Source organism: Dictyoglomus sp., assembly GCA_025060475.1.
Classification (GTDB): Bacteria; Dictyoglomota; Dictyoglomia; order Dictyoglomales; family Dictyoglomaceae; genus NZ13-RE01.
Map to the genome: position 1 here is coordinate 1 of JANXBZ010000008.1, position 114,915 is coordinate 114,915.

Sequence of the window (114,915 nt, forward strand, 5' to 3'; positions counted from 1 at the left end):
CTCCTGAGCCTCCTGAACCTCCCGAGCCTCCTTGGCCTCCTGATCCCATAGTTCTTTACTATCATTATTATTCTTATTGTACTCCAGGTTCTAAAAACTCTATCTCTCCATGAAAAAAGGTCAAGTTCTTGTTGCAGTTTTGTTAATATTTGTTATACTCAGCTTAGTTATGGCTGGAATTCTTAATATTTTGGAAGGAAATATAAAAAAAGTGGAAGCCCAAAAGGGAGAAAAACAAGCTCTTTACCTTGCAGAAGGAGGAGCAGAAATTGCCATTCATAGTTTAATTTGGTTTGATCTTTCCTCTGGAACCTATACTTTTTCTGGAGTTATAACTCAAACGGATTTTTCAGGAAGATATACTACCACTTTATTTTGGAATAATCCCAATTTTGAAATATTATCTATTGGAACCGTCGATCTTTGGACAAGAATATTGGATATAGAGGGAGTAAGAAGTGGAGTATATCCCTATTCCCTAACTATAACTTTATGGAGTGAGGAATAAATGCTTAGTTTTCATTGGGTTGGTGGAAAAATAAGGGTTTTGGAAAGTACTTGGGAAAAGAAAACTTTAAAAATTAAAAATTCCTTTGTAATAAAGATAGAAGAGGAGTTATGGAGAAGGGGAGAGATAGATAAAATCATACCTATTTTAAAGGAACATATGGAAAAGAATAACATTAAAGAAAAAAATTTACATGTTACCTTGGAAACAAAGGAATTTTGTCCCAGAATAATGGAATTTCCTAAGATGCCCTTAAAAGAGCTGAGGGAAAATATAATAGATGAGCTAGAGGAACTTATCTCATTTAGAGAAGAAACAACAGAATTAAGTTTTTCTATTATTTATCAAGATAAGGAAAAGATCAAACTATTAGTATTAACATATCCCAAAAATATTTTAAGTCAATGGAAGGATATTTCTCAAGAATTAAACCTTAGATTAAAATATATGGAATTTTCATCCCTTTCATCCCTTAGAGGCTTAGCTTATGAAAATTATGACTTTTCAAAGAATCTTTGCGTTTTATATGTAGGACATGATATCTCTGATATTTACATTTTTAATAAAGGTAAGATTTGGGGAATATATAACATGAGCATTGGATCATCAGATTTTTCTTTTTATGAAAATCTTACTATAAATACTAGTTTTCTCTCTTATATTGATGAGATAAGAACTTATCTTTCTACTTTTCCCTTTGATTTGAATGAAATTGTAATAATAGGTGAGGATGAAAGTTCCATTCCTTTATTAGATCAGATTCAGGAGGTTTTTTCAGACCTTCCCATAAGTTTAAACAAGAATATATGGCTTACAAGTATTGGAGTTTCTATTGATGTTCATAAATATTTATTAATTCCCTCTTTAAATCTTATTGGAAGGGAAAAATTTATCATTAAATTTGAGAGAGAAGAGATTTTAAAATCTCTTCTTGCGGGAATTTTAGCTCTTATAATTATTTTTTCTGGAAATTTATATATAAATCTACAGATAAATGAAATAAAAAGAGAAAGATCTATCTTAGAGCAGACTCTAATTCAGAGAAGAGGAGAAGTAGAAGAGCTAAGAAAAGTTGTGGAAGAGAGAATCTCCGTAAATGAGGGGCTAAAAAGTTGGATAGAAAATTTAAATTATAACAAAATTTTATCACCCTCTTATTTTCTAAAAGATTTATCAAGAATTATTCCTACAAATGTTTGGTTATCGGATTTGGAAGTCTCGGAAGATAATAAAATATCATTTCTTGGTTATAGTCTCGATAGTGAAGGAGTTGCAGACTTTTTAATTTCCCTTTCCTATTCAAATATTTTTAAAGATGTAAGCCTACAGAATTCAAATCTAGTAGATATTGGGAATAAAAGTGTCCAAAATTTTAAAATTTTGGCGGTGATAAAGTGAAAAAAATAGATGTATTAATATTTTTTTTAATACTTTTATTGGGAAGTATAATTTTTTTAATACCTTCTTATTCCAACTTGGTGAGGGAAGAAAGAAATTTAAGATCTGTAAGAAAAGAGATGTTGGATATTATAGATGAATTAAGTAAGCTGAAGGATACTCTTAATAGATTATCAAAGGAGAGAGAAGATCTTCTAATAGAAGGAAAAAGAAAAGCCTTTGATAAAAGAGGTTTTTCTATTTTTCTTAAGGAACTTGCAGTTTTACTAAAAAAACATAAAATATTATCCTTTTCCATAATACCGGAAGAAGTTCAGGATGTACAAGGTCTTCCAGAAAAATTTCCTCTAAAAATAAAAAGACTTCCTTTGAATTTTCAATTTGTTGGAAGATATCAAGGATTATTAACCTTTTTTCAGGATCTTGAATTACAAAATTATCCCATAAGATTTTTAAGTTATAAAATTACCCATTTAAATGCAGATTCTAATAAGTCCTTACTAAATTTTACGGGAAGGATTGAAATTTATTTATTAGAGGAGGAATAAAGATGAGGGAAAAGATTTGGGGAGGTTTAATCCTTATTACTGCATCTTTATCTATTTCATTAAATATTTATACTTTAATAAAACAGAAGGAGAAATTTTATAACTTCGATAATGAGATTCCTGCAAAACCCGTATCTTATATAGAAGAAGAGAAAACTTTAGATCAAGATAAAAAGGAAATTAAGAACTTAGTTAAAGCAGAATTGAAAGAAATAAAAAATCTAAAACTGGGAAGAATGGATCCCTTTGAGCCTTTGATTAAAGAAGAAAAAGAAGAGAAGATAATATCCCCAAAAATTGTTTATACTTCAAATATAAAATATGAAGAAAAGAAAGAATTATTAAAAGAACCACCATATCTTCTAAGAGGAATACTGGAAGGAGATAAAAAATTAGTCATTTTAGAAACAAAAGACGAGAATAGAAGTTTTGTTTTAGAAGAGGGAGACAAAATAGAAGGATTTAAATTGGAAAAAGTAAATTCCCTTGAGAGAAAGATTATTTTGAAGGATTCTAAAGGAAATACCTTTACAATCAGAATGTAGCAGGAGATAATGTAATTGTTGCAGTTCGTTCCCTTTGAGTGTTTCCAATTCTTCTCTTCGCTTTTATACTAATATCTACTAATTGCACCTTTCTTCCAGAAGTATAATTGGCAGGGGTTAATTCAAAATAGGAATAAACATTACTATGTCCTGGAATAAGATCAAGATATAAATATTTCACTATGAACCCATCACTATCTATGTAATCAGTTAAGAGAATAGGTTTTTGGGTTGATGTAAAGGTAAAACTATTTCTTAGATTTGTAATATTTCCTGAGGAATAAGTGGGAGTCCAAGAAAGATCAATGGAATATTTTAATAAGAATCTCGCGTTAGGATTTGCTGAATCATATAAGGATCCTGTTCTCTGTCTTGTTATGTAAATATTAAATCTATAAATATTACTTCTTATAGGAATAGCTAAGACTAAGGCTTGACTTCCCGTAATAAAAGATGTAAAGGTTCCAAATCCATAGTTACTTCCTGAGTTGTCTTGTAAATAAATAGTAAATCCTGGTGTATAGATTACTGATGCCTTTAATATATCAGAATTTAAGTTAGAAATTGCTAGAGATACTCCCCTTTCTAGCTCACTGTCAATTCTATTAATTAAAACATCCCTTTGAATACTTAGCCAAATTTGAATTATCACTACCAAAACTATTGATAATATGGTCATTGATATTAGTAACTCAACTAATGAAAGTCCTTTATTTTTCATATAATTACTCTCCAGGACTTGGATTTTGAATTATTTCAGTTAATTCTGCTAAAGGATTTTCGAATCTTTTTATATATCCAGAACCCGATGGTTCTCTATGTCTTATTGTATCTATATAATCTCCCTGAGAATTTGCATAATAGATTCTTATAGTTATTCTTTTCGCTACTACTTTATTCTGATTAGGAGGGGGAGGAGTTAGATTTTTTATCAAAAACTGTTGGGCATATTTTGCTCTACCATTTATTAATATGTTTCCTACAAAATTTGTATATACCCTTTGAGAGGGTTGTTCTGCTGGGATTGCAGGTCTTACATTGGGAATTGCAGGAGAAGCGGGAATAGCAGACCATTTATCATTCTCAATTAAATTATCAAAATTTGCTTTTACTTGTGCCCATATTTTTAGGTTTTCTAACTGATCTCTTATTATTCTATGAGCTTCCATTCTATCATTTACTCTTTTTTTCATTATATATCCCATTAATACCGCATTAGTTGCTCCTACAAAGACTACAAGAAGAATACTCATTAAAACCATTAAACTAATTAGAGAAAATCCCTTTTCTCCTTTCATTTTATAACCCCCCTAAGTTTATTCCACAATAATTTCCGAAGGAGGCATCATTTCATACATCTTCTTTACTCTTTCCTCTTTTGTCTCTTCTTTTTGTGGTATCTCAGTTGTTTCTTTTAATACTTCGGGAGTTATCTCTATTTCTTTATTTAAACTCTCCTCAATATTAATTTTATTTGATGATTCTTGAGACTTATGTGATTTATAATTAAAAGCTAAAATTATAATTAAAATTAAGACTATGACAAAGAGTATATGAAATTTTTTAATTTTCATTTTATTCCCACTTTTCCTCCCAATTTTCTATTTTTATCCATCTTGGATCCTCAATTCTTCCTTCTCGAAGTAGAGTTCTTCCTGTTGTTGGGAAGAAGGGTGGAGCATATCCATCTCTCATTCGATAGTCATACCAAAATTCTCTTCCATATCCAGTTCTTGGAGTTCCTCCCGATCCAAAAGTTCCAAAAGCTCCATAGAAGTTTGAGATTATTCCTCCTGTAAGAATAACATCTCCTTGAGGGGATCGAGTATTATAGTTTGCTACTTGAACTACACCTTGGGGAGCCATTAATGTGGCATCAATTTCAAAATCTAAATCAGGATCAGAGGGGTCCGCATCGGTATGATTAGAGACAGGATCTATTAATATGTTTCCACTTTCCGAAAGGATTCCTAAAATATTTACTGCATTAGGATTAGTTAAAGGATTATCTTGATATCTTATGTGATTAGTAATTGTAATGTTATTGCGGGCACATAATGTTATTCTTTGATTCCTTTGGATTGTTCCGCTTACACTATTTACTTGTCCATTAACATATATAACTCCATTGGGAATTCTATTTATTTCGATAGTATTTGTTCCTACTCTTACAAAGGTTTTATTTTGAGTCTCATCAATAGTAAAAACATAAGTAGTATTTCCTTGAGTAATAGTATATACTGCTCTATTTTGAGAATCTAAACCAAAATTAATATCTACGTTTCCCTGGATATATATTCCTCCACCATTTAATATGGTTTGAGTATATATTCCATTTGGTGGAGGATCGTTATTTACAGGTAATCCTAACATTTGTCTTATATATTGGTTCCTTTGATTTTCATTGGGAAAAGTCCCTGTATAGGTTCCTCCCAGAGATGCAGAAAGTTGGGTATCGGTACTTGGAGGAAGATTAATTTGGGGAGCATTTCTTATAAATCCTCTCTGGAATATAGGAGTAGCGTAGGGAGGATTACTATCTGCATTCAGTCGTATATAGGAAGTAGCAGTATAGAAAAGAGCAGTACTTGCAGAAGAGGAGACCTGATCTGTAAAGGTAGGTGTATAGGCAAAGGCAAATTCAGTATTAGAATGTACAGGACCACGGAAAATAGTCCTTGACGTAAACCATACCGTGCTTCCGTCAGGCAAAGTATGATTATTAGTGAATAAGGCAAAACGAGCAAAATTTTCCACAAATACTGATCCCTCTATCCTTCCTCTTGTAGTTATGGTTAAACTTAATCTTGGATTATAATTTACCTTATATCCCCTTGAAGTTATTGTATATACATAAGTATAAAATACTCTTGTTGTTATTCCTGAAACATCAGTGGAATAATCTAAAAGAGAAAAGGTATAACTTAAGATTGTATACGAAGTTGTGGGATCAGGAAATTGAGTCTGATTGTAAATTTCAGAAATATCTTGAGATAAATTACTTGGAGAAAGAAGATTCCTTAAAAAATCTTGAGTAATGTCAGAAATTCTTCTTCGTGGTATTTCTTCCTGTATTTTCCAGTGAGCAATAGATAAAACATTTTTTATTCCTGCCTGAGTAGCATTTAGTACCTGATCTCTTGCCTGATCTCTTCTTACAAAAAAGTTTTCATTAATTGTAGAGGTTAGAAGAAGAAAAACAAGAGAAGTTATAAGAAAACCAAAGGTTATTGCTGTGATAAGAGATAAATCCCCTTTTTCTTTTTTATTTGAGGGTTTTGTTTTCATTATAATTACACCCCCAAAAGTTGTGTTAATTTTTCATATTATAACATGATTTAAAAAAATTGTAAAAAATTTTTTGTGATTTTAAAGAGATAAAGGGAAAAACTTTTGGTGGAGGCGATGGGATTTGAACCCACGACCTCTTGCATGCGAAGCAAGCGCTCTCCCGCTGAGCTACGCCCCCACAACCCTAAATAAGTTTATCCATTATCCATATTGTTGTCAAACTTAGTTTGTTCTGAAATAAAATTTTTAATCTTTTGGTCGTATAATTAAGAAGTTAAAAATTTTTGGAAAGGATGTGATAAAGGAAATGGAAGATATATTGATTCTTGAAGATGTAGTGAAAATTTACAAAATGGATGGAGTGGAAACTGTTGCTTTAAGAGGAGTATCTTTAAAGGTTAGAAAAGGAGATTTTATCGCAATAATGGGACCATCAGGATCTGGAAAATCAACAATGATGCATATCATGGGATGCCTTGATAGACCTACATCGGGAAAAATATATTTTGAAGGGAGGGATGTTTCAGAACTTTCTGATAATGAACTGGCTGAGATAAGAAATAAGAAAATAGGATTTGTTTTCCAAAGCTTTTATCTTCTTCCAAGATATACAGCAATTCAAAATGTAGAACTTCCTTTAATATATCAAGGTGTTTCTCCAAAGGAAAGAAAAGAAAAAGCAAGAATAATCTTAGAGAAAATGGGGTTGTCTGATAGAATAAATCACAGACCTACTCAGCTTTCAGGTGGAGAACAGCAGAGAGTTGCTATAGCAAGGGCTCTTATTATAAATCCTGTTATTCTTCTTGCGGATGAACCTACAGGTAATTTGGATAGTAAGTCAAGTCATGAAATAATGAATCTTATTAGCAAACTTCACAAAGAGGAAAAAATAACTATTATTTTAGTAACCCATGAGAGAGATATTGCGGAATATGCTGAAAAGATTGTTCGTATGCATGATGGAAGAATAGTTGATATAGAAGATAATAAAAGGGAGATCAGTCATGTATAGGAGAATTCTCATCTTCTTATTCAAAGATCTCCATTATGGCAAATATATCAGGCTCAATTTGAAAATGCTCTTCAGAGCTATAATTTAGCTCAGATATCCTTTAAACCTCAATTATCTATACAAGGAGGATATGGTTATACAAAAGATGGAAAAGAAGCAAATACTGGAAGTCTATCTCTTAACTATTCTCAAATTCTTTTTCCTTTTGGAAAGACAGGAATTCAACGGGAATCAAGTTCTATAGATTTAGAGCAGGCTAAAAATAATTTAAGATCAAATTATCTAAATCTTTACCTTGCTCAAGAAAGATTAGAAATTTTAGAAGATAGTTACAAACTTGCAGTAAGAAGAAGGAAAATAGCTGAAAAACAATTTAATAATAAAACTATTACAGAGACTAATTTACTTGATTATAAACAAAGAGAAAAGCTTTCTGAAATAAATCTTAACTCTGCAAAAAATAATTTAGAAATTGCTTAGAAAGCATTGGAAAAAATTCCTGTAAAATTAGATATTGCTTTTGAGCTCTTTAATGAAAAACCTGAAGACCTATTGAATATCCTATTTTAGATGGTGGAAATAAGAATATAAGTTTAAAAAAGGCTGAACTTTCATTAAGCTCAGGAAAATGTTAAACAAAAACAGCTTAATTTGGAACAAAAGATAAAATATGAATTAGGAAACGAAAAAGAAAGATTCTATAACTTTAATTCTCTCATTAAAGCAGTCAGAGTTTAGTGCAAAACTTGAAAATTTGAGGTTTAATAATACGAAACTTCAGGTAATCCAGAGTGTAAGAAATGCCTATTTTTCTGTTCTTGAGGCGAGAGCTCAATTGAAGCTTTTTCAAAAACAGGTAGAGCTTGCAAAGGAACAATTAGAAGCAGCAAAAATTAAATTTCAATTGGGAAATACCACATCTTTAGATGTTCAACAAGCGGAGATTAACTATCTCTCCACTCAGAATAACTTAAAATCAGGTATGAACAGTTTAAATATTTTGTGGAGTCAATTTTGTGAGACCTTAGGAATTTTTCCTATGGAAAATTTGAAATTACAAGAATTACCAATATTAACTCTTAATTTAAAATTGGATGACTTATTAGCTATAGCTAATGTAGAGTTTTACGAGCTTCAAGTAAAACTTTATGATAATGAATATACTCCAAAATTTCAGTTAATAAATGTAAAAAATTCCCTTGAAAGTGCAAAAATTATCTTTACCCAATCTCTAAATAATGCAAAAATAACTATATCTCAAAGATTAGACCAACTAAACCTTAGTTTAGAAAACCTTGAAATTGAGAAGAGAAATTTAGAACTTGCAAAGGAAAATTATAGAATTGCAAATATAAGATTTTTCATCAGGATTTATAATAAAGCTTAATCTAATGAATTATGAAATAAATATAATAAAGGCAGAAAATTCTTACTATTCTGCATTACATACCTATTGGAAAAATTTAGATAGTCTTTCTTTGGCAGTAGGAAGGGCACTGTACGAAGGGGGAGAAACTAAAAAATGATAAAAAAAGATTAGTTTTTATATTATTAATAGCTTTAATTGCAGGAGGTGAAATCTGGCTTCTCTTTGGGAGAGCTCAAAATAAAAATACAAAAAGTGAGACCATATCAATCTATAAGGTGAGAAGGGGAGACCTTCTCATCTCTGTGTCTGGAAGTGGAAGATTAGAAGCAGGAAGAAGTCTTGATATTGTAAGTAAGGTGGGAGGTACAGTTATATATGTAGTAGAAGAGGAAAAAAGGGTGAAAACTGGAGAAATATTGGTAAAATTAGATCCATCGGATTATAAAAATTCTTATGAAAGTATAAGACTGAGTTTTGAGAATGCAAAACTCAATTATGAAAAGGCAAAAATAAATTATGAAATTCAAAAAAGACAATTGGAACAGGATTTGAGAAATGCAAAAATAAAATGCTAAAAAGAATCTAGAAAGGGCAGAGGAGTTATTTAGAAACGGTATAATAACTCAAAATGATCTTGATGCTATTAGAAACACCTTTGAAAAGTCAAAAAATTCCTTTGAACAAGCGGATTTTAATTATCAATTAGCTAAAAATAATTATGAAATAAAGATCAAGAGTTTGGAAAAGAATCTTGAAGGGGCAAAATTATCTATGGAACAATCAAAACTAAATCTTACCAATGCAGAGGAAAATCTTAATAATACTATTATAAAAGCACCCTTTTCAGGAATATTCGTAAATATCAGTGTAAAATTGGGAGATATTATTACGAGTAATAGAACTCTATTTACATTACTTGATACTACAAATGTAGAGTTAAATCTTGAAGTAGATGAGACTGATATAGGAAAGGTATCTGTAGGTCTTCCTGTAAGGATTTCCTCTGATGCTTTTTCTGAAGAAATTTTGAAGGAAAGGTTATAAGAATCTCTCCCACCGCAACTATATCAAATAATATTCCCATATTTAAATTTAAAAAGTAGGAATGAGTGCAGATGGAGATATTATTTTGTTAGAAAAAAGAAATGTTCTTATTGTTTCTCTTAAAGCTATCCAGAAAACAGGAAGAGGAAATTATGTTGAAGTATTAAAGGTGATTCTTCCGCTACCTCTTCAACTACAACTCAACAAGGGAAGCCTGAAGTAAGAATAGGGGTTCCTGGTTTCTTAGGTAGGTGATAGGAATGTTCATAGAAATAATTAAAATGGCTCTTCACAGTTTTTCTACAAATAAATTGAGAACATTCCTTACTACTCTTATTTCTCTTGGGGAGGGAACAAGGGTTTCCATTGAGAGACAATTTACAACTTAGGTTCCAATCTTCTTACATTAATTCCAAGATTTGGAAGAGGGGTTGGTCTTGTTAGAGAAGCTCCTCGAAGTTCCATTACCAATGATGAATTATGAAACTCTTTTAAAGGAACTTGATTCTAATAAGATTATCGCAATTGTTCCTTATGCTCAAAGAAATGATCAAGTTAAATATAAAGCGGAGAATACAAATACTCAAAGAGTAAAGATCAGTCTTTAAAACCCTTTTACCATTTAGACTGGAATAAAATTATATATTAATAGTCTATTAGAACTAGAAAATCTTAATAAGGAGGAAGGTAAAAAAATGAGTAGGATAAAAATTCTATTAAGCTTTATATTAGCATTTTTATTATTATTTTCTCTTACCTATGCTTTTTCGAGGGATAGATTTCAAGACAGATTAAGGGTAAGAGTTCTTAGGCCCTTTGTTGTTGAAAAACCTTTTACTTCAAAGCCCACTATAAAATTACATTCCTATTTTTCTGAAGAAATTAGAAAATTAATAGCGGAAAGAAACAAATTATGGTTTGAATTAAGAGAACTTCTAAGGGATAAACAATTAAACTTGAGCAAAATAGAGGAAAAAGCAAAGGAACTTCAAAGATTAGAGGAAGAAATTTCTAAAAAAATTCAAGCAAGTTTTTTGGAAAGCCTATCGAAGAATCTCAATTTAACAAAGGACCAAGAAAATAGTGTTAAAAAAATTCTTGAGAGTTATAATGATAAATTAGAGACTTTAAGAAGGGATTTAAAGGGAAAAAATATTGAATTAAAAACCATTGATCCAAAGGATAAAGAGAAGATATCAGCAAAGAAGAAAGAAATAGCAGAGATTTTGAGGAAATTAAGTGATACAAGAAAACAGTTAATAGAAGAAATAAAAAAGATTTTAAGTGAGGAACAGAGGAAGAAGCTGGATAAATATTTTAAATTTAGATTCCATCCTTGGGGTAAACTATGAGTAGAGAAATAGAAAAAAGTTTGGAGCTTAATAATGTTTCCTCTCAGCTCGATTCTCCTTTAGGCTGGGAGGAAAAGACTAATTTATCAGATAAAGCATTAATATCTTTAATTAAGTCTGGAGATAGAGAAGCTTTTAATATTTTAGTTAAAAGATATGAAAAAAAAGTTTTTAATATTTTATATTTACAATTAGGTCCCATAAGTGATTTAGAGGATTTAGCGCAAGAGGTTTTTATAAAGATATTTAAGAATATAAATAAATTTAGAGGGGAAGCTCAATTCTCAACATGGCTTTACAGGATTGTTTTAAATCTTAGTTATGACTACAAGAGAAAAAATAAAAATATCTTTTCTTTAGATGAAAATATTGATTACGAAAGTGAGGAAACTTTTGAAAATATTTTACCTACTTCAGAGGAAGATCCAGAAAAAGTCTTGGAGAGATTAGAGGTTCAAAGAAAAATAAGAGATGCTATAAAAGGTTTATCAAAAGAGTATCAAGAAGTAATAATATTAAGAGAATTTGAGGGTTTATCCTATGAAGAGATAGCAAAGGTTCTAAACTGTCCAGTAGGAACAGTAGAATCTCGATTATTTAGAGCAAGAGAAGAGCTTAGAAAGAAACTAATAAAGGAGTGGAAAGAGTCGTGAAATGTAAAGAAGCAAAAAGATTGATTTCTCTATATATTGACGGAGAAATTCCTCCTGATAAGAGGTTTGAATTGGAGGAACATCTGAGCAATTGTTTTTATTGTAAAAGAGAGTTAGAAGAACTAATATTTATAATTAGAGAAATTCACAAGCTTCCTAAAGTAAAATCTTCTCTTAATTTTGTTGATAGCCTTTGGTATAGATATCAGGAAGAAAAGACAAGACAAAGGAGTTTTAAAAAGCTAATTTTTATTGTGAGCCTAGTTTTTACTTTGATATTTATTTTCCTTTTATCTCAAAAGATTTGGATTCCTAAATCAGAACCTCAAGAATTGCAAACTTTCTATGAAATCCATAGTAAGTGGAAGAGAAATTTCATCTTTGAAGAACCCTTTGTGGATTTTGTTTTGTATCAGAATAGATAGGAAAGATGAAAAAAATAATTTTTGTTATTCTAATTATTTCTTTTTCTTTTTCTCTCTCGACTTTTGATATTCTTCAAGAGGCTTTAGAAAAAGATGGCAAGATCTCTCTTCAGGGAATAGAAATAAATATTTTTTACGATGAAAATGGGATGCCTAAAATTTCTATCTCAAGAGTAATATATGGAGGAAATTATAAGTTAAGAAGGGAATATCTAGCTCCTTCACTCTTTCTGGGAAGAATAATTATTGATGATGGAGTTAAAAAATTTGAATACATTCCAAATCTCAGAAGATTAATTATTTCCACTTCAGGCTTTATAAATGATTCTAGAGAAATAAAAAAAAGGATAGAGCTTATTAAAAAGAACTATAAAATTCTAAATTTGGGGATAGAAACTATAACGGATAGAAAAGCAATAGTAATACTATTGGTTTCAAAATATACCAATTTGCCTGTTCTTAAATTGTGGATTGACATAGAAACTTATTTTATCCTAAGAAAGGACAAATACAACAGTGATGGAAAACTACTTTCTAGAACCTTTTTTAGTGAGATTAAATATGGAGAATCCTATCCTAATTCTCTTTTTAAGCCCGATCCTCTATGGAAAACAGAGAATGTTATTAATGAACCTATATTTAAAGAAATTGATATTAAAAGTTCTGGAGAGATACCCTTAGAACTTCCCTTGGGATATGTTTTAGAAAAATTGTTTTTAATTCCTCAAGTAGAAGATTTTATTATTTACTATTATAGATATACTGATGGTTTAAATACTTTATCTTTCTTTAAAACAAATATTCCTTTAAAGAAGATTAGGGAACCAATAAAAGTAGGTAGCTTTAAAGGAATGTTAGAAGAGTCTCTTTTTTGGAAATCTTTTATGTGGCAGGATGAAATCTGGACTTATTTCTTAATTGGAGATATTCCTTATAATAAAATTGAAAATTTTCTGAAAAAACTCTTTCCTTGATAAAACAGCTTCCTTTACATAATTTACATTTTCTTTTTCCATGTTCCACTATTAAAGCATGATATTCATTAAATAATTGATATATTGGAAAAAGAAAATTTTGAAATAAACTTTGCCATTGTTCATAGGATAACGAAAATTCTAAAATACCAAGACAAGAAAAAATCTTTCTTGTGTAGTTATCAATAACGAAAACAGGTCGGTTAAAAGCATATAGAAGAATAGAATCAACTGTTTCTTTTCCCAAACCAGAAATTGATAAGAGTTTTTCTCTCAAGAGAAAAGTGGTTTCTTTCGAAATTTTGTCAAGTTTTCCGTCATAGGATTTAAATAGAAAATCTAAAAAATTTTTAATCCTTCTTGCTTTTATTTTATAAAAGCCACAGGGTCTTATTAAATCTTCTAATTTTTCAAGGGAAATATAATACAATTTATCGGGATCAAGAAGTTTTTTGTTTTTAATGTTGGCTATAGCTTTTTCTACGTTATTCCAGTTAGTGGCTTGAGTTAAAATTGCACCTATAATTACTTCAAAGGATGAATCTGCAGGCCACCAGTACTGAGGACCATATTTTTCAAATAATATTTTAAAGATTTCCTCTATGAGGTTCAATGCCTAAAATGTCTAATATTTATCATAACTAGTATAATTCCTAATTCTTCTGCTTTTTTAATGACTTCCTCATCTCTTATAGAACCAGAAGGTTGAATAATTGCCTTTATTCCATATTTTCCTGCCAATTCTATGGAGTCAGGAAAAGGAAAGAATGCATCTGAGGCAAGATATGCATCTTTTGCCTTTTCTCCTGCTTTTTCTAAGGCAATTTTTACTGAGTCGACTCGATTCATCTGTCCTGCCCCAATACCAAGAGTAGTTTTATTCTTACTTACTACAATGGCGTTGGATTTTGTATGTTTTACTACTTTTAGTGCAAAAATAAGTTCTTCTAAATCTTTTTCATTGGGTTTTTTAGAAGTTTTGACTTCATATTCATTTATAAGAGAATTATTAAATTCTTGAATTAGAAATCCTGTTTTGAGGGATTTTATCTCCCATGGATTTTTATTATCTTCTTTATATATAAGTACCCTTAAATTCTTTTTCTTTTCAAATATTTTTCTTGCAGATTCAGTAATATTCTTTGCAATAATAACTTCAAAAAAGTATTTACTCATTTCTATTGCACATTCATCATCTATGGTAAAATTACAGGCGACAATTCCACCGTATGCAGATATGGGATCTGACTCGTATGCTTTTCTAAAGGCAGATACTGGATGGGAAGACTCGGAAACACCACAAGGATTATTATGTTTTATAATTGCACAAGCAGGTTCTGAAAATTCTATTATTAAATTCCAGGCGGAATCTAAATCCAAGAGATTATTATAGGAAAGCTCCTTTCCTTGTAGTTTTTCCCAAGGCATTTTTTGATAAGGAAGAAGATAATAACTTGCCTTTTGATGAGGATTTTCTCCATATCTTAAGTCTAGTTCTTTTTTTAAAGAAATATTTATAATATCAGGAAAATCATTAGAAAGGAAATTTGTTATAATTTGGTCATAGAAACTTGTATAAGAAAAAGCCTTGATGGCCAGTTTCTTTCTGAATGTTTCATCTATTTGATTGTTTTTAAGTCTTTCTATTACTTCTTGATAGTCTTCAGGTGAAGAAATTACTAACACATAGGGATAATTTTTAGCACTTGCTCTTAAAAGACTAACTCCTCCAATATCAATATTCTCTAAAACCTCTTCCATAGTAACGTCTTTCTTTTTTATTACTTCAGAAAAGGGATATAAATTACAGACTACGATATCAATTAAAGGAATATTATTCTTGCGGAGTTCTTCTAAATCTTCTTCTTTGTTTCTTCGTGCTAAAATTCCTGCAAAAATTTTAGGGTGTAATGTTTTTACTCTTCCTCCAATTAGTTCTGAAAAACCAGTAAATTCAGAAATTTCGTGAACAGGAATATTTTCTTTTAATATTTCCTTTGCAGTAGAATGAGTAGCTATAATTTCATATCCTAAGTTATATAATTCTTTTGCAAAATTTCTTATTCCTTCTTTATTATATACACTAATTAAACACCAAGGCATAGTCTATTGTTTCTTAAATTCCTCAGGATTTATATTTTGCAAAAATTTTTCTAATTCCTCATCAGAAGCATATTCTTCAATAATACCTGCTTCATCAAAAACTTGAGACTCTACATATATGGGGGACTGTGTTCTCAAAGCAAGAGCCATAGCATCACTAGGTCTTGAATCAATTTCAATAACTTTATCTCCATCTTCAAGAAAAATAGTTGCATAAAAAGTTCCTTCTTTTAAACTGTGAATCAATATCTTTTGTACTTTTATTTTTAAATTATCTAAAATATTTTTAATTAGGTCATGAGTTAGAGGCCGAGGAGTACTAACTTTTTCAAGAGCAATGGCAATGGCATTTGCTTCAAAGGGACCAATCCATATAGGAAGTAATTTTTTTCCTTCTTTTTTTTCTTTTAAAACTACTACAAATTGATTTGTCTGAGGATCTAAATTTAAACTTAATATATATGCTTCAAGCATCATTATAATCACCTCTTTTTTACTTTTTACTTTATCTTACCTTAAATCTCTTTCTTTGTAAATCATGTTATAATTTCAGTCATATGATTAAAGGGAAAGAAATAAAAGGGATATTTATATTAACTTTAGTAACTTTAATATGGGGAAGTACCTTCTCTATGTCAAAAATATCTCTCCAGTACGTATCGCCTATAATTCTGCTTTCATTAAGATTTACTCTTGGTACTATTTCTCTTTTTGTTTATCTCTTATTTTTTTCAAAAAATAATTTTAAAATAACAAAATCAGGAATAATTTTGGGTGTTATAAATTTTTTAGCTATTGCCTTTCAAACCTTTGGTTTAAAATATACATCTGCAACAAAAACAGCCTTTATTACAGGGATCTCTGTCCTTTTTGTTCCTTTTGGTGAAAAAATTTTATTTAAGAATAAAATATCTAAAAATGTTTGGATAGCGGTAGTTTTAGCTATTTTAGGACTTTTCTTTTTAACAGTTGATTTTAAAGAGCTGTCAGAGATAAATATAGGAGACTTTTTAGTTCTTTTATGTGCTATTACCTATACATTGCAAATTCTTTTTATCTCCTATGTTGTCCATAAAGCGGATATATCTAATCTTGCCTTTGTAGAATTATTAATAACATCTCTTCTATCATGGTTCTTTGCTATTCCAGAGATATATAATTTATCTTTTGAAAATTTAGTTTTTGCTTTTCCTCCTATTTTATATCTTGGAATAATCGCTACTGCTTTAACTTTAACTTTACAGCTTTTAGGACAAAGATATCTCTCTCCATCTAAATCTGCAATAATCTATAATCTTGAACCTGTTTTTGCTTTTTTATTTGCAAGAATTTTTTTGAATGAAAGATTAAAAATAGGGCAGGGGATAGGAGCGATTTTAATAATTCTTTCTCTTTTCCTATCCCTGCCTCAATTTTCTATTTTAAATAAGAAGAAAAGGGGATAACTTTAGTTAGAATATAAGTCAAGAAAGAATTTATTCCTGCTTTTATTAAATTAAAGGGAATAATTACAGGAACTATTAAAGCCAAAACTTCTTTAACGGAAACCCCAAGATAAATTGGAGTAAATATTAAATTTGCAATGGACATTACTCCTGCCATAGATAGAGTCCCTAATATGAGAGGGATTTCCAATTTTTTCATTCTTTTAAAGAAAAGGCCAGCAACACTAATTAAAGTTCCTGTAGCAATAAAATGCATCAGGGCACCAATGGGACCACCTTGTCCTGTAATCAATGCCATAAGAATTGATACAATTAGAGTTGCTAATAATCCTTCAAATACTCCTATATAGAGAGCAACAATTAATAAAGGAATATCTCCTGGATCGTATAAAAGATAGGAAGCTTGGGGAAGAATTGGGAAATAGATGGTGATAGATAAAATTAAGGAAATACCAGTAAACAGCGATACTAATACTAGTTTTTTAGTACTCATCTTATCTAACCTCCTTTAAAAAAATTTATTAAAAAAAAGCCCCAAGGTAAAAACCTTGGGGCAACTTTTTCTTCTTCAAAAATTTAAGCTACCTTCTCCCATCCGGACTTTACCGTCGGCTCTGGATTCTCACCAGATCTGCAAGCTTTTCGCTTGCTCGCAGGCTTAGATACCCTCTAATTAGGGTATCATCACTGCCGGTCGGGAATTGAAGGTATTAAAACCTTCTCACCCTGCCCCGAAGGTAGTTTACCTTATTTGAAGTCAATTTTTTAAATTTCTAAGGAAAGTTCAGAAGGATAAGCTACAACTCCTACCGTTCCTGGTCCACCATGAACACTTAATGCTGCACCTAGTTTTGATATTATAACATCCTTTACTGCAAATTTTTTTGAAATTTCTTCTTTTAATTTTTCTAGTTCATTATATACTCCTGCATGTACTAAACCAAGATTTAATAAGGTTTTTTCTTTAAAAAATTCCTGCATAAGACTTACAATTCTTTTATAGGCCTTTAATCTTCCATGAGCTTTATCTAATGCAAAAATTACTCCTTCCTCATCAATAGAGAGTATAGGATTAATATTTAAAGCTTCTGCTAAAAGAAATTTTGCTTTGCCGATTCTTCCTCCTGCTGCTAAATATTTGAGAGTATCACTAGTTAAAGCATGAAAAATTCTTTTTCTTAATTTTTTAATATGCTCTATAGTTTCTGGAATCTTCCAACCTTTTAAAGATGCCTTTGCTGCTTCCATCACTAAAATTCCTGTACCAAGAGATACAGATTTGGAATCAAAAACCTCTATTTCTGCTTTTGGATTTTCCTCTTTTATTATATTTTTGGCATTAAAAGCAGACTGAAAAGCTCCACTTCCCCAAGAAGTTATGTGAATACTTAAAATTGATTTTCCCAAATCTATAAGTTTTTTAAATAACTCATAATATTCTCCAACTCCAGGGCATGCAGTCTTAGGTAAGTTATTCACATTGTTTTTTAAATATTCCCAAACTTCTTCTGAAGTAATATCTACTTTCTCTTTGTATTCTTTATTATTCATATGTATATAATAATGGACAATATTTATTCCATATTTTTCTACTAATTCATCGGGAATATCAGAAGTTGTATCTGTTATCACACTGAAACTTTCTTTTGTTTCCACTTTAACCTCCTAAGCTATATTTTTCATTATAAAATATATAGTCTCTTTTTGTAAATATATTCTTCTACTAAAGGAGGAACTAAATATCTTATTGACCTTCCCATTCTAATTCTTTCTCTTATCTCTTGAGCAGAAATGGGGAAATATGGAAAATCAAAAAACAATATTTTTTCTTTATATTTCTCAATAAAATCTTCTAAATCCATGTTGAAGTTTTCTTCACCCCTTTTTCCTACAATTAATCTGCATAGATTTATCACTTTCTCAGGATTCTTCCATGATAAAAATTGACTAAAGGCATCGCTTCCTAAAAGGAGAAATATTTCTTTGTCTCTATAAAGATTTTTTATTTCTTCTAAGGTATCGACAATATATGATCTTCCTTCTCTTCTAATTTCAATATCGGAAACTTCAAAATAAGAAACATTAATTGTTGCTAATAAAACCATTTCATACCTTTCTATTTCTGAGGCTAAAGGAATATTTCTATGAGGAGGAATTTTATTAGGGATAAAGATTATTTTTTCTAAGTTAAAATTCTCTTTTGCGGATTCTGCAAACCATAAATGTCCATTATGAATTGGATCAAAGGTTCCACCTAAAATCCCAATCTTATTACTCATTTTCAAGTATTAATTGAGAATGAGGAAAAGAATAGTATTTAAAAAAATAATTTCCAATTTTTATTAATTCTCCGTCATTGACTTTGTTTTTACGTATAAGTTTTAAAATGCCTCTTCTACGAATATAGTTTATAAAATAACTTTGTGCTTGAAAATCATAAAGATTTAACCTGTTTGCCAAGCTTGTTGATTTTGGATCATTAAGAATCCAGAAATTGTCCTCTTTTTGAAGTGAAATTACATCCTCTTTTAGGTCTTCTTTTTCTTTTATCTCTATCATCTGAGGAACCTCTAAAACTTCCTTTAAGTTCTCCCAAACTAATTTAACAAATTCCTCTAAATTTAATTTAAATTTAGCGGAAATAAAAATAAAGGGAAAATTCAATTGAGATAACCAATTTTTAATCTCATCTAAATTTTTTTGAGTTTCAGGAAGATCAATTTTGTTAATAGCAATAATTCTTTTTTTGTCTAGTAGTTTTGGATTATAAAGTCCCAATTCTTTTTCAAGAATAGAGTATGCCTTTTGGGGTGGATTTATTTCATCGCTTCCATCAAGAAGAAATATTAAAAGATGTGTTCTTTCAATATGTCTTAAGAATTCGTGTCCCATTCCTTTCCCTAAATGAGCTCCTTCAATAAGACCTGGTATATCTGCAATGGTAAAGCTAAAATCTTCTCTTTGGACTACTCCTAAATTAGGAAACTTTGTAGTAAAAGGATAATCTCCAATCTCAGGATGGGCTGAGGTTATTTGGGAAAGAAGGGTTGATTTTCCAGCATTAGGAAGTCCTACTAGTCCGACATCTGCGATAATTTTTAATTCTAAATATATCCACCTTTCTTCTCCTTTTTCACCTTTCTCTGCAAAATAGGGGGTTTGTCTCGTTGAAGTAGCAAAGGAAGAATTTCCTCTTCCTCCTTTTCCTCCTTTTGCAACAGTTACTCTTTGTCCAGGATAAACGAGATCTTCAATAAGTTCATTGGTTTCAGCATCAAAAACTAAGGTTCCTATTGGGACTTTTATAATTAAATCCTTTCCGTTCTTTCCATTTTGCTTCTTTCCTTTTCCATGGGAACCTTTTTCTGCGATGAAGTGTCTTTTATAGTAAAAATCTAAAAGAGTATCCAAATTTTCATCCGCCTCAAGAATTACATCTCCACCTTTTCCCCCATCTCCACCATCAGGACCCCCTTTGGGAGTAAACTTTTCTCTTCTAAAAGAAACACACCCATTCCCCCCGTCTCCCCCTTTTACAAAGATTTTTACTTTATCTATGAACATTTATTGAATTGGTATCACATTAACTATCTTTTTTCCTTTTTTAATGGAAAATTTTACAATTCCAGGAGCTAAGGCAAAAAGAGTATGATCTTTACCCATTCCAACATTTAATCCAGGATGAAATTTTGTTCCCCTTTGTCTAATAATAATGTTTCCAGGATATACAATTTCATCCTGAAATTTTTTAACTCCTAACCATTTAGGATTACTATCCCTTCCATTTCTGCTTGCTCCACCAGACTTTTTATGAGCCATTTATATCACCTCTTTATTGAATTTCAATATTTTGAATTGCTAATCTTGTAAAGGGTTGTCTGTGTCCATATTTTCTTCTATAATGCTTTTTTCTTTTAAACTTAAAAACTATTACCTTAGGATATTTATCCTGTTTTAAAACTTTTGCAGTAATTTTTACTCCCTCTAAATAAGGCTTTCCTATCAATACTTCGCCATCTTTATTTAAAAGAAGAATTTTATCTAAGATAACCTCTTCGCCCTCTTTTGCATTTATCTTTTCCACCTCAATTATACTTCCAACAGACACTTTATACTGTTTTCCTCCTGTTTCTACAACTGCAAACATCTATTCCCTCCTTCAAATTTATTTTTCTTATGTAAAATTCAGACAATACAATTTATCATTTTAAAAATCTTTTTGTCAAGATTAATTTTAGAATTAATGATGTCCCTTGAGATAATCTTAAAAATTTTTTAAACTTTTATCTTATAAATCCTATGATATAATTGACAGAGTAATAAAGAAAGAGATAAAGAAGGGAGGAATATAATATGTCAAGAAAGTGTGATATTTGCGGAAAGGGTCCTTGGGTAGGATTACAAGTGAGCCATTCCCATAGAAGGACCAAAAGAAGATGGCTTCCAAACATTCAAAAGGTTAAAGCAGTGGTTAATGGAAAAATTACAACTCTAAAGGTTTGTACGAGATGTCTTAAAGCAGGAAAGGTAGTAAGGGCAGTGTAGCGCCATGGGAGAAAAAATTAAGGATATCATAGATTTTATAGTAGAAAAGGAAAAAGAGATAGAAAATAGCATTGAATCTGCTAAGAATTACTGGTCCTCCTGGCTTCGAAATGAGATTTTTCGTTGGGAAGAAGAAGAAAGAAGGATAATGGAAGATTTTGAGAAATATTTAGAAGAATTTTCAGAAAAGAAAAGATTAGAAATAAAACAAAAAGAAGAATTATTAGAGAAAGAATTTCAAAGACAAAAAGAGGAATATAAGAAGAAATTAGAAAAAAATTATTCAAAAGCTTTAGAATTTTTATGGAAAAAGCTTGGAGAATAAGCTATGGCAATTGTTTCTTTAAAAAGATTTTGGATTGCAGTTTCTAAAGAGAATGAGGAAAAATTAGTATCTTTACTTAAAGATTATTCTCTAGTTCACTGGGAGGATCTTTCTCCTGAAGAATCTTCTCTAGACTCTGAATTTTCAGTTATTATAAATAAGTTAGAAGAAATAATAAAACTTCTTTTTAAAATTTTTCCTGAAAAGAGGGGTTTTTTAGAAGGGTTTTTTGGAGGAAGACCTGAAATATCGAAGGAGGAACTAGAAAAATTAAGAAAAGAAGTTAATTGGGAAGATTTATATAAGAAAGCAAAAAATATAGAGAGGTCATTGATTCTATTAGAAGAAAAGGAAAAATTTCTTCAAACTTTATATGAAGAAACTCTCTATTGGGAAGATTTAGATGAATCCTTAGATTTTTCAAGAAATTTAAAAAGATTTTTGTTTTATAGCGGTAGTTTTTTAAAAGAAAATTTTGAGAAATTTAAAGAAGAATCCAGGGAAATATTAGATAGAGGCTGGATAAAATATTGGGAAAAAGAAAAGCAAATAAAATGTATCTTTATAGTTCTAAAAGAAGATAAGGATAAGATAGAAAATCTATTGCAAAAATATAAATTTGAGTTTCATAGAATTCCATACTTACGAGGAAAACCTTCGGAAAATATAGAGAGAATAAAGAAATATTTTGAAAAATTAAGAAAGGAATTAGAAGAAACCTTAGAATCCGCAAAGGAACTCTATGACAAAAAACACAATTTATTAGCATGGTATGATTATTTTTATATAAAATCTCAGGAAAAAAATTTTAAAAATTTTAGTTTTGATAGTAAATATTTTGTAGTTTATTCTGGATGGATTCCTACGAAAATTAAGGAAAAATTTGTTAATGAATTGAAAGAAAAACTTGGAGATTTCGTTTGGGAAGAAAGAGAGCCTTTACCTGAGGAAGAGCCACCTGTTCTTCTTGAAAATCCTAAAATTTTTAAACCCTTTGAATTTTTAACAAAGCTTTATGGTTTACCTCCATATAGGGCTTTAGATCCTACGCCTTTTACAGCTCCCTTCTATCTCCTTTTCTTCGGAATTTGTGTTGGAGATTTTGGTTACGGTTTATTACTTCTTCTTTTCTCTTTATGGATAAAGAAAAAATTTAAACCTGAAGGCTCTGCTAAAGAATTAATGGATTTACTTTCAGTCCTAAGTATTCCTTCTATAATTGTAGGAATAATTACATGGAGCTTTTTTGGAAATCAGATATTTTTAGGACCTGATGGAAAATTTCTTGGAGTTCTTCCCATAATTAATCCCTCGGTAGATTTGATAAAAGCCTTGAGTATAGCTTTGCTTATTGGAATAGTTTCTCAATTTTATGCTTTAATATTAAGATTTATTTCTTCTTGGAAAAAGAGAGATTATGAATCTGCATTATTTGATGCACTTTTATGGATTATCTTTTTAGGCTCTATATTGTTCTATGTTTATTCAAGATTTCAAAATATCTCTTCATTGGGTCTTATTAGATATCTACTAGTGCTGAGTCTAATAGGCTTAATTTTAACTCAAGGTAGAGAATATAAGGGAATTGTAAGAATTATTGTAGGTTTGATAAGTATTTATGGAATATTAGGGGGATATGGGATAACCTCTTTTATAGGAGATATTCTTTCCTACTCTCGTCTTTTTGCTCTCAATTTAGTAAGTTCAATTTTTGGATTTGTTATTACTCAACTTTCTGAGATGGTAGGAAACATTCCTTTTCTCGGATGGATCTTGTTTAGTATTATCTGGATTGCAGGACAACTTTTAAATTTCATTTTAAGTGTGTTAGGCGCTTTTGTTCATTCTACTCGTTTACAATTTCTTGAGATTTTTGGTAGATTTTATTCATCCGGCGGAAGAAATTTTAAGACTTTTAAAATAGATGGAAAATACTTTAAACTAAAAGAATCAAGATAGGAGGTAAAGGGTATGTTAGGATTAGCTATTGCCTTAATTGGGGCTGCTTTAGGTGCGGCTCTTGCTGCTGCTGGCTCTGGTAAAGGAGTTGGAATTGCAGGAGAATCAGCTGCTGGAGTTTTAGCAGAAAAGCCAGAGCTTTTTGGAACAGTGTTGATTCTTCAAGCTCTTCCAGGAACTCAGGGTTTTTATGGTTTTATTTCTGCTTTTTTAATCTTATTAAGATTGGGAATTCTTGGGGGAAAATTGCCAGAGTTAACTATCGAACAAGGCCTTTTAGTTTTTGCAGTTAGTATTCCTATAATGTTTGGAGAATTTGTTAGTGCCATATGGCAAGGAAGAGCTAGTGCAGCAGCATTACAGATGGTAGCTCAAAAACCTGAGACTTCGGGACAAGCAATTATTATCCCTGCATTAGTTGAGACTTATGCTATTCTTTCTTTAATAACTTCTATAATATTCTTATTCTATGGAGTGAAAATATAAATGGGTTTAGATAAGATTGTAGAAAGATTAGCAAAGGAAAAAGAGGAAAAAGTTTTAGAAATTAAAACTAAGACAGAAAAAGAATTGGAAAAAATTTTGAAAAAAAGAAAGGAAGAACTTGAACTTTGGAAGGAAGAAAGAAAGAAAAAAATAGAAGAAGCTTTATTGAATGAAGAAAATATTGCGTTAGCAAAAAAGAGACTACAATTTAAGGATGAATTATCTTTATTGGAAAACCAGATGATTTTGAGATTAAAAGAAGATGTTTTAAATAAGTTTCTTTCTCTTAATAAAGAGGAATATCAAAAGTTCTGGGAGAGACTTTTGAGTAAAGAAGGAATAGAATCAGGAGAGATTATCTTAGCGAAAGGAGAAGAGAAATTAGACATAAAAGAACTTTGTGAAAAATTTAAATTAATTTATAAAGAAGAAAGATATGAAGGAAAAGCAGGATTAATGGTTAGAAAAGGAAATATTATCGAAGACTTAACTCTGGAAAATATTATTGATGAAAAAATAAAAGAAAATATTTTAGAGTTGGCAAAAATATTACGAGGGGAATAAATGAGTTATCAAAAATATCTTTTCATATCTACTAACTTAAAAGCAAGAACTTCAAAATTTATAGAATCTACTCTCTTTTCATGGCTTAAGGAGGCAGGATGGGAAGAAATTGAGGATTGGTTAAAAAATTCTCCTTACAATTTTCTACTAGATAGAGAAGATTGGGATAAAGCCTTATGGGAGAATTTGAATAAAGAGCTTCAAGATATAAGGAGAAGTGTAAAGGATGATGTTTTTGAAAGTTTACTTCTGTGGGATTTTTACTTTCATAATTTGAAAGCTTCTATACATCAAGTTAGTAAAGAAATTGATGAAGAAGTCTTTTATCCAGTAAATTTTACAAGTAGATTTTACAAGGAATTTAAATCTATCTATCCAAAAGCTATAAAAATTTGGGAAGATACAAATGATGCTTTTGAATTAGATTTATTTTTAGATTTACAAAATATTTTAACTTCTGAAAAGTTTCTTGAAAATTTAAGGAATAAAAATGTTTATTCTTTCTTCTCATTTCGAAACAAGTTACTTCTTGTAAAGATTCTTTATAGAGCAAAAATTCTAGAAAAAAGTTGGGAAGAACTTGAAAAATCTGGAATCTCTCAAGTTAAATGCGGTATTAATATAAGAAATTTGTATTTATCTTCTATAGAAGATTGGTTAGAAATTTTCAGCGGAGAATATAGGGATTTTTTGAAGAAATTACTTGACAATGAAGAAGATATTGATTTTTTAATTAGAAAATATATTTATGTTTTTTTAAAAAAGAATTTTTCGAGAGTAATAAGTGGTCCTGAAGTAGTTTTATATTATTTTTATAACAAGTACTTGGAAGGCGAGGAATTAATCTCTATTTTAAAATTGAAAAAGAACAAAATTCCAAATATCTTATGGGAAAAGAGGTTTCTTAAGATAAATGTCTGAGGGGAAAATTGCTATTATAGGTTTTAAGGATTTGATAGAGATTTTTAAAATTTTCGGAGTAGAAACCTTTAGTGTAGAAAATGATATTCAAGCCTTAAATGTGTTTGATAATCTCTCAGAAAGAGATTATAAGCTTATAATAATTTTAGAAAGTGTTTCCCAAAGAGTTTTAGAACAAAAAACAAAAAAGAGAATTCTTATTCTTCCTGATACTTTTTCCAATTTTAATTTAGGAATGGAAATTATAAGAAAGAATATTGAAAAGGTATTAGGAGTAGATATTCTATCTGAAGGAGAGGGATACTATGAAAGGAAAAATTATTAGAGTAGCAGGCCCCTTAGTTATAGCAAAAGGTCTTACTGATGTTAAGATGTACGAGATGGTGAGAGTAGGAGATCTTGAACTATTTGGAGAGATTATTGGTTTGGATAGAGATACTGCAGCAATTCAAGTTTATGAAGAAACTCAAGGAATAGGTCCCGGTGAGCCTGTATACCCCTTAGGAGAACCTCTAAGCGTAGAATTAGGTCCTGGTATTATTGGACAGATATATGACGGAATTCAAAGACCTTTGAATCAACTTGCTTTAAAAACGGGAGATTTCTTAAGTAGAGGAATATCTCTTCCTGCTTTAGATAGAGAAAAAAAATGGGAATTTGAGGCAAGAGTTAAGAAAGGAGAATATGTCGAGGGTGGAGATATTTTAGGAGTTGTGCAAGAAACTTCTGCTTTAGAACATAGAATTCTTTTACCTCCTTATCTTAAAGGAAAAATTTTAGATATTAAAAGTGGAATTTTTACAGTAGAAGAAGTAATAGGAATTCTAGAAGATGTGAAAGGAAATAAGGTAGAATTGAAATTAATGCATAAATGGCCAGTGAGATATCAAAGACCTATAAAGGAGAAAAAACCTCCTACTATTCCCTTAATTACAGGTCAAAGGGTTTTGGATACTTTCTTCCCTTTAGTTAAAGGCGGAACTGCTTGTGTTCCAGGGCCTTTTGGAAGTGGAAAAACTATCATTCAACATCAATTAGCAAAATGGGCGGATACAGAAGTAGTAGTGTATATCGGTTGTGGAGAAAGAGGAAACGAAATGACAGAAGTTCTTATAGAATTTCCTGAATTAAAAGATCCAAGGACAGGAAAACCTTTGATGGAAAGAACAGTATTAATTGCTAATACTTCGAATATGCCTGTTGCTGCAAGGGAAGCATCGGTTTTCACAGGTATAACCATTGCAGAATATTTTAGAGATATGGGATACCATGTATCATTAATGGCGGATTCTACCTCTCGTTGGGCGGAAGCTATGCGAGAAATTTCTGGAAGATTAGGAGAGATGCCAGGAGAAGAGGGATATCCTGCATATCTTGCCTCAAGAATTGCATCTTTTTATGAAAGAGCTGGTCTAGTTCACTGCCTAGGTAAGGATGGAAGGATTGGATCTATAAGTATTATTGGGGCAGTATCACCTCCTGGAGGAGACCTTTCAGATCCTGTAGTTCAAGCGACTTTAAGAGTTACAAAGGTGTTCTGGGGATTAGATGCTCGATTAGCTTTTGCAAGACATTTTCCAGCTGTAGATTGGCTTATAAGTTATTCTCTTTATGTAGATCCTGTTTCAAAATATTGGAGTGAAAATGTAGCGAAGGATTTATATGAGTTAAGACAAAATGCAATGGCTATTTTACAGAGAGAAGCAGAACTTCAGGATATTGTAAGACTTGTAGGAATGGAAGCTTTATCATCTCAAGATAGATTAACTTTAGAAACTGCAAGATCTATTAGAGAAGATTTTCTGCATCAAAACGCTCTTCATGAAGTAGATACTTACACTTCTCCTAAAAAGCAGTATCTTATGCTAAAGAATATTATTAATTTCCATAGAAAAGCAAGTAAAGCTTTAAATTCAGGAATAGAATTAGAAACTATTTTAAAACTTCCTGAAAGAGAAAAAATCTCTCAAATGAAATATGTGCCAGAAAAGGAGATACATAAATTAGAAGAGCTCATAGAAATAATAGATAGGAGATTTGAGGAATTAAGGGAGGGAATAAAACAATATGCCTAAGGAATACACTTCGGTTTCAAAAATTAGTGGACCTTTAGTTTTTGTAGAAAATATTGAGAATGTTAAATATGGAGAATTAGTAGAAGTAAAATTAAGTTCGGGTGAAATAAGGCAAGGACAAGTTCTTGAAGCTTCGGAAGGTGCAGCTTTAATTCAAATGTTTACTAGCACCCAGGATTTATCTCTTCAGGGAATGAGAGTAAAATTCTTAGGACATGTTTTAGAAATAGATCTTTCTCCTGCAATATTAGGAAGAACTTTTGATGGTTTAGGAAGACCAAGAGATGGGGGGCCTGCTATAATACCTGAGAAAAAGAGAGATATAAATGGGAGTCCTATAAATCCATATTCTCGTGCGTATCCTTCAGAGTTTATTCAGACAGGTATTTCTGCTATTGATGGAATGAATACATTAGTAAGGGGACAAAAATTGCCTATTTTTTCAGGTTCAGGACTTCCTCACGCTACCCTAGCAGCTCAGATTGCAAGACAAGCAAGACTTTTAAATGAAGAAGAGAAATTTGCGGTAGTTTTTGGAGCTCTTGGTATTACCTTTGAAGAAGCAAACTTTTTTATAGAAGAATTTAAAAAAACAGGAGCATTAGAAAGATCAGTTTTATTTATAAATCTTGCAGACGATCCAGTAATTGAAAGAATTGCAACTCCAAGATTTGTTTTGAGTTGTGCGGAATATTTAGCTTTTGATTTGGATATGCATGTTTTAGTAATACTTTCTGACATGACAAATTATGCGGAAGCATTGAGGGAAATTTCTGCTGCCAGAAAAGAAGTTCCAGGAAGAAGAGGATATCCAGGATATCTTTATACGGATTTAGCTACGTTGTATGAAAGAGCAGGGAGAATTAAAGGAAAGAAAGGCTCTATAACATTAATACCTATTCTTACTATGCCTGAAGATGATAGAACTCATCCAATCCCTGATCTTACAGGATATATCACTGAAGGACAGATTTTTTTAAGCAGAGAGCTTCATAGAAGAGGAATCTATCCTCCTATTGATGTTTTACAATCTCTTTCTCGATTGATGAGAGGAGGAATAGGTGAGGGAAGAACAAGAAAAGATCATGGAGATCTTTCAAACCAATTATATGCAGGATATTCAAGAGGAGTAGAGGCAAGAGAATTGGCTGTTGTCTTAGGCGAATCTGCATTAACAGAAGAAGATATTTTATTTTTAAAATTTGCTCAAGAATTTGAAGAAAAATTTATAAAACAAGGAGAATATGAAAACAGAAGCATATTTGAAACTTTAAATCTAGGTTGGAAATTATTAGGTATGCTTCCAAAGAGCTCCTTAAAGAGAATAAGACCAGAATATTTAGAAGAATTCTGGGGGAAAGTATAGTATGCCACTAAAGGTTAATCCTAATAGAATGGAATTATTAAGGTTAAAAAGAAGATTAGCGGTAGCTCGGAGAGGACATAAGCTCCTCGAAGATAAATTAGAAGGTTTAATTCAAAAATTTATGGAAGAAGTAAAAAATTATAAAGAATTAAGAGAGGAAATATCAGAAAAATTCTTATCTTTTTTATCCCTTGGATGTTTCACTTATTTAAGAATCCCTTCATTTATTTGGAGGGACTTAGTGTTGATAAATGAAGGAGAGACTCTTCTTAGAGAAAAAATTGTAAAAGAAATGAATATTCCTGTTTCTATATTGAATATAGAAAATGTTTATGTTCCCAAATATAGTTTTATTGAAACACCTGAAACTCTAGATCATTTAGTTTTTCGTTGGAAAGATCTTTTAGAAGGATTAATAAACTTGGTAAACAAAGAAAGAGAGCTCTTAGCTCTTTCCGAAGAAATTGAAAAAACTAAAAGGAGAGTGAATGCGTTAGAATATAAGCTTATACCGCAAATTGAAGAAACTGTAAAATATATTACTACGAAACTTGAAGAGTTAGAGAGAGGTAATTTTATAAGACTTCTTCGACTAAAAGAATCTTAATGATAAATAAATTAGCATGGAAGGAAATAGATTTATCCTCTCTTTTTCATAATCTTTCTATTCTAAAAAATAAAGTAGGAAAGAATGTAGAAATTATTCCTGTAGTTAAAGCAGATGCCTATGGGCATGGAGCAAGGCTAATTAGCAGATTTTTATCCAAAAATGGAATTAGAATATTTGCTGTTGCTATAGTTGAAGAAGGAATAGAACTTAGAAATTACGGAATAAGAGAGAAAATTCTTGTTCTTTCTCCTCAATTTGTAGAATCCATTTCTTATTTAGTAAATTATAATTTAACTCCTGTTGTTTCTTCTCTAGATTTCTTGCATGCCCTAGGAGAATATACTTTTTCTAAAAATATTGAATTTTCCTTTCATTTAGGAATAGATACGGGTATGGGGAGGGAAGGAATAATAATTAAGGATTTAGATAAAATTTTAAAAATAATTGAAAAATATCCTAATTTAAAATTAGAAGGTCTATCTTCTCATCTTTCAAGCTCTGAAGATAAGCTTGACCCATATAATGAAAAACAGGGAGAAATATTTGAAAAGGCTTATAATAAGTTAAGAAACTTAGGCTATAATATTTTTTGCCATTTTGCAAATACAGGAGCTATCTTTAATTTTCCAGAATTTTTTTATCATGGAGTAAGACCTGGAATTGCCCTTTATGGATATGGAGATAAAGATTTAATCCCTGTAATGTCTGTAAAGGCAAAAATTACGTTGATAAAATTAGTTCCAGAAAACTGGGGGATTGGTTATAACCATACCTATATGACAAAATCCCCTACATTAATTGGCTTAGTTCCCCTAGGATATGCGGATGGATATAGAAGAGATTTTTCAAATAAAGCTTATGTAATAGTAAAAGATAAATTATTTCCTGTTATTGGCAGAATATCTATGGATCAATTTGTGATAGATATATCCTCTGATCCATCTATAAAGGTAGGAGATATAGTTATAGTTTTAGGACGAAGTGGAAACTTAAATATAGATGCTGAAAAGCTCTCATCTTTAGCAAATACTATACCCTATGAGATATTAACTACTTTTGGTATGGCAAAAAGATTAGGAACAATTTATAAATTTGAAGGAAAAGTTATTGAAGAGATTTAAAAATTTCTCTTACATAGCTAATCTCGTCTTCTCTGTTTTTCAATTTTCCTTCCAAGTATCCTATAAATAAGTTTTTTAATATTTCTCCAACAATCTTTCCTTCTTTTACTCCTAAATTAATAAGATCTTTTCCCTTTAAATATGGAACTTTTTTCTCTTTAAGCTCTTTTATTTTTAAAAAAAGTTGAGATTTTTCTTTATTCTGAAATGTTAAACTTAAAAAGAAGATCAATTCTATAGGAAGATCAATAATTTTATCTAAAGTTTTTCTATCCAGTTCTTTGTCAATGAATTCAAAATAGTTATTTATTAAGAATATAACTTTATGGGAAAAATGATAATCTTTAAGCCAAGCTATAGCTTTGTCTCTTTCTATTTCTCTTAAAAGATTTAAAATTTGTAAATTAATCTGATCTAATTTTTTCTCCTTTCGAATTTCCATATTTATTTCTTCAAAATTTGAGGGTAAATTCTTTCTTGGAAGAAGAAAGGGAAGAGCTTCTAGTTCCTCTAATCTTTTCCAAATCTTTTCGGGTTCGGGTTCTTTTAATATTAACAAAATTTCTTCTTTTATTCTTTCTTTGCTTAGTTTCTTTAAGAATCCTTGATCAATAGCATTTTTTAATAATTCAAAGGTTTTTTCTTCAAAGGTAAAACCTAATCTTTTTTCTAATCTTATTCCTCTTAGAATTCTTGATGGATCTTCTATAAAACTTAGATTATGCAAGACTCTTAATTCCTTTCTTGATAGATCTTCAAGGCCACCAAAAAGATCAATAATTTCAAGCCATCTATCATGGTTCAAAGAAAGTGCTAAAGTATTTATGGTAAAATCTCGTCTTTTCAAATCTAACCAAAAGGAACTCTTTTCTACATGGGGTAGTGCCCCAGGAGCAGGATAATATTCCTGTCTCGCACTAGCTATATCAATTTTATTACCGTTTTCTAATATAATTTCTGCAGTCCCAAATTGTTCATAAACTCTAATTTTTCCTTTAAGCTTACCTAATAGACTGTTAAGAAATGGTTTTACATCTCCCTCTATTACAATATCCAAATCCATACTCGGATATTGTAGTAACAAATCCCTCACAAATCCTCCTACAGCATAAACAGACACGTTAAGTTGAGAAGAAATATTTTTAATATTTTGTAATATTTCCCACCAAAAGGAATTTCTAAGAAGATTCTCAGAAAGAATAGCAGTACTTCCTAAAGGTAAAGGTAAATGATTTTTCATAAAGTGAAACTTCAATATGTCTTGTCTTGTAATTATTCCTAAAACTTTATCATCCTTTACCACAGGGACTCTTCCAATATCTTTCTCTATAAGTAGTTGTTCTACAAAAGATAATGGTGTATCTGGATCTACTGTTATTACAGGTTTGGACATAAAAGATTTAACTTTTCTTTTTGATAATTTCATATTTATAGCCTTTTCTATATCTCTTCTGCTAATTATTCCTACTAATTTGCCATTTTCCAATACACATAATCCTCCATATCCATATCGGGTCATAATCTTGTGAGCTTCAGAAACAGTAGTTTCTGGAGTTATGGTCTCTACTGGATAAGACATAATATTCTTAGCTAGAAAATTATATGGTAAAAACTTCTTAAGTTTTACCCTTAAGTAATTTTCTATTTCAGCTAGTTCTTTATTAGTTAAGACTATTGTAGAAGCTGTGGGATGGCCTCCAGGATTAAATTCTTTAAGTAGCTCTAGAAGATTTATTCTTATAGTTCTTGATCTTCCCATTAGATATATTTTTTCTTTAATTTTCAAAAGGATGAACAAGGCATCAGCATTTTTTTCGTCCAATAATGCATGAGCTAGAATAGAAAGCCCTTCTATATATTTATCTTTTTCTAAGGAAACCAGGAGGATTTTATAGCCACTTATATCTTCTTCTTTTGCATTTTGAATTAAATCATTTAACAAAGCTCTTTGTTCATCAGTTAGTCTTTCTCTGTTGTAATAGTTAATAATATTTAAGTTTGCACCTCTTTCTAAAAGATAGGCACATATTTTAAGATCCCTTGGGGTAGTTGTAGAAAAGGTAAAACCACCTGTGTCTTGATAAATTCCAAGAGAGAAAATTGTGGCTTCAATTGGATCTATTGGTATATTATTTTTAATAATTAATTCTACTAAGAGGGTTGTAGTAGCTCCAACCTCTTCAATATATTCTTTATCTCCTTTAATATCTCCTGATTTATGATGGTCATATATCTCTATATATGGCTTTTCATCTTGTAAAAGTAATTTCTGAAATTCTTTTTCTAATCTATTTAGCCAGTGATTATCTACTAAAATAACTTTTTCTACTTTTTCTGGGGGTTTTTCCTGAAATTTTAAAAAGTCTTTATATAAAGAATAAAATTCATAAACTTTTCTTTCCATGCTTCTACTTGGTACAGCCCATGCTTGAGGGAAAAGCTTTTTAGCTGCATATAAAGAAGCTAGTGCGTCAAAGTCTAAATAATTATGAGAAAATATTACTTGCATGTTATATTATATTTTAAAAAATCTAAATTTTCTTTTAAGAGTTCTCTTACTAATAAAATCTCTTCCTTGTAGAATGTTTTATATAAAACAGGTATTTCAGGATCCATTTTATGATCGCTATAATATGCAGCTATTTTTGCAATAAATTCTTTATCTTCTTTTTCTTTTATGATCTGATCAGGAACTAAGACTAAAGCACTTGGTTCCTTTGCTTTAAATAAAGTGTCCTGTTCGCTAAAAAAGCTTAATAATTTTTCATTTTCATCCTTATTTCTACCTATAATTAATTTTATATTATTGGATAATCGAAAATGTCTACCGATTTTTAGTAATTCTAAGTCTCTTCTTGTTATATTTTCTTTATTCTTTAATAAATCTAGTAATTTCTTAGAAAAGAGTTTCTCTGTTAAAAGACATCCTCCAGAAGGAGTTGGTATTTCCTTTAATCCTATATTTCTTGCCAATTCTAATTGTATTTTTCTTGATCTTCCCTTAATACCAAGAAGTTTTTCTCTTTCTACTAAACCTTCTCTTTCAGGTTTTGTTATGGGTAGAAGTTTTGCGGAAAGGGGTCTTAAAACATAGTCTTCTACTCCTGAATATTTTGCTACAATATTTAGAGAATTTATATTTTGGGACATAGGTCTTTCTCCTAAAACTTCTCCTGTGATTATAAAATCTCCTTCATATTTTTTCATTAGTTCAAAACTTTTTTTAAGCATAAGAGCATGACAATCTATACAAGGGTTCAGATTTTTTCCGTATCCATATTTAGGATTTTTAAGTATATCTAAATATTCTTCAGTTATGTCAATTATTTCTAAAGGAATATTTAAAAACTTTGAAGCTTTTATTGCTTTTTCTGAACTAAAAAAGGGAGTAGTAAAGTTAATTCCAATGACTTCGATTTTCTGTTGTAATATTAACCAAACGGCCAAGATACTATCTAATCCTCCTGATAATAGAGCTAAAGCTCTGGCTTTCTTTTTCATAAATTATCCACTGTTTCTTGGTCTAATTTTCTAATCACTTCTAAAATTAAATTTTTAGCAAATAAAAAATCATCTAGATGGATAATACTTCCATGAGAATGAATATATCTTGCAGGAACACCTATAACAATAGATGGTACTCCTTTAGCGTTTATATGAATTCTACCACCATCGGTTCCTCCTCTTTCCAAGGTGGAAAACTGTAATGGTATATTTAAAGATTCTGCTGTCTCAATAAATAATCTTTTGAGATTCACATTAGGAATCATAGTTGCATCATAAAGAATTAAGGAGGGTCCATTTCCTAAAGATATAGGTTTTTCTTGATTAATTCCAGGAACATCAGTGGCTATATCTGATTCTAGTATAATTCCTACGTCAGGATTTACTAAGTAAGAACTTGTGGTTGCTCCCCTTAAACCTACCTCTTCTTGAACAGTAAAACTTACATATACTGTATTAGGATGCTTAATGTTATTTAATTCCTTAAGTATTTCTATTCCTAATGCGCATCCTATTCTATCATCCCATGCTTTTCCTAATAGATACTTTTTATTAAATAAAGGAGTAAATTCACTTTGGGGAATTATAGGATCTCCTGGTAAAACTCCCATTTCTTTTACTTCTTCTTCACTTTTTGCTCCAATATCAATATACATGTCTTTCTTTTCTACAATCTTTTTTCTTTCTTCTTCTGTTAATATATGAGGAGGTTTTGATCCTATTACTCCAATAATATCTCCTTTGCTGGTTTTAATTATTACCCTCTGAGATAACAATACTTGATCCCACCACCCACCTAATGGTAGAAATTTAATGAATCCATCTTTTGTGATACTTTTTACTATGAATCCTATTTCATCCATGTGTGCGGACAACATTATTTTAGGAGAGTCCTTTTCTCCTTTCTTTCTTATAATTAAACTTCCTAATCTATCCTCTAATGTTTCTCCAAAGGGTTCAGCATATTTTCTAATTACTTCTCTTACTTCTTTTTCATATCCAGGAATTCCACCCACCTCTGAAATTTCTTTTAACATTTTCATTAACTCTTCCATTTTTTCTAGTCTCCTTTCTCCAATATCTCTATAGGATATCCTTCTTCTTTTATTTTATCAACCAACCTATATATTTGAGAAAAATCTTTTGTTTCCAAGGTGATATCAACGGTTGTCTCTCCTATAGGGAAAAGAGGATTCGCTCTATCTTGATGAATTGCTACTATATTTGCTTTCTCTTTTGCGATTATGTCTAATATTTTTGAGAGACGACCTGGTGTATCTAAAACTCTTATACGCAAATGGACTAATCTTCCCGAATGAATTAATCCATATTCGAGAATTCTTGAGAGTAAACTTACATCAATATTTCCTCCACTTAAGATTAAAACAATTCTCTTTTCTTTGATTTTTTGATAATTTTTTAATAATGCAGATAAAGAAACAGCTCCTGCTCCTTCTACCAAGGTCTTTGCTCTTTCTAATAAAAAAAGAATTCCTTGAGCAATCTCCATTTCATCTACTAAAAATATATCATCGAGATACTTTTCTAGTATTTCTTTTGTTAGTTCTCCTTCTTTTTTCACTGCTATACCTTCTGCAATAGTCGATGTAGGTTTATTTTCTATTTTTATATTTTTAAATCTTTCATAATATGAAGGAAAAGCAGAAGTTTGAACACCATAGATTTTTATTTTAGGATTTTGTTCTTTTACTGCGATGGATATTCCACTTGCTAATCCTCCACCCCCTATAGGAACTATTATTGCTTCTAAATCTGAAAGTTCCTTAAGAATTTCTAAACCAATAGTTCCTTGGCCTGATATAACTAATGGATCGTCGAAGGGATGAATGAACACTAAATCTTCTTCTCTTGCTTTTTTTAAAGCATAGTCATAAGCTTCATCGTATATAGAGCCATAGAGAATTACATTAGCAGAATAATTTTTTGTGGAAATAATTTTAACTAAAGGAGTGTTTTCAGGCATTATAATAGTTACTGGTATAGAAAATAATTTTCCTGCAAAGGCAACTCCTTGAGCATGATTTCCTGCAGAAGATGCAATTACTCCTTTAATTTTTTTATCTAGTCGACTAACATAGTTAATAGCACCTCTTATTTTGAAGGAACCAGTCTTTTGAAAATTCTCATACTTTAAGAATACTTCTTTTTGAGTCATTTCACTAAAAGTTTGGGAAAAAGCCAAAGGAGTCTTGTGAATCCAAGGAGATATTCTTTCAATAGCCTCTTTAATATCTTTTAAACTAATCATTTTTTACCTCAGAATTAAAAATCCTTTGTTAGTAAATCCACATATTCTTATTTTACATCCTTTTATATAAGAAGAAATTTTTTCTTTTGCTATATTTAAATCCTTTTTGTTTTCAAATAAAGCAAAAATACTTGAGCCTGTTCCTGTTAGAGAAACATATGGTGTAAATTCTAATAACTTTTCTTTTATATCTTTTAATAAAGGATAGATTTTAAAAACAATATTTTCAAAAAAATTATAAGGTGTTGATATTTTATTATCTTTAACTTTTTTTATAACATAATCCCAATCTAAGTGGCACCCTAATATTTTCGGATCAATCTGAGAATATATATGTTTTGTATTAATTCCAAATGGGGGAGTAATCAAAAGAACAAGATAATTAGATAGATTTGGAAGTTTTGTTACTTTTTCACCCTTTCCCTCTACTAAGGAGGTTCCACCATATAAAAAAAAGGGAATATCAGAACCTAAGTTTATAGCAATATTAGAAAGTTCTTCTCTCTTAAGCCCTGCCTTTGATAAAAAATTTAGAGCAAATAGGATACTACAAGCATTAGAGCTTCCTCCTCCTAAGCCTCCTTGAATTGGAATTCTCTTTAAGTGATAAACATATAAACCTATTTTTATTTCCGTTTTTTCAATAAAACTCTTATAAGCTTTATATATTAGATTCTCTTCTAAAGGAATGGAAGAATAATTAGACTTTAGTATAAAATAAGGGTAGGGTAAAGGATTTACCAATAAAAAATCCGAGAGATCAATATTTTGTAAAATTATTTTTACATTATGGTAATTATCTGGTCTTTTATCTATTACATCGAGGAATAAAGTAATTTTAGCATAGGAGTAAATTTTTAGCATCATATTCTAAAAGATAATTACTTAAATCAATATATTTTTCTAAGGGAAGATTTTCTGCTCGCTCTTTAAGATCTATATTTAATTTTTTAAAAAACTCTTCTAAGGGATAGGAAGGAAATTCCCTCTTTAAATTATTTAAAAGAAATTTTCTTCTATATTTAAAAGCAGATCTTATAACTTTAAAAAATATCTCTTTATTCTTAATTTTATCAAGACTGGGGGAATATTTGAATTTTAATAAGAGAGAATCTACTTCTGGAATAGGAAAAAAGAAATGGGAAGGTACAGGGCAAATTATTTCTACTTTATAAGTCAATTGCAATAAAAGAGATAAGGGACTGAATCTTTTATTTCCTGGTTTTGATATAAGTCTTTCTGCCATTTCCTTTTGAAGCATAAGTATCATTAAGTCCGCATAAGGACCCTTCTTTAAGTATTCACCAAGAAAGCTTCCTGATAGATAATAAGGTAAATTTCCAAAAATTTTAAAAGGCTTTTCAATGATAGAATCTATATTTATCTTTAATATATCGTCTATTATTATCTCTACATTGTTAAACTCTTTTGTAAACTCTTTTAAAATTTTTTCAAATCTTTTGTCAATTTCTACAGCGATAACTCTTTTAGAATATTTTGCTAATTCAATGGTTAAAGTTCCAATCCCCGCACCGATTTCTAAAACCAAATCTTCCTTTCCTAATTCTCCATGCTCTATAATTTTTTCTACAATATTTCTATTAATTAAAAAATTTTGCCCTAAACTTTTTTTTAAATAAATTTTATTCTTGCTAAGAATTGAAATTAATATTTCCTTATTTGTTAGATCCATTTCAACCAATTCTTTCTAAAATATAAACTGTTATTTTTCTTCTTCCAAAATTTATAACTTCTCTTCTTGTAGGAAAGAGCAAATCAATCCTATATCTTTTAATTGCTCCTCCTGTGTCTCCTGCAATAGCAAATCCATATTTAGGAATATATAAAGGTGTTCTTAAGGGAATATATCTTGGATCTACTGCAACAACTCCTCTTACTGCTCTCCATCCAAGAGCAGTTATATCATCTACACCATTTCCTTCCCATGGATGATAGGCTGTTGCAGTTAAAATTAAAGTTTTCTTCAATCTAAAGGTTGCAGAGGAAAGTTTAAGATTTTTTAATATGGGAGATGTTATTTCATAAATTGTAGGTTTTTTTTCAACTATTACTTTTCTATTTAATAAGGTTTTTCTTGATAGCCTATCATTTATATATAATATTTTCCATTCTTCTTCTATTTTTCCTTCTCTTCCTATCTGTATTTTTCTTTCTTTATAATCCTTGCCGTAATAGACTTTAAAAATAATGTCAGGTTTTTCTGTAATATAACTTTTGACTTTTTTTTCCTCGATTCTATCAATTCGGATTGTTTTAAGATAGGGAGTAATAGGACTTCTTGCATGAGGAGTTATTCTATCCTTTTTATTTATCTTTATATTATTCTCTTTAATAACTTCCCATACAAAATTTGCTTTAGTTTTTATTTTTTTTATTTTCTTGTTTCCATCTATTATTGTTATTTCTTGTGGAGATTTAATTAATCTCGCTGGATTAAAATAAAAATCACTAATTACTCCGTTCGTATTTCCTATCAACAAGTTAATGGTTAAAATAATAAAAAGAATATTTTTTCTCATTTTGGTATCACCTTTTTGAAAAAGTGTTTTCCAACTCTTAAAACTATAGGTCTTTCAATAGTTAATTCTAAATTAGAATCTAAAATTCTTTCCCCATCAATTTCCACTGCTCCTTGAGATATTAATCTTCTTGCCTCACTATTACTTTTTACAGCACCTATAACATTTAGAAGTTTTACAATCCAAATTTTTTTCTCATCTAATATATATTCCTCTATTTCCTCAGGCAATCCTTTTTGTCGAAATACTCTATTGAACTCTTCTTCTGCTTCTATACTTTTTTCTTCCCCATGATATATTCTTACAATCTCTCTTGCTAATCTTGCTTTTGCATCTCGAGGATGAATAGTACCGTTTTTTAAACCTTTTTCTATTCTCTCTATTTCATTCTTAGGTAAATCTGTTGCTAACTGGAAATACCTAATTAATAGTTCATCAGGAATAGACATTATTTTACCGTACATATTATTAGGAGATTCTGTAATTCCTACGTAGTTTCCAAGACTTTTACTCATTTTTTGTTTTCCATCGAGTCCTTCTAATATGGGCATAAGCATAGCAACTTGTGGTTCTTGACCAAATTCTTTTTGAATCTCCCGTCCAACTAATAGGTTAAATTTTTGATCTGTTCCTCCTAATTCAATATCTGCTTTTATGGCAACAGAGTCATAGGCTTGTAGTAATGGATATAAAACTTCATGAAGAAATATGGGCTTATTTTCTTTAAATCTAAGAGAAAAGTCATCTCTTTCAAGAATTCTTGCAATGGTGTATTTAGAAAGAAGATTTATTACATCTTCTAATTTCATATTTCCAAACCATTCTTCTTGATATCTAATTTCTGCTTTTGATATATCTAAAATCTTTCCAACTTGTTCTTGATATGTTAGAGCATTTCTTTTAACTTGTTCTGGAGACAAAGACTTCCTTGTTTCGGATCTTCCCGATGGGTCTCCTATTCTTGCAGTGAAGTCGCCAATTATAAAAATTACCTGATGCCCTAACTCCTGAAATTGTCTCATCTTTCTTAATACTACTGCATGCCCTAAATGTAAATCAGGTGCTGAAGGATCTGCTCCTAACTTTACTCTTAGAGGTCTTCCCTCTTTTCTTGCTTTTTTAATTTTTTCTTCCAATCCATCCTCTGGAATTATTTCCACAGTATTATCCATTAATATAGAGAGTTCTTCTTCGATACTTAAATTTTTAGTCATCTTTTCACTCCCATTCCAAAGAATTTTTCTTTAATAGATGGATTCCTTTGTATATAGAGTAAAATAGGAAGACCAATTAAATAAGTCACTACTGCTTCTCCGATAGCAATATAGAGAACGTTTAATAAATAAGGAAGTTTAAAAAATAAATGAAGATATAGACTTACTCCTAGAGCATTTACTATAATAGGCGGAAGGGGAGCAAGATATATTCTTGGCATTTTATAGGTTAAATATCCTGCAATTAAGGTGAAAAGACTTCCAAAGATGACATCAATCCAGCCTGCAGGGCTAAAGAAATTTGCTATAAAACATCCTATAAATAATCCTGGAATTGCTAAAGGATCTATAAAAGGAAATACTGTAAGAAATTCTGAAATTCTAAATTGTATGGGACCATAGCTTATCGTACTAAATATTAGAGTTAAAACAACATATATAGTTGCATATATTGTTATTCTTGTTAAAATTTTTGGAGACAAAGGGTCACCTCCTTTTGAATCTTTTTCAATTTTCTTCTTATAGATTTATTTTTCAAAGAAGCTGCAATTAAAAGTAAATTCATTTCCTCCACTTGAAAAGGAATTATAATAATCTTTTCTGAATTTCCATTTAAGGATAATTCTTGAATTTTATCATTTTTTAGAGAACTTTCAAATAAATTCTTACTTTCTTTATAAATTATAGATATAAAAGCTCCTAATATTTCTGAAAGATTATCTTCTAAACTACTTTTTAAAACTAACCCCTCAGAAGAAGTAAGAATTAAAAAGGAAAGGTTTTCTTCTTTACATTTATTTGAAAAATCATATTCTAATAGGCTGGAACTCATATTAACCCCCTATAACTCTAATTCTCTTGCAATACTTTTCATCGCGGACAATCCTATACTTATAAACTCTTCTAGATTTAATCCAAGTTCTTCACAAGATTTTATCTGTTCTCTATTTGCTCCTCTTGCAAAACTTTTTTCTTTAAATTTTTTTAATATGAATTCAGTATTAAGAGGTTCCAATTTCTTCTCAGGATGGACCAAAGCAGAAGCCACAATTAATCCTGTAAGAGGATCAACAGCGTATAAAGCTTTTGCTAATAGAGTATTTCTAGGATATCCATGAATCTCATTATGAGCTTTTATTGCTTCTATCATCTCCATGGGAAGATCATAGGATTTTAATATATCTTCAGACAAAAGGCTATGTTTTTCTGGTTCTTTTTCTGTTAATTCATAATCAATGTCATGAAGAAGACCTGTTAATCCCCAAAGCTCTTCGTCTTCTTTAAGATGATTTGCAAGAGCTTTCATTATGGCTTCTGTAGCTAACATATGTTTAATTAAATTAGTGCTTTTTATGTATTTTTTTACTAAACTTAGTGCTTCTTCTCTTGTCATACTCCTCCTCCATTAATAGGGTAAAATCCATACTTCAGTAGATTGAGGTAAATTTTCTTTATTAACCTCAATTTCCTTATCAGTTAGTTTTTTAATAGGATATTTTATGATCGAAAGAAAATTTTCTAAAGGAGCTAAATCAAACTTTAAATTAGCAGTCTTATAATGCATTGGAATTACAATTTTAGGATTAACTTTTTCTATAATTTCTATGGCCTGCTTAGCATCGATAGTATATACTCCTCCAACTGGAACACAAAGTACATCTATTTCTCCTAATTTTTCTACGTCTTCCTTTGTTAAAATATGTCCTAAATCTCCAAGATGGGCAATTTTTATTCCATCTATTGTGAAAACAAAAATTCGATTTTCTCCTCTTTTAGAACCTAAAGATTCATCATGATATGAACTGATGCTTTTTATTTTTATTCCTAATTCTTCTCTATCTACGATTTCTTTTAAAGTTATAAATTTACCTTTTAAAAGATTCACTGCATTATGGTCAAAATGTTCATGACTTGTAGTAACAATATTAGGTTCCACATCAGGAATAGGATATCCTACTGAAATATCAAAGGGATCTGTTAAAACTTTTATTCCCTCCTTATTTGTAAGTAAAAAACAGGCATGTCCATACCATCTTATTTTCATTTCTTTCCCCTCCCTCTACATTTTTTCGGGTGAAGAGATTCCTAATATCTTTAATCCATCATTAATAATAATTCTAACACAGTCTACTAGGTTAAGTCTTGCTAAGGTTAATTCTTTATCTTGAGATAATACTCTGCAAGAGTCATAAAAGGCATGAAAAGCTGTAGCAAGATCTAAGAGATAATGAGGTAAAAGATGGATTTCTAAAGTTCTTGCAATATCTCTTAATTTGTCAGGATATCTCATTAATAAGATTAAAAGTTCTTTTTCTTTTTTATTTTTTAATAAACTCAAATCCGCAAAATCTAAATTTCTTAAGTCTATTCCCCTTTCTTCTGCTTGTTTTAAAATACTACAACATCGTGCATGAGCATATTGGACATAATAAACTGGATTATCATTTGCTTGTTTTTTTGCTAATTCAATATCAAAATCTAGTTGACTATCTGCACTTCTTAATAAGAAGAAAAATCGAATAGGATCTTTACCTACTTCCTCTTGAACTTCTTCTAAAGTTATAAAGTCTCCTGTTCTTTTTGAAATCTTAACTTCCTCTTTTCCTCGAAGAAGTCTTACCATTTGAACTAAGATTACATCTAAAATTTGGGGTGAATATCCAAGAGCTTGTAAAGAGGATTTCATTCTTTGTACATGAGCATGATGATCTGCTCCCCAGACATCTATTATCCAATCAAATCCTCTCTCAATTTTGTTTAGATGATAGGCAATATCTGCTAAAAAATAAGTAGGAGAACCATCTCTTTTTATTAAAACCCTATCGCTTTCATCACCAAACTTTGTCGAAGAGAACCAAATAGCAGAATCTTTTTTGTAAATATATCCATTTTTATCAAGAATTTCTAAGACTTCTTTTAATTTTCCTTCTTTATGTAGACTTTTTTCACTAAACCAGCAGTCATACTCTACCCCGAAATTTTGTAATGTTTTTTTAATATTTTCTAACATTTTTCTTAGAGCATATTCTTTAAAAAACTCTTTTTTTTCTTTTTCATTCATTGCATTAATTTTATCTTTCTCTCTTAAAAGTTCATAAGCTAAGTCTTTAAGATATTCACCTTTATATCCATCTTTTGGAAATTCATAATCTATTCCCTGAATCTCTAAGTATCTTGCATATAGAGACTCTCCTAAAAGATCTATTTGATTTCCTGCATCATTTATGTAAAATTCTTTTTCTGCGTACCATCCTATTCTTCTAAAAAGATTTGCAAGAGAATCTCCAATCACTACTCCTCTTGCATGAGCAATGTGCATCGGTCCTGTAGGATTTATACTTCCAAACTCTACTTGTATTTTTTTGCGAGTATTAGGAGTCTTTACGAAGTTTTCTAAATCCTTTCTGATATAATACATAACCTCTGTTAATATCTTATGAGAAACAAAGAAGTTAATAAAACCTGGCCCTGCTATTTCTACCTTCTCAAAAATGTTCTTTACTGTAAGCTTATCAATTAATCGATAGGCTATTTCTAAAGGAGGTTTTTGATTTTTTTGTGCTAGTAACAAAGGAATAGGAGTGGCATAATCTCCATATTCTTTTTGTTTTGGTACTTCAACTATTAACTCAATACCATTAATATTTAGACCCTCACTCTCTAAGTTTTTAAGAGCGTCTTTTAAGATCTCTATAATTTTTTCTCTTACCATTTTTTTACCTCTTTTTTTTAATAATGCTTAAATTATATCTAAAATATACTCCAGAATTCTATCTAAGGCAATAATAAAACATTGACTTTATATCTTCATAACTATAAAATCTTATTAAAATGAAGGAAGAAATTTTAAAAAGTAATTTATATGAAAAAGCAAGTTTATTTCCTGATGCATCGGGAGTATATATCTTTAAGGATGCACAAGGGAAAATTATTTATGTTGGAAAATCTAAATCTTTGAGGAAAAGAATTCTCTCTTATTTCAAAGAAAGCTCTCCTAAAAGTCTCCTTCTTCTCAAGAAAGCTCAGGATTTAGATTACATAATAACAGATTCTGAGACAGAAGCTTTCATATTAGAAGCAATCCTTATAAAAAAATACCGACCAATATATAATGTTCAATTAAGAGATGATAAACAGTATCCTATATTAAAACTAACATTAAATGAACCCTTTCCTCGTTTAATAATGGTAAGAAGAATTGAAAATGACTCTGCGAAGTATTTTGGTCCTTTTCCTCAGTCAGGTACTGTAAGAGAAACTATTTCCTTAGTTAAAAAAATTTTTAATCTCAGAAGTTGTTCGTGGGATTTACCTAAAAAAGCACCTAAGAGGCCTTGTATATATTACGATCTTAAAAGGTGTTATGCTCCTTGTCAAGGATATATTTCTCAGGAAGAGTATAAGAAAATTGTTGATGAGGTTATTTTATTCTTAGAAGGTAAGTATCAAAGACTCATAGATAATCTAACAGAAAAAATGAATTCTGCAGTCTCAAATTTAGAATTTGAAAAAGCAATAAAGTATAGAGATCAAATAAAATATCTCCAAAATCTTTGGGAAAAACAGAAGATTGTTACCTTTAACAAAGAGGATAAGGATCTTATTCAAATTTATATTGAAGAAGAATCTGCTAAGGTTCTTGTTTATTTGATAAGAGAGGGAAAATTAATAGAAAAAAGGATAAATACTCTGAAGATACCTTTAGAGTATGAAAAAAAGGAAATAATATTGAGTTTTTTAACGCAGTATTATTCCCAAAGAGAAGTTCCTGATGTTGTAATTGTTCCCTTAGATTTAGGGGAAGATAAAGAAGAAATAGAAAAGTTTCTGTCCAAAAAAAGAAAAAATAAGGTTTCTATTAGAGAACCTATTGGAGAGGAAATAGAACTGTTAGAAATGGCACTTAAAGATTTAAGTATTCTTGGGATAAAAAGGGATAAAATATGGAATGAGCTATTTGAGCTCCAGAAGTTATTTAATCTAGAGAGTATTCCACTTTGGATTGAAGGATATGATATATCAAATATACAAGGTAAAGAAGCAGTAGGTTCTCGAGTAGTTTTTTATAAAGGCTTACCTTATAAAGAAAAATATAGGAGATATAAAATTAAAATAACAAATGAAGAACCAAATGACTTTTTGATGCTTCAGGAAGTAATAGAAAGAAGACTTAAAGATACTAAAGATGAAATTTCAGATATTATTCTGATAGATGGAGGAAGAGGACAGCTTAATGCAGTCTTAGAAGTATTTGAAAGACTAAATATAAAACCAAAGTTCTTAATAGCTCTAGCAAAAAGAGAGGAAGAAATCTATATTCCGAATAGAAAAGAATCTATTAAGTTGAATAAAGATTCTCCCGCTCTTCATATATTGCAAAGAGTAAGAGATGAAGCTCATAGATTTGCCTTAAATTATCATAGAACATTGAGAACAAAAAAATTATTAGAAAGTAAATCTTTGGAAATTAAGGGATTAGGAGAAAAAAGATGGAGAATTTTAATGGAAAAATTTCAGTCCTTAGATAAAATGAAAAAAGCCCCAAAAGAGGAATTTCTAAACATAAATGGAATTCCTAAGAGTTTAGGAGAAAGGATTTATCAATATTTACATGATCAACATTAAAAAATTTTTTGACAAAATTAATCAAAAGGAGTATATGATGTATAATCTAATTTGGAAAGGAGGTTAAGTCATGGAAGTTATAGTAGGAAATGAAAAAGTAAAAAGAGGACTTGCTCAAATGTTAAAAGGAGGAGTAATAATGGATGTTACTAACGCAGAACAAGCAGAGATAGCTGAATCTGCTGGAGCTGTCGCCGTTATGGCTTTAGAGAGAGTTCCTGCAGACATAAGAGCTCAAGGTGGGGTAGCTCGTATGGCAGATCCCAAAAAAATAAAAGAAATTATGTCTGCAGTTAGTATTCCTGTAATGGCTAAGGTAAGAATTGGCCACTTTGTAGAAGCTCAAATTTTAGAAGCTCTTGGTGTTGATTTTATAGATGAGAGTGAAGTTTTAACTCCTGCTGATGAAAAGTATCATATTAATAAACATTTATTTAAAGTCCCTTTTGTTTGTGGAGCGAGAGATTTAGGTGAGGCTTTAAGAAGAATTGCAGAGGGTGCTGCAATGATTAGAACAAAGGGAGAAGCAGGAACAGGAAACGTAGTTGAGGCAGTAAGACATATGAGACAAATTATGGACGAAATAAGATCTTTAGCTCTTATTCCTGAAGAGGAATTGGTTACTAAAGCAAAAGAATTAGGAGCGCCTCTAGATGTCTTAATAGAAACAAAGAAATTAGGAAGACTTCCTGTGGTTAATTTTGCAGCTGGTGGTATTGCAACTCCTGCTGATGCTGCATTGATGATGCATCTTGGTGCTGATGGGGTTTTTGTTGGTTCTGGTATATTTAAATCTAAGGATCCAAAAAAGAGAGCAAGAGCAATAGTCTTAGCTGTAACATATTATAATGATCCTGAAATTCTTGCAGAGATATCTGAAGATTTAGGAGAACCTATGCATGGAATTGATGTTAGACAACTTTCCGAAAAAGAATTACTACAAATAAGAGGTTGGTAAGAATTATGAAGATCGGAATTTTAGCTCTTCAAGGTTCAGTAGAAGAACATAAGAACAGCTTAGAAAAATTAGGTATAGAAAATATATTAGTGAAGAAAGCAAAAGATTTAGATATTATTGATGGATTAATATTGCCAGGTGGAGAAAGTACTACTTTTGTACACATATTGAAAAATATGGAGATTTTTGAATATCTTAAGGAAAAAATTAAAAAAGGACTTCCGGTTCTTTCTACTTGTGCTGGTTTGATAATTCTTGCAAAACGAATTGAGAATCATCCTGATCAAAATTCTCTAAATATCTTGGATATTACAGTTTCTCGTAATGCTTATGGGCGTCAAAGGGAAAGCTTTATAACATATCTATCTATTCCAATATTAGGAGATGAACCTTTTGAAGCAGTCTTTATCAGAGCTCCAAAGATAGTTAAAGTTGGAGAGAAAGTTAAAGTTCATGCAGTTTTTCAGGAAAATCCTGTTTTTATTGAAGAGGAAAATGTTCTTGGACTTACTTTTCATCCTGAATTAACTAATGATTTAAGAGTTCATAAATATTTTCTTAGTAAAATTGGATAAAAATGTTTTGTCAAAATTGTGGTAAGAACCCTATTGAATTGATTATAGAAATAACGGATGGTGATAAAAGAGAAAAATTATCACTTTGTCGGCATTGTTTCAAGGATTATTATAAAAAATTTTTAAAAGATGCTTTTAAAGATTTATTACAAATTATAGAAGAGAAATTCTTTAAAGACAATGATTATTGTTTATACTGTGGAAGAAGTTGGAAAGAAATTGAGGAAAGTAAAGAGGTAGGATGTGTAAATTGTTATAAGATTTTTAGAGAAAGATTAAATGGGATTTTAGAAAAGATTTTTGGAAAGAAAAAATATAAAGGAAAAGCTCCAAAGTTATCAGGAGAAAAAAGGATGGAGATTTTAAAGAATAAGATATTACTCTCAAAAGCAATCGAAGAAGAAAATTATGAAAAAGCAGCAGAGATTAGAGATTATTTGAAAAAACTAAGAAAGGGTTGAAAATGAATGAGATAATATTTAAATATCTTGGATGGCTTAGAGAGAATAATCAATATAGAGATATTTTTGTGAGGACAAAAATCCGCCTAATAAGAAATGTGGCGGATTTTCCTTTTCCTAAGCAAGCAAATAATATTAAAAAGAAAGTTTTTCTAAATAGAATAGAATGGTTACTTAAAAATAGTGATGTTTTTGACGGATTTAATCTAATTTCTTTTGATAAGACTTCTTCAAAGATTAAATATTTATTTTTAGAAAAGGGCTTTCTTAATAAAGATCTTAAAGAGGATGGAAGAGGTATATTAGTTAATAAAAAAGGAGATCTTAGTATATTAATAAATGAAGATGATCATTTTCAATTGCAAAAACTCAGCTCTGGTTTTGAATTTGAAACCTCTTTTAATCAACTTTTTGAATTAGAAGACAAACTTTCAGAATACTTTAATTTTGCTTTTGATTCCCAGATAGGTTATCTTACATCTTATCTAGAAAATCTTGGATTTGGAATAAGAATAAATTTCTGGGTTCATCTACCTGGACTATTCCAGGAAGACGAGATTTCTAAATTAGTAAAATCTTTTAGATCCTCGAGGGTACAAGTGAAAGAGGTTTATAAAGAAGAAGATTATCCTATTGGAAATGTATTTGAGATTACTATAAACGAAGGTTTATCTACAAAAGAGCGACTTACTTCAAAAGTAAATAAGATTGTAGAAAAATTAGTAACTAAGGAGAAAGAAGCAAGAAATAATTTGTTAAGAGAAAGAAAAATTATTATTGAAGATACTGTTTATAAATCTCTAGGGCTTATAAATTATAGTAAACTTTTAAGTTTCAGAGGAGCGTGGGAATTATTATTTAATCTAAGATTAGGATCTTCATTGAATATTATATCTATTCCTTTAAAATTGATAGACGTTCTTTTAATTTTTATTCAGCCAAATCATATTCAAATAAGATATGACAAAGAGTTAAGTTCTCCAGAAATGGAAATTTTAAGAGCAAATTTATTGCGTGATGTTTTCAAAAGTTATAAAATATCATAGGGAAGTGTATTGAGGAGGTGTATCTTATATGATGGATAAACTAACGCAAAGAGCATATAGGGTGCTATTGTTAGCACAAGAGGAAGCACGACGTTTGAACTATTCCACTGTTGGAACAGAGCATATTCTATTGGGACTAATTCGCGAAGAAGGGGGAGTTGCTGCTCAGGCTCTTATTAACTTGGGTTTAGATCTTAACTATCTAAGATCAGAAATTGAACGTCTAATTGGCCGTGGAGATGGAACCTCTTATGGTGCACTTCCCTTTACTTCTCGCGCTAAAAAAGTCTTAGAATATGCATCAGAATCTGCTCAGGAACTAAATCATAATTATATTGGAACAGAACATCTTCTTTTAGGGCTTTTAAAAGAAGGAGAAGGAGTTGCTGCACATGTATTAGAAGGAATGGGTGTAAGACTAGAAGATGTGACTATCGAAATTCTAAAAATTCTAGGGGAACCTATCGAACCTCACAGATTGAGAAATAGATCCCTTTCCACATCTCGTAAGAGAAGACCTATCACTGCAACTTTAGATGAGTTTGGAAGGGATCTTACCCAATTAGCAAGACAAGGAAAATTGGATCCTATAATCGGTAGAGAGAAAGAATTAGAGAGAATAATACAAATTCTTAGTAGAAGAACTAAGAATAATCCTGTACTTATAGGAGAGCCCGGTGTAGGAAAAACTGCAATTGTAGAAGGATTAGCCCAAAAAATTGTTATGAATGAAGTTCCTGATGTACTTTTAAACAAAAGAATTATTGCTCTTGACATGGGAACAATAATTGCCGGAACAAAATATAGAGGTGAGTTTGAAGAAAGAATGCAAAGAATTATTGAAGAAGTAAAAATGTCGAAAGACATTATTCTATTTATAGATGAAATACATACATTAGTTGGCGCAGGAGCTGCGGAGGGAGCTGTAGATGCAGCAAATATTTTAAAACCTTCGCTTGCAAAAGGAGAAATTCAACTTATAGGAGCTACTACTCCTACCGAATATAGAAAATACATTGAAAAAGATGGTGCCTTAGAAAGAAGATTTCAACCTGTAAGGGTAATGGAACCTACATATGATGAAACCATTCAAATTCTTAAAGGGTTAAGAGAAAGATATGAGAACTTTCATCATGTTAGAATTCCTGACGAGACTATAGAAGAGGCTGTTAAACTTTCAGTGAGATATATTAATGATCGTTTTCTCCCTGATAAGGCTATTGATATCATAGATGAAGCATCTGCAAGGGTAAGACTTACAAGACCAAAGTCTTCTGCTCATAGTAATTTGGAAAGAGAATTAGAAAGGATAAGAGAACAGAAGGAAATTGCTATAAGAAATCAGAATTTTGAAAAAGCAGCTCAGTTGAGAGATGAAGAGAGAAAATTAGAAGAATATATTAGAGGCTTTTTAAATTCCTCAACCATATCCGAGAGAGTGGTAACCCCAGAAGACGTAGCACAAGTTGTGTCTGCCTGGACAGGAATACCTGTGGCTCAGTTGTTAATTGAAGAAAGAGAAAGACTCTTAAGAATGGAAGAAGAATTGCATAAAAGAATTATAGCTCAAGATGAAGCTGTAAAAGTAGTATCTAAGGCAATAAGAAGATCTCGTTCAGGAATTAAAGATCCAAAAAGACCTATAGGAGTATTTTTATTTCTTGGTCCTACAGGTGTTGGAAAAACAGAATTAGCAAGAGCTTTAGCAGAGTATCTCTTTGGAAATGAAAATGCTCTCATAAGATTAGACATGTCTGAATATATGGAAAAACATAGTGTATCAAGATTAATAGGTGCTCCTCCAGGATACGTAGGATATGAAGAAGGAGGACAATTGACAGAAAAAGTCCACAGAAGACCCTATTCAGTAGTACTTTTTGATGAGATAGAAAAGGCTCATTCAGATATCTTTAATGTATTATTGCAAATTATGGATGATGGACAATTAACGGATGGTCACGGAAGAAAAGTTGACTTTAAAAATACTATCTTAATAATGACTTCTAACTTTGGAGCAGAATACTTTAAACAGGAATCTACTCTTGGTTTTGCATCAAAGGAAGATAGGGAGAAGTCATTTGAAAAGACAAAGAATCTTATAATGAGTGAATTGAAGAAATATTTCCGTCCTGAATTTTTAAACCGTTTAGATGAAATTGTATTTTTCCATCCATTATCAAGGGATGATCTAAGAAATATTGTAGATCTACTTCTTAAACCTGTTGCAGGAAGATTATTAGAGAAAAAGATTATTCTTGAAATAGATGAAGAAGTTAAAAACTTCTTAGTAGATAAGGGATATGATCCTTTCTATGGTGCAAGACCTTTAAAGAGAACTATTCAAAACTATGTGGAAGATCCCTTAGCAGAACTTCTTCTTGAGGGAAAATTTAAAGAAGGAGATACAATAAGAGCTGAATTAAATAAAGAAAAGAATAAAATAGAATTTAAGAAAGGATCCTTGGTAGCTAACAGATGAAAAAATGAGAATTGAATGGTGAAATTAAAGATAAAGTATATTTGTCAAGTATGTGGATATGAATCTATAGGATGGCTAGGACGATGCCCTAATTGTAATACTTTCGGATCTTTAATTGAAATTAAAAAAGAAGAAAATATAATAACTGATGAAATAAAAAAAGATATAAAAACCTTTTTAATTGATGAAATAGTTTCTGAAGAAAATAAAAGATTAAAAAGTGGATTAAAAGAATTTGATGATCTCTTAGGGGGAGGTATAGTTCCTGGTTCTTTAATTCTTTTAGCAGGAGAACCTGGTATTGGAAAATCAACTTTACTTCTTCAATTAGCTTTTTCTTTAGAGGAGAGAGGATTTCCTGTTTTATATGTTTCAGCAGAAGAGTCTTTATCTCAAATAAAATTTAGAGCAGAAAGAATATCAAATACTATTCCTTCAGTAAAGTTTCTTCCTGAGAATCAATTGGAAAATATCTTAGAAGTATTAAAATCTAATAATTTTTCAGTAGTTATAATAGATTCAATTCAAACAATTTATTCTAGCAATATTTCTACTTCACCAGGAGGAGTTGTACAAGTAAGAGAATGTACTATAAATCTTATGAACTTTGCTAAAAGCACTGATACTGCAATTTTTATTGTAGGGCATATTACTAAAGAAGGAGATATAGCTGGTCCTAAAACTTTAGAACATTTAGTAGATGTAGTGTTATACTTAGAAGGGGATAGGTATCAAGAATTAAGAATCTTGAGAGCCATAAAAAATAGATTTGGTCCTACAAACGATCTTGCTCTTTATGAAATGAGAGATTCAGGACTTAAAGAAATTTTAGATATATCAAAAAAACTTTTAGAGGAAAGAAGTAAGAATATTTCTGGTTCTTTGGTGGTTCCAATTATAGAAGGAGCAAAGCCAATATTAGTTGAAATTCAATCTTTAATAAGTAGAAGTAATACTACTTTTCCAAGAAGGATTAGTATTGGCATTGATATAAACAAATTAGCTTTAATTCTTGCTATTCTTGAAAAAAAATTAAACTTAAAATTACAAGACAAAGATGTATTTTTTAATGTAGTTGGGGGAATAAAAATTAATGAGCCTGCAGTAGATTTAGGAGTTGCTTTTTCTATATTCTCTTCATATTATGATATTATATTTCCTGAAGATATGGTTGTAATCGGGGAATTGGGGTTAGGAGGAGAGGTTCGAGCGGTGGGAAATATTGAAAAAAGATTAAAAGAAGCCCAAAAATTAGGATTTAAAAAAGTAATTCTTCCTAAAACTAAACTAGAAAAGACTTTTGATAGTCTTATATTATTTCCTATCTCAAATCTTCATGAAGGAATAAAAATTGTTTGGGGGAATAAATGGCTGAGCTAAAGAAATTTGCTATTGGTGCTATTAAAACTGTTGCTCCTGGAACCCAATTGAGAGAGGCTTTAGAACAAATATTAAAAGCTAAGACAGGAGCTCTTATAGTTATTGGTGATTTAGAAAAGATTAGACCATTAATGAATGGGGGTTTTCCTTTAGATATTGATTTTTCCCCTAATAAACTTTATGAACTTTCAAAGATGGATGGAGCTATTATTTTAAGTAAAGATTGTAAAAAAATTCTTTTCGCAAATGTTATTCTTCTTCCAGATTCTAATATTCCGTCCCAAGAGACAGGGGCAAGACATGCAACTGCAGAAAGAGTAGCGCGACAAACAGGACAATTAGTTATTAGTGTATCCCAAAGAAAAGATACTATTACTCTTTATCAAAATGACTGGAAATACATATTAAGAGATGTAGAAGAAATTTTAGCAAAAGCAACACAAGCTCTACAGACTTTAGAAAGATATAGAAGTGTATATGATGAATTTCTTCAGAGATTAAACGCTTTAGAGATAGAAAATCAAGTTACTCTTTTAGAAGTTCTTTTATTCTTGCATAGAATGGGAATGCTTTTAGCTATAGGAAAAGAGGTAGAAAATTATCTTATTGAATTAGGCTCAGAAGGAAGATTAATAGAACTTCAGCTTGAGACTTTGTTAGCAGGAGTTTCTGAAGAAGGACTTTTAACAGTAAGAGACTATTCAAGAATTAATGAAGATTATGAGAATGTTTATAAAAATCTTTTAAATAACTTTAAAGGAGATTTTCAAAGTTTTTCTATAATTGCTGGAGAAATAATGGGTTATACAAAAAAGGAAATTGAATTAAATATTACTGTTGTTCCACGAGGATATAGACTTTTAAGTAGATTATCTTTTATTCCTAATAATATTATGGAAAATCTTGTAAAACATTTTGGTGTTTTGCCGCGAATTCTTGAAAGTTCTGTAGAAGATCTTGATAATATTGAGGGAATAGGGGAGGTGAGAGCAAAAAGGATTAAAGAAGGTTTAATAAGACTTCGAAAATCTGCTTTAATCATTTAATTTTTGTTTATATTCCTTTTATATATTTTTTTGGAGGAATGATTTTTTATGAAAAAAGAAGTGAAGTTATTATTAGCAACAAATGTTTTTCCTTTTTTAGGTTTAGTTATTATATCTTTATGGAGCATATTTGGGGGAAATAAGAATGTGTCCTTATATTTAACACTATTTTTTTTCTTCCTTTTTGTTTTAGGTTTTTATCTTTTTTACATTAAAAGGGGAATTTTGTCTGATATTTTTAATTTTCCATCGGTAAAGATTTTAGATACCAGTGTGATTATTGATGGAAGAATTGTAGATATTTTGAAAACTAATTTTATAGAGGGTAAGATTGTAATTCCTCGTTTTGTACTAAAAGAATTGCAACAATTAGCGGATTCTTCAGAGTCTCTAAAAAAGAACAGAGGAAGATATGGCTTAGATAATTTAAGTAAGATAAGAAAAGAATTAGAGGATCAAGTAGTAATTATGGAGAAAGATTTTGCTAATATTCATAGTGTGGATTCAAAACTTGTAAAACTTGCAAAGATGTTAAATGGAAAAATAGTCACAAATGATTATGGATTAAACAAATTAGCAAAAATAGAAGGAATAACTGTTTTAAATATAAACGAATTGGCTAATGCTCTAAAACCTATTTATTTACCAGGAGAAGAATTACAGTTAAGTATACTTAAAGAAGGAAAAGAAGTAGGACAAGGGGTAGGATATTTAGAAGATGGAACTATGGTTGTGGTTGAGAATGGAAGAAAATATATTGGTTTTACTGTGAAAGTTGTAGTAACAAGTGTTTTCCAAACTGCTGCAGGAAGGATAATTTTTGCAAAAATAAAAGAGGAAAAGAAACTTGGACAATAAAATTTTAGGAATTCTTTTAGCGGCAGGAAGAGGTGAGAGATTTGGAAAGGAAGATAAGCTTCTCCAAGATTTAATGGGGAAGCCAGTTATATATTATTCTCTTCAAATTTTAGAAAAAACTGATGAAATTGATGAGATTGTAGTAGTAAGTAATAAGGAAAAAATAGATGTATTAAAAAGACTTGTAAAAGAATGGAGCTTTAAAAAGATTAAAGATATAATAGAAGGAGGAAAAGAACGACAAGATTCTGTATATAATGCCTTAAAGCTCTTCCCTCTCTACGAGTATGTTCTAATTCACGATGGTGCAAGACCTTTAGTAACACAAAGATTATTAAAAAGAATTATTCATGAGGGAATAGAAAAAAAAGCAGTTGTTTCTGGTATTCCTGTTAAAGATACCATTAAGTTAATATCCTCTATGAAGGTAGAGAAAACTCTTCCTCGAGAGAAATTATGGCAGATTCAAACCCCTCAATTTTTTGAATATTCATTGATATTGAGAGCTCACGAAAAAGCAAGAAAGGACAATTTTTATGGGACCGATGATGGAATATTAGTAGAAAGATTGCCTTATCCTGTATATGTTGTTGAAGGAGAACCTTGGAATATAAAGATAACAACAAAGGAGGACTTAGATCTTGTTCGATGTTTAATGGAGAGAAAATTTTTAGAATAGGATTAGGTTATGATATTCATCCCTTCTCTGAAGGAAGAAAATTATTTTTAGGAGGCATAGAGATCCCCTATCAAAAGGGATTAAAAGGACATTCCGATGGGGATGTTCTCATTCATGCAATCATGGATGCTCTACTAGGAGCTATAGGTCTTCCTGATATTGGTTTTTTCTTTCCTAATAATGAAACATACAAAGACATAGAAAGTATACTTCTTTTGAAAGAAGTTTTAAAAATGGTTGAAGAGAGAGGATTCAAAATAGAAAATATTGATGTAGTAGTTATTGCGGAAGAACCTAAAATTCTTCCTTATAGAGAGAAGATTATTTCAAATTTGGCTTTTCATCTTTCTATCTATAAGGAAAACATAAATATAAAGGCAACTTCTAATGAAGGAATTGGTTTTATAGGAAAAAAAGAAGGTATAGCAGTTTTGGCGGTAGCTTTATTATCAAAGGAGAAAAAATATGCAGGATAAAATTTACGGAAGAAATACTGTTCTTGAAGCATTAAGGGGAAACATAAGTATTAACAAAATTTTTATTTACAAAAACATTCATAAAGATAAAAAAATTTTTGATATTTTAAATTTAGCAAGAGAAAAAGGAATTCCTGTTCAATATGTAGAAAAGGAATGGCTCAATCGAGAGAGCAATGGTAAATCTCAGGGAATTTTAGCTTATATTTCTCCAATAAAATATTATACCTGGGATGATATTTTAAAATCTTTAAACCTTTCAAAAGATTTCATTGTAGTTTTAGATCATGTTCAAGATCCTCAAAATTTAGGTTCAGCTATAAGAACATCAGAGTTTGGAGGGGCAAAAGCTCTTGTTATACCAAAAACAAGATCTGCTCAAATCTCTTCTGTAGTTTTTAAAGCATCCTCTGGAGCCTTAAGCTATTTACCTATAGTAAGGGTTTCTAATATCTCTCAGTTTCTTAAAAACTTAAAAGAACAAGGATGGTTTGTTGTCGGTGCTGATTTAGATACTGACTTGTTATATAATGAAATAAAATATAAATTTCCTTTGGCTCTAGTTATTGGAAGCGAAGGAGAGGGATTACATAGAGTAGTGAAACGAGAGTGTGATATATTAGTTAAGATTCCCAAATTTGGAAAAATAGATTCTCTTAATTTGTCTGTTGCTTTAGGGATATTAATTTATAAGATAAGGGAAAATCTATGAGAGAAATATTAGAAGATTTTCTATTCTATTTAAAATATGAGAGAAGTTTATCTTTAAACTCATTTATATCTTATAAAAAGGACATTTCTGACTTTATTGAATTTCTTGAAAGAAACAATATTAAGCTTGAAGACTTTAATAGAAAAATATGGCAAGATTATTTAGAAAATTTATATTCTAAATATAATCCAAAATCCATTTCTCGAAAAATCTCTGCAATTAGAACCTTTTTTAAATTTTTAACACGAGAAGAATACATAAAAAAGAATTATGCAAATCTTATTACTTTACCAAGAATACCTCAGTATCTACCTTCTTTCTTAGAAGAAAATGAAGTTTTGAATTTTTTAAGTCTTCCTGATCCTACAACGCCGTTAGGTAGAAGAAACCAGGCAATATTGGAAGTGTTATATGCAGGAGGTTTTAGAGTATCAGAACTTGTGAATCTAAATTTAGAAGATATAGATTTAAAAAAAGGCCTAATTAAGTGTTTAGGAAAAGGAGATAAAGAAAGGATTGTTCCCATTGGTGACTATGCAAGGGAAAGCTTAGAGAAATATTTATGCATAAGGATGTATTTTAAACCTAAAGAAGATGAAAAAGCATTGTTTTTAAATAAATTAGGTAAAAGAATAAGTAGGCAAGGAGTATGGTTAATCATTAAAAAATATGAAAAAATTTTAAATCTTCCTAAAAAAGTTTCTCCTCATACTTTTAGACATAGTTTTGCAACTCATCTTCTGTCTAATGGAGCGGATATAAGAATTGTTCAAGAACTTTTAGGTCATTCCAATATCTCTACCACACAAATTTATACTCACATAACATCAAATAGATTGCATGAAGTTTATAAAAAATTTCATCCATTATCCAGGAGAACGAAATGAAAAGGGTTATTCTAATAATATTAGATGGGGTAGGAATAGGAGAACTTCCTGATGCTTACAAGTATAATGATCAAGGAAGTAATACATTGGCAAATATTGCAAGTGTAATAGGGGGATTAAGTCTTCCAAATTTAGAGAGACTTGGTCTTTCAAATATCCATCCTATTCTTGGAATTAAGCCTCAAGAAAAGCCTCTTTCTTATTTTGGAAAGATGGCAGAAAAGTCTCCAGGGAAGGATACCACTACAGGTCACTGGGAAATTGCAGGTTTAATTCTAGATAAACCTTTTCCCACATATCCTAATGGTTTTCCAAAGGAAATTATAGAGAAATTTGAAAGAGAAATTGGAAGAAAAATTTTAGGAAATTATAAGGCTTCAGGAACCGAAATTATAGAAAGCTTAGGTGAAGAGCATATGAAAACTGGCTACCCAATAGTTTATACTTCTGCAGATAGCGTTTTTCAAATAGCAGCTCATGAAGATATTATTCCTATTGAAGAACTTTACAGAATGTGTGAAATTGCAAGGAATATATTACAAGGAGAACATGGAGTAGCAAGAGTAATAGCGAGACCATTTTTAGGAAAAAAAGGAAATTTTTATAGAACTCCAAGAAGAAGAGACTTTTCTTTACCACCTCCCAGAAAAACATTATTGGACTACTTAAAGGAAAAGGGAAAAGATGTTATTGGAATTGGGAAGATTGAAGATATTTTCGCAGGAAGAGGACTTACGTTAAGTCTACATAGTGATAATAATAAGGAAGGAATGGAGAATATTATAAAAGCTATGAAGATTTTAAAAGAAGGAATGATATTTGCAAATCTTGTTGATTTTGATATGGTTTATGGTCATAGAAATAATATAGAGGGATTTGCTAAAGCACTGGAAGAATTTGATGGATTTCTTCCACAAATAATGTCATTATTAAAAGATGAAGACATGTTAATAATTACTGCAGATCATGGATGTGATCCAACTACGGAAAGTACTGACCATTCTCGGGAATATGTACCTTTGTTAATATATTCTCCAGGTTTTTTAAAATCGGGTTTCTTAGGGATACAGTCTTCTTTTTCAAATCTCGGAAAGACTATTGCGGATTATTTCAAAATAGAGGAAAATGAATTAGATGGAGAAAGTTTTCTAAAAGAGTTAATATGAGGGTAAGGTTATGAGAATGGTGGATATCATAATAAAAAAGAGAAATGGAGAAAAATTAAGTAGAGAAGAGATCGAATTTGTTGTTGATAAATATCTAAAAAATGAAATTCCAGACTATCAGATGTCTGCACTTCTTATGGCGATATATTTTAAGGGAATGGATGAAGAGGAAACATCGGTCCTTACAGAGATTATGGCAAATAGTGGTAAAATTATTGATCTAACAGAAATCCCTGGAATAAAAATAGATAAACATAGTACTGGAGGAGTTGGTGACAAAACGACTTTAGTATTTGCTCCTTTAATAGCCTCATATGGGTTTCCTATAGCAAAGATGTCAGGAAGGAGTCTAGGTCATACTGGAGGAACAATAGATAAATTGGAATCTATTCCTGGTTTTAGAACAAATTTAACTCTTAAAGAATTAATTAATCAGGTAAAGAAAATTGGAATATCTATTGTGGGACAGACAGAAAATTTGGTTCCTGCGGACAAAAAGATATATGCTTTAAGAGATGTAACTGGAACTGTAGATTCTATACCTTTAATTGCTAGTAGTATTATGAGTAAAAAAATTGCAGGAGGTTCTGATATTATAGTATTAGATGTAAAGGTTGGAAGGGGAGCTTTCATAGATTCTATTGATAAAGCAGAAGATTTAGCGTTATTAATGGTAAAAATTGGTAAAAGATTAAACAAGAAAATCTCTGCGGTAATATCTGATATGAATGAACCTTTAGGAAATGCTGTAGGAAATTCTTTGGAAGTAATAGAAGCTATAGAAACTTTAAAAGGAAAAGGACCTTCTGATTTAAAAGAGCTAGTTATTAATCTTGGAATTCAAGTAGTTTTATTATCAGGTAAAGAAAAAGATGAAGAAAAAATTAGAAGAGATTTAGAGAAATTACTGAATGAAGGTCTTGCCTTAAAAAAATTTAGAGAGTTAATAAGGGCTCAAGGAGGAAATGATGAAGTTATTGACAATTATAAATTGTTTCCCCAAGCAAAGATTCAAAAAGAGATTTTTTCTAGGGAAGAAGGGTATATAACTAAGATGGATGCATATCTCATTGCAAAGAGTGTTATCCTTTTAGGAGCAGGAAGAGATAAAAAAGAAGATATAGTTGATCTTTCTGTTGGAATAAAGTTACATAAAAAGCTAGGAGATAAAGTTTATAAGAATGAGCCTATTGTTACTTTCTTTGCCAATGATCCTTCGAAATTAGCTTTGGCACAGGAAGTTTTTAAAGAAGCATATGAGATTGGAGAAGAAAAAATTAATAAAAAACTAATTTTAAAGGTTATAAAATAGGAGGAAATTTATGATTTTTAGTATTGGCAGTTTTCAAGAGTTTATATGGAGATTAATGGCAATATTATTCGCAATTACAATTCATGAATTCTCTCATGGAAAGGTTGCGGAATGGGAGGGAGATCCGACTCCTCGTCTTTATGGTCGATTAACATTAAATCCTTTTGCTCATATTGATCTTATAGGATTTTTAATGTTGATTCTTTTTAGATTTGGATGGGCCAAACCTGTTCCTGTAAACTTTTATAATCTGCGAAGAGGGAAAAAAAGTGTAATATTGGTTTCTTTGGCAGGTCCATTATCAAATATAATCTCTGCTTTTTTGTTAAGTATTCTTTTGAGAATTGATTTAAATCTTCCTACGAACCTCATAAATTTTGTTATAGAGATGGCTATTTTAAATTTATATCTTGGAATTTTCAATCTCATTCCTATTCCTCCTCTAGATGGTTCTCATATTCTGGAATCTCTACTTCCTTATTCCTATAGACATTATTTTGACTTCTTAAGCACTTATGGCTTCTTTATCTTAATTATTTTGATTTCTACAGGAATTCTTTTAAAAATAATTTACCCTATTTTATATTTTTTTGTTTATCTTTTAGGGCTTTTTTAATATAATCTTATTGAAAAAAAAATCCCATCTTATATGGAGGAGATTTTAAATGAAAATAGGAAGAATTCTTTCAGGCATGAGACCAACAGGAAAACTACACTTAGGTCATAGATTAGGAGTTTTAGAAAATTGGGTAAAATTACAAGATTCCTATGAATGTTTTTTTGAAATAGCAGATTGGCATGCGCTTACTACTCATTATAGAGAAACAGATACTTTAAAAGATAATATATTCCAAATGGTTTGTGACTGGTTATCGGTGGGTATTGATCCAAATAAAAGTGTAATTTTTAGACAGTCAGACATTACGGAACATAGTGAGCTTTTTATCTTATTTTCCATGTTTGTTCCATTGCCTTGGCTTGAGAGAAATCCAACTTATAAGGAACAATTAAGAGAATTAGAGGGAAGAGATCTTTTTACGTATGGATTTCTAGGATATCCTGTTCTTCAGGCAGCAGATATTCTTATATATAGAGCGGATACTGTTCCCGTAGGTGAAGATCAACTGCCCCATTTGGAACTTACTAGAGAAATAGCTCGTAGATTTAACTATTTTTATAAACCTATATTTCCTGAACCTCAAGCAAAACTTTCAGATATACCAGCATTAATAGGAACTGATGGAAGGAGGATGCATAAAAGTTATGGTAATACAATACCTCTTGATGTTGACGAGGATGGGTTAAGAAATATTGTAAAAAATATGGTGACTGATCCTGCAAGGATAAGAAGAAGTGATCCAGGACATCCTGAAGTTTGTCCTGTATTTGCATATCATAAAATATTTAATATTGAAGAATGTGATTTTATATATAATGCATGTAGAACAGCAGAAATAGGTTGTGTAGATTGTAAAATGAAACTCTTTGTAAAATTGAATGAATTTTTAAGCCCTGCTCGAGAAAAAAGAAAATACTATGTAGAACATCCAAAAGAAGTGTGGGATATTGTTTACGAAGGTAATAAAAAAGCAAAGGAAGAAGCTCAAAAAACTATGGATTTAGTTAGAGAGGCAATGGGGATAAAGATTTGGAAATAGTGTATAATCCTTTCTATATATTAAAAGAGATTATTAGTGAAGAGATTAATCCAAAAGGCTTTCCATTGAAAAGAATTATTGAACAATATCAAAGTTTAGATAAAGAAAGATGGAAAGATTTAGATCTTACTACCTATTTTTTGGATGTAATTATAGAAGTTTTAGAGATTAAAATAAAAACTCTTTTCCCTCAAGAAAAAAAAGAGAGAGAAAAAACAGAAAAAAATATTTTAGTTAATGAAAGTAAATGGAAAAAAGTTAGAAAATATTTAGAAGAAAAAGAAGAGAAAGGAATAAGGGTTTTTTTTAGAGAGAAAAATAATGAGATTTTTTTAGATGAAAAGGAAAAAATAAATATAACACAAATTTATTTAATTTGGTTAAAATCTAAAGAAAATAAGATTAATACTATTGATTTTCCAAGAGAAATATATAAGATTGAAGATAAGATGGAAGATATATTAAAGAAAACTAAAAATAAAATTCCTTTTTCAGAAATTGTGAGAGGGTTATCCAAAATAGAAATAATATATTATTTTCTTGCTTTATGTGAATTAATAAAACAAGGAAAGATTAAAGTTTATCAGAAGGATTTTTATGATGAAATTATTCTAGAAAGGAATTTTGATTATGCGAGAGTATAAGAATTTCTTGAAAAAACAAATAGAAGGCTTACTCTTTATTTCTAATAAACCTATAAGTTCTTCTGAGTTAGCAAAATTTCTAAAAATAGACGAAAAAGAAATATTAGAAATATTGGAAGAATTAAAAGAAGATTATAAAGACAGGGGAATAAATTTATACAAAATAAATGGAAAATATGAATTTGGAACATCTCCTGATATTTCGAGTATTTTAGCGAAATTTCTAAAGGAAAAAAGAGAAAGACTAAGCAAACCTGCTCTTGAAACCTTAGCAATTATTGCATATCATCAACCTATAACAAAAGGGGAGATAGATATATTAAGGGGTACAAAAAGTGATGGAGTTATTTATAATTTATTAGAAAAAGGACTAATTAAAATTGTTGGAAAAAAAAATATTCCTGGGAAACCATTCCTTTATGCTGTTTCTGAGAAATTTTATAAATATTTTTTAATTGAAGAGGAAAAAAATTTAAAAGAAATTGAGGATTAAATGACAACTCTTGGAGAATTACTTAGAAAAGAGAGAGAATCTCAAGGCAAAGATTTAAGACAAATTGCCCTGGAGTTAAAAATCTCTTCTCGATATTTAGAAGCTTTAGAAAAGGATAAATTTGATGAGGTTAATCTTGCAGATATCTATAAAAAGGGAATAATCAAAAAGTATTCTAGGTATCTAAATATCGATGAAAAACTTGCTCTTGATTTGTATGAACAACAATACGAGAAACCTATTTTGGAAGAAAATAAAAAAGAAGAAAAAAAAGAACAAACTTTTATCTTTTTTATCTATATAATCGTAGGAATTATTATTCTTACCTCTATCTACATTGTTCATAGAAGTACTTCAAACCTAAAACTTTCTTCTACCCCTCATACATATACCTATCCTACCTTTACAGAAATTATAAAAGAAAGTCATACTCCAACTATAGTTTCTGAAATTTCTAAAGAAAAACAGAAATTAAGTCATAATATAAAACTCGTTGCTCATGATAGAACGTGGTTAAGAGTATTTTATGACAATAATATTGTCTTTGAAGGAATATTATTAAAGGGAGACGTGAAGATTTTTACCTATTCTTATCTTGATCTTCATATAGGAAATGCAGGAGGAATAGAAATCTTTTATGATGATAAAAGTTTGGGAATATTGGGCAAGAAAGGAGAGGTAATAATTAAAAGAGTACCATGAAGAAAGCACGAATTATATCTTTAGGATGTGCCAAAAATTTAGTAGATACTGAGATATTAATGGGAATGTTAAAAGAAAAGAATTACGATTTTACACCTTACGAGGAAGATGCAGATTTGATTCTTATAAATACCTGTGCTTTTATATCTCCAGCTTTAAAGGAAACAGAGGAAAACATTTTAGGACTTAAAAAATATAAGACATTAGGGAAAAAAATAATAGTATGTGGATGTTATGTAGAAAGATTTAAAGATAAATTAAAGGAAAAATTTCCCTTTGTAGATCTTTTTATTGGGCCTGGAGAATATCAAAATTTTTCCCTTTATCTTGAAAATTCAGATTCTCAAAATATATTTTCAAGTTTTGCCTCGAATTTTCTGTATACTGCTGATTATAAAAGATTTCACATAACTCCTAGACATTGGACCTATGTAAAAATTTCTGAGGGATGTAATAATCTTTGTAATTATTGTACAATCCCTTATATTCGAGGTCCCTTAAGAAGCAGACCCATTGAAGATATAAAAAAAGAGGTAAAAGTTTTAATAAATAATGGAGTAAGAGAAATAAATTTAATTGCTCAGGATACTACAAGATATGGAGAAGATATCTATGGGAGACCATTCCTTTTGAATCTCTTGAAAACCTTGGATGATATTCCTGGAGATTTTATGATTCGAATTCTTTATTCTTATCCATCAAGATTAAACAAGGAGATATTAGATTTTATAAAAAATTCTGAAAAGATTGTTCCATATTTTGATATTCCATTACAACATGTTAATAATCAAATTTTAAGATCTATGGGAAGAAATTATACTAAAGAACAAATTATAAATTTATGGGAACAAATTAGAAAAACTTTTAAAGAAAGTGTACTGAGAACAACCTTTATTATTGGATTTCCAGGTGAAGGAGAAGAAGAATTTATGGAATTACTAGATTTTATTGAAAATTATCCCTTTGAAAGGGTAGGAGTTTTTTCTTTTTATCCAGAAAAGGGAACAAAAGCATATAACATGCCAAATCAAGTGGATGAGAAAATTAAAAAGGAAAGAATAGATATTCTAATGAAAAAGCAACAAAGAATATCAAAAAAGTTAAATGAAAATTTAATAGGGAAAATTTTTGATGTTTATATAGAGAGAAAAATGAATAATTATTATTTAGGACGAAGTTTTAGAGAAGCTCCTGAAGTTGATCCTTGGATTATCATTAAGGATCCTTATGTATTTAATATTGGGGAAAAAATTAAAATTGAAATAATAAAGGCAGGTATTTATGATTTATGGGGAAGAAGGGTCTAATTCCAAACTATTTAACTATTTTAAGGATTTTTCTAACTATTCCTGTAATAATTTTGTCGCTTTTTGATTCTTTTTATATCTTTACTGGTATTTTATTTTTTATTGCCATCTTTACAGATTATTTAGATGGAAAATTTGCAAGAAAGTATAATCAGGTTTCTAATCTAGGAAAATTTTTGGATCCTCTTGCAGATAAAATACTAGTATTAAGTATATTAATTGTCCTTGTAGAAAAGAAGGAAATTCCCTTTTTTATTCCTATAATTATACTTATTAGAGAGTTTGCTATAACTGGCTTAAGAAGTATATTAGCACAGAAGGGAATTGTCTTATCTGCATTAAAAGAAGGAAAGATTAAAACCTTTCTTCAAGATATGAGTATACTATTTTATATTTTTAAATTTCCTGGAAAGGAGTTATTATTATTTTCTGCTATATTTTTTACTATATATTCAGGCATCATTTATTTCCTGAAATATTGGAAAATATTATCTGAAAGCGAAATATGAAAAGACTATTTATTGCTATAGATTTACCTTTAGAAATAAAGAAAGAATTATATAAGATAGAAGAAGACCTAATGAAATATATACCAAGGGGCGTTAAATGGGTAGAAATGGAGAATTTCCATTTTACCATCCGTTTTTTAGGTGAAACTGAAGAGAATGAAATTCCTAATATAATAAAAATTATGGATGAGGTGGCTAAAGAATCAGATTCATTTTATATTTCTTTAAAGGAAATAGGAGCATTCCCAAACTTTAAAAATCCAAGAGTTATATGGATAGGAATAGAAAAGGGATACAAAGAGATGAAAGATCTATTTAATAAACTTGAAACTAGAATCTCAAAGTTAAAATTTAAAAAAGAAGACAAGGATTTTTCTCCCCATTTAACTCTAGGAAGAATCAAGGAAAAAATAAGATGGGATGAAAAATGGAAGATTAATATTCCATATTTAGAATTTTTTGTTGAAGAAATAGCTTTATTTGAAAGTCAACTTACCTCTCAGGGACCCATATATATTACTCTTTATAAATGTAAATTGGTAAAAAATCAAAAAAAATCTTAAAAAAACTAAAAATAAAAAGAATAAGTTCAATATATTCAAAATTTTCTCATTTTATACCTATTAATTTTAATTTTTTCCTAAATATCTCTTGATAAATCTAAAAGTTAGTGATAAAATCTTCTCCGTAAAAATTTTTGAAAGGGGGCGAGACCAAAGTGAAAATAACTGGAAAATCTCTGGGGAGACATATCCTTGCAGAGATGTATAATTGCAGGAAGGATTTATTGAATGACTTAACAAAAATAAAAGAGATAATGACAAAAGCTGCCATTTTGGCAGGAGCAGAGGTTGTAGAGGTAGTTTTTCACCAGTTTAATCCTTATGGAATAAGTGGTGTTGTAGTGATTTCTGAATCTCATCTTGCGATACATACATGGCCAGAATATGGTTTTGTAGCAGCGGATCTTTTTACTTGTGGGGATCATGTAGATCCTTGGAAGGCTTTTGAATATTTGAACAAGGAATTACAAGCAGAACAAGTAATAACTTTTGAGGCGAAAAGAGGGATCTTACCATTAGATGCGAATGAATTTTCATATAAATATGATAAAGAAAAGGTAGGTTGACTGGCTTTTAAAACTAAAAATAGGTGGGTAAAAGATGAATTCATATTGGTTAATTGAGAAAAATCATCCCAGTGAAATTCACTGGCATGGTATAGATAAGTTCATTTTTGCGACAGAGACTCCTTTTCAAAGGGTAGAGATTGTTGAAAGTCCCTTTTATGGAAGATGTCTTGTTTTAGATGGTAGAATTCAGTCTAGTGAAAAAGATGAATTTATATATCATGAAGCTTTAGTTCATCCTGCTTTAATATTACATCCATCTCCCCAGAGAGTTTTAGTTTTAGGTGGAGGAGAAGGTGCAACATTAAGAGAAGTTTTAAAGTATAAAGAGGTTAATGAAGTTATTATGGTAGATATTGATGAAAAAGTTGTAAAAATATCTCAAGAATTTTTGCCTCAATGGCATAAGGGAGCTTTTGAGGATAGAAGAGTAAGCTTATTGTTTAAAGATGCAAGGGAGTATTTAGAAAAGACAGATGAAAAATTTGATGTGGTTATTAGCGATCTTTCAGAACCAATGAAAGGAAGTCCTGCAGTGAAACTTTTTACCTATGAGTTCTTTAATATTGTAAAAGTTCATTTAAATCCTGAAGGTATATTTATAATACAAGCAGGAACATCTCATCATTTGAAATTTAATTTTCATTCAGTGATTCATTCTACTCTTAGAAAAGTCTTTACTAAGGTTTTTTCTTATCAAGCTTATGTTCCTGTTTATGACTTCATCTGGAGTTTTATCTTTAGTAGTGATAAAATAAATCCTAAGGAAATTTCAGAAAATGAAATTAATGAAAGATTGAAAGAAAGAAAAATTGAGGATCTAAGATTTTATGATGGTGAAACTCATAAGATGATGTTTTCTCTTCCAAAGCATATAAGAAAAGCTTTGGAGGAAGAAAAAAATGTTGCTTATGATGCAAATCCTCTTTATGCAGTAGAAGAATAAAAATTTATTTTAGGAGGTTTTAATGCATTGCTGTGAAGATTGTCCCTATTATAAAGAATGTTTAAGCCACAAGATAGGTTGTTGTAGCCGTTGTCCCCACTTTAATGATTGTTATGATACAAAGGAAAATTATAATTCAGAATCTTAGGAGTGAAAAATGAATAAGAAAAAACAGGAAAAAGTTATAAAGATTGTGGCTATAATTATATCAATATTTTTCCTACTTAGTATTTTTATAGTTTGGGGAATGTATATATTTAGCAGATGAAAACTTCTCTTTCCTTCATTGGTTTTATGGGTAGTGGAAAGACAAATGTAGGAAGGAAAGTTTCTTTTTTTTTGAAAATTCCCTTTTTAGATTTAGATGAATATATTGAAAAAAAACTAGAAACTTCTATTTATAAGATATTTGAAGAAAAGGGAGAAGAATATTTTAGAAGTTTAGAAACAATTGCCTTGAAAGAGATTTTTTCTCTCTTTCCCGAAGTAGTCCTCTCTACAGGAGGGGGGATAGTTCTTAAAGAGGAAAATAGAAAAATATTAAAAGAAAGAAGTAAAGTTATATATTTAAAAGGTAGTTTTGAAAATCTTATGAGAAATTTAGAAAAAGAAGAAGAATCCAGAAAGAGACCTCTTTTAAAAAAGAGTAGAGAAGAATTATTAAATATTTGGAAGTCAAGACTTCCTTTATATGAAGAATGTGCAGATATTATTTTGAGTGTAGATAATAAAAATATAGATGAAATTACTCATGAAGTTATTGAGAGATTAAAAAATGATAAAAGTATTAGTCTTAAATGGTCCTAATTTGAATTTGTTAGGTATAAGAGAACCAAGAATATATGGAAATATTGATTTCCAAAGTCTTAATAATTTAATATTAGAAAAGGCAAGAGAAAAAAATATTGAAGTAGAAATAAAACAGTCTAATTTTGAAGGACAACTTATAGACTGGATTCAAGAATACAGGGAATGGGCAGATGCTATAATAATAAATCCTGGAGCTTTAACTCATTATAGTTATTCATTGAGGGATGCTTTATTAGATTTTGGAAAACCTGTTATAGAAGTTCATATAAGTAATATTTACAAAAGAGAAGAATTTCGACGTCATTCAGTTATTGCGGACGTATCTTTGGGACAAATTTCAGGTTTTGGAATTTATAGTTATATCTTAGCTTTAGAGGCTATTTCCCTACATTTTTCTGCATAGAGGTTTTATGATATAATATTACAAGATTGTCGGGGCGTAGCGCAGGGGTTAGCGCGTCCGTTTGGGGTGCGGAAGGTCGCTGGTTCGAGTCCAGTCGCCCCGACCATTTGATTTTTCGGGGCGTAGCGCAGGGGCTAGCGCGCCTGCTTCGGGAGTAGGAGGTCGCTGGTTCAAATCCAGTCGCCCCGACCAGAATCTGAAAATGCAGAAATATATTCATGTTTATGTTTACGGTATAGTTCAAGGAGTAGGATATAGATATTTTGCCTATAAATGGGCAAAGAGATTAGGTATTAATGGAAAAGTAAAAAATTTGCCTGATGGAAGAGTAGAAGTGGAAGGTGAGGGAGAAGAAGAGAATTTAAAGTTATTTTTAGATAAACTATCAGAAGGTCCTTTTGGGGCAGTAGTAGAAAAAATAGATGTACAATGGAAAGACTATCAAGGATTGTTTGAAGATTTTTATATATTTTAAAGGTGAGGGCTTATGGACTATAAATGGTATGTCGACCAAATCTCAGAAGATCAGTTTCATTGTTATGAAATATTAGAAGTTTTAGTGGATATTAAAACTCCCTGGCAGAAGATTCAAATTATAAGAAATAAGACTCTTGGAAAATGTTTGATAATTGATGGAAAAATTCAATCTACAGAAGCAGACGAATATATCTATCATGAATCTTTAATTCATCCACCTTTAATATTACATCCCGATCCTCGTGATATACTCGTTGTAGGGGTTGGAGAAGGTGCAACTTTAAGGGAGCTTCTTAAATATCCAGAAGTTAATATTACTGCTGTTGAAATAGATCCTGAAGTTATAAATTTTGCAGAACAATACCTAGAAGAGTGGCATCAAGGGGCTTTTAAAAATCCAAGGGTGAAATTAATTTATGATGATGGATGGAATTATTTGAAAAATACAAGTAATTCTTTTGATGTTATTGTATTAGATCTTCCAGAACCTTATCCAAATACTCCAGCATATAGACTATATACTCCTGAATTTTACAAAATGGTTTGGGAAAAACTTAATCCTTATGGGATCATGGTAACTCAAGGAGAGACCACTCAATGGGGTCAGCAATATAAACATTTTTGGATTAAAGAAAACCTAAAAAAAGTATTTGGTGAAAATGTTTATTCATATCAAGCCTATATTCCTTCCTTTGATAGTAGTTGGGGATTTTTGATTGCTGGCAAAGATAAAATTGATCCTTTTAAAGATAAAAAAGAGATTGATGATTTAATAAATAAAAGAATAAAAGAGCCTTTAAGATTTTATGATGGAATAACTCATTTATCCTTATTCTATCTTCCAAAATATCTTAGGGATTAATTTGGAAAAAGAACTTTTTGATAATTGGGAGCATAAGAAAAAAAGACAAGAATTAATAGATATTTTAAGAGAAGAAGGTATAACTTCACAATCTGTACTTAGAGTCTTAGGTAAAATTCCAAGACATTTATTTATTCCTAAAGAATTAGAAGAGGTAGCCTATGAAAATCAAGCTCTGCCTATAGGAGAGTTTCAAACAATATCTCAGCCTTTCATTGTTGCATTAATGACTCAAGCTTTAGAGCTCTCAGGAAAGGAGAAAGTGTTGGAGATTGGAACTGGATCTGGATATCAAACTGCAATTTTAGCGGAATTATCTAAAGAAGTTTTTACTATTGAAAGAATAGAATCTCTATTGGAAAAGGCAAAAAAAATCTTAGAGTTTTTAGGATATGGAAATATTAATTTCAAACTTGGTGATGGAACTGAAGGATGGGAAGAATTTGCTCCTTATGATAGAATTATCGTTACTGCTTCTGCTCCTGAAATTCCTTTTCCTTTATGGGAACAATTGAAGGAAAATGGTATAATAGTAATCCCCATAGGAAGTAGAGAATATCAAAATCTTTATAAAATAATTAAAAGAAAAGATAAAAAAATAGTAGAAAACTTAGGAGGTGTAGTTTTTGTTCCTTTAATCGGAAAATACGGATGGAAAGAATAATGGATCTTAAAGTCTTGGAAGAAGAAGTAAGAAAGTGTAAAAAATGTAGTTTATGGAATAAAAGAACAAACATTGTTTTTGGGGAAGGAAATCCTCAATCTAAGATTATGTTTATTGGAGAGGCTCCAGGATATCATGAGGATCAGCAAGGAAGACCATTTGTAGGAGCTGCAGGGAAACTTCTTACCGAATTAATTGAATCCCTTCAGTTAAAAAGAGAAGATGTCTATATTGCAAATGTTCTAAAATGTAGACCACCTAATAACAGAGACCCAAATTCTGATGAAATTCAAGCATGTTATCCATGGTTAGAAGAACAGATCAAGATTATAAATCCTAAAATTATTTGTACTCTTGGAAGATATTCTGCTTATGTTTTATTAAAATTTCCCATTAATATGTCTTCCTATCATGGTAAATTCTATGAAATTGAGAAGAGAATTATATTTTTAACTTATCATCCTGCAGCTGCTCTTTATCATGGTAAAATTTTAGAGGAGATAAAGAAAGATTTTTTAGAACTGAAAAAAATTATTTCAGAAATAAAAGAAAAAGAGGAAATTAAAGAGCAATTATCTTTTTGGTAAATTAATAAAAAGGAGAGGAAAGATGGAAAAAGAACAAATTTTAAAAGGGCTGGATGGTTTTGCAAAGTTGGCAAAGCAGGATATTTTAGCGAGTAGTGCTTTACCCAATAAAGATTTTTGGGAAAAAAATGCTCAGGCAAGATACGAAAAATACAAGGAATTATATAAATTAATTGAAGAAATTGGTCTAGATGAGACTTTAAAAATTGCTATAAAAGAATATAAAAATTTAGAAACTAGTGAGGATGCTATCTCTCGAGGTAAGAAGAGAGCTTTAGAAAGCTTTTTTATTCTTATTGGTATTGATCCTACTCAAATTTAAGATATGAATTTTGTTCATCTACATGTACACACAGAATATAGTCTTCTTGATGGTGCATGTAGAATCCCAGATTTAATTCAAAAAGTTAAAGAACTAGGGATGTCTGCTGTAGCTATAACAGATCATGGAGTGATGTATGGGGTTATTGATTTTTATAAAACTGCAAAAGAAAGTGGAATAAAGCCTATTATTGGATGTGAGGTATATTTAACTCCTAACTCTCGTTTTGAAAAAAAAGGACAGAAAGATCCATTATTTCATTTAATTCTTTTAGTGAAAGATAAAGAGGGATATAAAAATCTAATAAAATTACTTACATTATCCTATCTAGAAGGCTTCTATTATAAACCCCGAATTGATAAAGAACTTCTTAGAAGTTATAGTAAAGGATTAATAGCCCTTTCAAGTTGTCTTGCAGGAGAAATTCCAACATATATTCTTCAAGGAAATATAGATAAAGCAAGAAATGCCATATTTGAATATCTAGATATTTTTGGAAATGATTTCTATCTAGAAATACAAGATAATGGACTTCCAGAACAAAAAATTGTTAATAATATATTAATTTCTCTATCTAAAGAATTAGACGTGCCTCTTGTTGCAACAAATGATGTTCATTATCTCAATAAAGAAGATTCTGAACTTCATGATATTCTTCTTTGTATTCAGACAGGTTCGAAGTTGAAGGATAAAAATAGATTAAGATTTGAAACTGACGAGTTTTATTTAAAATCTCAAGAAGAAATGGAAAAAAGTTTTGCTAATATTCCATCTTCCTTAGAGAATACCTACAAAATTGCTGAAAAATGTAACTTAGAGATCAATCTTAACAATATAATTCTTCCAACTTTTGAGGTTCCAGAAGGAGAAACGCTAGAATCCTATTTTGAAAAACTATGCTGGGAAAATGCAGAGAAGAGAATAAAAAATATAACGCCTGAAATAAAAGAAAGGTTAAATTATGAAATATCTGTTATTAAACAAATGGGTTTTGCTGGATATTTTCTAATCGTTTCAGATTTTGTTAATTACGCAAAGAGTAAGGGAATACCTGTGGGTCCTGGTAGAGGTTCAGCTGCAGGGTCTCTTGTTGCATATGTCTTAGGTATAACAAATTTAGAACCGACAAGATGGGGATTAATATTTGAAAGATTTTTAAATCCAGAAAGGATTACTATGCCTGATATTGATATAGATTTTTGCTTTGAGAGAAGAGAAGAAGTAATAAATTATGTGAGGGAAAAATATGGAAAGGATCATGTAGCTCAAATCATTACCTTTGGAACTATGGCAGCACGAGCAGCAATAAGAGATGTGGGAAGAGTTTTGGATGTACCTTATGCTGAAGTAGATAGATTAGCAAAAATGATACCTCCAAATACTTCTATAGAATCTGCAATTTCTTCATCTTCTGAGCTTCAAAATCTTATTAAACACAATCCTACATATGAGAAAATAATATCTATCGCAAAGAAACTAGAAGGATATGCTCGACATGCTTCAATACATGCTGCAGGTATTGTAATTTCTAAAGAGCCAATAACAGAATATGTGCCATTACAAACTATGGATGGAGGAAACGAAATTGTAACCCAATTTCCTATGACAAATTTAGAAGAACTAGGACTCTTAAAAATGGACTTTTTAGGGTTGAGAACATTAACAGTTATAAATGATACATTAAAAGATATTAAAAACCGATATGGAATTGAATTAGATTTAAATAACATATCTTTAGATGATAAAAAAGTTTACGAATTACTTCAAGAGGGAGAAACTATAGGAGTCTTTCAATTAGAAAGTAAAGGAATGAGAAATTTATTAAAAGAAGTAAAGCCTGAAAAATTTGAGGATTTAATTGCAGTGTTAGCATTATATCGTCCTGGTCCTTTAGGAAGGTTAGAAAGTTATATAAAGAGAAAAAAGGGAGAAGAAGAAATAAAATATCTTCATCCTGCCTTGGAACCCATTTTATCTGAAACTTATGGGGTAATAATATATCAGGAACAAGTTATGGAAATTGCTCATAGACTAGCAGGCTTTTCTTTGGGACAAGCAGACTTATTAAGAAGAGCAATGGGAAAAAAGATGCCAGAAGTTATGGAACAACAAAGAGAAATATTTATAAATGGTGCAAAAGAAAGAGGAATTTCTGAAGAAATAGCAAAAGAAATATTCGAAGATATGGCAAGATTTGCAGAATATGGTTTTAATAAATCTCACAGTGCTGCTTATGCTCTGATATCTTTTCAGACCGCATATCTTAAAGCATATTATCCAAGAGAATACATGGCTTCATTAATGACTAGTGTAATGGGTAATAATGATAAACTTGCAAAGTACTTAGCTGAGGCCAAAAGAATGGGTATAAAAATACTTCCTCCAGATATAAATGAAAGTATGGTAGGATTTACTGTAACCTCTGAAGGAATAAGGTTTGGTTTATCAGGAATAAAAAATGTAGGTGATAATGTAGCAAAGGCTATAGTGGAAGAAAGAGAAAAAAATGGAAAGTTTAAATCAATTTTAGATTTTGCTCAGAGATTAAATACAAGAGTTATAAATAAAAGAGCTTTAGAGAGTTTAATAAAGGCAGGTGCTTTTGATAACTTTAAATATACTCGTAGAACATTTCTTACTAATATAGAAAAAATTTTAGATTTATCCCAGAATTCAAAGAAAAAAGAGATTATTCAAGCATCTTTATGGGAGTTTTCTCCTGAATCTCCTGAGATTTCTTTTGAAAATTTTCCAGAATTTAGCTTGGAAGAACTTCTTTCTATGGAAAAGGAAGTTCTAGGATTTTATGTATCTTATGATCCTCTCTTAGAACTGCAGAAATTCTCAAATAAGCTCTTTGATATAAATATTGAAGATTTATTTGAAATGGAAAGTGGAAGATATGTTGTAATTTCTGGAATATTAAAAAACTTAAGAGAAACTCTTGATAGAAAAAATCAAAAAATGCTTTTTGCTACTTTAGAAGATCTTACTGGAGAAGTAGATTTAACAATTTTTTCTTCGGTTTATAATATTCACAAGAATCTTTTAATAGAAGGTAAAAAAGTTATAATTGCTGGAAAACTAGAAAATTCTAAAGAAGAGGAAGAAAGAATTAAAATAATTGTCGATGATATTGAGGATTTAGAGGGAGAAGCTCTTGTTATAAAATTAAACTCTTCGATAGATTATAAATTTATTTTCGATTTGAAAGAGTTTTTAAAGAAAAAGAAGGGATTAAACCCTGTCTTTATACAATTAAAAGGAGAAAAAGTTTTAACTTCTTTCGAATTTTGGGTAAAAATTAATGATGAATTCTTGAGATCTTTAGAGAAATTTTTAGGAGATAGCCATTCCTATGACATTGTACGGTTAAATTTTTAAAAATTTATGTTAAAATTATAAAAACTTTTTTAGGGGAGAATAATTATGTTTATGGATTGGTTAAGTAAAAAGAAAGAGGATTCTATAGATACAAAAAAATCTATTTTTAGTGATATTCCTGATGGACTCTGGGTAAAGTGTCCCCAATGTAATCAAATTATTTATTCTAAGGATTGGCTTGAGAATTATAAGGTTTGTATAAAATGTGGATTTCATTCTCAACTTACAGCCCAAGAAAGAATTGCTTTATTGACTGATGAAGGAACCTTTAAAGAAACTGATGAACATATTGTTTCTTTTGATGTATTAAATTTTCATGATACAAAACCTTATACCCAAAGATTAATGGAAGCACAATTAGAAACAGGTTTGAAAGAAGCAGTAGTTACAGGACTTGCATCTATAGAGGGAATATCAGTTAACTTAATAGTTATGGATTTTAGGTTTATAGGTGGAAGCATGGGATCTGTGGTAGGAGAAAAAGTAACACGAGCTATTGAAAGATCAATAAACATGAGAATACCCTTAATAAGCGTTATTGCCTCAGGAGGAGCAAGAATGCAGGAAGGCTTAATTTCTCTATTCCAAATGGCAAAGACAAGTTCTGCTGTAGCAAGATTAGACAAAGAAAAAATTCTTTATATATGTATATTGACTCATCCCTCTACTGCTGGTGTTTTAGCAAGTTTTGGATCGCTTGGTGATGTAATAATTGCAGAGCCAGGAGCTTTAATTGGTTTTGCAGGACCTAGAGTTATAGAACAGACAATAAAACAAAAACTGCCTGCAGGATTTCAGCGGTCAGAATTTGTTTTGCAACATGGAATGATTGATATGGTTGTAGAAAGAAAAAAATTAAAATCTACAATTGCTTTATTATTAAGACTTCTTTGGAGGAAGAAATGAGAAGAGATCTTTCTCCTTGGGAAAGGATTTTATTAGCAAGACATCCTAAAAGACCAACCTTTCTTTCTTATCTTCCAGAATTATTTGATGATTTTGTAGAATTTCATGGAGATAGATATTTTGGCGACGATCCAGCAATTATAACAGGATTTGGTTTTTTTGAAGGCGAGAGCGTAGCAATTATTGGGCAAGAGAAAGGACGTGATGTTCAAGAGAAAATAAAAAGAAATTTTGGAATGCCACATCCTGAAGGTTATAGAAAAGCTTTAAGAATTATGAAACTTGCAGAAAAGTTTAATATACCTATATTTAGTTTCATAGATACTCCTGGAGCTTATCCAGGAATAGGTGCAGAAGAAAGAGGACAAGCAATGGCTATTGCGGTAAATTTAAAAGAGATGTCTCTTTTGAAAGTTCCTATTATAGTAATAGTTCTAAGCGAAGGGGGAAGTGGTGGAGCTTTAGGAGTTGGAGTTGGAGATTATATATTAATGCTTGAAAATGCTTATTATTCGGTTATCTCTCCTGAGGGTTGTGCATCTATATTATTTAGAGACTCCAGTAAAGCTCCCGAAGCTGCTTCTGCTTTAAAAATAACAGCAGAAGATTTGTTCAAATTGGGACTTATTGATGAAATAATTCCAGAACCTGAAGAAGGGGCTCATACTAATCTTTCTGAAACCTCCGAAAACATAAAAAAGGCTCTAAAAAAAATTTATAAAAGTTTAAAAAATAAACCTGTAGAGATTTTGTTGAGAGAAAGATATGAGAAATTGAGAAACTATGGAAAGTTTTTGGAGGAAATTAAAAAATGAAAAGGATAGCTGTATTGACTAGTGGCGGAGATGCTCCTGGAATGAATTCTGCAATAAGATCTATTGTAAGATATGGTTTAAGTCAAGGATTAGAAGTAATTGGCATTGAAAGAGGATATCAAGGATTAATAGAGGGAGAATTTATAAAACTAAAAAGAGAAGATGTAAGTGAGATTATTCAGAGAGGTGGGACAATTCTTAAAACAGCAAGATCTGAGGACTTCTACAAGGAAGAAGGCCAGAAAAAAGCCCTAGAAAATTTAGAAAAAGAAAGAATTGAAGGTTTGATCGTAATAGGAGGAGAAGGATCGTTAAGAGGAGCCTTTTCTTTATATAAATTGGGCTTTCCTGTTGTAGGAATCCCAGGAAGTATTGATAATGATATTTGGGGTACAGATTATTCAATTGGTTTTGACACTGCATGTAATAATGTAATTGATGCTATTAATAAAATAAGAGATACTGCAGCTGCTCATGAAAGAACCTTTGTTATTGAGGTTATGGGAAGAGAATGTGGTTATATTGCTTTTACCTCGGGAGTAGTTAGTGGTGCAGATGTTATTCTTATTCCTGAGGTTCCTATAGATTTTCCGTATATAATAGAAAAATTGAAGGAAAGACAAAGAAAGATGAAGAAACATAATATAATTGTAGTTGCAGAAGGAGTAGGAAGTGCTTACTTTATAGGTAAACAGATAGAAGATAGATTAGGCATTTCAACGAGAATAGTAATTTTAGGCCATATTCAAAGAGGGGGATCTCCCTCGGTTTTAGACAGAACCTTGGGTACTTTTATGGGAATACAAGCAGTAAGAAGTTTATTAAATAAATCCTACGGAATAATGATAGGATGGCAGAATAATAAGCCTTTTAGTGTAAGTTTAGAGGAGGTTGTAAAAAATAAAAAAAGAGTTGATCCCAAATTATATTATGAAGTGGAAAATATTCTTTAAAAAATTGGTGCCGAAGGCCGGAGTCGAACCGGCACGGATGTCGCCCATCCACCAGATTTTGAGTCTGGCGCGTCTGCCAATTCCGCCACTTCGGCAACCTAATCTTAAATATAGATTTATCTTTTTTATCTGTCAAGATTATTATAAAGAAAGGAGAAGGAAATAATGAAGAGACTTTGTTGTCCTTGGAGAATCAAATATATCACATCTCCAAAGACTAATAAATGTGTATTCTGTGAAAATATAAAAGAAAATACTGATGAGAAAAATTTAATTCTTTTAAGAGGTAAATATTGCTTTATTATGCTTAACTTATATCCATATAATAATGGACATCTTATGATAATTCCTTATGCTCATAAAGCTAATTTAACTCAACTCTCTCAAGAGGAATATGATGAAATGATGTTTTTAGCACAGGTTAGTATAGAAGCTTTACAAAGAGTAATGAATCCCCATGGATTTAATTTGGGAATGAATATAGGAAATTCTGCAGGTGCAGGTATCGCAGATCATGTGCACCTTCACGTTGTTCCTCGATGGGAGGGTGACTCAAATTTTATGTTAGTTATAGGAGATACAAAGGTAATACCAGAAGATCTTCCCTCAACTTATAAGAAACTCTATCCAGTTGTTCGAGAAATTTATGAGGAAAAAAAGAAGTCTTAAAAGATTTTTTAAGCTACTTTATTTAAAGATTATTCGAGTAAATGACTCTCCTGAAAGAATTGCAAAAAGTTTTGCTTTAGGTGTTTTTATAGGAATTTTTCCCACTTTTGGGATTGGTGGAGTTTTGGCGTTAGTTTTAGCAAAAATATTTAAATTAAATTATGCTGCTTCAATATTAGGAACTTTTATAATGAATTATTTTACCTCTCCTTTTTTTTGGTCTCTTAGTTATTTTTTAGGGAATTTAATTCTCGAGGGAAAAATAAACTTTAGATTTTTGGAAGAAAAAGAGGTTAAATATTTTGCACTAAATTACATTGTAGGAAATATAGTTATAGCAGTTATTTTTTCTATTATAAGTTATTTTATTATAAAAGAAGTTATAATAAGTTATAAAACAAAGAAAAAGAGGAGAGGAGAAGAACCTCTCCTCAGAGATAAATTTATTTATTAAAGAAAGTTTTTAAATTTTCATATAATGCTGGATCCACATTCTTTGTTTTTCCTTCTATTAAAGTTATATCTACAGGTACTAACTCGTTGCCTTTAACTGCAATAAAATATCCTGACTTTCCTTGATGTACAAGATCTACTGCTTCCTTTCCAAGTCTCAATCCCCAAATTCTGTCATGAATAGATGGTGACCCACCTCTTTGCAAATGACTTAAAATTACTGCTCTTGTTTCAATTCCTAAATTTTTCTCAATCTCTTCCGCAAGAACCTGGCCTACTCCTCCAAGACGAACATGTCCAAAAGCATCTACCATTCCTTCTTGTCCTTTTTGGTAAGTAAATCCTGGAAGTTGAACTCCTTCTGCAATAGCAACAACTGCCCACGTATGACCTCGAGCATAGAGTTTTTTGATATGATTATATAATTCCTCTAAATTAGGTTCTACTTCAGGAATTAGAATATAATCCGCACCTCCTGCAAGACCTCCATATAAAGCTAACCAACCTGCATGTCTTCCCATAATTTCTGCTACTACAACTCGTGCATGAGATTTTGCAGTATCTCTTAATCTCTGGATAGCATCCATTACTACTTCCACTGCAGTGTCAAATCCAAGACAATAATCAGTCTCTTCTAAATCTTTATCAATAGTTTTAGGAATACCAATCATGGGAAGACCACGTTTACTAAATTTAGAAGCAACTCCTAGAGTATCTTCTCCACCAATGGCAATGAGTGCATCTAATCCTAATTTTTTAAAGTTTTCTATGCATTTTTGTACATCTTCTTCTTTCTTAAAAGGATTTGTTCTGGAACTTCCTAAAATAGTACCTCCCTTTTCTAATATGTCTTCTACGGATTCCAAGGTTAATGGCATAGTATCTCCTTTAATTAATCCTGCCCAACCATACTTTATGCCTATTACTTCATCATTATAGTCCAAGGCTCTTAAAACTATTCCTCTTATTGCTGGGTTTAGGCCAGGGCAGTCTCCTCCCCCTGTTAAAACACCAATTCTTTTTTTCTCCATTTTTCGATCTCCTCCTTTTTAATACTTTTTGATTTTTATTTTAGATTTTATTATCTTGAGTAAAAATTGACAAGAATTTAAGAGGTTGTTATCCTTTAAAAGAATATTAAAATTGGAGGCTTTGGTTATGTCTAAAAGGAAAATAGGGAGAGAATTTGAAATAAAGAAGGATCATTATTTTAGACTTATAATTTTTTCCTGTCTTTTCTTAATTATAATGCTTGTTCCTGTGACATATTATTTAAAGGCTCATGATATTTCAGAACTTCCAAAGGTGACCCTTTTAAGAATTTTAATAGGTTTCTCTATAATTTTTTGGGGCATATGGATTCTTTTTAGAGAGAAAAATATTACTCTTCCTTCTAGGAATATTTCTATCTTTGTCCTAATCTTCTTACTATCTTGGATAATCTCTACTTTATTTTCCACAAACTTCTATCTTAGTTTTTTTGGTTCCTATATGAGACAATTAGGATTTTTTACATATTCTGTATTCTTTATAATTTTCTTTCTTCTTCATGATATCATAGATACTGAAAAAGAGCTTAAATACTTTTATTGGGGAATTGCGATTATAGCCTTTATAGTGGGAATTATAGGTTTACAGCAATTTTTTAGATTATCTCCATGGTTTGAAAGGGTTAGAACAGAATCAAGAGTTATCTCTACTCTAGGGCATGCAGATTTTCTAGGACATTATTTAGTGATGGTAATTCCCATAGTTTTAGGTTTTCTCTTTCAAGTGAAAAGTATTTATTTAAAGATTCTTTTCTTTATTGAATTTATTGTTTTATTTTTAACCTTATTAGCTTCTTATACAAGAGGATCATGGTTAGCATTTTTATTTACATTTCCCTTATTTTTCATTATTAGCTCATGGAAAGATAAAAAATTAAAAAATATTCTTATTGATAAAAGATTAACAATTTTATTGCTAATTGTAATAATAGGAACTGTAGGTTTATTCGGTTATCTTGAAAAAAGATTATATCCACCAAATACTACTCTTGGAACTTTTAATTTAAGAGAAAGATTTATTACCATAGGGCATGGTTTAGGCTTAACTCAAGCCAATCCTCGAGGTTTGACATGGAGAGATAGTATAAATTTATTTAAAGATAAAATGTTATTTTCGGAAAGACTATTTATTGGCTTAGGACCAGAAACTTTTTCCTTTAATTTTACTCCTTATAAATCTTTAGATCTTGCAAGATACGATAGAGGAAAAGGATATCCTGATAGAGAGCATAATGAATTCTTGGATATATTATTTCCCCAAGGTTTGTTTGGATTAATTTCTTTTCTGGGAATAGTTTTTATAACTATTTATACATTTTCAAAATATCTTACCAAACTGCCTAACGAAAATAGATTTTTAATAATTGGAACTTTTACTGGATTCTTAGCCTTTTTAGTTCAGGGTTTAGTTCTTTTTGGACTTACTGCAACTTATCTTTATTTTTGGAGTATAATTTCCTTTATTTTTCTTTGGATAAGACTAATTGATGATAAAAATAAAATTGAGATAAATATTAAGAAAATGCCTCAAATATTAAAGATTACTATACCCATTCTCTGTCTCCTTATTGGCTTATTCTATATAATAAAATCCCTTAATTTTTTTAGGGCTGAGATTTTTTATAGATATGGTTTGGATTATTTAAACAGAAATGATCCTGGTAAAGCAGTTTCCGTATTAGAAGAAGCTATAAAATTAAGACCTCAAGAAAGTGCCTTTCATGAAGCAATAATAAAGGGTTATTTACAGTTAGTGGGAGGAGTAGAAAAAGAGGAAGATAAAGTAAAATATTTTAGAAAGGGAGAGGAACATATAAAAGGACTTTTAGAAAATGCTTATTATAGATCACTAACTTATAATTTAATTGGAGCTTTCTATGCTCAAAGTTATCATTACTTTGGGAAAAAGGATAAAACATTAATTAAAAAGGCGGAGGAAAATTTACTTAAGGCTCTAACCTTTGATAAATATTCTGTTCCTCCTATGGAAAATCTTTTAAGATTATATTCCACAGATATAAAGGATGATAAAAAGGTTGAGGATATAGCAAAAAGGATAATAGAAATAGATCCTTTTCATTTTGATGCGAATATGGTCTTAGGTTCATTATATTTTAACAATAAAAAATATTACGATGCTAAAATTATTTATGAGAATTTATCAAGAGTTTATACTAATAATGTAGATGTTTGGAATAATCTTGGAGTAACCTATATTCAACTTAAAGACTATGAGAGTGCTGAAAAAGCTCTACTAAAAGCATTAGAAATAGATCCAAATTACAAACTAGCAAGACAAAATATTTCTTTACTTTCTAAAAAATTAGGAAAGAAAATTGAGCTTCCACCTATCAAAGAAGAGAAAGATCTAGAATATTATCTAACAAAAGGGATTGAAGCCTATAATAATAGGGATTATAAGCTAGCGGAGGAGTTATTTAGAAAAGCTATTTCTATTAATAATAAATCCTTTGAGGGTTATAATAATCTAGGAGCAGTTCTCTTTATCCAAGGAAAATACGAAGAAGCAATAGAGATGTTTAAAAAAGCTCTAGAAATTAATAAACAATACTTACAAGCTTATGGAAATATTTCTGTTGCCCTAATAAAATTGGGGAGAAAAAATGAAGCTAGAAAATATTTAGAGGAGGGTTTAAAGTATTTTCCTAACAATCAAGATTTATTGAAATTATTGGAGGATTTAAAATAACTATGAAAAGAAAATTAGAATTAACACCTCAGGCCTTACTTGTCTTAGAAAAAAGATATCTAAAGAAGAATGAAAAAAAAGAAGTTATTGAGACACCCGAGGAAATGTTCGAAAGAGTTGCAGAAACTATCGCCAAAGTTGACACTCTTTATAATCCAAAAGCAAACATAGAAGAGATAAAGGACATATTTTATAATATGATGATATCCCTTGAATTTCTTCCTAATTCCCCTACATTAATGAATGCAGGAAGATCCTTGGGACAATTATCAGCCTGTTTCGTTTTACCTATAGAAGATTCTCTAATAAGTATTTTTGATACTTTAAAATATGCAGCATTGATTCACCAATCAGGAGGAGGAACAGGTTTTTCCTTCTCAAAATTGAGACCAAAAGGTGATATTGTTAGAACTACAGGTGGGATTGCTTCTGGGCCTGTAAGTTTTATGAAAGTTTACGATTCTGCTACAGAGACCATAAAACAGGGTGGAGTAAGAAGAGGAGCAAACATGGGAATACTAAGGGTAGATCATCCTGATATTATTGAATTTATAAAGGTAAAAGATGAAGAAGGAATCTTAAGTAATTTCAATATATCTGTAGCTGTAACTGATGACTTTATGGAAAAAGTTCTTAAAGACGAAGAATATGAATTAATTAATCCAAGAAATAAAGAAGTAGTGAAAAAATTAAAAGCAAGAGAAGTTTTTGATTTAATTATTAAACAAGCATGGAAAAATGGAGAACCTGGAATAATATTTATCGATGAAATAAATAGAAAGAACCCAACTCCTGAGATTGGAGAGATTGAATCTACTAATCCATGTGGAGAACAACCTCTTCTTCCCTTTGAATCATGTAATTTAGGATCTATAAATTTAAGTAAAATGGTAAAGGAAAAAAATGGAGAATATGAAATTGATTGGGATAAATTAAAAAAGACGGTCTATAATGCAGTCCACTTTTTAGATAATGTAATAGATGCTAATTATTATCCTTTAAAAGAAATAGAAGAAATTACAAAAGCAAATAGAAAGATTGGCTTAGGAGTAATGGGATTTCATGATTTATTAATCAAACTAAAAATCCCATACAATTCCCATGAAGGAAGAAATATTGCAGAAGAAATCATGAAATTTATTTTAGAAAAAGCTCGAGAAGAATCTCAAAGACTAGCAGAGGAAAGAGGAGTGTTTCCTAATTGGGATAAAAGTATTTATAAAAATCTTAACTTAAAACTAAGAAATGCTACTTTAACTACTATTGCTCCTACAGGAAGTATAAGTATCATAGCAAATTGTTCCTCAGGAATCGAGCCTATCTTTGCTCTAGCATATAGAAGAAAAATAAGTCTTGGGGAATGGCTAGAAGTTCATCCTCTTTTTAAAGACTATTTGGAGAAAAATAATCTTTACTCTGATTCTTTGATTCAAAAAGTAATAGAAAAGGGTTCTATTCAAGAAATAGACGATATTCCTGATTCTGCGAAAAAGATTTTTGTCACCGCCTTAGATATATCCCCAGAGGATCATCTCTTGATGCAAGCTTCTTTCCAAAAATATGTAGACAATGCCGTATCAAAAACAGTAAATCTTAGAAATTCTGCAACTGAAGAAGATGTTAAAAAAATTTATCTTTTAGCCTATGAATTGAAATTGAAAGGAGTCACTGTTTATAGAGATAAATCTCGAACGACTCAAGTTTTAAAGGTTTTTGAGGGAAAAAATATGGGAGAAAAACTTAAGCCTAGACCTCGTCCTCAAATTACGAAGGGTATTACTTTAAAAATGAAAACAGGCTGTGGAAGTTTATATGTTACTATTAATGAGGATGAAATGGGAATATGTGAAATCTTTTCAACTCTTGGAAAGGCAGGAGGATGTGCAGCATCCCAAACGGAAGCAATATCTAGACTCATTTCCTTAGCTCTAAGAAGTGGTATTGATTTAAGTTCAATAATAAAACAACTGAAGGCAATCCGTTGTCCTAGTCCTACAAGAGATGAAGAAGGAGAATATATTCTTTCATGTTCTGATGCTATTGCTAAGGCATTAGAAAAATATATAAATCTAAAAGAAGGAAAAAATACATCTAAAAATAATCTTTTTTTATTTCCTGACAAAAAAATAGAAGAAAAAAGAGAAAACGAATATTCAGGAATTCCTTGTCCAGAGTGTGGAACTCCCCTTGATGCTCAAGAAGGTTGTCTTATTTGTAGAGTTTGTGGATACTCGAAATGCTATTAATTTTTGTTTAAAAATTTGACTTTTATAAATTTTTATCTTATACTATTTTGATCAGTGAAGAAGTTAAATCAAATATGCTTTTTCATTTTTTAGAAAAAAACCTGAAAATTTTGTATTTTAATTAAAAATTTTCCCAGAAAAGGAGGTCTCACATGATTTCTCAGGAAGAATTAAGTCTTAAAACAAGAGCAGAGTTAGTAGAAATTGCTAAAGAACTTAAAATTACTGGATATTATCGCATGACAAAAGATGAATTAATACAGGCTTTAATTCTAAAATCTAAGGAATCTTCTAAGGAAATAGAAGAAAAGAAAGAAACTGAAGAGAAAGTGTCAGTTTTAACAAAAGAAGCACAGGAAGAGGAAAAGGAAGAGAAAAAAGACAAAGTGATAATTGACGGCTTCGAATGTGTATATCGAGAAGGATATTTGGAAATAAAGGAGGAAGGGGGATTTGGGTTTATTCGAAAAAATTTTAAACCCAGCGAGGAAGATGTTTATATCTCTGCGTCTCAAATCAAAAAATTTGGACTTAGATACGGAGACTGGATTGGAGGAATGGTAAGACCTCCAAAAGAAAATGAAAGATGGTATGCTATTTTAAGAATTGATACAGTAAATGGAAGAGATCCTCTTCATTCTCGTCAAAGACCTAAATTTGATGATCTAATTCCTTATCACCCTACTGAAAGACTAAAATTGGAAACAACCCCAGATGAGTTAGATACAAGACTCATTGATCTATTAGCTCCTATAGGTAAAGGACAAAGGGGTTTAATTGTATCCCCTCCAAAAGCTGGAAAAACAACTTTGTTGAAGAAAATTGCAAATGGTATTACTGCAAATCATAAAGAGATAAAACTATTTGTCTTACTAGTTGATGAAAGACCTGAAGAAGTTACAGACTTTAGAAGATCGGTGCAAGGAGAAGTTATAGGTTCCACTTTTGATGAAACCCCAGAAAGACATATTCAGGTCGCGAAGCTTGTTTTGGAAAGAGCAAAAAGATTAGTAGAATATGGCGAACATGTCGTAATTCTCTTAGATAGTATAACAAGATTGGCACGAGCTTACAATTGGTCTGTTCCTTCTAGTGGAAGAACTCTTTCCGGTGGAGTAGAACTTGCTGCTTTACATCATGCAAAGGAATTTTTTGGCGCTGCAAGAAATATTGAAAATGGAGGAAGTTTAACTATATTAGCTACGGCATTGATTGAAACTGGAAGTAGAATGGATGATGTAATTTTTGAGGAATTTAAAGGAACAGGAAACATGGAATTAGTTTTAGATAGAAAGATCGCAGATAGAAGAATATTCCCAGCGATTAGTATAACTCGTTCTGGAACACGAAAAGAAGAACTTCTTTATCCTGAAGAAAAATTAAGAAAAATTTGGATCTTGAGAAGAAGTTTGTTAGGACAAGAAGAAGGAGAAGCTATTGAAATGCTTAAAAGAAAATTGAGAGAAACAAGAAACAATGATGAATTCTTGAGATTTATAGATGAGGTAATTGGTAGGCCTAACAGAAGATAATATTTTAAGGAGGACTTTCTTTGAAGAAATTTCTTATTCTCTTTTTATTTTTAATTTCTACAACTCTGATTCTTTTTTTAATTATAAAAGAAAAGAGTATCATAAATATATACTATTTTGATCCTAAATCTTTGGAATTGATACCCGAAGAAAGAGAATTTTCCTTTTATAAATGGAAGTTTTTATTTAAAAAAGACGAAATAGTAAAAGAAGTTCTAATGGAATTAATAAAAGGACCTAGAAATAGCAAACTGAAAACTCCTATCCCATCAGGAACAAGAATCCTTGGAGTTTCAATTAAAAAAGACATTGCTTATGTAAATTTTTCTAAAGAGTTAAAGAAAAACCATCCAGGAGGAAGTTTAGGAGAAATTTTAACTATTTATAGTATTGTAAATACATTAACAGAATTACCATTTATCAAAAAAGTTCAAATTTTAATTGACTCTGCTATAATAGAAAGTTTAGCAGGTCATATGGATATATCAGAACCTTTAGAGAGAGACTTAAATATTTTAAGATGAAAATAGGTTTTATTTCTGATATACATAGTAACTGGGAAGCCTTAGATACTGCAATTAAAAAATTAGAAAAAGAGGTAGATGAAATATATTGTTGTGGTGATATTGTGGGATATGGACCTGATCCCAATGAATGTGTTAATTATATAAGAAAATTAAAAATATCAGTATTAGGAAATCATGATGCAGCGTGTGTGGGAAGATTAGATTATAACAATTTTAATCCCTTAGCACAATATGCTATTGATTGGACAAAGGAAGTTCTTACAAAGGAAAACTTTGAATTTATTTACAAATTACCTTTACAAATGGATTTGAATTGGGGTGGAATAGTACATGGAAGTTATAGAAATCCCTTAGAAGAATATCTTGTCACCTATAACGCGGTTTTAGCAAATTTTCAAATTATGGATAAAAATATATATTTTTTCGGACACTCTCATATTGCAGGGGTTTTTATTTATTCTCCTGAAAATAATGGAGAAATAAAATATTTAAGTTTAGCAAAGGGTGGAGAAGTTGAAATAAAATTAAACTACAAATATCTTATAAATCCAGGGAGTGTTGGACAACCAAGAGATGGAAATTGGAAGACCAGTTTTGGAGTCTTTGATACTGTTAAACGTATATTCAAGGTTTATAGAATGGATTATTTAGTTGAAATAACCCAAAAAAAGATGCAAATATTGGGTTTACCAAGACCATTATGGGAAAGATTAAGTTTAGGGAGGTAGATTATGAGAATTTTGGTAATGAGTGATACCCATGGAGATATTTATTTTTGGAATTATATTGAAAAATATGTTAAAAAATCAAATATGATCTTACATGCAGGAGATGTGCTTTATCATGGGCCTAGAAATCCATTACCTAAGGAATATTCTCCTGCAAAGCTTGCAGAAATAATGAATAGCTTAAATATACCCGTTATAATAAGTAAAGGAAATTGTGATGCAGATGTGGATCAACTTGTTCTAAATTATCCTTTACTTTCTCCTTATTCCTTTATTTTTCTATCCCACTTGAAGATTCTTTTAACTCATGGTGAAAATAAAAATGAAGAAGAACTCTGGAATATCCTTGATAATTATAAATTAGACATCTTAATCTTTGGTCATATCCATACACCTGTTTTAAAAAGAAAGGGAAACAGGATTTTATTAAATCCTGGGAGTCCTTCTCTTCCTAAAACTCCTTATAGGACCATTGCTTTTATCGAAAACAAAGAAATATCTATAATAGATATAGAAAAGGACGAGGTTATTCAGAAGGAAACTATAAGCCAGGAGTAATTCCTTTAATGAGTAAGGAAAGATCAGAAGGATTAGGACTTGCTAATAGTGCTTCTTTATCATCTATCAAATTTTTTCTATAAAGTTCTAGAAGATGTTGATTAAAAGTTTGCATTCCTTCTATTTTGCTTTCTTGAATAACTCTAGGTATTTCGTAAGTTTTCTGTTCTCGAATTAATTTTTTTACGCTTAAATTTCCTAAAAGAATTTCGCAGGCGGGTATTAAACTCTTTCTATCTTTTCTTTTTAGCAATCTTTGAGAAATAATTCCTTGGAGAACATTAGAAAGTTGTAATCTTACTTGATTTTGCTGATAAGGAGGGAAACTATCTATAATTCTTTCTATAGTTGTAACAGCATCAGTAGTATGTATTGTGCTTAACACTAAATGACCTGTTTCTGCCGCTTGCAATGCTACACTAATTGTTTCCAAATCTCTCAATTCTCCCACCATGATTACATTGGGGTCTTCTCTTAAAGCCATTTTTAATGCAGAATTATAGGATTTTGTATCTATTCCAATTTCTCTTTGGGTAATTAGAGATTTTTTATCTAGAAAAACAAATTCTATAGGATCTTCTATAGTAATTATCTTTAGACTAAAATTTGAATTGATGTATTCTATCATAGCTGCTAAAGTTGTGGACTTTCCACAACCTGCAGGACCTGTTACTAATATTAAGCCTGACTTTTTTTCTGCTAAGGTTTTTAATACAGGAGGTAAAGAAAGCTCCTCAATAGATGGAATCTTCAGTGGAATAAGTCGAAGAGAAATAGCAATAGAGCCTCTTTGTAAATATACATTTCCCCTTAATCTTACTTTACCATCTTTCTCATAAGCAAAGTCTAATTCTCCTGTCTCTTCAAAGATTTTAATAAAACTTGGTCTTATTAAAGAATATGCTACATCTCTTATTTCTTCGTGGGTTAAAGGTTCTTCATCCAAAAAAATAATATCTCCTAAGACTCTGATCACTGGAGGAACCCAAGGTTTTAGATGTATATCCGAAGCATTTTTTTCTAAGGCTATCTCGAGGATTTTATCAAATTTCTCGCTCATTTTCTTCCCTCCTTATAAGAGAAATTCCACTCTTAATTTTCTCTACTAAATTTTGATTTTTTACCTGTTGAGCCAATTTAATAGCATTTTTTATTGCTTTTGCTTTAGATCTCCCATGGGATATTATTACAATTCCATTTACCCCAAGAAGAGGTGCACCACCATATTCACTGTAATCTAGTTTCTTTTTTACATTTCTAAATTTAGGTATTAACATTCCTGCAAGTATTTTGCTCCAGAGAGATGACTTCAATTCAGAAGATAATAGAGTAAACAAAGCATCTGCAACCCCTTCAGCAGTTTTTATACAAACATTGCCTACAAATCCGTCGCATACAATTACATCTGCTAAAGAATTAAACAAATCTTTACCTTCCACGTTTCCTACAAAATTTAGTAAAGGATTACTTTTCAAGAGAGCATAAGTTTCCTGAGAAAGAATATTTCCTTTGCCTTCTTCTTCGCCGATGTTTAAAAGTCCTATCCTAGGACTTAAAATATTAAATACTTCCTCCATATATACTTTACCCATAATAGCAAATTGTTCTAAATATTCTTTTTTACAATCTACATTTGCTCCAATATCTAGTAAAAGAGAAGGTTTACCAGAAAGAGTGGGAATTATAGTAGCAATAGCAGGTCTTTTAATACCCGAAATTCTTCCAAGATAAAGAAGAGCAGAACTCATTACAGCACCAGTATTTCCTGCAGAAACTACAGCATCAACTTTTTTGTCTCTAAGAAGTTTTATAGAAACAACTATTGAAGAATCTTCCTTTTCTCTTACTGCAAAAGCAGGATGTTCTTTCATTTCTATAACTTGAGATGCGTGATGAATTTCAATAAGATCTTGAGGATAGTCATATTTTTTTAATTCTTCCTTTATCTGCTCGCTTTTTCCTACCAATATTGTTTTTATTTTGAATTCTTTTGCACATTCAACAGCTCCTTTTATTATCTCATAGGGAGCAAAATCTCCACCCATCGCATCTAAAGCAATTACCATTTTATGTCCTCCTTACTCCTTAAATAAAGATTTTATATTTAAAACTTTATTATAGACTTCTTTCTTGGAGATTTTATATTTTTTTGAAACATATTCCATAGCAGATTTTAGATCTAGATTGTTCTTTATCATTGTTTCTACTATTAAAGCTTCTATTATTACTTCTTTATTTTCTCTTTCATATTCATTATATACTATAACTGTATATTCTCCTAAATGAGAAAAGGGATTATTTTCTAATTGTTCCAAAACAATTTTAATTGGACCATAGTATATTTTTTCATGAATTTTTGTCAAATCATTACAAAAGCATACCTTTGAAGAGGGGAATATTTTGTAAATCGATCTTGCCAATGAAATTATTCTTTTAGGTGATTCAAATAAAATAAAAGTTTCTATTTTCTTTTCTTTTATTTCTTCAAGGACTTTCTCTCTATCTTTTTCTTTTTTAGGCAGAAAGCCATAAAATAGAAAATGATCGGAGGGAAGGCCAGAAACAGATAAAGCAGAGGTAATAGCAGAGGGACCACATACGCTAATAACCTCTATTCCTCTTTCTCTTGCTTCTTTTACAATTACATATCCTGGATCTGAAATACATGGGGTTCCAGCGTTTGATACTAAACCCACCTTCATATCTTCTTCAATTAAAAATTTCATTAATATCTTTATTCTCTCTTTCTCATTATATTTATGGTAAGAAATCATCTTTTTTTTGATATTATAATAATTGAGTAATTTTAAAGTATGTCTCGTATCTTCAACCGCTAAAATGTCACATTCTTTAAGAGTTTCTAAGGCTCTCAAAGTTATATCTTTTAAATTTCCAATAGGAGTCGCAATTACGTAAAGCTTTCCCATACTATTTTCCTATGATTATAAAAATCTCATTTTGAAAAGAAATGCTTTTTAAAATTTTAAAGAATTTTTCGATTATAGTTATATAAAATTTATTATAATGCTCTAACATTCCTTTTTCTTTACCTGTTAGACTTTTTAAAGGAAAAGATATTATAATGAATCTAGAATTTAAACCCTTTAAAAATTCTAATATAAAATTCCTTTTTATTTTCTCAATAATAGGAAGAAATTTAAAAATAAAACATAAATCTGTATTTTCATAAGGAGGGTTGAAAATTATATCCTGGCAGATTCCAAGAGATGGAAAATTCATTATTTTAAAAAACTTGTTTATTAAATTTATAAGTTGCTCATCAATATCATATGCAAAATAGTTTATTGATTTATTTAGATTCATAAAAGGAATAGAAAAAGGATTAAGCCCACAAGCAAGATCCGAAATACTTTTAGGAATTCCTGTAACCTCAAAAATTTCTCTATAAAGATCTTCATAAAAAGATAGTCTCTCTTTAGTAGATGTATGAATTTCTAATATCTTTTTACAAATATTCTTTAAATTGTTATCAGATATTAAGTCTAAATATTTCTCAATTTTCCTATATTCATAAGGTTTTAAAAAAGAACCATATATCTGATGTAATCTTCGCTTAACAGACTTCAAAATATCTTTCTGTTTCTTAAATTTTTTACTTTCTATTTCATAAATATTTATTACTACATCAGGACAGATATGCCTGTACTTTTTACTATTTAAAATTTTTGATATTAAATCTTTTTGCATAAAAGTTCCATTAATTTCATGTAAAATCTGAGATTATGAATTGTAGCAAGTCTAAAAGCCAAGGGATCCTCAATTATAAATAAATGATGTAAAAATGCTCTACTATAATTCTTGCAGGAATAGCAATCACAAAATTCTGAAATAGGTTTTTTATCTCTAATATATTTTTCATCTAAGATATTTATTAAAGTATAAAACTCTTTATCTTCAATATTTAGCCTATCTAGATTATCATTAAATATAAACAATTCTCCTCTTCTCGCAAATCTTGTTGGTATTACACAATCAAAAAGATCGTAACCTAATTTTCTACAAAGGACTATATTTTCTGGCTTTCCTATTCCCATAGCATACTTTGGAAGATTATTGGGTATAAGTTCTGCCGTATATTGAAGAATGTCTATAATAAGATTTCCCTTTTTATCAATAGGATATCCTCCAAAACCAAATCCATGAAATCCAATTTCTATTAGAGACTCTGCACACTCTTTTCTTAATTCCCTATTAATTCCACCCTGTATTATTCCAAAAATTAATGGTTTCTTTCCTTCTATATTTTTAATGTATTTTTCATATTCTACTTTACATCTTTTTCCCCAATTTACGGTTAATTTAACCGCTAATTTGTTTATTTCATAGGAATCATTAGGATGAGTACAATAGTCTAATATCATCATGATATCAGATTTTAGAATGAATTGATTTTGAATTACCTTTTCAGGTGTAAGAATAATTTTTTTGTTATTATCTGGCTTAAATATCACTCCCTCCTCTCTTATGGTTCCCAATTTCGAATTTTCTCTTATTATTGAAAATAATTGAAATCCACCAGAATCAGTCAAGATAATTCCTTTCCAATTTATAAAATTTTTTAAACCCCCAAAATCCTTTATTACAGAGACTCCAGGCTTTAACATGAGATGATAGGTGTTGAAAACTAAGCCTTCTACACCAATATTGAGAAGATCCTGAGAGTCTAAAGAACGTACGACTCCCTTTGTTCCGTCAGGAAGAAAATTAGGAAGGGGAAAATCTCCACTTGGTAAACTTAAAACTAACTTTCTCATAGTGAAAATTTTAGCATAGAAATTTTATTCTTTACAAAAGTTTCTTTTTATGATAATTTAACCATAAAATGAGAGGAATGACCGCTTCATGTTATAAAGAAATTTCCATTGGAACTCTTAAATTATATATAGAGTTTAAGGGATATAACCACCGATTCTTAGAAACTAAAATTAGTCTTCCTCAAAGTTTAACATTTTTAGAAAAGCACTTTTTAGAAAAAATAAAGAAGACCATAAAAAGGGGACTTGTTATTTTTTCCTTAAGAATAATCAATAATGTTGATATTCTTCCCAAAATAAATACTATTTTTTTGGAAGAAATCTTGAAGGAAATTGAAAAAATAACTAAAAAGCCTGAAAAAATAGAAGATTGGAAGATAATTTTGGGAAATCCCCAAATATTTATGATGGAACCAAGAACTTTTAGTGAAGAAGAAATAACTATAATCAAAGAAGAGTTTGATAAACTTTTAGAACTTTTTGTTGAGGAGAAGAAAAAAGAAGGAGAAGATATTGAGAAATCAGTACAAGTATGTTTAAGAAATATAGAAGAAAATTTAAGAAAAATTGAAGAAGAAGATATACATTTTCGCTCCGAGATTAAAAATATTCTTCATAAAAAGATAGAGGAATGGAACATAACCATAGAAAAAGAAAGACTTCTTCAAGAGATGGCATTAATTCTCATGAAGTCAGATATAAATGAAGAATTAGAAAGACTTAAAAGTTTTGTTGAAAAATTTAAATCTCAAATGACGAAAGATGAATATATTGGAAAGTATTTGGACTTTATTGTACAAGAAATGATTAGAGAAATAAATACTCTTTCGAGCAAAGCTTCAAAAACGAAAATTATTGAATATGCCTTAGAAATTAAAAATGAACTGGAAAGGATAAGAGAATTAATATCAAATGTAGAATAGGGAGTGGGTCTTTATGAGTATAAGAGTTAAATTGATAAATATTGGATTTGGGAATATGGTTGTAAGTTCAAGAATTGTAGCTATAATTAGTCCTGATTCTGCTCCCATAAAAAGATTTTTAGCGGATGCTCGAGAAAGAAATGAACTTATTGATGCTACTTATGGGAGAAAAACACGAGCAGTATTAGTATTAGATAGTGGGCATATAGTTTTATCTGCGCTTCATCCAGAAACTATTGCCTCAAGAATTGAGGGAACAAACGAAGAGGAAGAAAAATGAAAAAGTTAGGAATTCTTTTTGTTCTTTCAGGTCCATCAGGAGTTGGTAAAGATGCTATATTAGAAAGATTACTAAGAGAAGTACCCAATTTAGTTAAATCAATTTCCGTAACAACACGTCCAATGAGAATAGGTGAAAAAAATGGAGAGGATTATTTTTTTGTAGACGAAGAAACTTTCAAGAGCATGGTAGAAAGAAAAGAATTTTTAGAATGGGCAAAAGTTCATTCATATTTGTATGGAACTCCAAGAGAATTTGTGGAAAAAAATTTGAATGAAGGAAAAGATGTTTTATTAAAGATTGATGTTCAGGGAGGATTGAATATTAAAAAAAATTTTAAAAATGCAGTATTAATTTTCATTGTTCCTCCTACTCTAAAAGAACTTAAAAATAGATTGTTAAAGAGAGAAACAGAAAAAATAGAAGATCTTGATATAAGATGGAAGAATGTACCTCTTGAAATTTCTAAAATTTTTTATTATGATTATCTAGTTGTAAATTCTGATATAAATTCTGCAGTAGAAGAGGTAAAAGCAATAATTACTGCAGAAAGATGCAGATTGACAAAAGAAAAAGCAGAATACTGGATTAAGAAATTAGGAGGTGAAGAAGATGAAGGAACCATCAATAGATAAATTATTAAAGAAAGTTCCAAATAAATATATTTTAACAGTATTAGCTTCAAAAAGAGCGAGACAAATTAATGAAGAGCTTAAATTTTTAAGACAAATTATGGCAAAAGATGTATTAACTCTAGCTCTTGAAGAGATAATTAACGATAAAGTAACTTATGAGGAGGAAGAGCTATAAAATCTTAAAGAGTGCTGATATCTAAAGTAATTCTTTTTGATACTAGAATTCCTGAAAAAGATTTCCTTTACTATTCTATACCTGAAGAATTTAAAAAGGATAACTTAATAGGAAATGCTGTTATTGTTCCATTAAAAAAAAGAAAGGTATTAGGTTATATTTGGGACTTATTAGAAGATAGTATCCTTAAAGATTCTATTTCCATTAAACCTGTTTATTTAATTTTAAAGAAAATTCCTTCTCTTCCTAAATCTCTAATTTCTCTTATTAATTGGATTAGCGAGTATTATGAAAATTCTCTTTACAAATCTGCGAATTATATTTTTCCTTCTGGGGTTGAATTAAAAATAAAGAGAAAGTTTAAAAGAAAAGAATATTCTGGTGTAAGACTCACAAAAAAACAAGAGCTACTTTTAGAATATTTAAAGGAGGAAAAGTCCTTAGAAGATATAAAAAAGAATTTAAAAGTATCTGAAAATTTAATTAAAAAATTGATAAATATGAATTTAATAGAAGAGGAAATAGAATTAGAAATCATTGAAAAACATCCTAGAAAAGAGTTTTTCTATGAACCAAGAGCTAGCGATTGGAATATTAAAAAAGAAATCGTAGATGAATGTGAGAAATTTAAAGAAAATACTAATAATATTCCATATTTGCTTCTTATAGAAAATAGGAGAGAAAGATGGGAATATTATTTAAAATTAATAAAAGATTATTTTAATGAAGGAAAACAAATACTAGTGATTTTTCCTACGTTAAATTCTCTCCAAGATTTTCAAACTTTCTTAATAGAAAGAATTCCGATAAGATTTTATACCTTTCATGGTTTTCTCACTCCTGCTCAGTCTTATCAAATTTTTAAAATCTCAGGAACAGAAAGTCCTTTATTAGTAATATCAACAGGAAAAGGAATTTTTTTGCCTTTTAATAACCTCGGAACAATTATTCTAGATGAAGAAGAGAATGAAGTTTATAATCTAAGAGAGAGAGAACCTCGTTTTGATATAGGGAAGGTAGTGTTAAAGAGAGCAGAGTTAGAAAAAATACCAGTTTTTCTAGGAAGTAGCTCACCTTCGGTTTCCTCATTTTATAATTTTTTACGAGGTAAATTCCTGTTTTACAGAAAAACCTCTTCAAAATGTAAAATTACGATTTTAAGCATGAGAAAAGAGAAGGGTAGCGTATTATCCTATTATTCTATAATGAAGATAACTGAAACCTTAAAATCTCAAAAACAAGTATTTTTTCTCCTGAATCGATTAGGTTATTCTACCTACATTCAGTGTCAGGATTGTGGTTATACCTTTTATTGTCCTTACTGTAGTACTTCTCTTGTTTATCACTCTGATAAATTAGAGTTAAAATGTTCCTATTGTGGTTATAGAATATCCTCTATAACCACTTGTCCTAAGTGTGACGGTTATAGTTTTACATATGGAGGAATAGGAACGGAGAAATTAGAAAACTATTTAAAAAGAATTTTTCCGAAGAGTTTAGTTCAAAGATGGGATAGTGACTGGGAAGTAAAAGATGAGAGTCTATTACATAAAAGCCAAATGATTGTTGGTACTTCTCTTATTGTACCTTGGATTCCTAGACTTAATGTAGGCTTGTTAATTATAATAAATCTAGATAATTTTCTACATGTTCCTGATTTTTCTACCGCAGAGAAAACTTTTAATTTATTAAGAAGAATATTAAGTGATTTTCCAGGAAAGGAAATAATAATACAAACTTTTTCTCCTAATCATTATTTATTAAACTCATTAAAAAAGAATTCATATAATATATTTCTTCATCACGAACTAAATTTAAGAAAAACTTTGAAATATCCTCCTTTTTCTACTCTTCATCAAATTCTTTTAATAGGAGAAGATGAAGAGGAACTTATTTGGGCAGGAGATAGGATAAGAAAAAGATTAGAAGAGAATTTAGAAAATATTGAAATTCTAGGACCTGCACCTTATTTTCCATATATTTTAAGAGGAAAGTATAGATATCAGATTCTTGTAAAGGTTTTGGATGAAAAAAATATTCTTAGAAATCTTTCAGAATTAGTTCTTAAAGATGATATCTTTTCAAGTTATAAAGTTATAATAAATAAAGATGTAAAAGAAATTTTGTAAGAAGATGAGGTGGAGTAATAAAATGGTACTTAAAATTCTCACTATTGAAAATCCTATATTAAGAAAAAAAGCAAAAAAGATAGAAAGAATAGATGAGGAAGTCAAAAAATTAGCAGAGGATATGTTAGAAACCATGAAATCCTATAATGGTGTTGGTCTTGCTGCTACCCAGATTGGAAAAAATGTAAGATTAATTGTTGTAAATTACGACGAAAAAGATTATATTTTTATAAATCCTGAAATCATTAAAAAGGAAGGAGAAAATATTGATATAGAGGGATGTTTGAGTATTCCTGGAGTTGAAATTCCTGTAAAGAGAGCAGATAAAATTCTTCTAAAATATCAAAACCTCAAAGGAAGAGAATTAATTATGGAAGCTACTGATCTCTTCGCAAGAATTATTCAACATGAGATTGATCACCTAGATGGGATATTAATTATCGATAAGATAGAAGAGGATGTTAAAACATGAATATTATATTTTTTGGCACACCTATCTTTGCAAGAATAATATTAGAAAAACTTTATGAGAAAGAAAATATAATAGCTGTATTTACTCAACCAGATAAACCAAAGGGAAGAGGCAAGAAAATTGAATTTTCTCCTGTTAAGAAATTTGCTTTAGAGAAGAATATAAAACTATTCCAGCCAGAAACCTTAAAAGATAAAGAAATTGAAGATATTATATCAGAATTAAAGCCTGATATTTTTGTTGTAGCATCTTATGGGAAAATTATTCCTGAAAACTTATTAAATATTCCTCCATATGGTGGGATAAATGTTCATGCTTCTCTACTTCCAAAGTATAGAGGAGCTTCTCCCATTGAGAGAGCATTATGGAATTGCGAAGAAGAGACTGGTGTTTGTATCATGCAGATGGAAAAAGGCTTAGATACAGGTCCCATTTGGAGTGAAAGAAGAATTAAAATTGATCCTGAAGATAATAGAGAAACTTTAACATTAAAATTAGCAAATTTAGGGGGTGAACTTCTTTTAGAAACTTTGCCTATAATTAAAGAAAGAAAAATAACGCCTAAGCCTCAAGATAACAGTCTTGCGACTTATGCTCATAAAATTTCTTCTTCTGAAGAGAAAATAGATTGGAACAAGCCTGTAAAAAGAATATGGTGTCAGATAAGGGCCTTATCTCCTGAACCCGGTGCTTATACTTATTTTAGAGGAAATCTACTAAAGATTCTAAGAGCTCACTATTCAAATGAAAAAATAGAAGAGTTTCCTATAGGTAGTATAATATTTATAGATAAAAAACAGGGATTTGCGGTAAAGGGAATTGATGGTATACTTTGGGTTTTAGAAGTAAAGCCTGAAAATAAGAAAAAGATGTCTGCTGTAGATTTTATTAATGGCTATCGTCTAAATATAGGTGAAAAATTAGAATAAATAAGGAGGTGCAGAAATATGTTTCTATTTGATCCAACATATATAATATTGTTACCTGCCTTAATACTTTCCATTTATGCCAGTTGGAAAGTAAGATCTACCTTCTCTTATTTTTCTCAAATTCCCAATTCTCGAGGAATAACTGGTGTAGAAGCAGCAAGAATTTTATTAAGATCTTTGGGGTTATATGATGTGAAAATAGAATTAACTCCTGGTTCCCTTACAGATCATTATGATCCGAGGACAAAAACATTAAGACTTTCAGAGCCTGTTTATTATTCCCAATCTATCTCTGCTCTTGGTGTTTGTGCTCATGAAATTGGCCATGCAATTCAACATGCAGAAGGTTATTTACCATTAGCTTTTCGTTCTACACTAGTCCCTGTAGCAACTCTAGGAACAAATATGGCTTTTCCTCTTTTCTTTATAGGATTCTTATTTGGAAGTCCATCTTTAATGAATCTTGGAATTCTTGCTTTTTCTCTTGGTGTAATCTTCTATCTTATTACTCTTCCTGTAGAGCTTAATGCAAGTAAGAGAGCAAGAGAACTTTTATTATCTTCAGGCATGATAACAGCAAGAGAAGCGGAAGGAGTAAAGGCAGTATTAAATTCTGCTGCATTGACTTATCTTGCTGCAGCTGCAATGGCTCTTCTCCAGTTATTAAGATTAATACTTTTAGCTAATATGAGAAGAAGAGATTAATGGAGGTAAGATTAAGAGCAGGAGAAATTCTCTATAAAATTGAAAAGAGGGAAGGTTATGCTAACTTAATTTTAAGAAACAGCCTTCCCTCATTAAATTTATCCTTAAAAGAAAAAAAATTTATAACGGAATTAGTTTATGGAATATTGAGATGGCAATTAACCCTAGATGAGATTTGGAAAAATTATGTAAAATCTCCTGATAATCTTACTCTGTGGGCAAAGATTCTTCTCAGAATGGCAGTATATCACGTATATTTTATTAAAAACACCAGAATTCCTGTTGCTATGAATGAGATTGTAGAGATTGCAAAAATTAAAGCAAAAAAAGAAAAAAATTTAATAAATGCAGTTGTAAGAAGAATATCTTCGGAAAAAATCAATATAGATAATTTTCCTTATTATGTCAAATATAGTCATCCTTTGTGGATTTTAGAGGAGTTAGAAGATTATTTAGGAAAAGATTTTGCAATCAAAATAGCAGAATGGAATAATACCCCTTCTTTTACCACTATAAGAATAAATCCTTTAAAGACTAATAAAGAAGAATTAAAGGAACTTTTTAAAAAGGAAAATATAGAAGTAAAAGACGGACATTTAGTTCCTCAAGCTTTAATAATAGAAGAAGGAATTCCTTTTGAAAATTTCCATCTTTTTCAAAAAGGTTTTTTTACTATTCAAAGCGAGGCTTCAATGTTAACTTCGATCATCTTAGAACCAAAACCTAATGAAAAAATTGCAGATCTTTGTTCTGCTCCTGGGACTAAAAGTACCCATCTTGGGGAGCTGATGAAAAACGAAGGAGAGATTTTATCTGTTGATATTAATAAATCACGTTTAGCTCTTGTTGAAAAAAATGCGAAGAGATTAGGCATAAATATAATAAAAACTTTAAATTCTGACGTATTAAACCTTCCTGAGGAGCTAAATGGAACTTTTGATAAAGTTCTTTTAGATGTTCCATGCACAGGATTAGGAGTTTTAAAACATAAACCTGAAATAAAATGGAGAAGAAAAAAGGAAGATATATATAATTTATCAAGGCTTCAATATTCTATGTTAGAAAGAGCTGGAAAACTCTTAAAAAAAGGGGGAGAGATTTTATATAGCACTTGTACTTTAACTTGGCAGGAAAACGAATGGGTAGTTTTATCTTTTCTCCAAAAAAATCCATCTTTTCATTTTAAACCTTTTACTTTTAACAATAAAAAATTTCCAGGAATTCTGAGGATTATTCCTTTTATACATAACACTGATGGGTTTTTTATTTCTTTATTAAAAAATGAAGAATAATCTTCTTTCTCTTGAGGTAAAAGAATTAAATCAATATTTTAGTGAACTTGGAGAGCCAGATTATAGAGTAAGCCAAGTAATGGATTGGATCTACAAGAAATTAGTTTTCGATTTTTCTGAGATGACAAATTTGCCAATTAAGCTACGAAAGAAATTAAAAGAAGATTTTTATATTTATATTCCAAAGATTTTGGACAAAATTGAGGAAGATAATACTACCAAATTCCTATTTCAATTAGAGGATAATGAAATTATCGAAGCTGTTTTAATAATTCATAAAAACAGAAAAACTTTGTGTGTTTCTACTCAAGTAGGATGTCCTTTTAAATGTAAATTTTGTGCCACAGGCCTTGTAGATTTTAGAAGAAATCTATCTTCAGGAGAGATTTTAGCTCAAATTTTATGGTGTAAAAAATTTCTTATGGAGAGAGGAGAAAACTTGAATAATGTTGTTTATATGGGAATGGGAGAACCTTTAGCAAATTACGAAGAGGTGGTAAAGTCGATAAAAATTTTAAATTCTCCTCTTAGTATTGGTATGGGAGCACGTCATATCTCTTTATCAACGGTAGGACTTGTTCCTCAGATTTATAGACTTTCCGAAGAGAATATTCCAATAACTTTAGCAATATCTCTTCATGCTCCAGAGAATGAATTAAGAAATATTCTAATTCCAATAAATAAAAAATATCCATTAGAGGAACTTCTTCCTGCTTGTTGGCATTATTCAGAAAAAACAGGAAGAAGGATATCTTTTGAATATGTTCTTTTAGAAAGGGTTAATGATTCTCTTGAAATGGCAGAAAAATTAGTAAATTTATTAAAAGGAAAACCTGCACATGTTAATCTTATTCCTTGGAATGAGGTTCCTGAGTTTTCATGGAAAAGGCCATCTATATTAAGAATAAAAAAATTTGAGAGATACTTAAAAGAGAATAATATAAATGTTACATTAAGAATTTCTCGAGGTGAAAAGATTAAAGCAGGTTGTGGGCAACTCAGAGGAAGGTTTATATGGAGGGAAAAATATGAAAAGATTTAAAATTTTTCTAATTTTCTTAATTTCCTCTAATATTATACTTTTATTTATAAATTTATATACCATTTTCGCATTTATAAATTCAGCTTCAGAAAAACTTATTTCTGTTCCCGATGTAAGAAATAAAGATATAATATCTGCTACAAAAATTCTCGTAGAAAAAGGATTTAAACCTAAAATACAAGGAATTCTCATGGATAGAAAAAAAGAAGATCTAATAATTTTGGATCAAAATCCTTTATCAAAAGCCCCAGAGGGAAGTATTGTAGAATTATGGTTAAATCAATCTGCAAAAACAGTTCTCCTTCCTGATTTAAGATTTGAAACTGTAGAATCTGCAAGGAATAAATTAGAAAAATTAGGACTAAGAGTAGAAGTAACACCTTCAGAGGAGGGTGTTGTAGTAAGACAAATCCCTGATGCTAATTTTTATATAGAAAAGGGAAGTAATGTTCTTCTTTGGGTAGAGACATATCGTACTCCTATAGAAGAGAAGGAGTTTAATAATACAACACCTTAAAGGAGATGACATTATGATTAAAGTTTACCCATCTTTATTAGCAGTTGATATTTTACATATTGCTGATTCTATCAAAAAGGTTGAAGATCTTGCAGATGCCTGGCATATAGATATTATGGATGGCCATTTCGTTCCCAATCTTTCTTTTGGTCCAAGTTTAATTAAGGCATTAAAAAATTTTTCTGATAAACCCATAGATGTACATCTAATGGTGGAAAAACCAGAAATTTTTGTAGACTCTTTTATTTCTGCAGGAACAGATCATTTAGGATTTCATGTTGAAGCGACCTATCATCCCCAAAGATTGATAAAATATATAAAATCTAAAGGAGTAAAACCATATCTTGTATTAAATCCTGCAACTTCTTTATCTACTTTAGAATATCTATTACAAGAAATAGATACTGTTTTAATTATGACCGTAAATCCTGGTTTTGGGGGTCAAGAGTTTCTTCCCTTTACTTTAAAAAAGATTCAAGAATTGAGAGAAAAAGCTTTAAAAGAAAATTTAAAATTAGATATAATGGTAGACGGTGGTATAGATTTAAAAACTGCACCTTTGGTTGTAGAGAGGGGTGCCAATATCTTAATTAGTGGTGTTGGTATATTTGAAAATAATAATCCAAGATCTGTTATATTAGCTTATAAATCTCTGAGTTTAAAGGAGGTTTAAAAAATGGGATTAATATATCAACCATGGTTTATGCCTCTTCTTCTTTTATTTTTAATATTTTGGGGAAAAAGATTAGCTAAAAGAGAAGAAGAAGCATATAAGGAGGATGCAAAGAAATACGTAAGTATAGAGGGTAGGGTAGAGGAAGGGAAAGAAATAATTCCTCCTTGGAGAAAAGAAGAAGTAAAAAAGGAAGAAAAGAAAAAATCTTCTATTGGTTTTTGGGTTTTGAATTTATTAGTGATAATTTACATTATCTTTGTTTGGTTTTTAACAAAGACAGGCTTCAGTAATAAAATATATGAAATTATTGCAGGTTTCGCTTTTGCTTTTTACTTTTTCAATTTTAATATTCCCAGTTTATTAGGAAATATATGGACATTTAGAGAATACCCAGGAAGTGTTAAAGGAGAAATAACTCTAAGTAAACATTTTATATTAGCTTCTCGAAAGATTGAAACCAAAGTCTATCTTTTTACTTTTACAATACTTTTCCTTGCAACCCTCTCTTTATTCATCTTAGGAATTCTTCTTTCCTTAATAATAAGAATGTGGCTTATAGATAGACACTTATCGAGAACACCATTACCTGACTGGTAAAAAGATTCTTCCGTTAAGAGTTATTATTTCTTCAAATTTTAAATTGTATGCCTCTTTCAATAAAGAGGAATTTAAAATTTCTTCTTTTCTACCATAATTAAGTATTACTCCGTTTTTCATAGCTAGAATATAATCACAAAAAATGCTTGCTAAATTTACATCATGAAAGCTCGATATTACTAATATATCTTTACTCAACTTTTGGATAAAGTTTAGAAAATAAATTTGATAATAGGGGTCAAGATTATTTGTAGGCTCATCTAAAAGTAAAATTCTTGGTTCTTGTACTAATACCCTTGCCAAATGTACTCTTTGTAATTCACCACCAGATAATTGAAATAATTTTTTGTTTTTGAAAGAAATCGTCTCTGTTAGAATTAAAATCTCATTTATTTTTTCCAAATCCTTTTTGCTTAGTTTTTTCCAGTAAGGATGATGGGGATATCTTCCCAAAGATACGTATTCTTCAACAGAAAAGGAAAGGTTAAAACTTATCTTTTGAGATAAAAAGGCTATATTTTTTGCAAGATCTTCCTGTTTATATTTTCTTATTTCTCTTTCATTTATATAAATTTTTCCTTCCCATGGTTCAATATATCTAATCAAAAGTCTTAATAAAGTTGTTTTTCCCGAGCCATTTGGCCCCAAGATTCCTACAAAACCTATATTGGGTGATTCCCAGCTTATGTTTTTTATTACTATATTAGAATTATACCCTGCTTTTACTTTTTCTAATCTTATCATTCTTCTTTCCTTAAAAGAAAAATAAAGAAGGGTACTCCTAAGAAAGAAGTTATTATTCCAATAGGAATTTCTGCTGGATAAAGAACTGTTCTTGCTAATATATCAGAAAGAAGAAGCAAAATTCCTCCAAACAAAAAGCTTGAGGGAATTAACCATTGAAAATCTGAGGTTTTCCAAAGTCTCATAATATGTGGAGCAATTAATCCTATGAATCCTATAATTCCAGAAACTGAGACAGAAGGAGCAATAAGAAGGGAAATTAAAATTAAAAAATACTTTTGATATTTTCTTATAGAAAGACCAAGACTATAAGCTTCTTCTTCGGTTAGATTTAGAAGGTTAAATCTCTTTCTCCAAAGATATGCCCATGGGAGAGAGATGAGAGAATAAGTAAATAGAATTTTCAGGTGTTGCCATCCCTTTCCATTAAATCCTCCTAAAATCCAAAAATATACTCCTTGAAAAATTTTTTGGTTTTTGAATAAGAGAAAAGATATTAAAGATGAGAGTAGAGCGTTTAAGGAAACGCCTAATAAAATTAAGCTAGAATTATATAATGATTTTCTATTCCAAAGAATTAAAATAAAAAGAACAATAAACGCTCCCAAAATAGAGATCCATGGAGTAATTAGCGGATCGATTTCCCAAGTTCCTCCTGAAAAAATAAAATAGATAGTTGCACCAAGAGCGGATCCTGCTGATATCCCAATTATATGAGGCTCTGCTAGGGGATTATGGAAATAACTTTGCAAAATACTTCCTGCTATGGCAAGATTTCCTCCTACTAAAAGAGCAAGAAGAGTTCTTGGTAATCTCAAATTCCAAAGAATATTTTTCTTAATGAATTCACCTTTTCCTATGAATGCATTCTTAATATCAATAATATTTAAGGATATTTCCCCTACCATTAAAGATAAAGTAATAAAAAAGATTAAGATGACAAAAAGAATTGCTAATTCTTTATAATGCATTATTTACTCTCATAAATGATCTTATATAAAGTTTCTAATCCTTCGATTAATCTTGGACCAGGTCTAAAAACAAGATCATCATTTATATAAAATATCTTTTTATTTTTAACAGCAGAAATACTGGAAAATTCTGGCTTCTTAATTATGGATTCTATTGAAATTCCTGACATCTCTCCAATTATTATAATATCAGGATTTTTTTGAATAATATATTCAACACTTAATACAGGATACTCAGGAGTATCCTTTTCTACTATGTTTTTAACTTTTAGCTTCTTTAACAAATCACCCACAAAAGTTGAGGGAGAGCAGGATATAAATGGATCATTCCAAAGAAGAAATAAAACATTTATTTTTCCCCTAAAAGGGATCAATTTTCTTTCTACAGTCTTTAATCTTCTTACTATATTAGAATAAATGTATTGAGCTTGTTTTTCTTTATTTGTTATTTTCCCAAGAAGTAAAATATTATTTAATACATCTTCAAAATTCTTTGGATCTAAAACTACAAAATTTGTATTCGGAAGCAATTGGGTTAATTGATTAAAAATTTCCTTAGGAAAACTTTTATATAGAATTACTAAATCAGGATTTAAACTCACTATTTTCTCAATATTAGGATTGCTAAACCCTCCAACTTTTTCTTTATTTTGAGCTTCTTTTGGATAATCGCAAAAATCAGTGACCCCGACAATTTTGTCATTTAGGTTTAATGCAAAAAGAATTTCTGTGGAGGATGGAGCTAAGGAAACAATTCTTTTTGGTTCTCTTTGTATATTTATAACTCTTCCAAGATCATCATAGATAACTAAAGGATAATTTATCTTGGTAAAAGAAAACGAAAGAATAATAATTAAAATAACCATAAGAGATTTTAATACTCTTTTCATAGATTTAACCTCCCTTTATAAAAAATTAAACTCTACCTCCAAGGAAAGAAGGTAGAGTTTTCTTCTCCAACTCCCTTTCCTCGAAGGTGTTGGATCTTACGAATAGGGCAGGTCTCCTGACTTCTGGATCATCGCCTTCCTCGCCTTCCCAAGGTTTTTCACCTCAGTGGCATTATGAGGAAGGCTCCCCAGTTACAGTGGCGGGACCGTGACGGATTTTCACCGTCTTCCCTTTTAATCCCCAAAAGGGGAACCCTATTCTCAAAAACAAATATATTATAGCATAAATCACATCGTTTTTTGACCTTGTTTATTATCTGGAGTAACTTAACATAATAAACATTATCGGAAGTTAAAGAGGTTATAATAAGTTATTTAATAAAATTGTTAACAATATGATTTAAAATTCCTCCTTATTAGTTTAATTAGATCATATCGAAGGTACCATATCCAAGTGATGTTTTAGCTCCTAAACCATGTTCTCTTAAAGCTTCTTTAAGAAGTTTTTCTGCACAGCTTAAAAGATTTCTATTATGAGACAAAAGATAAAATTGAAATTTTGTTTTTTCGATAGTTAAAAATTTTATTGGAACTGGATTTTGCCAGTCAGCAGGTGGTTCTTTTCCTAAATAATATTGAGGATAGTGAGAGTTCATTATATCAATTTTTAAATTAATTTTACTTATTGGATAGGCATCCATAAAAATTACTTTTCCTATCTCTTTTTGAGTTCCAAAAATCTGAATCAAGTCAATAAAAGTTATTCCATCCACTGTTAAATCAAAATTTTCTCCCTTTTCTAATCCTTTAGATATTTTTTCAAGAACTTCTGAAAAATCTTCATTTTCTTCCTTAACACTATGGTCTGCGAATTTTAAAATTGCCCAATGTCTAGTTACTCCTTTAATAGCGCTGCCTGGGATATAGGGAATACCATAAACATGGTGAAGAGTCATTGAAGTTTCTTGAGGATGAGTTCCTCCAAGACCAATAATGAGACGCCAGGAACATATAGCTTCAAAACTTAATTTGGTATAACCATATCTTTCAAGAATTTTTGTCAATTCTTGGTTTCTTTCTTTTATAAAATTAAAATTTATAAGCTTTTCTTCTAATTTTGCTAATTCACTTATTATAAACTGGAGATATTTATCTTTATTTTCTTTCTCTTCATTTCTTAATGAACTTTTAGGTATAAATTTACTAAAGAGTAAGTTTATGTTTTTCTCGAAATCATTTTTACTTTCATACCACCAATCCTTTTTTTCTTCTTTATTATTCTTTATATTTAATTTCCATATTCCTTTTTTTAGAATTTCTCTATATAAGATTTCTACTGTATCCTTTGGATTATAAAATTCGTAAGTTTTCTTATCTTCTATTTTTATATTTATATTCATTTTATTCCTCCTCTTCTTCAATCATTCCCTCTGCGAATCTTTTAAGCCAATTAAGGAAAGCAAGAAGTTCTTCCGTTACATAGCGATAATTATAAGAATCAAGAGATATAACCCATTCAATAAGTTCATTTTCATTAGTTGGTATTTTAATTCTTGCGGGTGAATCACTTTTTAAGTAGTTAATGAACTGTTTATATATTAGATCATAGGCATTTCCATCTTCCTTTTTTGAATATATAAAAGCAAGTGTCTGTCCTAATCCATTGGATAATATCATTTGAGGAATTTTTCTAATATAGGAGCGATATTCTTTCTTTTTTCTAACATCCAAGAATTTTATTGCTTCCTTTACACAATTATATGCAAACTCTGCTCTCCCCTTTTCAAGTTTTGTAATTATTGTTTCTTTCTCAGACATAGTCAAACCTCCTTTCTTAAAATATTTGTTCTCACAAATCCTTTACCAATAGTCTGGTTTCCCCCAATTTGAATTACTTCAGGAAGTCCCTTTTCAAAAAATTTACAAACAAGTTCTACTTCATTTTGAGGTGAATTTGCTCTAAAAACTCCTTTTTGATCCTCCTTTTCTACTCTTGTAGGTGTAAACATAATAAGAGTATAGAGTATAGTATCCTGTGGTAAATATTCTTCTGTCCATAATGCTCCTGATAGAACTGTTCCCGTTTTATCATCAATTTTTGTTCTTGTTATTACTTCTGTTGAAGTCTTCGTAAATTGTCTAAAATCGTCGTCAGATAAAATAACTAAATCTTTTTTTATTTTCTCACGCCAAAATTTATAAGAATTTTCATTTGGAAAGATCCTTTCAGAAAACCATTCTGCTATGTTTCTAGTAGTTTCATCTTCTTTTACATCAAAAGTAAACTCTTCTAATACAATCTTAGAAGAAATTTTGATGTTACTTTCTTTGGGCAAAGTATTAACAAAGTTATTAAAGTTATTAAACCTAAAACTCTCCACGCCAATAATTTCCAAATCTTTTTTAAATCTTTCAAGAACCATAGGACAAGTAATCCAAGCAAATATACCTTTTAATGATTTTACTGGAAAAAGAAGAATTCTTGCATCAGTAATAGTTATTGCACCGGCATAAGCTTCTTCATCTTCAGGACCGAAGAGTAAATAAAGAGCTTCGTCGAATTTTATTAGCTTATTTCCATTCTTATCAGTTTTCTGTTGTCTTTCTTTATCCTGCTGTATCACCCATGATTCCTGTAATTGAGGAAAATCTTCAAGAAGTTCATTGACTTTCGGGTTATTAATTAATTTACTTTCATTGTTTTCAAATATTCTATATCCTTCGAAGGCTTCTCTAATACATCCTTTAAGCCCTGAACTTTCTATTTTGGGAAAATCAGTATATCTTTCTCGCTGAATAGGAAGATCAACAATTCCAACCTCACTTCCACTTCCAGCATGAAGGGGAGTTTCTGTTATTAGAAATAACAACCTTTTTTCTCTAAACATGCTCTTTATACCTCCCTTTTGATTTTACATCTTTTGAACTCATTGATATTCAAAAGAGTATCGCTATAAGGGGTAAACTTAAGATATTTTTCATATTCATCATGTTTGTTGAAAACTTTATAAATATAAATCTTATTCTCTAACTCACGATAAAAAATCCTTAGTTGATTATTTCCTGCGTCATAAACAAAATGTCCATTTTTTATCTCGGTTTTATTCTCTCTTTGTTTTTTATCGGAAAACTGATCTTTCAATAAATTTTCTAAAGCCTTGTCACTTTGTATAATGAGTTGAACTTCATTAGGAGCATAGAATTCAAATATTTTTTCTTTATACTTTTGGAATATTATTTTTCCAATTGGATTTAACTCGGCTAAACTATCTATATCATGGGTCCATACAAGGAAATCATAATCTTTGTAAAATTTAGATCTAATAAGGTCTTGATAATCTTTTCTATCTGTTATACCTTCTTCTAGTTTTTGGAACCACTCTTCATGTTCTTCAATTTTATTCCAGTCAAAACAACTAGCTGAAAAGGGAAGATTTGGAATTTTCATCAGAGCATCAGTATTTTCAAAAATGTAATAGAGAGGACAATTATTTAATTGAGCAAGAATTGTAAGATAAGGTATAGTTGCTTTGTAGCCTCCTGTAATGTTAATAATTATATCATTCCAAAAATTGTTAGCAATACTATAAATCTCAATTATTAAGTTTGACATGCCTTTATTAAATTCTTTTCTATTCCACACTTGGAGATCTTCTATAACTTTAACCGTAACTTTTGAATTAAATGGAGGAACTTCAAGTAGTTCTTTAATCAAATCTCCTGCTAACTTACTTAGAATTGTATCAGAGCATAGAAAATAATTTTCGAAGTCTTCTTTAATTTCCTCTTTTATTTTTATAAGACTTTTTATTTCTGCTGAAATATTTTCTTTTTCCATTTCTTTTTTAATCCATCTTCTTATACTGTTTCTTAGTCTATCAACTCTTTCTCTTTCGTTTTCATATTCTTTTAATCTTTTTTCTTTTAAATCCTCATAAAAATTTCTAATTGTTTCCTCTCTTTCTTTTTCAAAATAATTTTCAAATATCGATGTTCCTATCATTGAAATTACTTTTTTCATGATTTCACCTCTCCTACAAAACTTAATCCAAAACCCTCTTCAGGATTTATATCTGAAATATTTTTAAAATGGAAAATATCCTTAATTTTCTGGGGTGATGAGCCATCTAAGATTTTAAAATAATAAACACTACCAGCAGGTACAGCCTTGTACATTGTTTTTGGTTCTCCCTTAGCTATATCCCATCCTCCTATTCTTATGTATTTACCTATAGCACAAGCAACAAGTTGTACTTCAACACCTTCTTTTTTTCCTCTCATCGTATTTTCATCAATCCATTTAGGAATCCATCCATTTTCGAAAATAGCAGGAGTTGCAAAATAGACTTTAAATATACCATTAGCAAATTCAAAGTTTATATTTTCTATATTTTCCATTGGATTAAAATCAATTTTTTCAAAAATAACAGTTTTTCCTTCACCCCCAAGTTGAAAAATACCTTTATTAGGAAAATCATTTTCAAAAGATAAATTTTCAATTTCTACTAGAAATCCAAAACTATTTTTCAATCTAATCAGTGGTATTCTATAAAGATAACCTTCCTTTGAAGTTAAAGTTCTTTTATTTCTTGCAATTCCAATTTTAGGCTCTATATTAAAGAATGATTTATGAGAAACATAATGGTAATTTGAGGCGCTACTTTGAAGATATTTTTTAAATTCAGTAATATCAAAATACTCGTTAGCTTCATCCACTTGATCTTTTTCTTTCCAAATTAGAATTTCTTCAAGTTTTTCATCAGAATAAAAAATACTTGGTTTTTCGACTCTTTTAAGAATAAACACTTTATTTTCTTCAGTTTCATTCTTTTTTCTTACACAGTCAAAAGGAATAGGAAAGTAGAGAATATTCTCTTCTATATTACCTAAAAAAGGTCCTCTTATTTTCATCGTTCCCTTTGTTTTTATATTACCAATATCAAGATATCCTTTTTCTTTAAACTCTTTCAAAGATCCTCTATTAAATATAAAAAAAGTTCTTATAGCACCATAAATAGTAGAAGGAAAAGGTGGAAAAAGCTCATCTGCCCAAGTTTCAGATCCCATTGAGAAAGGTCTTCCTGATCTAAAAAATAGTGTATCCTTTGGAGTTATTTTTATCCACATTTTAATCTCCTCCTGTATAGATAAAGGCTGTTATAACGCAAAAGTTTATAAAATTGTCTATATTTCCTCCTGTAATCCAAAATAGATTTTTCATGCTTTCATATATATTGTTTAAAAATTCTTGTTTTTCTTCTTTATTAATTTTTTTTCCTTTGGGGGAGTTATAGGATCTTTTAATAAGTCTTAAGAGTTCAATGTTGAAGATTGTTGCACTGGCATTGAATTGTCCTTCATCTTTTTTAAGATTGATAAATTCCGAGGCAAATTTTTGTATAAAACTTTTGGCGATATATCCTTTTTCATTCCTTTCATCAAAAGCTTTTCCTAAAATTTTTAATATTTCTAAAGTTTCTTTTATATCTTCATCTTTATAGATCCATTCTGCTTTAGCTATTCTTTCTTCGCCCGACCTTCTCATTAAACAAATAGAAAATTTTTTCTTATAGTCTCCCTTTGCTATCTTTTTCATTTCAAATACTTTTTTAATTACTTCTTGCAGAGGTGTTTTGTAATGCGCTATTACAACTCCCATGGAAGCAGTAGCTTCTGGTCCCATTGTTAACACATATCTCCCATCCTTTTTTACAAAGCCTGTTTTATTATCTAGATAAGGTTTTATTTCTCCCTCTTCTATTTTTATTTCTCCAGAAAATGACCATCTTAGCTTTTGCATAACATCAAATAAATCTTTAATATTAACAAGAGCTAAAACATCATCTCCACCAGAATAAATAAGTTTACCAAGATGTTCCTCCTCAACAATTTTTTTAACGAATTCAAGGGTATAATTTCTTAAGGCTGTTGAGATAGACGCATGAATTGCTGGAGTTAAAAGTTTTCTTGCGTTATTATTCCTATTTTTAGGCAAAATATTTAATAATTTTTGTTTAAAATCATCATCTATTTTACTCCAGACATTTGAGTTATATGCGTTTTCAATAGATGGTAAAAATTCTCCTGAAAGCCATCTTCCCATATAATCTACGTCAAGATAAAGAAGCGCATAATAAGGATTAGGTCTGCCCACTTTTTCGGTAATTTCCTTTAAAAGATTTTTTAGCTCTTTTATTTTTTGTTCTTTTATTGAAATTTTAAGTTCATCTTTAATATACTTCTCTGTTAAATTTTCTTCGTAAAACCAAGATCCATCTATATTGTTTTCAAAAAGAGTTCTTAATTTTGGTAATGGAGAAACTGTTGGAATTTCTCTTAAAACTTCACTGATCTTTCTTTGATAATCAAGATATTTATTCTTTATAGTTTTTAAAACTTTTTCTTTAAAATCAGAAGATGCAACCTCTGCAGTAGAGGGAAAACTTAGGTCTTTAAACACTTCTGATACTTCTTTTTCTAAATATATTTCAAAAGTCCTTTTTAGAAAACAAATAGCACATAATCCTTCCCCATCTGCTAAAAATTTTGGAGATATTTTGTTATTTTCTGTTAGATCAATTATAGATTTATTAAATTTAATAAATTTATTTTTGTTTTGAGTTTCTCTAAAGAAAATTACATCCCTTTCTCCACATACTGAACATTTTCTTCCTTTTTCCTCAATCAATGGTTGTTTAAATTCTTTTATATTTTTTCTTGCTCCCATAAATCTTTCAAGAAGAGAGTAAAGAAGCTCATAAAAAACTCCAATGTTAGGAGAGTGTTCTCCATATTTAGTTGCAAATTCCCAAAGTTCTTCTCCTATCCATTCCTTTTGAGAATCTTTTTCAAAATTAAAAAAAATTTTTAAATCTTTAAGAGTTATATCTTTTCCGTCAATTTTCCACGGTAAAGAAACCCAATAAATTTTAAGAAAATCGGAAATTTGAGAGTCGATTTTATCTTTTATAGTTTGGTAATTTATATTTAGGTTGTCTAGGATATAGTACATACTTGTATTAACTAAGCTTTTTATTTTTTCTTTTATATTACTAGCAAGCTTTATGATTTCTTCTTTATTTGTCATAGGTAAAATAGCTACAAACCTATTAGGAATAGTTGGCAGTTGAACTAGATTTTCATTATAGTTTAAAGGTTCAAATAAATTTTTCTTAATCCATAAATCCATAAGAGGTTGTCTAAAGAGATCTGGATAAATAATATTCGTAGGTCCGAAATTATCAATTATTATTTCCATTGCTTGGAAAGTAAGATAAGAAAGAATAAAACTTCCCATGTATAAATCTTGAGTCTTTCTTGCTTGAGAAATAAAACTCTGTACAGGACCTAAAGTAAAGAGAAACAATGAATTATTCTGAAAGAGTGATTTATTCTCTACATCCCAATAAGCTTTGACTGCAGAAGTTATTTTTAAGTGTTCCCATATGGAATGGTCTGGAACTCTTGTATCTGCTGGAAGAAGGGGTATATATTTAGTCCATTCTTCGTTTTTGAATTTTTCCCATATTTTATCTTGCAAGTTTCGCCACAAGAAGAAAAATTTGTTTTTATTATTCCAATTGGAAATTTCTGAGCCAATTTCTGTATAAATTTTCTCTATTTTTTTAAAAATTTCTTTTTTATTAAGATCTTCAACTTGTAATACACTACTGCAAAGAGGATGTCTAATTTCATTAAATTCTTGTTGAATATTTGGAGGTAATAAACTTCTTTCTATACATGAAGCTATTTGGTCAGATCCTTTCTCTTTTTCAACATCGCAAATACCAACTTTTTCTGCATAATTTTTAGCCCTCTCAATATGAGTAGGAATATTAAAACATTTATCAATAGGATCGTGCAAAAAGGCTCTTAATTTTTCCTCAAAACTGCTCATAGGACTAACTCCTCTTTTTTTGATAAAGAGTTCAAAAATTCTTTTATAGGATCTTCAAAAAATCTTTGTTGTTCGTCTAATTTCCAATAATTATTTTCCCTTTTTTCTTTACCTATATAATTTATTCCTCCTGCTGATAATGCAACTATGATAGGAAAGTATAAATTATTGGATTTTATAACTTTAAATATTACAGGAGAAGCATATCTCTCAGACAATCTTTTGTTTGTTTCATAAGGAACTAGTCTGATAGTAAATCTGGAATGCATAACAGGCATTCCAAAAACTGCAGTTTCAAAAATTTGTTTTTTAATTCTATTTCTAAAATGCATATATTCACTACCTAAAAAATTAATGGCACTTTTCCAACTATTTTCTCCTTTAAAGATTAATACTCTTGCTCTATTTAAGTTTGTATATTTTTTTGTGCCTTCGCTACTTTTACAAATTTTTTTGATTTGTTCAATATTAAAATGCAAAAAATTTTTTAATTCTTTCTCATTTTTAATATAACAAGCAAATTGCACAGTCTGATTTCCTTCTGCTTTTATAACTTCAACGTTTCCCCCTCCTCTTCTTCCTCTTGTACCAAATCCCCCAAGATAAATAGAAAGCCAAAGAGAAGCGCAAGCAATATCAAAACTTTTTTTATCAAAAGAGGTAAGTTGGAGTTCAAATTCAGTATCTGGTTTTAAAAATGATTTTATTATAGTTTCACCTTTATCTCTTAACGAGAAGGTAGAGTAGTATAAATATTTTAAACCTATTAATTCACTAATTTCATTTTGAATATTTTCACCTACGTTATTAATTTTTGAAGTTATTTTTATCTTAATCTTACTTTTTCCCTCTTTTTCTCTAGTTCCCCCAAAAATTTCTGCTTCCTCTTTTCTTAAATTATCTATATTATCTTCCGCTCTTATTGCCCTCCACCACCATCTCATCATTCCTTTAAATTCCGAAGGTCTAAGTTCAGGAGTTTTTCCATCCGCGCCTAACATAAATAAAGGAGTAATTATCTTACATTTCAGATTCAATGTATACATTTGCCACCCCCTATTATTTAATAATTTTTGTTAATAATATAAAATAAAACTTGGTTGTTCAATTCCTTATAGGCACTTTACAAACTAGGTCCTATCCCTTGTATATTTCATCGCTTAGAATCCATGCTAACAGGATAAAATACAAAGGCAAGGACAAGCAATACAAGGCGAACAGGAACAAACAGTTCCAAATTTTATACACAATCAATCCACCAATGCCGCTAATTAACCAAAATATTGAAAAACTTAATAACACTCTTTTAAACCTGGTCATATAATTTCTCCTTTAGCCCTTGATTTTTCTTTATATATATTCTTGTTTCAATCCCTTATAGGTACTCTACAAAC

At 30.1% G+C, this 114,915-nt stretch carries 126 protein-coding genes, 4 tRNA genes, 1 pseudogene and 2 riboswitches; of the genes and pseudogenes, 87 read left to right on the top strand and 44 right to left on the bottom strand.

Annotated features, from left to right (window positions below; genetic code table 11):
* Window positions 1-109 precede the first annotated feature (109 nt).
* From NZ841_05290 to NZ841_05305, 4 genes are read left to right on the top strand one after another with little or no spacing between them, the layout of a single operon-like run.
* Window positions 110-508: a hypothetical protein gene (locus NZ841_05290; GenBank protein ID MCS7202172.1), complete on the top strand. Its 399-nt coding sequence runs from the start codon at window positions 110-112 to the stop codon at window positions 506-508.
* The gene (locus NZ841_05295) at window positions 509-1,906 is read left to right on the top strand and encodes a PilN domain-containing protein (protein MCS7202173.1); all 1,398 of its coding nucleotides are present in this window, start codon (window positions 509-511) and stop codon (window positions 1,904-1,906) included.
* The gene (locus tag NZ841_05300; protein ID MCS7202174.1) at window positions 1,903-2,454 is read left to right on the top strand and encodes a hypothetical protein; all 552 of its coding nucleotides are present in this window, start codon (window positions 1,903-1,905) and stop codon (window positions 2,452-2,454) included. The genes NZ841_05295 and NZ841_05300 overlap by 4 nt, the downstream gene beginning before the upstream one ends.
* A gap of 2 nt (window positions 2,455-2,456) precedes the next feature.
* Window positions 2,457-2,999: a hypothetical protein gene (locus tag NZ841_05305; GenBank protein MCS7202175.1), complete on the top strand. Its 543-nt coding sequence runs from the start codon at window positions 2,457-2,459 to the stop codon at window positions 2,997-2,999.
* On the opposite strand, the gene NZ841_05310 is transcribed toward NZ841_05305, so the two are convergent.
* The 5 genes from NZ841_05310 to NZ841_05330 form a co-directional block, all read right to left on the bottom strand.
* Complete coding sequence (locus tag NZ841_05310; protein ID MCS7202176.1) at window positions 2,989-3,720, bottom strand: prepilin-type N-terminal cleavage/methylation domain-containing protein; 732 nt, start codon at window positions 3,718-3,720, stop codon at window positions 2,989-2,991. The two genes, NZ841_05305 and NZ841_05310, sit on opposite strands and share 11 nt — an antisense overlap.
* Window positions 3,721-3,724: 4 nt before the next feature.
* A complete protein-coding gene (locus tag NZ841_05315; protein MCS7202177.1) occupies window positions 3,725-4,297 on the bottom strand; it encodes a hypothetical protein in 573 nt (190 codons plus the stop codon).
* Between the two features lie 18 nt (window positions 4,298-4,315).
* Window positions 4,316-4,573, bottom strand: coding sequence for a hypothetical protein (locus tag NZ841_05320; GenBank protein MCS7202178.1), 258 nt, complete (start codon window positions 4,571-4,573; stop codon window positions 4,316-4,318).
* 1 nt (window position 4,574) lies between these two features.
* Window positions 4,575-6,287, bottom strand: coding sequence for a DUF4900 domain-containing protein (locus tag NZ841_05325; GenBank protein ID MCS7202179.1), 1,713 nt, complete (start codon window positions 6,285-6,287; stop codon window positions 4,575-4,577).
* A gap of 106 nt (window positions 6,288-6,393) precedes the next feature.
* Window positions 6,394-6,468, bottom strand: a tRNA-Ala gene (locus tag NZ841_05330).
* Window positions 6,469-6,597: 129 nt separating this feature from the next.
* Between NZ841_05330 and NZ841_05335 the strand changes: the two genes are divergently transcribed.
* From NZ841_05335 to NZ841_05390, 12 genes and pseudogenes are all read left to right on the top strand, one after another.
* Complete coding sequence (locus tag NZ841_05335; protein ID MCS7202180.1) at window positions 6,598-7,305, top strand: ABC transporter ATP-binding protein; 708 nt, start codon at window positions 6,598-6,600, stop codon at window positions 7,303-7,305.
* Window positions 7,306-8,059: 754 nt separating this feature from the next.
* Window positions 8,060-8,692 (top strand): TolC family protein, encoded by a 633-nt coding sequence (locus tag NZ841_05340; GenBank protein MCS7202181.1) that lies wholly within the window; start codon window positions 8,060-8,062, stop codon window positions 8,690-8,692.
* Between the two features lie 4 nt (window positions 8,693-8,696).
* A complete protein-coding gene (locus NZ841_05345; GenBank protein ID MCS7202182.1) occupies window positions 8,697-8,831 on the top strand; it encodes a hypothetical protein in 135 nt (44 codons plus the stop codon).
* A 145-nt stretch (window positions 8,832-8,976) separates the two neighbouring features.
* Complete coding sequence (locus tag NZ841_05350; protein MCS7202183.1) at window positions 8,977-9,249, top strand: hypothetical protein; 273 nt, start codon at window positions 8,977-8,979, stop codon at window positions 9,247-9,249.
* Window positions 9,250-9,292: 43 nt separating this feature from the next.
* Window positions 9,293-9,337 (top strand): annotated as a pseudogene (locus tag NZ841_05355) (hypothetical protein).
* A 75-nt stretch (window positions 9,338-9,412) separates the two neighbouring features.
* Window positions 9,413-9,718, top strand: coding sequence for an efflux RND transporter periplasmic adaptor subunit (locus tag NZ841_05360; GenBank protein MCS7202184.1), 306 nt, complete (start codon window positions 9,413-9,415; stop codon window positions 9,716-9,718).
* Window positions 9,719-9,779: 61 nt separating this feature from the next.
* Entirely contained in the window at window positions 9,780-9,941 is a 162-nt protein-coding gene (locus NZ841_05365; GenBank protein MCS7202185.1) for a hypothetical protein, read from the top strand.
* 214 nt (window positions 9,942-10,155) lie between these two features.
* Window positions 10,156-10,326 carry a hypothetical protein gene (locus tag NZ841_05370; protein MCS7202186.1) on the top strand — a complete coding sequence of 57 codons (171 nt, stop codon included), beginning with the start codon at window positions 10,156-10,158 and terminating at the stop codon, window positions 10,324-10,326.
* 87 nt (window positions 10,327-10,413) lie between these two features.
* Complete coding sequence (locus NZ841_05375) at window positions 10,414-11,070, top strand: Spy/CpxP family protein refolding chaperone (protein MCS7202187.1); 657 nt, start codon at window positions 10,414-10,416, stop codon at window positions 11,068-11,070.
* Window positions 11,067-11,723, top strand: coding sequence for a sigma-70 family RNA polymerase sigma factor (locus tag NZ841_05380; protein ID MCS7202188.1), 657 nt, complete (start codon window positions 11,067-11,069; stop codon window positions 11,721-11,723). The genes NZ841_05375 and NZ841_05380 overlap by 4 nt, the downstream gene beginning before the upstream one ends.
* Window positions 11,720-12,148 (top strand): zf-HC2 domain-containing protein, encoded by a 429-nt coding sequence (locus tag NZ841_05385; GenBank protein MCS7202189.1) that lies wholly within the window; start codon window positions 11,720-11,722, stop codon window positions 12,146-12,148. The genes NZ841_05380 and NZ841_05385 overlap by 4 nt, the downstream gene beginning before the upstream one ends.
* A gap of 5 nt (window positions 12,149-12,153) precedes the next feature.
* Window positions 12,154-13,122 carry a hypothetical protein gene (locus NZ841_05390; protein MCS7202190.1) on the top strand — a complete coding sequence of 323 codons (969 nt, stop codon included), beginning with the start codon at window positions 12,154-12,156 and terminating at the stop codon, window positions 13,120-13,122.
* On the opposite strand, the gene NZ841_05395 is transcribed toward NZ841_05390, so the two are convergent.
* From NZ841_05395 to NZ841_05405, 3 genes are read right to left on the bottom strand one after another with little or no spacing between them, the layout of a single operon-like run.
* Complete coding sequence (locus NZ841_05395; GenBank protein ID MCS7202191.1) at window positions 13,031-13,735, bottom strand: endonuclease; 705 nt, start codon at window positions 13,733-13,735, stop codon at window positions 13,031-13,033. The genes NZ841_05390 and NZ841_05395 overlap by 92 nt on opposite strands.
* Window positions 13,732-15,225: a bifunctional phosphoribosylaminoimidazolecarboxamide formyltransferase/IMP cyclohydrolase gene (gene purH / locus NZ841_05400; protein MCS7202192.1), complete on the bottom strand. Its 1,494-nt coding sequence runs from the start codon at window positions 15,223-15,225 to the stop codon at window positions 13,732-13,734. Before purH ends, NZ841_05395 begins: the two co-directional genes overlap by 4 nt.
* Window positions 15,226-15,228: 3 nt before the next feature.
* A complete protein-coding gene (locus tag NZ841_05405; GenBank protein MCS7202193.1) occupies window positions 15,229-15,702 on the bottom strand; it encodes a bifunctional nuclease family protein in 474 nt (157 codons plus the stop codon).
* Between the two features lie 80 nt (window positions 15,703-15,782).
* On the opposite strand from NZ841_05405, the gene NZ841_05410 reads away from it, so the two are divergent.
* Complete coding sequence (locus tag NZ841_05410) at window positions 15,783-16,670, top strand: DMT family transporter (GenBank protein MCS7202194.1); 888 nt, start codon at window positions 15,783-15,785, stop codon at window positions 16,668-16,670.
* Here the strand turns inward: NZ841_05410 and NZ841_05415 are convergent.
* The 6 genes from NZ841_05415 to rplU all read right to left on the bottom strand — a co-directional run bounded on the left by NZ841_05415 (window position 16,642) and on the right by rplU (window position 20,817).
* Window positions 16,642-17,163: an ECF transporter S component gene (locus NZ841_05415; protein MCS7202195.1), complete on the bottom strand. Its 522-nt coding sequence runs from the start codon at window positions 17,161-17,163 to the stop codon at window positions 16,642-16,644. The two genes, NZ841_05410 and NZ841_05415, sit on opposite strands and share 29 nt — an antisense overlap.
* A gap of 86 nt (window positions 17,164-17,249) precedes the next feature.
* A riboswitch (FMN riboswitch) is annotated at window positions 17,250-17,413 on the bottom strand.
* Between the two features lie 22 nt (window positions 17,414-17,435).
* Window positions 17,436-18,326 carry a DegV family protein gene (locus tag NZ841_05420; GenBank protein MCS7202196.1) on the bottom strand — a complete coding sequence of 297 codons (891 nt, stop codon included), beginning with the start codon at window positions 18,324-18,326 and terminating at the stop codon, window positions 17,436-17,438.
* A gap of 26 nt (window positions 18,327-18,352) precedes the next feature.
* The gene (nadD, locus tag NZ841_05425) at window positions 18,353-18,949 is read right to left on the bottom strand and encodes a nicotinate-nucleotide adenylyltransferase (protein MCS7202197.1); all 597 of its coding nucleotides are present in this window, start codon (window positions 18,947-18,949) and stop codon (window positions 18,353-18,355) included.
* Complete coding sequence (obgE, locus tag NZ841_05430) at window positions 18,942-20,234, bottom strand: GTPase ObgE (protein ID MCS7202198.1); 1,293 nt, start codon at window positions 20,232-20,234, stop codon at window positions 18,942-18,944. The genes nadD and obgE overlap by 8 nt, the downstream gene beginning before the upstream one ends.
* The gene (rpmA, locus tag NZ841_05435) at window positions 20,235-20,489 is read right to left on the bottom strand and encodes a 50S ribosomal protein L27 (protein MCS7202199.1); all 255 of its coding nucleotides are present in this window, start codon (window positions 20,487-20,489) and stop codon (window positions 20,235-20,237) included.
* Window positions 20,490-20,502: 13 nt separating this feature from the next.
* A complete protein-coding gene (gene rplU / locus NZ841_05440; protein ID MCS7202200.1) occupies window positions 20,503-20,817 on the bottom strand; it encodes a 50S ribosomal protein L21 in 315 nt (104 codons plus the stop codon).
* A gap of 206 nt (window positions 20,818-21,023) precedes the next feature.
* On the opposite strand from rplU, the gene rpmB reads away from it, so the two are divergent.
* The 11 genes from rpmB to alr are packed head-to-tail and all read left to right on the top strand — an operon-like array spanning window position 21,024 to window position 30,642.
* Complete coding sequence (gene rpmB, locus NZ841_05445; protein ID MCS7202201.1) at window positions 21,024-21,215, top strand: 50S ribosomal protein L28; 192 nt, start codon at window positions 21,024-21,026, stop codon at window positions 21,213-21,215.
* Window positions 21,216-21,219: 4 nt separating this feature from the next.
* The gene (locus tag NZ841_05450; GenBank protein ID MCS7202202.1) at window positions 21,220-21,540 is read left to right on the top strand and encodes a hypothetical protein; all 321 of its coding nucleotides are present in this window, start codon (window positions 21,220-21,222) and stop codon (window positions 21,538-21,540) included.
* 3 nt (window positions 21,541-21,543) lie between these two features.
* A complete protein-coding gene (locus tag NZ841_05455; GenBank protein MCS7202203.1) occupies window positions 21,544-23,499 on the top strand; it encodes an ATPase in 1,956 nt (651 codons plus the stop codon).
* A gap of 12 nt (window positions 23,500-23,511) precedes the next feature.
* Window positions 23,512-23,985 carry a V-type ATP synthase subunit K gene (locus tag NZ841_05460; protein MCS7202204.1) on the top strand — a complete coding sequence of 158 codons (474 nt, stop codon included), beginning with the start codon at window positions 23,512-23,514 and terminating at the stop codon, window positions 23,983-23,985.
* Complete coding sequence (locus tag NZ841_05465; GenBank protein ID MCS7202205.1) at window positions 23,986-24,549, top strand: V-type proton ATPase subunit E; 564 nt, start codon at window positions 23,986-23,988, stop codon at window positions 24,547-24,549.
* On the top strand, window positions 24,550-25,470 hold the full coding sequence (locus NZ841_05470) for a V-type ATPase subunit (protein MCS7202206.1): 921 nt from the start codon (window positions 24,550-24,552) through the stop codon (window positions 25,468-25,470).
* Window positions 25,463-25,795 (top strand): V-type ATP synthase subunit F, encoded by a 333-nt coding sequence (locus NZ841_05475; protein ID MCS7202207.1) that lies wholly within the window; start codon window positions 25,463-25,465, stop codon window positions 25,793-25,795. The genes NZ841_05470 and NZ841_05475 overlap by 8 nt, the downstream gene beginning before the upstream one ends.
* On the top strand, window positions 25,776-27,545 hold the full coding sequence (locus NZ841_05480; protein ID MCS7202208.1) for a V-type ATP synthase subunit A: 1,770 nt from the start codon (window positions 25,776-25,778) through the stop codon (window positions 27,543-27,545). Before NZ841_05475 ends, NZ841_05480 begins: the two co-directional genes overlap by 20 nt.
* Window positions 27,538-28,911 carry a V-type ATP synthase subunit B gene (locus NZ841_05485; GenBank protein MCS7202209.1) on the top strand — a complete coding sequence of 458 codons (1,374 nt, stop codon included), beginning with the start codon at window positions 27,538-27,540 and terminating at the stop codon, window positions 28,909-28,911. The genes NZ841_05480 and NZ841_05485 overlap by 8 nt, the downstream gene beginning before the upstream one ends.
* Before the next feature lies 1 nt (window position 28,912).
* Window positions 28,913-29,518: a V-type ATP synthase subunit D gene (locus NZ841_05490; protein MCS7202210.1), complete on the top strand. Its 606-nt coding sequence runs from the start codon at window positions 28,913-28,915 to the stop codon at window positions 29,516-29,518.
* The gene (gene alr / locus NZ841_05495) at window positions 29,518-30,642 is read left to right on the top strand and encodes an alanine racemase (GenBank protein MCS7202211.1); all 1,125 of its coding nucleotides are present in this window, start codon (window positions 29,518-29,520) and stop codon (window positions 30,640-30,642) included. The genes NZ841_05490 and alr overlap by 1 nt, the downstream gene beginning before the upstream one ends.
* Here the strand turns inward: alr and NZ841_05500 are convergent.
* The 13 genes from NZ841_05500 to argS are packed head-to-tail and all read right to left on the bottom strand — an operon-like array spanning window position 30,626 to window position 43,881.
* Window positions 30,626-33,151, bottom strand: a complete 2,526-nt coding sequence (locus NZ841_05500) for a CBS domain-containing protein (protein MCS7202212.1) — start codon at window positions 33,149-33,151, stop codon at window positions 30,626-30,628. The two genes, alr and NZ841_05500, sit on opposite strands and share 17 nt — an antisense overlap.
* A complete protein-coding gene (locus tag NZ841_05505) occupies window positions 33,142-34,143 on the bottom strand; it encodes a tRNA 4-thiouridine(8) synthase ThiI (protein MCS7202213.1) in 1,002 nt (333 codons plus the stop codon). Before NZ841_05505 ends, NZ841_05500 begins: the two co-directional genes overlap by 10 nt.
* Entirely contained in the window at window positions 34,140-35,201 is a 1,062-nt protein-coding gene (locus tag NZ841_05510) for a M42 family metallopeptidase (GenBank protein ID MCS7202214.1), read from the bottom strand. Before NZ841_05510 ends, NZ841_05505 begins: the two co-directional genes overlap by 4 nt.
* 5 nt (window positions 35,202-35,206) lie before the next feature.
* Window positions 35,207-36,415, bottom strand: coding sequence for a threonine ammonia-lyase (gene ilvA / locus NZ841_05515; GenBank protein MCS7202215.1), 1,209 nt, complete (start codon window positions 36,413-36,415; stop codon window positions 35,207-35,209).
* Between the two features lie 3 nt (window positions 36,416-36,418).
* Window positions 36,419-37,282 (bottom strand): 4-(cytidine 5'-diphospho)-2-C-methyl-D-erythritol kinase, encoded by an 864-nt coding sequence (ispE, locus tag NZ841_05520; GenBank protein ID MCS7202216.1) that lies wholly within the window; start codon window positions 37,280-37,282, stop codon window positions 36,419-36,421.
* Window positions 37,254-38,108: a 16S rRNA (adenine(1518)-N(6)/adenine(1519)-N(6))-dimethyltransferase RsmA gene (gene rsmA / locus NZ841_05525; GenBank protein ID MCS7202217.1), complete on the bottom strand. Its 855-nt coding sequence runs from the start codon at window positions 38,106-38,108 to the stop codon at window positions 37,254-37,256. The genes ispE and rsmA overlap by 29 nt, the downstream gene beginning before the upstream one ends.
* Before the next feature lies 1 nt (window position 38,109).
* Window positions 38,110-38,955, bottom strand: a complete 846-nt coding sequence (locus NZ841_05530; GenBank protein ID MCS7202218.1) for a 3D domain-containing protein — start codon at window positions 38,953-38,955, stop codon at window positions 38,110-38,112.
* Window positions 38,952-40,169, bottom strand: a complete 1,218-nt coding sequence (gene tyrS / locus NZ841_05535; GenBank protein ID MCS7202219.1) for a tyrosine--tRNA ligase — start codon at window positions 40,167-40,169, stop codon at window positions 38,952-38,954. The genes NZ841_05530 and tyrS overlap by 4 nt, the downstream gene beginning before the upstream one ends.
* Window positions 40,166-40,651, bottom strand: a complete 486-nt coding sequence (locus tag NZ841_05540) for a QueT transporter family protein (protein MCS7202220.1) — start codon at window positions 40,649-40,651, stop codon at window positions 40,166-40,168. The genes tyrS and NZ841_05540 overlap by 4 nt, the downstream gene beginning before the upstream one ends.
* Entirely contained in the window at window positions 40,633-41,001 is a 369-nt protein-coding gene (locus tag NZ841_05545) for a hypothetical protein (GenBank protein MCS7202221.1), read from the bottom strand. Before NZ841_05545 ends, NZ841_05540 begins: the two co-directional genes overlap by 19 nt.
* Before the next feature lie 9 nt (window positions 41,002-41,010).
* A complete protein-coding gene (locus NZ841_05550; GenBank protein ID MCS7202222.1) occupies window positions 41,011-41,562 on the bottom strand; it encodes an HDIG domain-containing protein in 552 nt (183 codons plus the stop codon).
* A gap of 12 nt (window positions 41,563-41,574) precedes the next feature.
* Window positions 41,575-42,213, bottom strand: a complete 639-nt coding sequence (locus tag NZ841_05555; protein ID MCS7202223.1) for an MBL fold metallo-hydrolase — start codon at window positions 42,211-42,213, stop codon at window positions 41,575-41,577.
* Window positions 42,214-42,228: 15 nt separating this feature from the next.
* Window positions 42,229-43,881, bottom strand: coding sequence for an arginine--tRNA ligase (argS, locus tag NZ841_05560; protein ID MCS7202224.1), 1,653 nt, complete (start codon window positions 43,879-43,881; stop codon window positions 42,229-42,231).
* A 119-nt stretch (window positions 43,882-44,000) separates the two neighbouring features.
* Here argS and uvrC point away from each other — a divergent pair, with 119 nt between their 5' ends.
* The 38 genes from uvrC (at window position 44,001) to pfkA (ending at window position 77,400) form a co-directional block, all read left to right on the top strand.
* On the top strand, window positions 44,001-45,794 hold the full coding sequence (gene uvrC / locus NZ841_05565) for an excinuclease ABC subunit UvrC (protein MCS7202225.1): 1,794 nt from the start codon (window positions 44,001-44,003) through the stop codon (window positions 45,792-45,794).
* A 70-nt stretch (window positions 45,795-45,864) separates the two neighbouring features.
* Complete coding sequence (gene pdxS / locus NZ841_05570; GenBank protein ID MCS7202226.1) at window positions 45,865-46,752, top strand: pyridoxal 5'-phosphate synthase lyase subunit PdxS; 888 nt, start codon at window positions 45,865-45,867, stop codon at window positions 46,750-46,752.
* 5 nt (window positions 46,753-46,757) lie between these two features.
* Entirely contained in the window at window positions 46,758-47,327 is a 570-nt protein-coding gene (gene pdxT / locus NZ841_05575; protein ID MCS7202227.1) for a pyridoxal 5'-phosphate synthase glutaminase subunit PdxT, read from the top strand.
* Window positions 47,328-47,329: 2 nt separating this feature from the next.
* On the top strand, window positions 47,330-47,788 hold the full coding sequence (locus NZ841_05580; protein ID MCS7202228.1) for a UvrB/UvrC motif-containing protein: 459 nt from the start codon (window positions 47,330-47,332) through the stop codon (window positions 47,786-47,788).
* A 2-nt stretch (window positions 47,789-47,790) separates the two neighbouring features.
* Window positions 47,791-48,834: a hypothetical protein gene (locus tag NZ841_05585; protein MCS7202229.1), complete on the top strand. Its 1,044-nt coding sequence runs from the start codon at window positions 47,791-47,793 to the stop codon at window positions 48,832-48,834.
* Between the two features lie 31 nt (window positions 48,835-48,865).
* Window positions 48,866-51,313 (top strand): ATP-dependent Clp protease ATP-binding subunit, encoded by a 2,448-nt coding sequence (locus tag NZ841_05590; GenBank protein MCS7202230.1) that lies wholly within the window; start codon window positions 48,866-48,868, stop codon window positions 51,311-51,313.
* A 15-nt stretch (window positions 51,314-51,328) separates the two neighbouring features.
* Complete coding sequence (gene radA / locus NZ841_05595) at window positions 51,329-52,693, top strand: DNA repair protein RadA (GenBank protein ID MCS7202231.1); 1,365 nt, start codon at window positions 51,329-51,331, stop codon at window positions 52,691-52,693.
* Complete coding sequence (disA, locus tag NZ841_05600) at window positions 52,681-53,739, top strand: DNA integrity scanning diadenylate cyclase DisA (GenBank protein MCS7202232.1); 1,059 nt, start codon at window positions 52,681-52,683, stop codon at window positions 53,737-53,739. The genes radA and disA overlap by 13 nt, the downstream gene beginning before the upstream one ends.
* A 48-nt stretch (window positions 53,740-53,787) precedes the next feature.
* On the top strand, window positions 53,788-54,597 hold the full coding sequence (locus NZ841_05605) for a PIN domain-containing protein (protein MCS7202233.1): 810 nt from the start codon (window positions 53,788-53,790) through the stop codon (window positions 54,595-54,597).
* Window positions 54,587-55,276 (top strand): 2-C-methyl-D-erythritol 4-phosphate cytidylyltransferase, encoded by a 690-nt coding sequence (ispD, locus tag NZ841_05610; GenBank protein MCS7202234.1) that lies wholly within the window; start codon window positions 54,587-54,589, stop codon window positions 55,274-55,276. The genes NZ841_05605 and ispD overlap by 11 nt, the downstream gene beginning before the upstream one ends.
* Complete coding sequence (gene ispF / locus NZ841_05615) at window positions 55,246-55,752, top strand: 2-C-methyl-D-erythritol 2,4-cyclodiphosphate synthase (GenBank protein MCS7202235.1); 507 nt, start codon at window positions 55,246-55,248, stop codon at window positions 55,750-55,752. The genes ispD and ispF overlap by 31 nt, the downstream gene beginning before the upstream one ends.
* Window positions 55,742-56,464: a 23S rRNA (guanosine(2251)-2'-O)-methyltransferase RlmB gene (gene rlmB / locus NZ841_05620; protein MCS7202236.1), complete on the top strand. Its 723-nt coding sequence runs from the start codon at window positions 55,742-55,744 to the stop codon at window positions 56,462-56,464. The genes ispF and rlmB overlap by 11 nt, the downstream gene beginning before the upstream one ends.
* Complete coding sequence (gene xerD / locus NZ841_05625; protein MCS7202237.1) at window positions 56,461-57,351, top strand: site-specific tyrosine recombinase XerD; 891 nt, start codon at window positions 56,461-56,463, stop codon at window positions 57,349-57,351. Before rlmB ends, xerD begins: the two co-directional genes overlap by 4 nt.
* Window positions 57,348-58,517, top strand: coding sequence for a phosphopentomutase (locus tag NZ841_05630; protein ID MCS7202238.1), 1,170 nt, complete (start codon window positions 57,348-57,350; stop codon window positions 58,515-58,517). The genes xerD and NZ841_05630 overlap by 4 nt, the downstream gene beginning before the upstream one ends.
* Before the next feature lie 10 nt (window positions 58,518-58,527).
* Window positions 58,528-59,829, top strand: a complete 1,302-nt coding sequence (locus NZ841_05635; GenBank protein MCS7202239.1) for a pyrimidine-nucleoside phosphorylase — start codon at window positions 58,528-58,530, stop codon at window positions 59,827-59,829.
* A gap of 10 nt (window positions 59,830-59,839) precedes the next feature.
* Entirely contained in the window at window positions 59,840-60,445 is a 606-nt protein-coding gene (locus NZ841_05640) for a site-2 protease family protein (protein MCS7202240.1), read from the top strand.
* Between the two features lie 49 nt (window positions 60,446-60,494).
* The gene (gene trpS, locus NZ841_05645; protein MCS7202241.1) at window positions 60,495-61,487 is read left to right on the top strand and encodes a tryptophan--tRNA ligase; all 993 of its coding nucleotides are present in this window, start codon (window positions 60,495-60,497) and stop codon (window positions 61,485-61,487) included.
* The gene (locus NZ841_05650) at window positions 61,487-62,131 is read left to right on the top strand and encodes a segregation/condensation protein A (GenBank protein ID MCS7202242.1); all 645 of its coding nucleotides are present in this window, start codon (window positions 61,487-61,489) and stop codon (window positions 62,129-62,131) included. Before trpS ends, NZ841_05650 begins: the two co-directional genes overlap by 1 nt.
* Window positions 62,118-62,624 carry an SMC-Scp complex subunit ScpB gene (gene scpB / locus NZ841_05655; GenBank protein ID MCS7202243.1) on the top strand — a complete coding sequence of 169 codons (507 nt, stop codon included), beginning with the start codon at window positions 62,118-62,120 and terminating at the stop codon, window positions 62,622-62,624. The genes NZ841_05650 and scpB overlap by 14 nt, the downstream gene beginning before the upstream one ends.
* Window positions 62,625-63,326, top strand: coding sequence for a DUF4115 domain-containing protein (locus NZ841_05660; protein ID MCS7202244.1), 702 nt, complete (start codon window positions 62,625-62,627; stop codon window positions 63,324-63,326).
* Complete coding sequence (gene rimO / locus NZ841_05665) at window positions 63,323-64,633, top strand: 30S ribosomal protein S12 methylthiotransferase RimO (protein MCS7202245.1); 1,311 nt, start codon at window positions 63,323-63,325, stop codon at window positions 64,631-64,633. The genes NZ841_05660 and rimO overlap by 4 nt, the downstream gene beginning before the upstream one ends.
* Window positions 64,615-65,142, top strand: a complete 528-nt coding sequence (gene pgsA / locus NZ841_05670) for a CDP-diacylglycerol--glycerol-3-phosphate 3-phosphatidyltransferase (protein ID MCS7202246.1) — start codon at window positions 64,615-64,617, stop codon at window positions 65,140-65,142. Before rimO ends, pgsA begins: the two co-directional genes overlap by 19 nt.
* A complete protein-coding gene (thpR, locus tag NZ841_05675; protein ID MCS7202247.1) occupies window positions 65,139-65,705 on the top strand; it encodes an RNA 2',3'-cyclic phosphodiesterase in 567 nt (188 codons plus the stop codon). The genes pgsA and thpR overlap by 4 nt, the downstream gene beginning before the upstream one ends.
* 155 nt (window positions 65,706-65,860) lie before the next feature.
* Window positions 65,861-66,271: an adenosylmethionine decarboxylase gene (gene speD / locus NZ841_05680; GenBank protein ID MCS7202248.1), complete on the top strand. Its 411-nt coding sequence runs from the start codon at window positions 65,861-65,863 to the stop codon at window positions 66,269-66,271.
* A gap of 34 nt (window positions 66,272-66,305) precedes the next feature.
* Window positions 66,306-67,217 (top strand): polyamine aminopropyltransferase, encoded by a 912-nt coding sequence (gene speE, locus NZ841_05685; GenBank protein MCS7202249.1) that lies wholly within the window; start codon window positions 66,306-66,308, stop codon window positions 67,215-67,217.
* Window positions 67,218-67,481: 264 nt separating this feature from the next.
* Window positions 67,482-68,024 carry a shikimate kinase gene (locus NZ841_05690; protein MCS7202250.1) on the top strand — a complete coding sequence of 181 codons (543 nt, stop codon included), beginning with the start codon at window positions 67,482-67,484 and terminating at the stop codon, window positions 68,022-68,024.
* Window positions 67,993-68,430: a type II 3-dehydroquinate dehydratase gene (gene aroQ, locus NZ841_05695; protein ID MCS7202251.1), complete on the top strand. Its 438-nt coding sequence runs from the start codon at window positions 67,993-67,995 to the stop codon at window positions 68,428-68,430. Before NZ841_05690 ends, aroQ begins: the two co-directional genes overlap by 32 nt.
* A 30-nt stretch (window positions 68,431-68,460) precedes the next feature.
* Window positions 68,461-68,536, top strand: a tRNA-Pro gene (locus NZ841_05700).
* Window positions 68,537-68,546: 10 nt separating this feature from the next.
* A tRNA-Pro gene (locus NZ841_05705) sits at window positions 68,547-68,622 on the top strand.
* 10 nt (window positions 68,623-68,632) lie between these two features.
* On the top strand, window positions 68,633-68,905 hold the full coding sequence (locus tag NZ841_05710) for an acylphosphatase (protein ID MCS7202252.1): 273 nt from the start codon (window positions 68,633-68,635) through the stop codon (window positions 68,903-68,905).
* A 12-nt stretch (window positions 68,906-68,917) separates the two neighbouring features.
* Window positions 68,918-69,769: a methyltransferase domain-containing protein gene (locus NZ841_05715; protein ID MCS7202253.1), complete on the top strand. Its 852-nt coding sequence runs from the start codon at window positions 68,918-68,920 to the stop codon at window positions 69,767-69,769.
* A gap of 1 nt (window position 69,770) precedes the next feature.
* Complete coding sequence (locus NZ841_05720; GenBank protein MCS7202254.1) at window positions 69,771-70,433, top strand: protein-L-isoaspartate(D-aspartate) O-methyltransferase; 663 nt, start codon at window positions 69,771-69,773, stop codon at window positions 70,431-70,433.
* Window positions 70,421-71,020 carry a uracil-DNA glycosylase gene (locus NZ841_05725; protein MCS7202255.1) on the top strand — a complete coding sequence of 200 codons (600 nt, stop codon included), beginning with the start codon at window positions 70,421-70,423 and terminating at the stop codon, window positions 71,018-71,020. Before NZ841_05720 ends, NZ841_05725 begins: the two co-directional genes overlap by 13 nt.
* A 22-nt stretch (window positions 71,021-71,042) precedes the next feature.
* Window positions 71,043-71,342 carry a hypothetical protein gene (locus NZ841_05730; GenBank protein ID MCS7202256.1) on the top strand — a complete coding sequence of 100 codons (300 nt, stop codon included), beginning with the start codon at window positions 71,043-71,045 and terminating at the stop codon, window positions 71,340-71,342.
* A 3-nt stretch (window positions 71,343-71,345) separates the two neighbouring features.
* Complete coding sequence (locus NZ841_05735) at window positions 71,346-74,726, top strand: DNA polymerase III subunit alpha (GenBank protein MCS7202257.1); 3,381 nt, start codon at window positions 71,346-71,348, stop codon at window positions 74,724-74,726.
* A gap of 45 nt (window positions 74,727-74,771) precedes the next feature.
* Window positions 74,772-75,632, top strand: a complete 861-nt coding sequence (gene accD / locus NZ841_05740) for an acetyl-CoA carboxylase, carboxyltransferase subunit beta (GenBank protein MCS7202258.1) — start codon at window positions 74,772-74,774, stop codon at window positions 75,630-75,632.
* Window positions 75,629-76,447 (top strand): acetyl-CoA carboxylase carboxyltransferase subunit alpha, encoded by an 819-nt coding sequence (locus NZ841_05745; GenBank protein MCS7202259.1) that lies wholly within the window; start codon window positions 75,629-75,631, stop codon window positions 76,445-76,447. The genes accD and NZ841_05745 overlap by 4 nt, the downstream gene beginning before the upstream one ends.
* Window positions 76,444-77,400 (top strand): 6-phosphofructokinase, encoded by a 957-nt coding sequence (gene pfkA, locus NZ841_05750; protein MCS7202260.1) that lies wholly within the window; start codon window positions 76,444-76,446, stop codon window positions 77,398-77,400. Before NZ841_05745 ends, pfkA begins: the two co-directional genes overlap by 4 nt.
* A 5-nt stretch (window positions 77,401-77,405) precedes the next feature.
* Here pfkA and NZ841_05755 read toward each other — a convergent pair.
* Window positions 77,406-77,495: transfer RNA gene (locus NZ841_05755), tRNA-Leu, on the bottom strand.
* 70 nt (window positions 77,496-77,565) lie between these two features.
* Between NZ841_05755 and NZ841_05760 the strand changes: the two genes are divergently transcribed.
* Window positions 77,566-78,069: an HIT domain-containing protein gene (locus NZ841_05760; protein MCS7202261.1), complete on the top strand. Its 504-nt coding sequence runs from the start codon at window positions 77,566-77,568 to the stop codon at window positions 78,067-78,069.
* On the top strand, window positions 78,047-78,523 hold the full coding sequence (locus NZ841_05765; GenBank protein MCS7202262.1) for a DUF2062 domain-containing protein: 477 nt from the start codon (window positions 78,047-78,049) through the stop codon (window positions 78,521-78,523). Before NZ841_05760 ends, NZ841_05765 begins: the two co-directional genes overlap by 23 nt.
* On the opposite strand, the gene NZ841_05770 is transcribed toward NZ841_05765, so the two are convergent.
* The gene (locus NZ841_05770; protein MCS7202263.1) at window positions 78,513-79,553 is read right to left on the bottom strand and encodes a 6-phosphofructokinase; all 1,041 of its coding nucleotides are present in this window, start codon (window positions 79,551-79,553) and stop codon (window positions 78,513-78,515) included. The genes NZ841_05765 and NZ841_05770 overlap by 11 nt on opposite strands.
* A 127-nt stretch (window positions 79,554-79,680) precedes the next feature.
* Here NZ841_05770 and NZ841_05775 point away from each other — a divergent pair, with 127 nt between their 5' ends.
* From NZ841_05775 to yfcE, 6 genes are all read left to right on the top strand, one after another.
* Entirely contained in the window at window positions 79,681-82,281 is a 2,601-nt protein-coding gene (locus tag NZ841_05775; GenBank protein ID MCS7202264.1) for a tetratricopeptide repeat protein, read from the top strand.
* Between the two features lie 2 nt (window positions 82,282-82,283).
* Entirely contained in the window at window positions 82,284-84,527 is a 2,244-nt protein-coding gene (locus tag NZ841_05780; protein ID MCS7202265.1) for a vitamin B12-dependent ribonucleotide reductase, read from the top strand.
* 152 nt (window positions 84,528-84,679) lie between these two features.
* Window positions 84,680-86,059: a transcription termination factor Rho gene (gene rho, locus NZ841_05785; protein MCS7202266.1), complete on the top strand. Its 1,380-nt coding sequence runs from the start codon at window positions 84,680-84,682 to the stop codon at window positions 86,057-86,059.
* Between the two features lie 20 nt (window positions 86,060-86,079).
* Window positions 86,080-86,583 carry a GerMN domain-containing protein gene (locus NZ841_05790; protein ID MCS7202267.1) on the top strand — a complete coding sequence of 168 codons (504 nt, stop codon included), beginning with the start codon at window positions 86,080-86,082 and terminating at the stop codon, window positions 86,581-86,583.
* Window positions 86,580-87,314, top strand: a complete 735-nt coding sequence (locus tag NZ841_05795) for a metallophosphatase family protein (protein MCS7202268.1) — start codon at window positions 86,580-86,582, stop codon at window positions 87,312-87,314. The genes NZ841_05790 and NZ841_05795 overlap by 4 nt, the downstream gene beginning before the upstream one ends.
* Before the next feature lie 3 nt (window positions 87,315-87,317).
* Window positions 87,318-87,872, top strand: coding sequence for a phosphodiesterase (gene yfcE / locus NZ841_05800; GenBank protein ID MCS7202269.1), 555 nt, complete (start codon window positions 87,318-87,320; stop codon window positions 87,870-87,872).
* Here the strand turns inward: yfcE and NZ841_05805 are convergent.
* Genes NZ841_05805 through tgt form a run of 5 tightly spaced genes read right to left on the bottom strand, consistent with a single transcriptional unit; the run spans window position 87,856 to window position 92,647 of the window.
* Window positions 87,856-88,932, bottom strand: a complete 1,077-nt coding sequence (locus tag NZ841_05805) for a type IV pilus twitching motility protein PilT (GenBank protein MCS7202270.1) — start codon at window positions 88,930-88,932, stop codon at window positions 87,856-87,858. The genes yfcE and NZ841_05805 overlap by 17 nt on opposite strands.
* Window positions 88,916-89,938, bottom strand: coding sequence for a phosphate acyltransferase PlsX (gene plsX / locus NZ841_05810; protein ID MCS7202271.1), 1,023 nt, complete (start codon window positions 89,936-89,938; stop codon window positions 88,916-88,918). Before plsX ends, NZ841_05805 begins: the two co-directional genes overlap by 17 nt.
* Window positions 89,939-89,950: 12 nt before the next feature.
* Window positions 89,951-90,799: a 16S rRNA (cytidine(1402)-2'-O)-methyltransferase gene (gene rsmI / locus NZ841_05815; GenBank protein ID MCS7202272.1), complete on the bottom strand. Its 849-nt coding sequence runs from the start codon at window positions 90,797-90,799 to the stop codon at window positions 89,951-89,953.
* A 1-nt stretch (window position 90,800) separates the two neighbouring features.
* Window positions 90,801-91,580, bottom strand: a complete 780-nt coding sequence (locus NZ841_05820; GenBank protein ID MCS7202273.1) for an Rmt family 16S rRNA (guanine(1405)-N(7))-methyltransferase — start codon at window positions 91,578-91,580, stop codon at window positions 90,801-90,803.
* Window positions 91,565-92,647, bottom strand: a complete 1,083-nt coding sequence (gene tgt / locus NZ841_05825) for a tRNA guanosine(34) transglycosylase Tgt (protein MCS7202274.1) — start codon at window positions 92,645-92,647, stop codon at window positions 91,565-91,567. Before tgt ends, NZ841_05820 begins: the two co-directional genes overlap by 16 nt.
* A gap of 68 nt (window positions 92,648-92,715) precedes the next feature.
* On the opposite strand from tgt, the gene NZ841_05830 reads away from it, so the two are divergent.
* Genes NZ841_05830 through NZ841_05890 form a run of 13 tightly spaced genes read left to right on the top strand, consistent with a single transcriptional unit; the run spans window position 92,716 to window position 103,019 of the window.
* Complete coding sequence (locus NZ841_05830) at window positions 92,716-93,570, top strand: DUF1732 domain-containing protein (protein MCS7202275.1); 855 nt, start codon at window positions 92,716-92,718, stop codon at window positions 93,568-93,570.
* A gap of 19 nt (window positions 93,571-93,589) precedes the next feature.
* Window positions 93,590-93,850, top strand: a complete 261-nt coding sequence (locus tag NZ841_05835) for a DUF370 domain-containing protein (protein MCS7202276.1) — start codon at window positions 93,590-93,592, stop codon at window positions 93,848-93,850.
* Complete coding sequence (gene gmk, locus NZ841_05840; GenBank protein MCS7202277.1) at window positions 93,847-94,485, top strand: guanylate kinase; 639 nt, start codon at window positions 93,847-93,849, stop codon at window positions 94,483-94,485. Before NZ841_05835 ends, gmk begins: the two co-directional genes overlap by 4 nt.
* A complete protein-coding gene (gene rpoZ / locus NZ841_05845; protein MCS7202278.1) occupies window positions 94,463-94,660 on the top strand; it encodes a DNA-directed RNA polymerase subunit omega in 198 nt (65 codons plus the stop codon). Before gmk ends, rpoZ begins: the two co-directional genes overlap by 23 nt.
* Window positions 94,661-94,671: 11 nt before the next feature.
* Window positions 94,672-96,789 carry a primosomal protein N' gene (gene priA / locus NZ841_05850; GenBank protein MCS7202279.1) on the top strand — a complete coding sequence of 706 codons (2,118 nt, stop codon included), beginning with the start codon at window positions 94,672-94,674 and terminating at the stop codon, window positions 96,787-96,789.
* A gap of 22 nt (window positions 96,790-96,811) precedes the next feature.
* On the top strand, window positions 96,812-97,261 hold the full coding sequence (gene def / locus NZ841_05855; protein ID MCS7202280.1) for a peptide deformylase: 450 nt from the start codon (window positions 96,812-96,814) through the stop codon (window positions 97,259-97,261).
* On the top strand, window positions 97,258-98,190 hold the full coding sequence (gene fmt / locus NZ841_05860) for a methionyl-tRNA formyltransferase (GenBank protein MCS7202281.1): 933 nt from the start codon (window positions 97,258-97,260) through the stop codon (window positions 98,188-98,190). Before def ends, fmt begins: the two co-directional genes overlap by 4 nt.
* 18 nt (window positions 98,191-98,208) lie before the next feature.
* A complete protein-coding gene (locus tag NZ841_05865) occupies window positions 98,209-98,895 on the top strand; it encodes a zinc metallopeptidase (GenBank protein MCS7202282.1) in 687 nt (228 codons plus the stop codon).
* Window positions 98,895-100,187: a 16S rRNA (cytosine(967)-C(5))-methyltransferase RsmB gene (gene rsmB / locus NZ841_05870; protein ID MCS7202283.1), complete on the top strand. Its 1,293-nt coding sequence runs from the start codon at window positions 98,895-98,897 to the stop codon at window positions 100,185-100,187. Before NZ841_05865 ends, rsmB begins: the two co-directional genes overlap by 1 nt.
* Complete coding sequence (gene rlmN, locus NZ841_05875) at window positions 100,177-101,229, top strand: 23S rRNA (adenine(2503)-C(2))-methyltransferase RlmN (GenBank protein MCS7202284.1); 1,053 nt, start codon at window positions 100,177-100,179, stop codon at window positions 101,227-101,229. The genes rsmB and rlmN overlap by 11 nt, the downstream gene beginning before the upstream one ends.
* The gene (locus NZ841_05880) at window positions 101,216-101,746 is read left to right on the top strand and encodes a PASTA domain-containing protein (GenBank protein MCS7202285.1); all 531 of its coding nucleotides are present in this window, start codon (window positions 101,216-101,218) and stop codon (window positions 101,744-101,746) included. The genes rlmN and NZ841_05880 overlap by 14 nt, the downstream gene beginning before the upstream one ends.
* 13 nt (window positions 101,747-101,759) lie before the next feature.
* Window positions 101,760-102,419 carry a ribulose-phosphate 3-epimerase gene (rpe, locus tag NZ841_05885; protein ID MCS7202286.1) on the top strand — a complete coding sequence of 220 codons (660 nt, stop codon included), beginning with the start codon at window positions 101,760-101,762 and terminating at the stop codon, window positions 102,417-102,419.
* A gap of 3 nt (window positions 102,420-102,422) precedes the next feature.
* Window positions 102,423-103,019, top strand: a complete 597-nt coding sequence (locus tag NZ841_05890; GenBank protein MCS7202287.1) for a hypothetical protein — start codon at window positions 102,423-102,425, stop codon at window positions 103,017-103,019.
* Here NZ841_05890 and NZ841_05895 read toward each other — a convergent pair.
* From NZ841_05895 to cmr1, 10 genes are all read right to left on the bottom strand, one after another.
* Window positions 103,005-103,763, bottom strand: coding sequence for an ABC transporter ATP-binding protein (locus NZ841_05895; GenBank protein MCS7202288.1), 759 nt, complete (start codon window positions 103,761-103,763; stop codon window positions 103,005-103,007). The two genes, NZ841_05890 and NZ841_05895, sit on opposite strands and share 15 nt — an antisense overlap.
* Window positions 103,760-104,734 carry an iron ABC transporter permease gene (locus tag NZ841_05900; GenBank protein ID MCS7202289.1) on the bottom strand — a complete coding sequence of 325 codons (975 nt, stop codon included), beginning with the start codon at window positions 104,732-104,734 and terminating at the stop codon, window positions 103,760-103,762. Before NZ841_05900 ends, NZ841_05895 begins: the two co-directional genes overlap by 4 nt.
* On the bottom strand, window positions 104,734-105,624 hold the full coding sequence (locus tag NZ841_05905) for a cobalamin-binding protein (GenBank protein MCS7202290.1): 891 nt from the start codon (window positions 105,622-105,624) through the stop codon (window positions 104,734-104,736). Before NZ841_05905 ends, NZ841_05900 begins: the two co-directional genes overlap by 1 nt.
* An 88-nt stretch (window positions 105,625-105,712) precedes the next feature.
* A riboswitch (cobalamin riboswitch) is annotated at window positions 105,713-105,897 on the bottom strand.
* A 152-nt stretch (window positions 105,898-106,049) separates the two neighbouring features.
* Window positions 106,050-107,024, bottom strand: coding sequence for a type III-B CRISPR module RAMP protein Cmr6 (gene cmr6, locus NZ841_05910; GenBank protein ID MCS7202291.1), 975 nt, complete (start codon window positions 107,022-107,024; stop codon window positions 106,050-106,052).
* A 1-nt stretch (window position 107,025) separates the two neighbouring features.
* Window positions 107,026-107,442, bottom strand: coding sequence for a type III-B CRISPR module-associated protein Cmr5 (gene cmr5 / locus NZ841_05915; GenBank protein MCS7202292.1), 417 nt, complete (start codon window positions 107,440-107,442; stop codon window positions 107,026-107,028).
* A 2-nt stretch (window positions 107,443-107,444) separates the two neighbouring features.
* On the bottom strand, window positions 107,445-108,512 hold the full coding sequence (cmr4, locus tag NZ841_05920; GenBank protein ID MCS7202293.1) for a type III-B CRISPR module RAMP protein Cmr4: 1,068 nt from the start codon (window positions 108,510-108,512) through the stop codon (window positions 107,445-107,447).
* Window positions 108,513-108,517: 5 nt separating this feature from the next.
* On the bottom strand, window positions 108,518-109,645 hold the full coding sequence (locus NZ841_05925) for a hypothetical protein (GenBank protein MCS7202294.1): 1,128 nt from the start codon (window positions 109,643-109,645) through the stop codon (window positions 108,518-108,520).
* Window positions 109,642-110,751, bottom strand: a complete 1,110-nt coding sequence (gene cmr3, locus NZ841_05930) for a type III-B CRISPR module-associated protein Cmr3 (GenBank protein ID MCS7202295.1) — start codon at window positions 110,749-110,751, stop codon at window positions 109,642-109,644. The genes NZ841_05925 and cmr3 overlap by 4 nt, the downstream gene beginning before the upstream one ends.
* A gap of 1 nt (window position 110,752) precedes the next feature.
* On the bottom strand, window positions 110,753-113,521 hold the full coding sequence (gene cas10 / locus NZ841_05935; GenBank protein ID MCS7202296.1) for a type III-B CRISPR-associated protein Cas10/Cmr2: 2,769 nt from the start codon (window positions 113,519-113,521) through the stop codon (window positions 110,753-110,755).
* On the bottom strand, window positions 113,518-114,567 hold the full coding sequence (cmr1, locus tag NZ841_05940) for a type III-B CRISPR module RAMP protein Cmr1 (GenBank protein MCS7202297.1): 1,050 nt from the start codon (window positions 114,565-114,567) through the stop codon (window positions 113,518-113,520). The genes cas10 and cmr1 overlap by 4 nt, the downstream gene beginning before the upstream one ends.
* Window positions 114,568-114,915: the final 348 nt, after the last annotated feature.

Bases quoted from the DNA above. Each gene is read 5' to 3' on its own strand.
- NZ841_05290 (MCS7202172.1), top strand. From the start codon at position 110: ATGAAAAAAGGTCAAGTTCTTGTTGCAGTTTTGTTAATATTTGTTATA.
- NZ841_05295 (MCS7202173.1), top strand. From the start codon at position 509: ATGCTTAGTTTTCATTGGGTTGGTGGAAAAATAAGGGTTTTGGAAAGT.
- NZ841_05305 (MCS7202175.1), top strand. From the start codon at position 2,457: ATGAGGGAAAAGATTTGGGGAGGTTTAATCCTTATTACTGCATCTTTA.
- NZ841_05310 (MCS7202176.1), bottom strand. From the start codon at position 3,720: ATGAAAAATAAAGGACTTTCATTAGTTGAGTTACTAATATCAATGACC.
- NZ841_05315 (MCS7202177.1), bottom strand. From the start codon at position 4,297: ATGAAAGGAGAAAAGGGATTTTCTCTAATTAGTTTAATGGTTTTAATG.
- NZ841_05320 (MCS7202178.1), bottom strand. From the start codon at position 4,573: ATGAAAATTAAAAAATTTCATATACTCTTTGTCATAGTCTTAATTTTA.
- NZ841_05325 (MCS7202179.1), bottom strand. From the start codon at position 6,287: ATGAAAACAAAACCCTCAAATAAAAAAGAAAAAGGGGATTTATCTCTT.
- NZ841_05335 (MCS7202180.1), top strand. From the start codon at position 6,598: ATGGAAGATATATTGATTCTTGAAGATGTAGTGAAAATTTACAAAATG.
- NZ841_05345 (MCS7202182.1), top strand. From the start codon at position 8,697: ATGAATTATGAAATAAATATAATAAAGGCAGAAAATTCTTACTATTCT.
- NZ841_05365 (MCS7202185.1), top strand. From the start codon at position 9,780: ATGAGTGCAGATGGAGATATTATTTTGTTAGAAAAAAGAAATGTTCTT.
- NZ841_05375 (MCS7202187.1), top strand. From the start codon at position 10,414: ATGAGTAGGATAAAAATTCTATTAAGCTTTATATTAGCATTTTTATTA.
- NZ841_05380 (MCS7202188.1), top strand. From the start codon at position 11,067: ATGAGTAGAGAAATAGAAAAAAGTTTGGAGCTTAATAATGTTTCCTCT.
- NZ841_05390 (MCS7202190.1), top strand. From the start codon at position 12,154: ATGAAAAAAATAATTTTTGTTATTCTAATTATTTCTTTTTCTTTTTCT.
- purH (MCS7202192.1), bottom strand. From the start codon at position 15,225: ATGCCTTGGTGTTTAATTAGTGTATATAATAAAGAAGGAATAAGAAAT.
- NZ841_05405 (MCS7202193.1), bottom strand. From the start codon at position 15,702: ATGATGCTTGAAGCATATATATTAAGTTTAAATTTAGATCCTCAGACA.
- NZ841_05410 (MCS7202194.1), top strand. From the start codon at position 15,783: ATGATTAAAGGGAAAGAAATAAAAGGGATATTTATATTAACTTTAGTA.
- NZ841_05415 (MCS7202195.1), bottom strand. From the start codon at position 17,163: ATGAGTACTAAAAAACTAGTATTAGTATCGCTGTTTACTGGTATTTCC.
- nadD (MCS7202197.1), bottom strand. From the start codon at position 18,949: ATGAGTAATAAGATTGGGATTTTAGGTGGAACCTTTGATCCAATTCAT.
- obgE (MCS7202198.1), bottom strand. From the start codon at position 20,234: ATGTTCATAGATAAAGTAAAAATCTTTGTAAAAGGGGGAGACGGGGGG.
- rpmA (MCS7202199.1), bottom strand. From the start codon at position 20,489: ATGGCTCATAAAAAGTCTGGTGGAGCAAGCAGAAATGGAAGGGATAGT.
- rplU (MCS7202200.1), bottom strand. From the start codon at position 20,817: ATGTTTGCAGTTGTAGAAACAGGAGGAAAACAGTATAAAGTGTCTGTT.
- rpmB (MCS7202201.1), top strand. From the start codon at position 21,024: ATGTCAAGAAAGTGTGATATTTGCGGAAAGGGTCCTTGGGTAGGATTA.
- NZ841_05450 (MCS7202202.1), top strand. From the start codon at position 21,220: ATGGGAGAAAAAATTAAGGATATCATAGATTTTATAGTAGAAAAGGAA.
- NZ841_05455 (MCS7202203.1), top strand. From the start codon at position 21,544: ATGGCAATTGTTTCTTTAAAAAGATTTTGGATTGCAGTTTCTAAAGAG.
- NZ841_05460 (MCS7202204.1), top strand. From the start codon at position 23,512: ATGTTAGGATTAGCTATTGCCTTAATTGGGGCTGCTTTAGGTGCGGCT.
- NZ841_05465 (MCS7202205.1), top strand. From the start codon at position 23,986: ATGGGTTTAGATAAGATTGTAGAAAGATTAGCAAAGGAAAAAGAGGAA.
- NZ841_05470 (MCS7202206.1), top strand. From the start codon at position 24,550: ATGAGTTATCAAAAATATCTTTTCATATCTACTAACTTAAAAGCAAGA.
- NZ841_05475 (MCS7202207.1), top strand. From the start codon at position 25,463: ATGTCTGAGGGGAAAATTGCTATTATAGGTTTTAAGGATTTGATAGAG.
- NZ841_05480 (MCS7202208.1), top strand. From the start codon at position 25,776: ATGAAAGGAAAAATTATTAGAGTAGCAGGCCCCTTAGTTATAGCAAAA.
- NZ841_05485 (MCS7202209.1), top strand. From the start codon at position 27,538: ATGCCTAAGGAATACACTTCGGTTTCAAAAATTAGTGGACCTTTAGTT.
- NZ841_05490 (MCS7202210.1), top strand. From the start codon at position 28,913: ATGCCACTAAAGGTTAATCCTAATAGAATGGAATTATTAAGGTTAAAA.
- alr (MCS7202211.1), top strand. From the start codon at position 29,518: ATGATAAATAAATTAGCATGGAAGGAAATAGATTTATCCTCTCTTTTT.
- NZ841_05500 (MCS7202212.1), bottom strand. From the start codon at position 33,151: ATGCAAGTAATATTTTCTCATAATTATTTAGACTTTGACGCACTAGCT.
- NZ841_05505 (MCS7202213.1), bottom strand. From the start codon at position 34,143: ATGAAAAAGAAAGCCAGAGCTTTAGCTCTATTATCAGGAGGATTAGAT.
- NZ841_05510 (MCS7202214.1), bottom strand. From the start codon at position 35,201: ATGGAAGAGTTAATGAAAATGTTAAAAGAAATTTCAGAGGTGGGTGGA.
- ilvA (MCS7202215.1), bottom strand. From the start codon at position 36,415: ATGATTAGTTTAAAAGATATTAAAGAGGCTATTGAAAGAATATCTCCT.
- ispE (MCS7202216.1), bottom strand. From the start codon at position 37,282: ATGATGCTAAAAATTTACTCCTATGCTAAAATTACTTTATTCCTCGAT.
- rsmA (MCS7202217.1), bottom strand. From the start codon at position 38,108: ATGGATCTAACAAATAAGGAAATATTAATTTCAATTCTTAGCAAGAAT.
- NZ841_05530 (MCS7202218.1), bottom strand. From the start codon at position 38,955: ATGAGAAAAAATATTCTTTTTATTATTTTAACCATTAACTTGTTGATA.
- tyrS (MCS7202219.1), bottom strand. From the start codon at position 40,169: ATGACTAAAAATTTAAGTATCGAAGAAGAACTCTCTATATTAATGGAT.
- NZ841_05545 (MCS7202221.1), bottom strand. From the start codon at position 41,001: ATGAGTTCCAGCCTATTAGAATATGATTTTTCAAATAAATGTAAAGAA.
- NZ841_05550 (MCS7202222.1), bottom strand. From the start codon at position 41,562: ATGACAAGAGAAGAAGCACTAAGTTTAGTAAAAAAATACATAAAAAGC.
- NZ841_05555 (MCS7202223.1), bottom strand. From the start codon at position 42,213: ATGAAAATAAGATGGTATGGACATGCCTGTTTTTTACTTACAAATAAG.
- argS (MCS7202224.1), bottom strand. From the start codon at position 43,881: ATGGTAAGAGAAAAAATTATAGAGATCTTAAAAGACGCTCTTAAAAAC.
- uvrC (MCS7202225.1), top strand. From the start codon at position 44,001: ATGAAGGAAGAAATTTTAAAAAGTAATTTATATGAAAAAGCAAGTTTA.
- pdxS (MCS7202226.1), top strand. From the start codon at position 45,865: ATGGAAGTTATAGTAGGAAATGAAAAAGTAAAAAGAGGACTTGCTCAA.
- pdxT (MCS7202227.1), top strand. From the start codon at position 46,758: ATGAAGATCGGAATTTTAGCTCTTCAAGGTTCAGTAGAAGAACATAAG.
- NZ841_05580 (MCS7202228.1), top strand. From the start codon at position 47,330: ATGTTTTGTCAAAATTGTGGTAAGAACCCTATTGAATTGATTATAGAA.
- NZ841_05585 (MCS7202229.1), top strand. From the start codon at position 47,791: ATGAATGAGATAATATTTAAATATCTTGGATGGCTTAGAGAGAATAAT.
- NZ841_05590 (MCS7202230.1), top strand. From the start codon at position 48,866: ATGGATAAACTAACGCAAAGAGCATATAGGGTGCTATTGTTAGCACAA.
- radA (MCS7202231.1), top strand. From the start codon at position 51,329: ATGGTGAAATTAAAGATAAAGTATATTTGTCAAGTATGTGGATATGAA.
- disA (MCS7202232.1), top strand. From the start codon at position 52,681: ATGGCTGAGCTAAAGAAATTTGCTATTGGTGCTATTAAAACTGTTGCT.
- NZ841_05605 (MCS7202233.1), top strand. From the start codon at position 53,788: ATGAAAAAAGAAGTGAAGTTATTATTAGCAACAAATGTTTTTCCTTTT.
- ispF (MCS7202235.1), top strand. From the start codon at position 55,246: ATGTTTAATGGAGAGAAAATTTTTAGAATAGGATTAGGTTATGATATT.
- rlmB (MCS7202236.1), top strand. From the start codon at position 55,742: ATGCAGGATAAAATTTACGGAAGAAATACTGTTCTTGAAGCATTAAGG.
- xerD (MCS7202237.1), top strand. From the start codon at position 56,461: ATGAGAGAAATATTAGAAGATTTTCTATTCTATTTAAAATATGAGAGA.
- NZ841_05630 (MCS7202238.1), top strand. From the start codon at position 57,348: ATGAAAAGGGTTATTCTAATAATATTAGATGGGGTAGGAATAGGAGAA.
- NZ841_05635 (MCS7202239.1), top strand. From the start codon at position 58,528: ATGAGAATGGTGGATATCATAATAAAAAAGAGAAATGGAGAAAAATTA.
- NZ841_05640 (MCS7202240.1), top strand. From the start codon at position 59,840: ATGATTTTTAGTATTGGCAGTTTTCAAGAGTTTATATGGAGATTAATG.
- trpS (MCS7202241.1), top strand. From the start codon at position 60,495: ATGAAAATAGGAAGAATTCTTTCAGGCATGAGACCAACAGGAAAACTA.
- scpB (MCS7202243.1), top strand. From the start codon at position 62,118: ATGCGAGAGTATAAGAATTTCTTGAAAAAACAAATAGAAGGCTTACTC.
- NZ841_05660 (MCS7202244.1), top strand. From the start codon at position 62,625: ATGACAACTCTTGGAGAATTACTTAGAAAAGAGAGAGAATCTCAAGGC.
- rimO (MCS7202245.1), top strand. From the start codon at position 63,323: ATGAAGAAAGCACGAATTATATCTTTAGGATGTGCCAAAAATTTAGTA.
- pgsA (MCS7202246.1), top strand. From the start codon at position 64,615: ATGGGGAAGAAGGGTCTAATTCCAAACTATTTAACTATTTTAAGGATT.
- thpR (MCS7202247.1), top strand. From the start codon at position 65,139: ATGAAAAGACTATTTATTGCTATAGATTTACCTTTAGAAATAAAGAAA.
- speE (MCS7202249.1), top strand. From the start codon at position 66,306: ATGAATTCATATTGGTTAATTGAGAAAAATCATCCCAGTGAAATTCAC.
- NZ841_05690 (MCS7202250.1), top strand. From the start codon at position 67,482: ATGAAAACTTCTCTTTCCTTCATTGGTTTTATGGGTAGTGGAAAGACA.
- aroQ (MCS7202251.1), top strand. From the start codon at position 67,993: ATGATAAAAGTATTAGTCTTAAATGGTCCTAATTTGAATTTGTTAGGT.
- NZ841_05710 (MCS7202252.1), top strand. From the start codon at position 68,633: ATGCAGAAATATATTCATGTTTATGTTTACGGTATAGTTCAAGGAGTA.
- NZ841_05715 (MCS7202253.1), top strand. From the start codon at position 68,918: ATGGACTATAAATGGTATGTCGACCAAATCTCAGAAGATCAGTTTCAT.
- NZ841_05725 (MCS7202255.1), top strand. From the start codon at position 70,421: ATGGAAAGAATAATGGATCTTAAAGTCTTGGAAGAAGAAGTAAGAAAG.
- NZ841_05730 (MCS7202256.1), top strand. From the start codon at position 71,043: ATGGAAAAAGAACAAATTTTAAAAGGGCTGGATGGTTTTGCAAAGTTG.
- NZ841_05735 (MCS7202257.1), top strand. From the start codon at position 71,346: ATGAATTTTGTTCATCTACATGTACACACAGAATATAGTCTTCTTGAT.
- accD (MCS7202258.1), top strand. From the start codon at position 74,772: ATGTTTATGGATTGGTTAAGTAAAAAGAAAGAGGATTCTATAGATACA.
- NZ841_05745 (MCS7202259.1), top strand. From the start codon at position 75,629: ATGAGAAGAGATCTTTCTCCTTGGGAAAGGATTTTATTAGCAAGACAT.
- pfkA (MCS7202260.1), top strand. From the start codon at position 76,444: ATGAAAAGGATAGCTGTATTGACTAGTGGCGGAGATGCTCCTGGAATG.
- NZ841_05760 (MCS7202261.1), top strand. From the start codon at position 77,566: ATGAAGAGACTTTGTTGTCCTTGGAGAATCAAATATATCACATCTCCA.
- NZ841_05765 (MCS7202262.1), top strand. From the start codon at position 78,047: ATGAGGAAAAAAAGAAGTCTTAAAAGATTTTTTAAGCTACTTTATTTA.
- NZ841_05770 (MCS7202263.1), bottom strand. From the start codon at position 79,553: ATGGAGAAAAAAAGAATTGGTGTTTTAACAGGGGGAGGAGACTGCCCT.
- NZ841_05775 (MCS7202264.1), top strand. From the start codon at position 79,681: ATGTCTAAAAGGAAAATAGGGAGAGAATTTGAAATAAAGAAGGATCAT.
- NZ841_05780 (MCS7202265.1), top strand. From the start codon at position 82,284: ATGAAAAGAAAATTAGAATTAACACCTCAGGCCTTACTTGTCTTAGAA.
- rho (MCS7202266.1), top strand. From the start codon at position 84,680: ATGATTTCTCAGGAAGAATTAAGTCTTAAAACAAGAGCAGAGTTAGTA.
- NZ841_05795 (MCS7202268.1), top strand. From the start codon at position 86,580: ATGAAAATAGGTTTTATTTCTGATATACATAGTAACTGGGAAGCCTTA.
- yfcE (MCS7202269.1), top strand. From the start codon at position 87,318: ATGAGAATTTTGGTAATGAGTGATACCCATGGAGATATTTATTTTTGG.
- NZ841_05805 (MCS7202270.1), bottom strand. From the start codon at position 88,932: ATGAGCGAGAAATTTGATAAAATCCTCGAGATAGCCTTAGAAAAAAAT.
- plsX (MCS7202271.1), bottom strand. From the start codon at position 89,938: ATGGTAATTGCTTTAGATGCGATGGGTGGAGATTTTGCTCCCTATGAG.
- rsmI (MCS7202272.1), bottom strand. From the start codon at position 90,799: ATGGGAAAGCTTTACGTAATTGCGACTCCTATTGGAAATTTAAAAGAT.
- NZ841_05820 (MCS7202273.1), bottom strand. From the start codon at position 91,580: ATGCAAAAAGATTTAATATCAAAAATTTTAAATAGTAAAAAGTACAGG.
- tgt (MCS7202274.1), bottom strand. From the start codon at position 92,647: ATGAGAAAGTTAGTTTTAAGTTTACCAAGTGGAGATTTTCCCCTTCCT.
- NZ841_05830 (MCS7202275.1), top strand. From the start codon at position 92,716: ATGAGAGGAATGACCGCTTCATGTTATAAAGAAATTTCCATTGGAACT.
- gmk (MCS7202277.1), top strand. From the start codon at position 93,847: ATGAAAAAGTTAGGAATTCTTTTTGTTCTTTCAGGTCCATCAGGAGTT.
- rpoZ (MCS7202278.1), top strand. From the start codon at position 94,463: ATGAAGGAACCATCAATAGATAAATTATTAAAGAAAGTTCCAAATAAA.
- def (MCS7202280.1), top strand. From the start codon at position 96,812: ATGGTACTTAAAATTCTCACTATTGAAAATCCTATATTAAGAAAAAAA.
- fmt (MCS7202281.1), top strand. From the start codon at position 97,258: ATGAATATTATATTTTTTGGCACACCTATCTTTGCAAGAATAATATTA.
- NZ841_05865 (MCS7202282.1), top strand. From the start codon at position 98,209: ATGTTTCTATTTGATCCAACATATATAATATTGTTACCTGCCTTAATA.
- rsmB (MCS7202283.1), top strand. From the start codon at position 98,895: ATGGAGGTAAGATTAAGAGCAGGAGAAATTCTCTATAAAATTGAAAAG.
- rlmN (MCS7202284.1), top strand. From the start codon at position 100,177: ATGAAGAATAATCTTCTTTCTCTTGAGGTAAAAGAATTAAATCAATAT.
- NZ841_05880 (MCS7202285.1), top strand. From the start codon at position 101,216: ATGAAAAGATTTAAAATTTTTCTAATTTTCTTAATTTCCTCTAATATT.
- rpe (MCS7202286.1), top strand. From the start codon at position 101,760: ATGATTAAAGTTTACCCATCTTTATTAGCAGTTGATATTTTACATATT.
- NZ841_05890 (MCS7202287.1), top strand. From the start codon at position 102,423: ATGGGATTAATATATCAACCATGGTTTATGCCTCTTCTTCTTTTATTT.
- NZ841_05895 (MCS7202288.1), bottom strand. From the start codon at position 103,763: ATGATAAGATTAGAAAAAGTAAAAGCAGGGTATAATTCTAATATAGTA.
- NZ841_05900 (MCS7202289.1), bottom strand. From the start codon at position 104,734: ATGCATTATAAAGAATTAGCAATTCTTTTTGTCATCTTAATCTTTTTT.
- NZ841_05905 (MCS7202290.1), bottom strand. From the start codon at position 105,624: ATGAAAAGAGTATTAAAATCTCTTATGGTTATTTTAATTATTATTCTT.
- cmr6 (MCS7202291.1), bottom strand. From the start codon at position 107,024: ATGAATATAAATATAAAAATAGAAGATAAGAAAACTTACGAATTTTAT.
- cmr5 (MCS7202292.1), bottom strand. From the start codon at position 107,442: ATGTCTGAGAAAGAAACAATAATTACAAAACTTGAAAAGGGGAGAGCA.
- cmr4 (MCS7202293.1), bottom strand. From the start codon at position 108,512: ATGTTTAGAGAAAAAAGGTTGTTATTTCTAATAACAGAAACTCCCCTT.
- NZ841_05925 (MCS7202294.1), bottom strand. From the start codon at position 109,645: ATGAAAAAAGTAATTTCAATGATAGGAACATCGATATTTGAAAATTAT.
- cmr3 (MCS7202295.1), bottom strand. From the start codon at position 110,751: ATGTGGATAAAAATAACTCCAAAGGATACACTATTTTTTAGATCAGGA.
- cas10 (MCS7202296.1), bottom strand. From the start codon at position 113,521: ATGAGCAGTTTTGAGGAAAAATTAAGAGCCTTTTTGCACGATCCTATT.
- cmr1 (MCS7202297.1), bottom strand. From the start codon at position 114,567: ATGTATACATTGAATCTGAAATGTAAGATAATTACTCCTTTATTTATG.